Source organism: Bacteroides reticulotermitis JCM 10512, assembly GCF_000517545.1.
Taxonomy (GTDB): domain Bacteria; phylum Bacteroidota; class Bacteroidia; order Bacteroidales; family Bacteroidaceae; genus Bacteroides; species Bacteroides reticulotermitis.
Genome location: NZ_BAIV01000002.1, coordinates 115,344 through 230,686, shown reverse-complemented (window position 1 = coordinate 230,686; position 115,343 = coordinate 115,344). Strand labels below are relative to the sequence as shown.

The following is a 115,343-nucleotide window of genomic DNA, read 5'->3' as shown; positions in this document are numbered from 1 at the left end:
GATGGTTCCGAAGTCCAAGGATATTATCCGAACGGACTAGTTAATGCGGCCCTTATTTGGGAAAAGGTGAAAGAGTTCGACTTCGGTCTTGATTTAGCCGTTTTGAACAACCGCGTCAACCTGACTGCCGATGTTTATCGCAGACTGTCCGACGGACAGATTATGGACCGGATTGTTCCGCTCGAAACCGGTGAATCCAAAGCTACATTCAATGTCGGTTCGGTTCGTAATGTCGGTATCGAGTTGGGAATGCAGTTCGGTGTCATTAGAGCCAAAGACTTCTCTTGGGATTTGAACGTGAATTACTCACGTAACTGGAACAAAGTTCTGGAACTCAGCAATGGTAAAGTTGACGAGGTTGCTTCTAGTCGCTTTATTGGTGAACCGTTGAATGTTTTACGAGATTATACACACACCGATGTCATTACCGATAAAGGAGTGACGATGCGAACGAAAGATGGAAACATACATTACACATTGCAAGAGTTTTATGAGAAGTACGGCTCGAAATACAAATGGTATGAAGCAGGTAGCCGTAAACGACTGGAATAATGATGGTCAGATTAGCGATGACGACAAACAGATTTTTGGATGTAAAGACCCCAAATGGATCGGTAGCCTTGGCTCCACCATGAACTATAAAGGTTTCGACTTCTCGGTAATGGTTTATACGAAGCAGGGGCAATGGGCACGTAGCTACTTCCACGAAAAATACATGAAGTGGTCTGACCGTGGTAGCCAGCACATGGCAATGGACTTCTACATACCTAAAGGTGCGCCGGTAATCGATCATACCACCGGTGATATTGTATATGCTACCGAGACGCATTATGGTAAATATCCTTATCCCAATAACTCTGACACTTCTGCCGGTGGTTATTTCTCAGATAAAGGTAGCGCGAAAGGAGAAGGGTTCCAATACCAGAAAACATCTTTTGTTAAGGTGAAAAACATTTGCTTAGGATATACTTTCCCCAAACAATGGATAGCGAAAGCCGGAATGCAACATCTACGGTTGTATGTGAATGTGTTGAATCCTTTCTGCTTCACCAATTATGAAGCTTTGATCCCGAATGGAGTGATGCCAGATTAACGAACGGTGGTCCCGCATCAGTGACTTATCAAATAGGTGCAAATATCAAATTCTAATCCATAAAGAATATCGAATATGAAACGAATAATACATATATTGACAATTCTGGTTTGTTCCATCTCCATGATGAGTTGTGAAGACTTTCTGACTACTGATAACAAATCAAACGTAACCGATAAAGAGTATTTCTCTACCAAGACCGGATTTGAGTTTTTGGTCTCAAATGCTTATGCCAAACTACGCGATATCTATGCCGGCTCCAGTGTGCCCACCTATTTTAACGCCGGTACCGATCTTTATGCGGATGGGCGTAGCCGTATCAACGATCAGTTGCACGAATATGAAACGCTGAATCCCGAGAACTCCTCGATGAAGGAGTTGTATGAGAAATGCTATCAGGGTATTCGGGCGGCTTATGCGGTGAAACATTATGCGCCGGCAGCCAATATTGATGATGCCTTTCGCAACAAGCGTGTGGATGAAGCACGTGTATTGGCGGCCCATTATTATTATCTGTTGGTAAATACCTTCGGAGGTGTACCCTTGATGAAGGAATATGTTTCCGACATTCACACCGGATACCCACGGGCTTCTGCTTCAGATGTATACACCTATATTATTGAAGAACTGGAAGAAGTCATAAATGCAAATGCTCTTGATGCTTCTACAGCTGAGAAAGGTGGTGGTCGTGCCAGTGTTGAATCGGCTCGTGCTTTATTGGGGCAGGCCTATTTGGCGGCGGCTTGGGATTTAAATAAAACAGAATACTTTGCGAAAGCTGCACAGGTAGCCGATGCGGTAATTGCTAATCGTGGTCTGACTACGCCTTTTGCTGATCTTTGGAGAGCGGATGGTAGTGGAGATGATAATGAAGAGTTTATCTGGGATGTGGAATATGATTATGCTACAGCTAATAACACAGTTGGAGGTGGACACTATTGGGATTCCTTCTACTGCAACCTTATCGGCGGACAGGAAGACCACGGGAAAAGTAGTACATCTTCTTTTGTAATCAGCCTCCATGGATTGAAATGCTTTGAGCGAGGTGACATTCGTTATAATGTTACTTTCATGAAAGAACTGCCTGATCTTGCTGCCGCACAGATTTATTCATACTGGGACTGGTATAAAAATGGGGAGACGTTCATTGGTACTCCGTTGAAACGCTATTATTCGGCTTGGTATGAAACGGAACAAGATATAGCAGCTTGGAAAGCGCTCGACCCTGAAAATAGAAAGGATACATGGATTATCCCAATGAATGATAACACGAATGATCCGCAGGAGTACCTGACGAGTGGTCTTAGCTACGAAGAATTTGTGAAATACTCTTTTGGAGGATCTCCTTGTCGGAAGTTTGATGATTCGAACACAGCTAGTTATCCAACGAAGACCGATTATCGTGATATACATATTATTACCCTTTCGGAAATGTATCTGATAGCTGCCGAAGCCTATTTGAAAGCAGGTAATAGTGAGAAGGCATTGGATCGTCTAAACGAAACTCGCCAACGCGCACAGTTAAGTAAGGCCACTTCGATTGATATAGATGCCATACTTAAAGAACGCGTATGCGAACTGTTTGGACAAGGTTCTCGGTGGTTTGACTTGAGGCGTACACAAAAACTTGTTGAATATAATAACCTCTATAATCCTCGTTTGAAGGGATTTGCCCAACAAGCTATCGGACAGAAGTTGCTACGTCCTATTCCTCAGGCAGCTATAGATGCGAATAAGTTGCTGACTGCTGCTGATCAGAACCCGGGCTATTAATGAATAGAGTCTAATTCTTTGACTATAAATAAAACTTGATTCCCAACTGTATCGAATGAGAGTTGCCAACCGTAGCAGTTAGCGACTCTCAACTGCTACGGTTCACTCGTTCAAATTGCAGGAGTTAGAGAAAGCGGTCTTGGCATTTCCGCAAGTAGGTAGATGATTACTTATTGCGTTGTAAATAGCAAGGGTAATCTGACTAGAACAATTAAAAAACAATCTATAAATAAACAATGATATGCATTTACGTTCATTCTTATTAATCATCACTTTGATATGCTGCCAGCTCCTTTTGGGGAACAGTTTCGTTTGGTATAACGGAAAGCAGGCAATAACTTATGCTGTATCCGAGTCAACTTCTCCCGTTGTCGGTGTCGCACTGGGTATGTTTTGCTCTGATATGGAACAGGTTACGGGCATGCAACCTCAGCAGACTGCTGAGAAAGAAGCTACGATCCGTATCATTCAGCTAGATATGGCTGCTCTCTCCCAGAAAGAAAAGCAAGAATTGCAGCGTTTGGGAATTCCCATTGATAGCATCTCTGCGAAGAAAGACGCCTTTTTTATCTCCGTGTTGGGACGGGCGTCAAAGAAACAACTATTCATTGTTGGAAGTAACGGGCGCGGAGCTGCTTATGGTATTCTTGAACTATCCCGTAAGGCAGGTGTCTCCCCTTGGGTATGGTGGGGAGATGTATTACCTGAAAAGAAAAACCGATTAACACTTCCTGCTAAGTTCAGTACATTCCAAAGTCCGTCCGTGGAGTACCGGGGCATCTTTATAAACGATGAAGACTGGACATTACAACCCTGGAGTTGGAAGCATTTTGAACCGGAAGGAGTTGATGGCATGATTGGTCCGCGCACATACAAAGAGATCTTCAAGTTTCTGCTTCGTATGCGTGCCAATACCATTTGGCCCGGTATGCATGGTATTACAGTTCCTTTCTATTTTGTTCCCGGTGCGAAAGAAATAGCAGATAGTTGTGGTATCGTAATTGGTACCGCACACTGTGAGCCGATGATGCGCAACAATGTGGGTGAATGGGATGAAGTACTTCGCGGAAAGTATAACTATATCACGAATAAGAAACAAGTAACCACCTATTGGACGGAGCGTCTGAAAGAAGTTCATAGTTACGAAAATATCTATACCATAGGTATGCGTGGCGTTCATGACAGTGGTATGGAAGGGGTAAAGACCCTAAAGGAACAAACAACTGCCTTGCAGCGGGTGATTGACGACCAACGTAAATTGCTGGCTGAGCATGTCAGTCCCGATGTCGCAAAGATACCTCAGCAGTTTGTACCTTATAAGGAGGTGCTTCAAGTCATGGAGAATGGTTTGGATATTCCGGAAGATGTTATCTTAACTTGGTGTGATGATAACTATGGATATATGACGCGCCTGAGCAATATTGAACAACAAAAGCGTAGCGGCGGCGGAGGTATTTACTATCATCTGAACTATTGGGGGCGTCCGCATGACTATATGTGGCTATGCGCCATCCAGCCCGGACTTGTTTACAACGAGATGAAAGAAGCCTACAACCACAATGTTCGTCGCTTATGGATTGTCAATGTGCACGATCTCAAACCGGCTGCCTACGACCTCGAACTATTTTTGGATATGGCGTGGGATATTAATTCTGTATCACCTTCCACATTAAATGAACACCACGAAAGATGGCTGTGTCGTGAATACGGCGATGCGGCAGGGAAGAAGTTATTGCCGGCTATGCTCGAATACTATCGGCTGTGCGCTATTCGCAAAGCTGAATTTATGGGATGGAATCAAGTCGAACTTAATAAGAAAAAATACGCAAGAGGTTGGTCGTCAGTAGCCGACACCGAATTTAGCCTGACGGAGTTCGGAGGTGAACTAGATCGATATTTGCAAGATTATGAAGCGGTTAAACAAATGCTAATCGAAGCTGAGGCTCTGATTCCTGCATATAGAAAAGATGCCTTCTTCGGACAGTTGAAATATGCGGTGTTTGGTGCGGCAGCCATGGCGACTAAAATGCTAGAAGCACAACGTGCTCGGGCAATTGCTACTACAATACCAGATAGTCAGTGGAGCCAAAACGTAGAACTGTTGACAGCAAGTGCGAAAAGTCAGCACGCCTACCAAGAGATTTTGAAACTAACGGACTACTATAACAATGAAATGACCGGTGGGAAATGGAAGTACTCCATGTGTCACAACCCTCGTAACCTGTATGTGTTCAATCCCCCGAAGTTGCCCATAACCCCAACAGATGGAGACATTCAGAAGTATGCTTCTATGGAAAACAAGCAAGTTACCTCTTTGATTAAACTCCAATTGGAAGACTGTATCGCCTACAACGCTGCTGATTACGTAAAAGCAACCAAGGGAGTCTTTAAGGTAGAGAATCTGGGACATAGCATGAATGCAGTCTCACTACCTAAGGGTGAAAGCATAACGTTTGAGTTTGATAACCCGTTGCAGGGAGAAGCGATATTGCGCACCGCTGTTATTCCCACCCAACCTAATGACAAAGGAGATATCCGTTTCAGTATAAGTATGGATGGAGGCGAACCGCAGGTTTGTTCTTTTCGTGAAGGTTTCCGCACCGAGTCATGGAAGCAAAATGTGCTTCGTGGTCAGGCCATTCGAGAAACCACCCATCAACTGACAAAGGGAAAGCATACGTTAACTATTACAGCGTTAGATAACCATGTGTTGATTGATCAATGGATGCTTGACTTTAAACCCGATCGGAAGTTCTATGTCTTTCCTGTAAAACCGGCCTATTAACACCAGGCTGACAAACTGAAATCGTATTTATTCAATAATAAACGAGAAACAAAAATGAAAAGGTTTAGTATCGTAGTATTGTCTTTTATCTGTGCCGTACAAATTCTATTTGCATCGGATACGATCAACTCTGTCAGTAATGAAACAATCTCCTTGGATGAGATCCGTCTTTAAATCGTTTCCGGTTGTTGTGCCCGAGAAGCCCTATTCGCAAACTTATGGTTGGTGATTAGAACGAAAAAGTCAAATCGAATAATAGAAAAGTATATGATCAAGATCAATCTTAAACAGTTTTTAGTCGTGTTAGTTTTCAGAATACCAAGCTCAGGAGTCTGAGCCTTGGTCAACCATGGAAAAGGTTTTAAAGCGTATCGTGCCACCAGTCTTTAACGATCAAGATTTTCTGATTACCGATTACGGAGCTATCGGAGACGGGATCGTTAATAGTAGTATGGCCATTCGGAGAGCTATTGACGAATGCAATCGAGCGGGTGGCGGGCGCGTCGTTATACCTGCCGGGAAGTACTACACCGGTCCCATCTATCTCAAAAGTAATGTCAATCTTCACCTGCATAAAGACGCTACGTTGCTCTTCTCTACCCATCCGGATGATTATCTGCCATTGGTTCAGACCCGTTGGGAAGGCGTTGATGCCATGAACTACACACACTTATCTATGCCTATGGCGAGCGGAATATAGCTATTACCGGAGAAGGTACACTCGATGGACAAGCAGCCAAAGCAAACTGGTGGCCCTGGAAAGGTAGAAAAGCCTATGGTTGGAAAGAAGGGACACCCAACCAAACCGATAAGGATAAAAGAGCCGCTTTGTTTGATATGGCGGAGCGAGATGTGCCCGTGGGTGAAAGAAGATTCGGGAATGGTTACTACCTTCGTCCCCAATTTATACAACCCTATCAATGCCAGAACCTATTGATTGAAGGCGTCACGATACTGCGTTCTCCCATGTGGGTAATCCATCCGGTGTTGTGTAGCAACGTAAGTATTATAGGCGTAAAGGTTTTAAGCGATGGGCCGAATACCGATGGCTGTGATCCTGAATCCTGTAAGGACGTGTTGATTAAAGATAGTCACTTTGATACGGGCGATGACTGCATTGCGCTTAAGTCCGGACGCAACCGTGACGGTAGAAGACTTAATATACCTTGCGAGAATGTCGTCATTCAGAACTGTACTACGATAAACGGCCATGCCGGTATTGCCTTGGGAAGTGAGATCTCAGGAGGTGCCCGGAACGTCTTTATCGAAAACTGTAAGATCTCCAAACCGATGTGGGGAATCCGAATTAAAACCAGCTCAATGCGGGGTGGCACAATTGAAAGTGTATATATGCGTAATATCGAAATAGACAAAGTAGGGCATGAAGCGATTATCTTCACCATGCTGTACGAGGACAAAGGTACGAATATGCCTACCATAAAGGATGTTTATATAGAGAATCTCGTAGCTAAGAATGGAGGTAAGGGCGGTATCTTTATAGAAGCCTATTCCGAATCTCCGATAAAAGACATCTGTTTCTCAAATGTAAAGATCGATAATACCATTACACCTTTGAAACTGGAGAATGCGGAGAATATAAAGTTCCAATCTACCTATATTAATGGTAAAGAAATCCGTGTCAGTGGAAAGGGCCAACGCATAACCATTGGCCCTAATAATTAAAGAGTTCTCGTTGTGAAGAACGATGTTGCATTCTATGTACTTCGCAAGTATACAAAGCGCATAGAATGCAAACAGCCACTCAATAAACGTGTCTACTTGATAATAGCTACAAATCCGCCGCGGGGGAGACAATCGATACTTATATGCTCTTCTGAATCCTCTATTTGCACGTTACTTTTTATGCTAAAGCTTTTTTGTTCGGTTCCATCCTGGATTAAAGTCATTGTTTTAGGAGAGCCGGTTAAAAAAACGGGTGTGAAACTCAGTGTTCTGCTCTCGTTCGTTCCGTTGAGGCCTCCAATATACCAGGTATCGCCTTTGCGCCGGGCGATAACCACATCCATACCCGGGTAGCCGGATAAGAGCTTTGTGTCATCCCATGCGGTGGGTAGTTCCGAGAGGAATGCTTTTACTTCATCGGGGAGGGCATAATAGGTCTCCGGACGATCGGGCATATGTTGCAAAGCCGATTCGAAAACTACAGGAAGCGCCAATTCGTGTCCATGGGATGTGATGTGGGGGTGTTGAGAATCGGAGAAGGTTCCCGGCGTGTAGTCCATCGAACCAATTACGTTGCGGGTAAAAGGTAAGGTTGCATTGTGAGCCGCTGCCCGTTCGGTTAAGATAGGCCGATTGTTATACCATTCGGAACCGTATACAGCTTCTACCGTCATCAGATGCGGGTAAGTTCTTTGCCATCCGCGGGGAATCGTAGCGCCGTGAAAGTTAATCATCAACTTATATTTTGCGGCATCTTCCAGCAGATCCATATAATAATTCATCATCTCAGCACCGTCCACGGCAAAGAAGTCTATTTTTATTCCCGCAACACCCATCTTGTGGAGCTGCGCATATTCTTTTTCCCGGTTCTCTTTACTGTTCAGGCGATCTAATGGTCCGGGAGCACCTGGGCCAATCCAACTCGTTCCCGAATTGTACCATAACATCGGCTTTACTCCTTTTGCCTCGGCATATTGAATGGCGTCCTGAACGGTTCCTCCATTTTCCATGACATCCCATTCCCAATCGATCAGGTTATACGGCCAGTGCATGTTCGCAGCCAGATCGATATATGCTTTTACTAATTGGAAATCTTTTGAACCATGGTTGTGCGCCCAATAAATCCATGCCGAAGCACCCGGAATAATCCAGTCTGTATTCTCTACCTTGCTTGGTTCTGAGACGTCCGTAACCAGTGTAGATTCAACGATGTCGGCCAACGAACCGATAATGAGCACCCGCCAGGGAGAAGTGAACGTTTGATTAAAAGCTACTTTTTCGTCGGGCATACGCACTTGGTATTGGTCGGGTTGGTCGCCATTGTATAGTCTGGAACCACTATTACCATGCTGGATATTAGCTTCGGTGATGAGTACGAAAAGTGAGTCTTGTGGTTCAAGCAGAGCTGGGTAACCCCAAATATGTTTTTCTTTTGATTCTCCGTTGGTTGCCAATGGGAAGAATCCTTCATAATCGTTGGTATATGTTTGCATCCATCTGTTTACCCCATCCGGAATAGGGTATGAGGTGAGTTCGGTGGTTACAAATGTGGGTTTTGTTTCTACGTCTTCAAGCAGGTAACGGAAAACAACACCATCATTATATGCCCTGAAAGCAATCTTCAGAGTTTGTTTATTCTCATTTTCAAATTGATAGACTCTTTCAATACCCTTGTTGGTGCAATGGCTCCGTTTTCCTGTTATCATTTTGTAGTTTTCGCTAACAGCTTTCGGAGGTGAAACAGAAACCAAACGGAGGTTATCTGCAAAGCGTTGTTGTTCAGTACACAGTCCGAGTCCGGCTTTTGAGAATATCTGTTTCTTCGATTTACCTTCCAGGTAGTTTATACTAAAGTAAGCCTGCCCCTGTTTTTTATTAGGCGAGTGTTCTGTATACACTGATACACTGATTTTTCCGTTCGGGGATACGGTGTCTTTTGTTGGTGAACAAGAGCAAGTCGTTGCCATGCTTAATGCAATGGCAGCTATTGCGAGAGATTTCATTTTTTTATGTAACATGTTATTTAAAATAGAGTGTTATCGTATGCTTTGACTTTGTCAGTCTTGACTCAGTCATTCGTTCTGTGCACTACAAACCTGCATTAGTTTTCCTGAATAGGTTACAGTTTGGGTTGGGGTAGATGCTTTAACTCCTATTCCTTGCTGGGGACTAACCACCGTGATATTCAATATCAGATCCTTTTTCATGCCGGTAAACGAACCTTTACGGTCACTGATTTCCAGTATCTTCTCTGTATCTTTCCATTTCAGTTGGAAGGTAGCAGATTTCCCCTTCTCATAGTTATAATTGTCGCCTTCGTCTTCGTATACCGTAAACGTAGCATCGGCTCCGGGATAAATGCGTATTTCCCACGGCTTATCCGTGTTCTCGGAAGTATATTGTTTCTCCGGTCCTAAAGGAAGTATCGAACCGGCTTTTACAAACAAGGGTATTTTCCCTAATGTAACGTTGACCTTTACAGACTGTCCACCATTCATGTTCTCACCACTCCAGAAATCAATCCAACCTTCGGTATGTTTGGGTAGGTAAACATTCCACTGCTTTACTTGCCCTTCTGTAACAGGGGCTACAAGTAAAGACGGGCCGAACATAAACTCGTGCCGTTGTTCCAGAGCCTGATGGTCGGTAGGGAAGTCCATAACTAATGGACGCATCAGTGTAGATCCGGCAAAAGATACAGCAGCGGATTGCGAGTAAATATACGGTAACATCCGATATCGTAAATTAAGGTATTGAGTCGTAATACGTTCTACTTCTTTACCATATCTCCAAGGTTCCGTCTGGCTCATATATCCATGAACGCGCAGTAAGGGGAAGAAAGTGGCCGTCTGAAGCCAACGTAAAAACTGTTCGTGAAACTCCGTGTTGGTGTATTGGTTGGACGGGCGGAAGAAACCACCGGCATCATACGTCCACCAGGGAAGTCCGGTAGCCATCTGACTCAATCCTCCGGCAATCTGACGGCGTAACGTTTCCCAATCGTGCCCAACATCACCCGACCATGTGGCAGCAGCATAGCGCTGCATACCTGAGAATCCGCTGCGGGTAAGTATGAGTGCACGCCTGTCAGGATCATCTTTGCGCAGGCCCTCATACACCGTTTTGTTTACATACATGGGATAAACGTTGCGGAGAAGTTCACCGGGCATACGGCCGCTATTGATCCGGCGATTTTGCAGGTCGTCGTTCTCTGGCTCTGTGGCATCTTGCCACCAAGCGTCTATGTGATACGCCTTCAAGAGCTTCTTACTGAAATTCGACCAATAAAAGGCAGCAGCTTCCGGATTGAAAAAGTCCACCCATTCACTTTCGGGAATATAATACCCTTTTGCCGAGACTTGTTTTCCTACTTCTGAATTCGGATCGATTTTGGACCATACCGAAACCATTAGCCGAATATTCATATCATGAAGCTCACGAACCATTCCGACCGGGTCAGGATATCGTTCTTCGTCAAACCGCATGGCATTCCAACCGTGCTTTCCCCAGTATTGCCAGTCTTGTACAATGACATCGATAGGTAGCTTCCGCTGACGGAATTCGCGAGCGTTCTCAAGCAATTCCTGTTGTGTGTTGTAACGTTCGCGGCAATGAATATATCCTAAGCTCCATAAAGGCATCATGGGTGCGGGGCCTGTCAGTTCCCGGTAACTGCCGATAACCTCATCAGCTGTACCCGCGAATACGGTGTAATCTAATGCTTGCGCAACAGGCGAGCGGAAAGCCGTTTGGTCGGTCACTTTGTGCCAGTACAATATTGGCTGATCTTTTTGGTCTCCCTGGACTTCAATCTCATGCTTTCCTTTTTGCATCTCGATGATAATCGAAGTGGTTGGCGGTAGCCATATATTATTCACATCTATTACATTCTGTCCATCAACGGAAAGGTAATGCTTCCGTGCCATTCGTTGACCAACATCCAATAAAAGGGAATAATGTCCCTCTTCGGGGATCTCCATAGAGGCTGTGAAAGCGTTTATTTGTCTAACCTCGCGTTTATTCCCACTTGTACTTGTGGCATCTACTGTGAGTGTTTCACTTTTATTCGGTATGGGGGCTAACTGTATAGACTGATCTGAGGGGTTAAAGTCTGTGAGCCCATAATTGTTCCAAAGTAAGCCGTAGCCCTTGCTCGAAAGGACAAACGGGATAGCAATCTGAGTATTTACCTGCGTCAGTCGTCGGCTAAGCCCTCTGATATTCAAATAACCATCTTGGAATTGCCCTGTACCATACAGGTATTCATCTTTGGGAGACAGAAACTGTTGTTCAACCTTGTAAGTTGGTGTTCCTTGTATCGTAGAACTCTCCATAAACCGTCCTCCTGCCTTTTCCTGCAACAGTACGCGACCGTTTGGGTCTTTAAAGGTAAGCGTTTCTTTGTGTTTATCGAATACAACAGAAAGACGCTGCAACCTGAAGGTAATTTCCTCGCTGGTTTCCTTTATCGTGTATTTAGGGCTCTGCACATTTTCTGTGTAGATAAGTTCTTCCAAGCGGGTTGAGCCCTGTTGGAAGAACTGAACGCGCACCGAATTCTGATTCAACGGTATAAGCGAAAGTTTGCCTTCAGGTAAGTCAATAATTAGTTCTTTTCCGGTATCTTTATAGCTACCGGATGTCCAAGAGGCGTGAAGTAACAATATACTCCATAATAGTAATAGAACTATTCCTTTGGAGATTATTTTCATAGCTTTTTATTTAAAGATTAGCTGAGGGGTTCGAAGATTATTCGGCAAACATCCAATAGTCAAAAAACATAATTTCAGTATTTACATTGCCTTTAAATACGAAATAAAGGTCGTGTATGCCTGTTGTTTTCTGAATATCGATCGTTTTCACCTCCCATCTGTCGCTCCCTCCTGTACGGGGAACTCCTACTGTGCCAATTAATTTACCATCCACACTACCAAGTCGGATCTCCATTGTTATGGGGTTGTTATGAGTTGTACCTAATCTGGCTGCGAACTTCTCGGCTCCTTTGTTTCTAAAATCAACATCGCGGACTTTGATGTATGCCCCATCGTGCATAGCCGTAACAAATACGCCCACTGTTTTATTTTGGGAAGCTTTCACGCCTTCCGACCAAGCGATGGTTTCGGCCTCGTTTTGAACATACGGGTTCACAACTCCAACCCCTTTAACGATACCCTCCTTGGTCATCTTAAGCGGTTGAATGGAACCATCCGCATTGAATTTAACCTCGTCAACACATACCGAACGGGTGAAGCCGCTTCCACCAGGTAAATCACCATTGTGATAGAAAAGGTAGGTTTTACCTCTGAAGTCGATTATGCCCGGATGATTGGTGAAGCTTTTTCCCTCTGTGGGCATCAGTACTCCCCGGTACTTCCACGGCCCGGTAGGGCTTTTGCTGGTCGAATAGCCCAAATGCTCGGGAATAGGACCGCCAGCCCATAACAGATAATACAGATTCTGTCGTTTATACAACCAAGGGGCTTCTTCGTATAATGTGTTTCTTTTAGGGTCGTTATCGCGTTTTCCGAAACTCTCCGTTGTCATTGGAATACTTACGATCTCTCCTTTATAAGAGATCATGTTTTCGTTCAGCTTTACATAGTAGCAATTGGGATTTCCCCAATACAGATAAGCTTGCCCGTCGTTGTCGATAAAAACTGTCGGGTCAATATCACCCGCTTTTGTTTGTACAAGCGGCTTCCCTAACGGGTCATAGAATGGTCCATAAGGGCTGTCTGCTACCGCTACACCTACCGCAGGACTGTTGTTCTCTTTATTGATCATCGGAACGTACATATAAAACTTACCATCTCTTTCAATGCATTGAGCTGCCCAGGCATCGCCTTTAGCCCAACTAAAATCCGAGAACTTCAATGTAACACCGTGGTCTGTCCAGTTTACCATATCGGTTGTAGTGTACAGTTTCCAGTTGTTCATGGTAAACCACGTTGAGTTGTCCTCATCGTGAGACGTGTATAGATAGAGTTTGTCATTGTATACCATCGGAGCCGGGTCGGCCGTGTACATCGTTTGTATAATTGGGTTTTGAGCCCGACATACGTTTCCGGATATAACGATTGCAAATAGGGCGGGAATAATCAGTTTCTTCATGTAGCTTTTCTTTAATGATTCTTTTCTTTATTATTTATATGCTGTGGTTTCAATACTTGTAACACTAGAGTTTAACTGTAATGGATTTGCCGGTATAGATAACCTCTTTCATTGGATTTACGCTGCCGGGTTCGATTAAAACAAGTCTGAATTTACGTTGTTGTAACATACCTTTATACTGGCCTTTTCGATTCCCGATGGTGAGTGTGTTGGAAGAATCTTTCCACGTAATAGGTATTTCCGTATATTTCCCCTGTTCATAATTATAATTATCAAATTCATCTTCATAGAATGTAAATGAACCGTTTGCACCTTTGTATATGCGCAGCTCCATATCATCCCACTTTTTCTCTGTCGCGTATTGTACTTTAGGCCCGATAGGTAAAATACTACCGGCCCTGACGTATAAAGGAATGATATCGATTGGTGTTTCCTTGTTTATCGTTTGCCCGCCTGTTTGCTTTTCATGGGTCCAGAAATCGTACCAATCACATCCTTCCGGTAGATATACTTTGCTGGATTTTATTGATGAGAAATCTTCAACACGGATGGAATCTTTCCCATTAACCTGGATTTGGGTATACATAGGCTCAATAACGGGGCATACTAACAGTGATTTCCCAAACATATACTGATCGTTGATATCCCATACCTTTTTGTCGGATGCGAAATCCATGAATAAGGCACGGATCATACTTGATTGATGAGCCGATACCTCCCATGATGTAGAATAGATATAAGGCAACAAGCTGTAGCGCAAGTGAATGAACTTTTCAATAGCATCATAAACAGGTTGTCCTTTTGCTCCGAACTGATATATTTCGCGCGGAGCATCGGCACCATGTGAACGCATCATCGGAGTGAATGTGCCAAATTGCAACCATCTGGTATAGAGTTCCCGATAATCGGGGTCGTTTAGTTTCCGGGGATATTCCCATAGAAAGAATCCACCTATATCACTGTTCCAATGCGGAATACCACAAAGAGAGAAGTTAAGACCGGCAGGAATCTGTTTCCCAAGTACTTCCCATGTAGAAACCACGTCCCCTGTCCAAGTATTGGAACCATAACGTTGTTGTCCGGCAAAGGCCGAACGGGTGAGGATGAACACGCGTTTGTCAGAGGATGTTGCCCGTTGGTGATCATATACACCTCCAACAGTCATTAGCGGATAAGCGTTTCGTACCTTCCGGAATGAGCCCAGATACGTTTGAGTATCCATATCTTCCGCCTGCTGATCTAAATGATCCGGTTCCGTGGAATCCATCCACCAACCGTCCACTCCGAGTGAAAAAAGGCCTTGGTTCAAGTGCTTCCAATAAATATCACGTGCTTCAGGATGATAAGGGTCATAGACGCGGACTCCCGAAGGATAGTCGGGGTTAGGTGGCCAGGTGTCGGTGCCTGCTTGTGGCCATGTCTTGAAATTGAAAAGCATTCCTTTCTCGTTGAGTGCTTTATAAGGTTTGGTGTGAGGGCCAAAAGACGACCATATCGATATGACCATATGTGCATTCATCCCGTGAATGTCATTCAGCATCTTTTGGGGGTTATAGAACTCACCATTAAGGAATTCCATTGCATTCCACAGATAATTGTTGCCCCAATATTGCCAATCCTGAATAATTCCGTCAAGAGGAACACCAAGCTCGCGATACTTTTGTACGACCCCTACGATCTCATTTTGAGTTTTATAGCGCTCTTTGCTTTGCCAATACCATATGTCCACAAGGGGAACATGGGGACTTCTCCTGTTAGGCTCCGCATCTGAGCTATAACGCCATCGGCATTCTTGCCATACATGAAATAATAATCGATACAGTCGCCTACTTCCGAGTCAAAAGATGTTTCTTTTTCATTATCCAAGAAAAGGGTAGGCGAATAATTATCCCAAAAAACGCCATATCCTTTTACCGATTGAAAGAAGGTTATCACGTCTTCGGTATTCCCTTGAATAAGATACTTCCGCATATTGCGTTGTACCATCTTTCCATTCTGCAATTGTCCTAATCCGTAAATTGCTTCATCCGCATCTAATACAAAAGGCTGATATACCTTAAACGTATTTACTCCTGCATCATTAACGGCTGTAAATTGAGGGCCTGAGTCTTTTTCGGTAAATAGCGCTTGGCCTCCGGTTGTAAAGAAAGACACCGCACCGGATGTCGTGTTCACATCGACCTGGATAGCATGGCTTTTCAATCTGATGTGGTCACCGTTCTGTTTAATAGCGAAATCAACAGGTTGAGGTTCGGCTATTACAGACAAACTTTTTTTAGTGTAACTATACCCCTGAGGGGCTTTCAATATTCGAACTGTTGAGGCATTGTAGAACTGTATTTCAATAGCTACACCATTAATATTGGTTGTTATTCCGGATGTAGTTTTGTCAAAGCTCTGGGCATAAAGTTGTATGGCCAGAAGTAGAAAGGAGAAGGATAAAAAGATCTTTTTCATAAGCTATGTATTAGAATTCGGGTTTAATGCTTCATTATGAATCATAAGCTTTTACTTCAAAACAGTATTAGCTGGAAATAGTAAGCCGGAGGCGAGGAGGAAAGATCAATGTAGGTCACCTACAGCCCTATTGTTGTCGCCTTTGACGATCATGATCAAGGTGTTTTCTGGTAATGAATACGGGTAGCAGGATCGTTCGGACTTTTCTCATGATGCCTCTCGTTATATTAGTGAATTAAGATTGTGCCGTACAGAAAATAGAGCGTTCTGTCTTTCTGTACTCAAATGGCTACACAAAAATAGGCTATATATGTTTTGTTTTACAATATTCAGGTTACAGATCCTTTTTTGCATGTTACATGTTTAAAGGTTTTAACTTATTTTAAAAACGGTTCAGCCAATTAAAACCTTTTCAATGCATTCAATTTCACCAAGTTGGCAAATAAAAGGAGTTATGGTGTTGAACTTGCTATTTCTTATATTAGATCAGACACTCTATTGGCTTCAGAAAGCTTTTTGTTATCAATGATATGCAAAGACAAATTCATAAACTGGGTAGGATTATTGTATGCATACATCTTGAAATGTGAATGGAACTGTTAAATGTTAACAGGAAAGTCTCGAATTGTTAATCTCGAATCGATACTATTAAACCGTGTTATTTTATCGTTCGATTTGGACTGAAAATTTCCTAATATCCAGAAAGATCGTACATTTGCAATGTGTTTTTCATAGTATTAGATTTAAGGTTAACAAAGATTGGCTGTCTGGGATAGATAGCCTTTTTTTATGCCCGTACATTTCGTTCCTTTTTGCACGCCGCACCCTATCCGGGTAGTCGTTCTCCGTTCCTAATTTCATCAGCGGGCCTCGTATGTTGTAGCTCCTATGATACCGAACGAATCAAATCCTTATTCTGCATGCATTATAATGAACGAACATTACCGGGATATTAAGCCCATGAAGCAATGCTGTCAGTGAAGCGACATTTTTTTAACTGCTTCAGGATACGTTGCGGAACATTTGCCAAGCGTCCCCCAAGTTACAGCTCCATAGCGATAGCTGGAATTTGATATTTATCTAGCGCATTGTAAAGTTATTATGCAATAATGTTGTCTCCTTTTGCATGGTGCCAGTCTATATAATTCAATTGGATTTGAACGAAATCCCACTGTACCTCCTTGGGCATTGCCAATACCTTATCGAATACTTCAATATCCCCGTGAAAAGACCACCCTAGGTGACGAATTTGCCCCGCTTCTAAGTTCTTAATCAGGAAGTCAAGCGTACCATTGCTAATGTCGTGTTCGTTAAAATGTTTCAAGCCGCTGGCTCTTATGGAGTAAAGCAGATAGTAATCGACATAGTCCACCGGTTCATTGACTGCACCCCAATCGATAACCTCCGCCTCTTCATCTTTGGAATAACTGGTAGGCTAATGTATACAAGCATATCCCAACAAAGAGACTTTGTTTCCATTTCTTACGCGCGCACGTGCGCCTGATCGCGCGCGATACAATCTTAATTATTAAGAAGGGGGCGCGTTTTTTTAGTAGTAGGCCACTACTAAAAAATCCCCCCCCTCACTCTATATACAATATAAGAATAGATATTATAGAGTAAAAAGGAGGTGTTCGGATAAAAAAGGTTAAATAACCGGCTCGCGAAAGACGTTATTTTGCCCCAAAAGAGGGTTTTCAACGTATTTCGGAAGCTGCATCTGAAACGGCCTGTAATCACCTTCGAAAGTTTCGAAATCGCCGCAGGAAGCTATTCACGGTGCGGTTCGGAGCTTGCCTTCCTACTTGGCTCGTCACCTCTGTGGACGAGTAGGCGGAGCAGACGGCTTGCTCACCCGTTTATGGGAAGTGCCCGAGAAGGTACTGTAGGCGGATATTTAGACTGCTGGCACGAGTTTCTGTGAAATACGTTAAAATGCCCCTTTTTCAGCCAAAAAGACGTTTTTATGTTCTCGGAAGAATTGCATTCCTTTGCCATAGGAACTAAACGGAGCCCGCCAGATCGCTACTGACCCTGTTTAAAAAAACAATAAAAGCCAATGTCGTTATGAGTTCAAGAAATAATCCGGAAAGAGAAACAAAGATGCTTGCCACCGATAGTCGTTGCGGAATGCGTATGCCGATGATCGTGAAAACTACTTTCCGTCGTTTGGCAAAGCTTCTCGATGAGCAAAAGAAGTATTGTTTGGGGGTAAAACTAGCCTTGTTTCCGGGCAGAACAATACTTGTTTGCACGGAGGTGTTTGTACGTCCATCTACAAATTCGGTATCTTCTTCTCATTTTTTTGGAGAGAAGGAAACAAATCTTTAATTTGCACATTATTTCAGATATGATTATGAGAGCTAAACGACTCACAATTGCCATACATACCTTAGTCTGGTTATTGTTGCTGGTTATTCCCTATATTTCAACGGATCAGGTTTTTAATTCATTAGATCCTGCTTTTGATGTTAAGTATCTGCTGCTCTGCTTTACGATCAGCGGTGTGCTGTTGATAACCTTCTACTTCAACTATTTCGTTCTCATTCCCAAGTTGCTGGTTTCAAGAAGAAACGGACTCTATATCCTATGCCTGCTGTTGATGATAGCCGCTGTATTGGCTCTCTTAGGTGCTATCTTCTTCTTTTCGGATTTCAGTCCCCAAGGCTTGATGGAGATCGATCCGATTGTGGAAAAAATCATTCCGGTCATTATGGTCAATGCAGTCGCGTTGTGGCTTTTGGCGATTGGTTCGTCTATCTTATGGACGTTTTATAATCGGCTCAAGCAAGCGGAACACGAAAGGCTTTCCGCTCAAATAGCGTCTCTCAAATCGCAGATTAATCCTCATTTCCTATTTAATACACTAAATAATATTTACGCTACCGTGATCGACAGCTCCCCCAAGGCAGCTGATATGATCGATAAGCTTTCGGAGATGATGCGCTACACGATGCGAGATACGCAACAGGACTTTGTGTTGCTTGAAGACGAACTAAATTACATCAATAATTATATAGAGTTGCAGCGAATGCGTTTGGACAGGAGCGTGACGCTGGAATATAGCTGTGTCGAGCCGGTGCCCGACTTACAAATTGCGCCTATGTTGCTGATCCCCTTTGTTGAAAACGCGTTTAAGCATGGGGTAAACTCAGAGCAGAAAAGTCACATTCAAATAGAAATAATGATGAATAAGCACGAACTCCGGTTGAGTGTGACGAACAATAAAGTGAATATTCAGCAGAATATGTATGAGAAAAGCGGGTTAGGCATTGAGAACACGAAGCATCGGTTGAATTTAATTTATCCTTCCAAGCATTTGTTGGTTATCAATGACACCGAAAAGCAGTTTCTGGTCTCTTTATACATCAATCTACTATGATACATGCAATAGCCATCGATGATGAACCGTTAGCGCTTGTCGTGATTAAGTCTCTGTGCGAGAGAAGCAACGGTGTTAATCTGCAAAAGACATTTACGCAACCTAGCGAAGCACTCCGGTATTTACATAAATATCCGGTCGATCTAATCTTCTGTGATATCCAGATGCCGGCTATGAGTGGGATTAACCTAGTGAAAGCCTTGCCACAAAAAACAATGGTGATTTTCACTACGGCTTACAGCGAATATGCGGTGGTTAGCTATGAGTTGAATGCTATTGATTATCTACTTAAACCGATCAACCTGAAACGGTTCACGCAAGCGATATCCAAAGCGCAGGACTATTTTGATTACATCAATAAGCGAGGTGAAAATACGGATGAGAACATATTCGTGCGTGCCGATTTTAGCTTGGTGAAGATTCCTTTGGCCGATATTCTATACATTGAAGGGCTGGCCGACTATCTTAAAATTCACATTAAAGACCGGAAAACGATTGTCGCCCGGATGTCTATGAAGGATATGATGGAGAAATTAAACTCGAAGGATTTCATTCGGGTACATCGCAGCTTCATTGTTCCGTTCAGTAAAATAGAGTCTGTGAGAGGAACCACGCTGGTTCTTGGCGACAAAGAGTTCCCCATTGGCAGAACTTATGCCGATGATTTTCTGAATCGTTATTCTTCTTAAAACACCTTGACGCAATCATGAAAGACCCCAAACAACCCGTTATCCCAGTTCATCATATGGATTCCCTATCTCCCCTCGGCATCGAATTCGGTTATGCGGAGATGACGGATGACTATGAGAAAATGATGCTGCAATCGAATAAAAATACGATTCATCGGGATGATTATTATCTGTTTCTGTTTTTAAAAAAGGCATCGGCTGTGTTTATGCTTGATTTTGAAGAAATACAGTTGCAGGAGGATTCCATAATCTTTATTCGTCCCGGGCAGGTACACTTTGCCCCTTCCGTCCAAGGTGCAGGCGGATGGTTGCTGGCTATTGATGCAACGCTGGTTGATAAAAAATATAAAAACACGTTTGAAGGGCAACTTTTCACACAAAGACCGATCTCGTTAGACGCACCCGTTGCTGAGAGACTGGGACAGACCGCCCATCTGCTGCGTGCGATTCTGCAAGCCAAACAGACTGCATTCAGCAATGACCATGTTTTAAACTTGGCAAACGTGTTTATCGGTATTATGGCAGAGCAATATGCAGAGCAGCCAGACAGTTTGCAGCAGAACAAATCCCGAGCTGCATGGATCGCTTTTCAATTCAGGGAGTTGTTGTCGGCCAACTTCAAAACGCTTAAAAGCCCTTCCGACTATGCCCAAAGGCTCAATTATTCACTTTCGCACCTGAATGAATCGGTCAAGAATATCACCGGATTTCCGGTAAGCTACTGGATTCATCAGCAGGTGGTATTAGAAGCAAAACGCCTGCTCTACCATACCGATTTGAATGTGAAAGAGATCGCTTTTGCCTTGGGTTACGAAGATCATACCTATTTCTCCCGCTTATTTTCAAAAACAGTGGGGCTATCGCCTGCTACATTTCGACGGAAAATCCACGAATAGTCCAACTCCTTCCGTCTTTTCGCTATTTCCTACCCGGCTGTACTCCTGTAATTTTGCAGGCGTAACAAAGAACTTGTTGCGTTGTATGAAATTTGATTATAATTGCCTGTTAGAAAATGACTACCTATATTATCATTGCAAGTGTGCTTTTACTCTTTTTTACGCTCGGATACTTTAGACATAAACGTGCCAGAAGCAAAGTTGTCAACGTTGTGGACGAGAATTGTACCCGGTGTCAACGCTGTGTGAAAAAGTGCCGTCGGAAGGCCCTGGAGGTTGTGAACACCGAAGCCGGACGGCGCATTGTATTGAATCCGAACAAATGTACCGCCTGTGGAGATTGTCTTGCTGTATGTAAATTCAATGCATTGGAAATCGTTAGTCGCGGGCAGATGGAATCGTCTGCCACTCCTTTAGTGTGACTTGGTGGAATGCGACGCTTGAAAAGGCCGCATTAACACCCCGCTTGCTTGGATAGAACTGCGTTCTTCGCATAAATCCGCCCCTTCTTCTCAGAAATTTTCACCGTTCTGTTATTGCTCTCATATTTGCATCGTAATTATACTTGACGATATGAATATGAACTCTAATAGATAAACCGGATGAAGACAACGATTTTGTGTGTGCTATGGCTCTTGACAACTGCATTGACTGTTTACTCGCAAGAAAAATTCACGTTAAGTGGCACTGTTGCCGATCAGGCTAATAATGAAACGCTGATTGGTGCGAGTATTCTTATTTCCCAGGCAAGAGGCGGTTCTACGGTTACGAACTCCTACGGCTTTTATTCCATCACACTACCCAAAGGAGAGTATGACGTCCTCATCAGCTATGTGGGCTTTGAAACGATTCAGGAGCGTATCTCACTGACAGAAAGCATGACTAAGAACTTTTCGATGGTTGAAAAAAGCGCAACATTAGGCGAGGTCGTGATCACTGTTGATGAGAATAAAACCCGGATTTTCAAACCGGAGATGAGTGTGAACAAGCTGCCCATCAGTACGATAAAGAAGATGCCGGCAGTGATGGGAGAGGTCGATGTACTGAAATCGTTGTTGCAGCTTCCCGGAGTAACCAACGCGCAAGAGGGAGCGTCAGGGTTTAATGTACGCGGAGGTTCGGTGGACGGGAATCTCGTGCTGCTCGATGAAGCGGTGGTTTACAACACTTCGCATCTATTCGGATTCTTCTCCGTTTTCAATTCCGATGTGATTAAAGACCTGAAATTATACAAAGGAGGTATTCCGGCCAATTTCGGCGGTCGGGCTTCCTCGGTGTTGGACATCTATCAGAAAGAGGGGAATAATAAAGAATATCACGTGAATGGTGGTATCGGGCTGATCGCCAGTCGGCTGTTGGTTGAAGGGCCGATCGTGAAGGACAAGAGCTCTTTTGTCGTGGCGGGAAGAGGAACCTATGCGCATCTGCTCCTGAAGTTGGCTGACGAACCGAACTCAGCCTATTTCTATGACTTGAACGCCAAGCTGAATTATCGATTCAACGATAAGAACAACCTTTTCATCTCCGGATATTTGGGTAATGACGTATTCGACATGAATAAATCTCTGGTGAACAATTATGGCAACATCCTTTTCAATACCCGGTGGAACCATATATTTACGGATAAGATATTCTCGAATATGTCGGCCATTTATAGTGATTATAACTACGGGTTGAAAATCAAATTCGCAGGCATCGATTGGAAATCCAATGTGCGCAATTATAATTTCAAGTACGATTTCAAGCATTATCTGTCAAATAATTTAGTCCTGAACTACGGTCTGAATTCGATCTATTATCAGTTTAATCCGGGTACAATCCGGCCTTTCGATGAAACGTCCGGGGTGTTGCCCGACCAGATCGCGAAGAAAAACGGATTCGAGAATGCGCTGTATATTAGCGCGGAACAAAAGCTTACCGATAAGTTGGCTGTTAGCTATGGACTTCGGTATAGTAACTTTCAGCGTTTAGGCAAAGAGGAGGTAAGCACGTATGAAAATGGGCAAGCTGTGGTCTACAATCCAGAGTTCGGGATTTATGAAGAGGGGGTACCGACGGGAACAATCAGTTACGGCAAAGGGAAATCGATGGCCAGTTTTGGCAATTTCGAACCACGCTTGGCGATCGCTTATGCCTTGAGTGATGATAAATCACTGAAGTTGAGTTACAATCGCATGAGCCAGTACATCCACTTAATATCCAATACCGCATCTGCGACACCGCTTGATATCTGGGCACCGAGTGATAAGTATCTGAAACCTGAGATAACCGATCAGGTAGCATTGGGTATATGCAAAACTTCGCAGGTGATAGCTATTCCTTGGAGGTGGAAGCGTTCTATAAGACGATAAAAAACAAAGTGGATTATATCGATGGAGCCGAACTCGTTGCCCATAAAGCTATCGAGAGAGTGTTGCTGAATGGTAAAGCGCGTTCGTTTGGCTTGGAGCTGATGGCGAAGAAGAATACCGGAAGATTGACCGGCTGGCTCTCTTATACCCTTTCTAAAGCCGAGCAACAGACTCCCGGACGCAATGCCAATGAACCGGGTATCAACAACGGGAAATGGTATCGCGCTAATTATGATAAACTGCATAACTTATCGGTTACCGCTGCTTATCAGCTACATGCGAAATGGTCTTTGGGCGGGACTTTTACCTTTCAATCGGGCAAAGCCGCTACATTTCCTACCGGCAAATACGAGTATCAGGGAATTACGGTCGCAAACTATGGTACGCGAAATGCGAATTCACTCGCCGCATATCATCACTTGGACTTATCGGCAACGTATACACCAAATCCGAATAAGAGAAAAGGATGGCAGGGTGAGTGGGTATTTAGCCTCTACAACGTCTACAATCGAAAGAATGCGGCCGCGTATAATTTTGGTCAGAACGCGACAAGCGGACTTAGTGAAGCGAAAAAACTGTCGATCTTCGGCATCATTCCCGGCGTAACCTACAATTTCAAATTCTAAGCGAACAGACCTTTTTATTAACTTATAAAAGATAGATAAGATGAAAATAGTACATACAATTCTGTTGGCAGTGATGGTGCTGTGCCTGTCCGGATGCCACGAAGAGGTTATCGATGTTGATCTGAGTACGGCCGAACCGCGATTGATTATCGATGCGTCTGTGGATTGGACAAAGGGAACGTCCGGTAATCAACAGAAGATTAAGCTAACCACTACGACGGGCTATTACAGTAAGGAGTTCCCCACCGTTTCAGGGGCAGCGATTACGGTGACGAATACAAAGAATACCGTTTTTGACTTCATCGAGACTTCCGGTAAGGGAGAATATAGCTGTACCGATTTCGTCCCCGTTATTGGAGAGACCTACTCGTTGGCTGTCACCCTGAATGGAGAAACCTACACGGCTACGGAGACGCTGATTGGTACACCCCCGATTGAAGAGACCATCGAGCAGAATAATAAAGGTGGTATGGCGGGTGATGAAATCGAAATCACCTATTACTATCAGGATAACGGTGCGACGTATAATTATTATCTGTATAGTGTGGCGATGCGACATGTCATATTTCCGCAGTATAGCGTTGAAAACAATGAGAAGAACCAAGATAGCCTGACGCCTGTGTATTACTCACATGAAGATTTGGAGGTAGGTGATGTGGTCAATCTGAAGCTGTACGGAATCTCAAAGAGATATTATAACTACATGAATAAAATCCTGTTAGCTTCCGGCAATGACGATCGCCCTTTCCCGACAACGCCTGCGGCTGTTCGGGGCAACATCGTGAATCAGACGAACAATGAGAATTTCGCTTATGGGTACTTTCGGCTGTCCGAAGTGGATGTTAAGGAGTATACCATTCAGAAATAAGAGAGACTGATGCTTATGGAAATGTCGCATAACAAACCGTTCAGTCGCCGCAAGTTTGTGTCTGTGGGGCTATCCGCTACGCTCGTTGTCTTAGTAATCACGGCCATTGTGATTCAGATTTTTGAAGCGCTGGAGATCGATTTCTTTATTCATCTGTTCACGGTGATTCATATTTTCACGGGACTTACTTTTACCGTCCTATCGGTCTTGCATACCATGCTGAACTGGCAGTTGCTGCGAGGCTATTTTCAAACCAGACGTTTGGGGGTGCGTCGGGAAACGATTGGGGCTTTGCTGTTGACACTTGTAACAATTCTGACAGCTGTTCTCTTCGTTTGTTTGGTAATGGATTAACCCCGAATGATTTATTAAACATGGCCGACTCTCAAAATGTAAGTTTTTAATTAGAAACTTTAAATCCGTATAATTCCTCAAAGTGTTTTTGTATATTTGCGCTATATGTTCAACTATGAAAAACAAAGTGATGATCCATAAAGTACGGTTAATCTTTCTGCTATTAATCTTAATCATACCCAACTGTATCGCGCAACCCCATTTGGATGAACTGTCATTCAAACAGTTCTCTACGTTTAACGGTTTGCCAAACAATATGGTGCATGAAGTCTATCAGGATCGGGATGGCTTAATCTGGATAGCTACCTTCTACGGCCTTTTCCGGTATGATGGGTATGAAGTGCGTACCATCAAATCGAATTTATATACTCCGGGATTACTGGTCAACAACAATGTGCTTTGTATCAAAGAGGACTATTCGCATCGGCTTTGGATCGGAACTCATGAAGGGCTTTGCGTGCTTGATAAAAAGACGGGGCTGGTTCGGAAAATGAAACTGGAAGGTGTCCGGCGGCATCGGTTGAATCAGGTTCATGTGACGAAGGATAATAAAGTCTATCTGGGTATAGTCCGTGGAATAGCTTGTTACGATGAGGCACAAGATTCTGTTCGGTTGATGACGCCCCAGAATTGCCAAGGAGATGTGCCGGAACTGGTCAATATTCAGGCATTCGTAGAAGATACCAACGGTGATTTGCTGATTGGTACGTGGGAAGATGGGCTTTATCGGTATATAGCTAAAGAGAATCGGTTTATCCACTATCGATTGGGTAAGCTGAAATCGATCCTCTCCTTATTTCTGGATTCCAAGGGGAGGGTGTGGATTGGAGGTAGTGGTACGGGTTTGCATCAGGCCAGTTTCTCGACGGATCATGAAAGCGTTACCCTCAAAACCTACAAACACGACTCAGCAGATAAAGCGTCTCTATGTTCTGACTATATCTACTCGATGGATGAAGATCTGCAAACCCAGTCTCTCTGGCTTGGCACGCGCAACGGGCTGAGTCTTATGGATAGTAACCAAGAAGGTGTGTTTCGGAACTATCAGGACTCAGGAACGGAACAGAAGCTTCCGGTTCACGAGGTTAATTCGGTTCTTCGCGATAGAAACGGTTTGATGTGGATAGGTACCAAAGGGGCCGGCGTCTTTCATGCGGATACGCATACCCGCTCTTTCCAAACGTTTCACACCCATAACGCTAAGACACTCTTTACCGATTATATCTCTACGCTTTATGTAGAGCCGAACGGAGCGATCTGGGCAGGCTTCGGCTATGGGGTAGATTACTATCAGGGTGATAAAACTCAAAATGTACTGTCAACGCTGCGTCCTTATCATATATCGTATAGCGAATCCACGCAGGAAATCCTGCTGGCTGCTCACGATGAGGGGGTAATAACCTGTCGGGATGGGAAGGTGATTCATCAATACAAAATGAATAACTGCGGTTTCATCCCTCATAACCTGGTGTATATGGTGCATGAAGACCGGAAGGGAAACTGGTGGTTGGGTACGTATACAGGACTTAGCGTGCGTTATAAAGACGGTCGCTCTTTCTGTTTCAATCAGTTGGAAGAGGCCGACGAGCTTCTGAGCAAGGAGATTACTTGTATCTTGGAAGGACGTGACGGCAGTTTGTGGTTGGCTACCAATAATAATGGAATTGTGCACGTGACGGGCAATATGGAGCAACCTCATACGCTTCGTTGCAAGAATTACTGCATCGAAAACGGGCTGTTGCCGGTCAACACACCCCTTTGCTTTCTGTTAGACAAGCACGGACGTATTTGGGCCGGTACGGAGGGTAGCGGACTCTGTCTGTATAATCCGGAGAGCAACAGTTTCGCCTCTGTTCATCAAAAATATAACTTACCCGGCGATATGGTGGGAAGTATCGAAGAAGACGGTCACGGCAATCTCTGGGTGGGAACGAATCAGGGGTTGGCCCGGTTGAAATTATCGGAGTATGAGGAGGCAAAAGTTCGCATATTCACCGTAGCCGATGGCTTGGCGGATAACTTCTTTAATAAGAACGCGTCATGCTATCGCAACGGTCGGTTGTACTTCGGTTGTAGTCGGGGCATCGTGAACTTCAGTGAGGATATGGCTGAAACGAATAACTATGATCTCTATTTATGCATTACGGATATTCTATTGGATGGTAAATCATTGGAGCAGATCGCTGAAAAACAACGGATGAAAATAACGCCGTTCACTTCGGACTTTACCGAGGAACTGACGATCCCGGCGATGTACAGCAACTTCACAATCCGTTTTGCATCGTTGACGTACAATATGCCGCAGCAAAATAAGTATGCGTATCGACTGCGTAACTTTGATTCCGACTGGCAGTATGTGGATGCCGATCGCCGAAGTGCCTATTATTCTAACCTGAGTCCGGGGGCATACACCTTTGAGGTTCGCGCTACCAATGAGAATGGCGACTGGGGTGAACCACGGACAATCAGCATCTTGGTCGAACCTCCTTTCTGGGCTACTTGGTGGGCCTATCTCATCTATCTGCTGGTCTTCGGTGCTATCCTGACGATGGTCCTTTATGAGGTACGCCGCCGGTTGATGTTGCGCAATCGACTTCATTTGCAGGAGTTGGAAACCTATAAGGTTCAGGAACTCAACCATGTTAAATTGCAGTTCTTTACCAATATCACGCATGAACTGATGACTCCGTTGACCATTATCTCTGCGACGTTGGATGAATTGAAAGAACAACTCCCGAAATTGAATGAACTCTATTATACGATGGATATTAACGTGCAACGCTTGATTCGCTTGTTGCAACAGATCCTTGAGTTTCGGAAGGCAGAAAGTGGCAACCTGCAATTGCGTGTGGCCAAGGGAAACATAGCCTTGTTCGTACGTCACGAGGCGGAGAGCTTTGAACCACTGATTCGGAAACGTCAGCTTCACTTCTCGGTGGTATGTGAACAGGAGATTATGGAAGCCTATTTTGATCGGGATAAACTGGATAAGATTCTCTACAACCTGCTTTCTAATGCGGCGAAATATAACCGGAAGGATGGATTTATCCAGCTTAGTGTAAAGTACGCTTCGGTAAAGGGCTTTGCGCTTATTACGGTGAAAGATAATGGGAAAGGCATTTCCGCAGAGCGTCAGAAAACGCTTTTCCAACGCTTCTATGAAGGAGATTACCGCCAATCGCATACCATCGGGACGGGTATCGGCCTCTCTCTGGTGCGTGATCTGGTCAATTTGCACCGGGGAAGTATTTGTGTAGAAAGCGAGGAAGGCACAGGTACGCAGTTCTCTGTGGAGATTCCGATCGAACGGGAAGCGTATAAAGATGAAGAAATTATCGAGATCATTGAGGAGGTAGCTGTGAAAGACCCGATAGCGGATCGCACCTTATACGAAGAAACTCAAGAGGTGAAAAAGCAATATACCGATGAAACACCGTGCATACTTTTAGCCGAAGATAATGAAGAACTGCTTGCTGTCATGGTTCGACTGCTGAGTCGTGAATACCGCATCCTCCAAGCTCCTAACGGGCGGGAAGCACTAACGATAATCAAAGAAGAGGCGGTCGATCTGGTCGTTTCAGATGTGGTTATGCCCGAAATGAATGGATTGGAGCTAACTAAGCTCATAAAAGCGGATATAGAGATTTGCCACATCCCTGTTGTTTTACTTACAGCCAAGAGTGCTGAAGAGAATCGGAACGAAGGTTATACGGCCGGAGCGGATGCCTATTTGACGAAACCCTTTAATCTGTCCGCGCTCCATGCCCGTATCCAGAATCTGTTGAAGACGAAAGAACGTGTAGCTAGTGATTTCAAGAAGCAACTGGCTTTTGAGATTAAGGACTTGCACTATACGGATATGGATGAGAAATACCTGCAAGATGCGATTGACTGTGTGAATCGGAACCTGAGTGACCCGAGTTTCGATGTGCCTCAGTTTACGACTGAAATGGCTACCAGCCGTACGACTTTGCATCGGAAGTTGAAGTCGCTCACCGGACTAAACGCAACCGGCTTTGTACGTAATATCCGACTGAAAGCTGCTTGCAAGATTATGGATGATAATAAAACAATCCGCATCTCGGAACTCGCTTATGCGGTAGGCTTTAATGATCCGAAATATTTCTCTATATGTTTCAAGAAGGAGTTTGGTATGCTACCGACGGAATACATCGAGAAGTATGCGGATACCTAATTGAAAGGTAACCAGCCCTCAATCTGATCAAGTTGACGCATGTCTCTATGCCTGAAATGCGATAAAGAACATGTGTCAACCTATAAGGAACATACTTCAACTCTCATTTGGATTTAGCAAGCTACATTTGCCGCTGTTAATACGAAAGTCTGAATTGAAAGCAGGTAGCGGGAAAAATAGTTCGCTGCTTTTACTGCTTTGGACAATCATACGCTTATAGACCAAACGATTGATATATGAAGATGAACTATTTTTTTATAACTCTTTGTTGCGTATTTGCCCTTGGCATAAACGCGCAGAATACCGAAGTACGTTATCTCTCGGGCACAGGCTTGGGGCATACAAAAACCTGGGACTTTTATTGTTCCGCAGGATGAACAGTGCGAAGTGGAGTAAGATAGAGGTCCCGTCAGTCTGGGAACAACAAGGCTTTGGAGCATATACCTATGGCCGTTTTTACCTGGTGAAAGGTACTCAGCCAGTGATGAAAATGGCTTGTATCGTTATAAATTCAATGTCCCGGCTGACTGGAAAGATAAAGAGGTTAGCATTGTCTTCGAAGGAGTGATGACGGATGCGGAAGTCAAAATCAACCGGACTTTGGCAGGTGAGATTCATCAGGGAGCCTTCTATCGGTTTAGCTATGACATTACGGATAAACTAAAGTACGGAAAGAAGAATGAACTGGAAGTCAAGGTATGGAAGGAATCTGCCAGACGTTCGGTCAACGCAGCGGAACGTCGGGCTGACTGGTGGCTCTTCGGAGGTATCTATCGTCCCGTTTATCTGAAAGCTGTACCCAAAACACATATCGAACGTATTGCTGTTAACGCGACAGCGGATGGGAAACTATCGACCGATTTGTATGCGAAGAATTTGCCCGAAGGCTTTTCTTTGGCAACGTCCTTACGCTCTGTGGACGGCAAACAGAACCTGGGTAAGCAGGTGAATACACTGCACGGAAAAGATGTACAAACAATCTCTACCTCTTGGCAGAACGTCCGTAACTGGGATTGCGAGCATCCGAACCTTTATACGCTGAGGCTGGAGTTGCTCAATCCGCAGAAGCAAATAGTACACGTTCATGAGGAACGCATTGGCTTCCGTACGATTGAGTTTCGCCCGAAAGACGGCATCTATCTCAATGACACAAAGATCATCTTGAGGGGTACGAATCGGCACTGCTTCCATCCCGAAGGTGGACGTACCACGAATAAAGAACTGAGCGTGCAGGATGCTTTGTTAATCAAGAAAATGAATATGAACGCTGTTCGTTCGCACTATCCACCCGACAAACACTTCCTGGATGTTTGCGATTCGCTGGGACTCTTCTATCTGGATGAGTTGGCGGGCTGGCAGAATAGTTACGATGCCGAAGTTGGGCAGAAGCTATTGGCTGAGATGATCGCGCATGATGTCAATCATCCTTGTATCTTCATGTGGAGCAACGGGAATGAAGGAGGCTGGAATACGGCGTTGGACTCTCTCTTTGCCGCATACGATCCGCAGAAACGGCACGTGATTCATCCTTGGGCAGATTTCAACGGACTGGACACGCATCATTATCCGGCTTATCAAACGGGTACGTATCGTCTGGCCAATGGGTATAATGTGTTTATGCCTACGGAATTTCTACACGGATTGTATGACAGGGGGCACGGTGCCGGACTGGATGATTTCTGGAGCAACTATACTTCAAGTCCTTTGTTTGCCGGAGGTTTCCTATGGGCGTATGTGGATGAGGCTGTGAAGCGTACCGATACAGGCAAGCTCGACTCAGATGGTCCGAATGGCCCGGATGGAATAGTCGGCCCGTGGCGTGAAGAGGAGGGGAGCTTTTACACGGTTCGCGAAGTGTGGGCACCTATCCAGTTTAAGAATTTATACATTACGCCTTCGTTTAAAGGTGATTTTATGGTAAGTAATACGCATCTCTTCACCAACTTGAAAGCGTGTCGTATGAAATATCGTTTATACCAAACACCATCGCCGCTACTTGGGGCGAAGCAAACGCTAACGGCCGAAGGTACGGTGGCTCTACCGACTCTGAACCCCGGTGAAACAGGTGTGGCGCATATGGAACTTCCCCCGCACTTCTTTCAAGCAGATGTCTTGGAGCTAGAAGCATACGATCAACAAGGGAAGTCACTCTGCAATTGGACCTGGCCGGTAAAGTATGCCAAAGAATATTTTGAAACGCAACGTGGTAAGGTGGGAGTCTCTTCAAAAGCAGGTATGGCAAGCATAGGGGGCAAGGTCGTATTATCCGCTGGTGGTGTTTCGGCTGCTTTTGATAGTCAGGAGGGAACATTAACCGAGATCAAACGGAATGAACAGGTAATCCCGCTGAACAATGGCCCTATTCCGGTAGGCATGAAGGTGCGGTTTAAAGAAGGCTATACGTGTATGGAAGGGAATGATGCGCTTTATGTAGTGAAATACCTGGGGGCTATCGACTCGATTGTATGGCGTATGACCGGTGATGGTTTGTTGGGTATGGATGCGGTAATCTTTAACCGTCCAACCGGAGGTGGTTTCGGAGAAGCTTTCTTTGATAAGGAGGTGTACAACTTCGGACTGAGCTTCTCGTTCCCGGAAGAAGAAGTCAAAGCCATGCGTTGGATGGGACGTGGACCTTATCGGGTTTGGAAAAACCGCATCAAAGGAACCAACTATGGTATCTGGGAAAAGGCGTATAACAATACAATTACGGGCGAGAACTTTGAGAATCTGGTATATCCTGAATTCAAAGGGTATCATGCCAATATGTATTGGGCTACTCTTGAGTCTGACCGCGTGCCTTTCACTGTTTATTCGGAGAGTGATGGCTTGTTTTTCCGTGTCTTTACCCCCGAAGAACCTGTACAACGTCGAAACGGGGAGAATACGATGCGTGAGTTTCCGTCGGGAGATATTTCGTTCCTGTATGATATTCCCGCGATGCGTTCGGGCAAATCGATACCGGAGTTGGGGCCGAAAAGCCAACCTAGTACCATTCGCCTCAAAAAAGGAGACGATGGGTTCCGGATGAAGTTGTGGTTTGATTTCCGTCAACCGTAATATTCACTAAAATAAGACCTTCAGGGTTCAACGCATTATCACCTTAAGGGTCAGGTAATGTGGAATGGAGGACGAAAACTTTAAGGTATTCTTGCTAATACACTTGAGTTTTCGCCTTCTATTTTTATTTGTTACTGGTTTTATACAAACTTTCTGGGTTCTTTTGCCTTATTACTCAGGAAAAAGAGCTAATTTTGCAGCTTGATAATTATCTGAAAAACGTATGGAACTTGATTTATTGACGGCCATATCTCCAATAGATGGTCGATATAGAGGCAAAACGAAAGATTTAGCTGCTTATTTCTCAGAATTTGCACTGATAAAATACCGAGTACAAGTTGAAATAGAGTACTTCATCACCCTGTGTGAGCTACCTTTGCCACAGTTGGAGGGAGTTGATAAAGCAGTGTTTGAAACATTGCGTGCTATCTATCGCAACTTTTCGGAAGCGGATGCGCAACGCATTAAAGATATTGAAAGTGTGACGAATCACGACGTGAAAGCCGTAGAGTACTTCCTGAAAGAAGAATTCGACAAGTTAGGCGGACTGGATGAGTATAAGGAATTCATTCATTTCGGATTGACTTCACAGGATATAAACAACACGTCTGTACCTCTCTCGGTAAAAGAGGCTTTGGATAAAGTCTATTACCCGTTGGTAGAGGAACTGATTGCTCAGTTGAAAACATATGCGACTGAATGGGATAACATTCCGATGCTTGCCAAGACTCACGGACAGCCGGCTTCGCCTACTCGTTTGGGTAAGGAGATTATGGTGTTCGTTTACCGTTTGGAACGTCAGTTAGCCATTCTGAAAGCTTGTCCGATTACGGCTAAGTTTGGTGGAGCTACTGGGAACTATAACGCGCATTATGTAGCTTATCCGGCATATGACTGGAAAGTGTTTGGAGATCGTTTCGTGGCTGAGAAACTGGGATTGGAACGCGAAGAGTATACGACGCAGATATCAAACTACGATAATTTATCGGCTGTCTTTGATGCGATGAAACGTATCAATACAGTGATGATTGATATGAACCGTGACTTCTGGCAATATATTTCTATGGAGTATTTCAAGCAGAAGATTAAAGCCGGTGAAGTAGGATCAAGCGCTATGCCGCATAAGGTGAATCCCATCGACTTTGAAAATGCGGAAGGAAACTTGGGCATCGCTAGTGCTATATTAGAGCATCTGGCTGTTAAATTGCCGATCTCTCGTCTACAGCGTGACTTGACGGATTCCACCGTTCTACGTAATGTGGGCGTACCTTTCGGACATATCGTGATTGCTATCCAAAGTTCATTGAAGGGATTGCGTAAATTGCTGCTTAATGAAACGGCTATTTACCATGATCTGGATAATTGTTGGAGTGTAGTGGCGGAAGCTATCCAGACCGTTTTACGACGTGAGGCGTACCCGAATCCGTATGAAGCACTGAAAGCCTTAACTAGAACGAATCAGGCTATTACGGAAAACTCAATCAAAGAGTTTATTGAAGAGCTGAATGTTAGTGAGGAAATTAAAAAAGAACTGAGAGCTATTACCCCGCATACATACACGGGAGTTTGAAAATAAACTGTTAGTTGTGTGAACAATTAAGGTAGTTGCTTTATTATGTTATAATGAACTATAAGTTTTGATAAAGAACGGCCGTGAGGCCAATGTCTAATTTTATTCGAATAAAAAATGAACACAGAAAACGAAGAATGGCGTGAAAACTCTTCCAATGAAGAGAATTCCGGAGCCGGCCGTGATGGTAACAAGTATTACAACAGAGAAGGAAGTGGTGAACGCCCGTATCGTCCTTCTTACAATCGTGAAGGCGGTGATCGCCCTGCTTACAACCGTGAAGGTAGCAGCGATCGTCCGTATCGTCCAAGATTTAATCCGAACCGTGAAGGTGGTGATCGTCCTTCCTATAATCGTGAAGGTGGCGGTGATCGTCCGTATCGTCCTCGCTTTAATTCAGGCAATGAAGGTGGAGACCGTCCTCAACGTCCGTATGGTGACCGTCCTCAACGTCCTTCCTATAACCGTGAAGGCGGTGATCGTCCCTCTTACAACCGTGAAGGTGGTAGTGATCGTCCGTATCGTCCGTCGTATAACCGCGAAGGTGGTGACCGCCCTTCTTACAATCGTGAAGGTGGCGACCGTCCTCAGCGTCCGTATGGTGACCGTCCTCAACGCCCTTCCTATAATCGTGAAGGCGGTGATCGTCCCTCTTACAACCGTGAAGGAGGTAGTGATCGTCCGTATCGTCCGTCGTATAACCGCGAAGGTGGTGGTGACCGTCCGTATCGTCCGTATAACCGCGAAGGTGGTGATCGTCCCTCTTACAACCGTGAAGGCGGTGATCGTCCATATCGTCCCTCTTATAACCGTGATGGCGGCGGCGATCGTCCGTACCGTCCGAGATATGATGGAGGTGGCTCGCATGGCTTTTCTCGTCCGGTACGTCGTTCGGGAGACTATGACCCCAATGCTAAGTATAGCAAGAAGAAACAGATCGAGTACAAGGAGCAATATGTTGATCCGAATGAACCGATTCGTTTGAATAAATTCTTAGCTAATGCCGGTATCTGTTCACGTCGTGAAGCGGATGAGTTTATTATTGCCGGAGTTGTTACAGTTAACGATGTAGCGGTAACTGAATTGGGTACAAAGATCAAACGTTCGGATGTGGTTAAGTTCCACGATGAAGCGGTAAGCATTGAACGTAAAGTATATGTGCTGCTGAATAAACCGAAAGACACAGTGACCACTTCGGATGATCCGCAAGAACGCCGTACGGTAATGGATCTGGTGAAAGGTGCTTGTACGGAACGTATTTATCCGGTAGGACGTCTTGACCGTAATACAACCGGCGTACTGTTGTTGACTAACGACGGTGACTTGGCTTCCAAATTGACGCATCCTAAGTTCTTGAAGAAGAAAATTTATCACGTTCATTTGGATAAGAATCTGACGAAAGCGGATATGGAACAAATCGCTGCCGGTGTACAACTGGAAGATGGTGAGATCCGTGCGGATGGTATTAACTATGCGGATGATTTCAAGAAAGACCAAGTGGGAATTGAAATCCACTCGGGAAAGAATCGCATTGTACGCCGTATCTTTGAATCTTTGGGCTATAAAGTTATCAAACTTGATCGTGTATTCTTTGCCGGATTGACAAAGAAAGGCTTACGTCGTGGAGAATGGCGTTACCTGTCGGAAGCAGAAGTAAACTTCCTCCGTATGGGTTCGTTTGAGTAATATATAATGTATTTAAAATAGTTTTATGGAAAAAATTAGTAGAACAAAAATTGTTGATCTGTTGAAGCGTGATGATTTTGGCGCTAAGGTCAATGTGAAAGGATGGGTTCGTACCCGCAGAGGTAGTAAACAAGTAAACTTTATCGCACTGAATGACGGTTCTACAATAAATAATGTGCAGCTCGTAGTAGATTTGGCTAACTTCGATGAAGAGATGCTGAAACTGATCACGACTGGTGCTTGTCTAAGCGTGAATGGGTTAATGGTAGAATCGGTCGGTTCTGGTCAGAATGTAGAAATACAGGCTACTGAAATCGAAGTATTGGGAACTTGTGACAATACTTACCCGCTGCAGAAGAAAGGACACTCGATGGAGTTCTTACGTGAGATCGCTCATTTGCGTCCGCGTACGAATACCTTTGGTGCTGTGTTCCGTATTCGCCATCACATGCTATCGCCATTCATAAGTTTTTCCATGAAAAGGGATTCGTCTATTTCCATACACCCATCATTACTGCTTCTGACTGTGAAGGAGCCGGACAGATGTTCCAGGTTACTACCAAGAACCTGTACGACTTGAAGAAAGATGAAAATGGTGCTATCACGTATGACGACGATTTCTTTGGCAAACAAGCTAGTTTGACTGTATCCGGACAGCTGGAAGGTGAACTGGCTGCAACTGCATTGGGAGCGATCTATACATTTGGCCCGACTTTCCGTGCCGAGAACTCCAACACTCCCCGTCACTTGGCGGAGTTCTGGATGATTGAGCCGGAAGTAGCCTTTAATGATATTATCGACAACATGGATTTGGCCGAGGAGTTCATTAAGTACTGCGTACAATGGGCATTGGACAACTGTGGAGAAGATCTGAAATTCCTGAACGACATGGTTGACAAGGGATTGATCGAACGTCTGCAAGGTGTGATGCAATCTGAATTCGTACGTCTGCCTTATACAGAAGGTGTTCAGATACTGGAAGATGCGGTAGCTAAGGGGCATAAGTTTGAATTCCCGGTTTACTGGGGAGTCGATTTGGCTTCAGAGCATGAACGCTATTTGGTAGAAGTACACTTCAAACGTCCGGTGATTCTGACTGACTATCCGAAGGAAATCAAGGCTTTCTATATGAAGCAGAATGAGGATGGAAAGACTGTACGCGCTATGGATGTACTGTTCCCGAAGATCGGTGAGATCATTGGTGGTTCGGAACGTGAATCGGATTACAATAAGTTGATGACCCGTATTCAGGAAATGCATGTCCCGATGAAGGATATGTGGTGGTATTTGGATACCCGTAAATACGGAACATGTCCGCATGCCGGTTTTGGACTTGGCTTCGAACGTCTGCTGCTATTCGTAACAGGTATGGCAAACATTCGGGATGTGATTCCATTCCCACGTACACCGCATAACGCTGAATTCTAATCGTTCGGTATTAAATAAAGAAAAGCTCGCATAATTTAAACTATGCGAGCTTTTTTTGTCTTCGATTGCAAGCTAATCTTATCATGATCTGACTACGTGAGTAGGGAGCTTCTCTCTTCATAGAATCTCTCTCGAATGGTACTTCTACCCGACAAGTAAAACTGATGTCAGGAGGTAGGGGCTTTGATGTTCAACTACTAAAAGACAAAATCTAAATTGTTTTGGATGAATTCTATACCTCGAAGAAAGTATTCGGGGTATTAAAAACAGATATAAAAAGTCTGTTGCGGCCTTACTCTCTAACTTTGCTACCGTAATAAATACACCAAGTTAAATTAATAGTATGAATATCATCAATTCCCTCTTTTCAAAACGATTGTGTGTATGCCTGTTGCTGAGCTTCGGAGTATTCGGAGCTGTGAATATCATGGCACAGAAGCAATCCCTTTCCACGGTTCATGAGAATGAACGGAGAACACCTTATCCGCAGATCGGGCAAACGCTCTATATAAATCCGGCACCTTTACTCGTTCCGAAAAACAGGAAGCAGGCCGATTGCTTGCAGTTCGAACTCTCTCAGCAGAAAGACTTTTCAGGCGAAGGTAATATGCTGTCCAAACCTGTTCCTTGGTGTATGTTTAATCCACATCAAAAACTGTCGGCAGGGAAGTGGTACTGGCGTTTTCGTTCGGTAAGCTCATCGGGTGAGAACTTTCCTTGGAGTGAAACGATGGAGTTTGTAATGACTGACGATGTGCCTACATTCGTTACACCGACTTTTGATGTCCTATTAAAGAAACTTTCCGGAGAAACATCGCGTCTCAATTGTTTTCTGGATGATAAGCTCGGGGAAGCCCGGCAGAAGATGTACACTCATCCCGAATACAATCGAATGATCACTTCGGGACGTGAAGGGTTGGCGGCTAATTATAGTACCGATACGTTGGTTTCTAATCATGCAACGGCCATGGTTGATCTTTGCGAAAAGCTGCATACGGCCTATGTCTTGACACAGCGTGATGTGTATGCCAACAAGATGGTACAGTTGATTCGGTGGATTCTTCCCTCCCGGGTGACCGACCGCCAACTGAGTAATGATTTCTATGCGGGTGACTTGGCTTACCTGTTGGCGTGTTCTTATGAAACCTGCTATGATCGGTTTACACCTCAGGAACGTAACCAAATGGAGCAACTAATGCTCAGAATCATCGGTCACTATTATAAATCTCACTTTGCCGGTTCGATGGAGAATCATATTTTCAACAACCATCTTTGGCAATTTACGTTGAGAAGATTGACGCAGGCCTCTTTAGTACTTTATGATAAATACCCGGAAGCTCATGAGTTTCTCGAATATGCGTATGAACTTTGGACGGCACGTGCCCCGGCTACCGGATTTAATCGGGACGGTATCTGGATTAACGGAACTTGCTATTTCAGTGCGAATGCCATTACGTTGTATTATCTCCCGGCCTTGTTTTCCCACCTGACCGGAACTGACTTCTTTCAGCATCCTTGGTACAAAGGGGTTGGAAAGGCGATGGTATATAGCTGGCCACCACATTCCATCAGTGTAGGATGGGGCGACGGACATGAGCAAATGAATGATAAACCGCTCATTATCCGCAGTGCTTTTGCCGAATTCCTGCATCGGGAATTGAAAGATCCGTACGCTGCTTGGTACACCTCGATCGATCAACGCTATCTGATGGATGATGAAATGCGTTTATATCGCATGGTACGTCCGGAGGCTAAAGAGAAGATCACTACACTTCCCGCTAATGAACCGAAAGCTACTTGGTTTCGTGATTGCGGCGAAATGATCGCTAACTCAAATATGGCTGACTATCAGAATAACCTTTGCTTGAGTTTCCGATCGAGCCCATTTGGTTCAGGTAGCCATACACAATCTACTCAGAATGCGTTCAATCTACACTTCCGGGGAGTGCCTGTCTATGGTTCGACAGGTTATTACATGAATTTTACTGATCCTCATAATTTATTGGATTATCGTCATACGCGTGGTCATAATACACTTTTGGTAGATGGAATCGGGCAACCTTTCTCTATCAAGGCGTATGGGGATATTGTACGTATGCTTGGCGGAGAGAACATCTCGTATTGTTTGGGAGACGCCTCGAATGCTTACTGCGGCTTGAATGACTATCCGATGTGGATTCGGAATTTCGCTAACCAAGGTGTAGAAGAATCCCGAGAAAATGGTTTTGGAGAGACTCCGCTGACCTTGTATCGTCGGCATATATTCTTATTGCATCCGGACAAAGTGGTGATTTATGACGAAATGGAAGCAAAGACTCCTGTGCGTTGGGATTGGCTGTTGCATAGTCCGGTACCGTTTGCCATTGATAAAGATACGAAGCTGTTGACTACACGGAATGAAGCGAAGCAGTTCACTTCAGTTGCACAGTTATTCAGCAATCAAGCATGTGATATAACACAGACAGATCAGTTTGTTGTAGCACCGGATATAACGAAAGCAGTCCGGGGTGAAAAATTGGCGAATCAGTGGCATCTGACTGCAAGCTTCGCGTCCAGCAAGCGTAACCGTATTCTGACTATCATTCAGGTACAGCCCGATGGAATAAAAGCAGCCGACATCTCGCGTCAGGGAAATCGTTTGCAATGTGGCGATTGGGTGATTGAAGCCGAACTGAATGCGAAGAATCCAGCCAAGCTCTTTATCGAGAACCGGGTTAATAAAGCAACTTTCAGCTACGGAACTAAGAAGGTGTCGGTGGGCGATCATGAATATTCCCTTTCTGCGAAAGAGGCCTCATTGCTGTATGATTGTGTAAATGGTCAGTGGAAGGTGCAGGAAATGACTGATATACCTGTACAGCCAACCGGCGCAATATCGAAACAATAGGTATTATAATTATAAACATCCAAAGAAGAATGAAAAAGAAGAACTATGTTGCGGTAGCAGGGCTTGCTATATTAACCGCATGCAACTCTCCTCAGAATAATAATATGGAGTGGTTTGACAATGCTGTGAATACATCCGGGCATCAATTGCTCTATATGGCCGAACAGTTAAAGAATGAACCGGACACACTTTGCTTTCCGCGTTCGATTAAGGACGGGAAGTACCGTCTGGAGAATCCGACAGACTGGACGACCGGCTTCTACCCCGGAAGTATGTGGCTGGCTTATGAGCTGACAGGAAATGAGGCTTTAGCCAAACAAGCCCGTTTGTATACCAATCGGTTGGAAGAGATGCAGTATTACACAGGTAACCATGATTTGGGCTTTATGATGTTTTGTAGCTATGGGCAGGGGTTGCGTCTCAAACCGGAGCTTGGCGATAGCTTGATTTTGGTTAACTCATCCGAGAGTCTGAGTTCGCGTTATGATTCGAAAGTGGGACTAATCCGCTCATGGGACTTCGGTGAGTGGAGTTATCCGGTGATTATTGACAATATGATGAATCTCGAAATGCTTTTCTGGGCATCCGAACGGACCGGTAATCCCAAGTTCCGTGAGATCGCGGTTGCTCATGCCGCTAAAACGTTGAAGAATCACTTTAGAGACGATATGACTTCTTATCATGTAGTTAGCTATGATGCAGCCACAGGTGATGTAGAGTCAAAAGGTACATTCCAAGGTTATGCAGACTCTTCAGCATGGGCTCGTGGCCAAGCCTGGGGTGTTTATGGATATACCATGTGTTACCGTTTTACCAAGCAGCCGGAATATTTGGAAGCTGCTCATAAAATCGCGGAATATATTATGTCAAACCGTCCGGCGGAAAACGATTACATTCCTTACTGGGACTACAATGCTCCGAACATACCCAATGAACCGCGTGATGCTTCGGCAGCTTCTATAACTGCTTCTGCCTTATTGGAATTGAGTGGTTATGGTGATAAAGCACAGGGGCAAAAGTATTTTCAATATGCCGAACAGATCTTAAAACAACTCTCTTCGGATGAGTATCTAGCTAAAGAAGGTGAGAATCATGGTTTTATCCTGAAACATTCGGTGGGAAGTTTTCCGCACGACAGTGAGGTGGATACCCCATTGAATTATACTGACTATTACTATTTAGAAGCTCTGAAACGGTATAACGAGACGAAGGATACAATCTGAACATAAAGCGATGCTTTGTTGTAGATGTCGGTTTGAATACATACCTTTACGTCCACTAACTATCTATTGAACTGTAATAATCCATGAAGAACCGCCATCTACTCCTATTTTATATGGTAGGACTCGTTTCCTCCTTTTTCTACTGTCCGCTTGGTACATCATTGCACGCTGATGACAACTCATTCCACTTTAAACGGTTGTCTGTGGATGATGGCTTATCTCAAAACACGATACTCGCTTTGACGCAAGATCACGATGGGAAAATATGGGTAGGTACGGCCGAGGGACTAAACTGGCATGATGGTTTCCGGTTTGTATCTTTCTATAAATCCCTGAATGATACAATCAGTTTGGGCAATAACCATATCTACTCGCTTTACACCGACCGGAAAGGGGTTGTATGGGCGGGCACTATGGTTGGGTTATCCCGGTATAACATTGTGGGCAATAACTTTACAAACTTCTCCTTGCCGGGCAATCAGTCTGTACAGGTCTTTGCCATTGAAGAACCGGCGGATAAGGATCAGTTACTGTTAGGAACCAGTCGTGGGCTGGCGGTGTTTGAGAAGAGTACCGGTAAGATGCGGATGCTTCCGCAATTACAAGATCGAAATGTTTATTCCATCCGTGAGATTGGAGATGGAGTGCTGCTGGGAACTTCTGCCGGTATCTACTTTTATTATCCGCGTAACGGGAATGTGGCACAGCTACTGCCGGAACTGAAGAATGAAGTGATTTCCAGCATTGTTTATGACGATAAGACAAAAAACTGCTGGCTGGCTTCGTTGACAAACGGAGTATACCGGGTAGATGATAAATTCCGAATTAGCGAACACTATAACCGGCAGTCACATCCGAAACAATTTGTGTCCAATGCTGTTCGAACCTTACAGTTTGATGATCAGGGACGCTTGTGGATTGGTACCATAGAAGGCTTGCTGATACTTCGTCCTGAATCCCGGCAGATCACGCAATATCGTTTTTCCAGCGAAAATCCTTATTCTTTGGGACACAACTCCGTCCGTTCTCTCTTGCAGGATAACCAAGGTGGCATGTGGATTGGAACATATCATGGAGGGCTGAACTACTACCATCCGTTGGCTCCTGTTTTCAATGTCTTGCAACATTCTACGTATCATAATTCGTTGAGCGATAATACAATCAGTTGTATTGTGGAAGATCCCGTTAAGCGTAGACTTTGGATTGGAACGAATGATGGAGGGCTGAACTATTATGATCGGGAGACGGGACAGTTTACGGCTTACTCGGAGAAGGAGACTGCTTTACGGTCGAACAATATAAAATGTGTATTCCCGGAGGAAGACGGTACGGTGTATATCGGTACACATGGAGGCGGACTGAGTCGATTGAATGTGCAGACCGGGCATATCGATACCTATAACATTCCCGAGGCCTTGTCACTGAAAAATAGTTGTTACTCTTTGCTGGATGGCGAAGATGGTACACTTTGGGTTGGTTCGATGGACGGTTTATATCACTTTGATAAGCAAACCAAAGAATTGCTTCCTCATCCGCTGGCTCTGAAATACCCCCAGCTCAAAGGAGTACTAGTCTCCACACTCTTTCGGGATTCGAAGCAACGAACCTGGATTGCTACCGAGGAGAGTTTGTATATGTATGCAAACGGGAAAGTGCAGGTAATGGTTGATTCAACGAGTGTTTATTCGCTGGGATTAATTCAGGCTTTGTGTGTGCAAGAAGATAGTCATCATACCATTTGGGTGGGAACCTCGTCCGGTTTGTATCGTTATGCCGAACAATCGCCTTCTTCCTGGAAACACTATTCAATGAAAGACGGGTTGCCGAATGATTATGTGGGTAATATTTTAGAAGATCAGCGTGGCCGATTGTGGTTAACTACCAATAGAGGATTATCTTGCTTCGATCCGGCAACGAATACTTTTCGCAACTATACTAAAGAAGATGGTTTGCCGCATAGCCAGTTTACACAAGCAGCGGTTTGTAAATCGAGAGATGGGTTATTTTTCTTGGGCACACTGAATGGAGTCGCTTATTTCAGCCCGAATAATTTTGCCGGAAGTCCTTTTGCCCCCAATGCTGTGATATCGGGTGTTGCCGTGCTTAACAGTCCCGTAACTATGGCGGAGAATGGAGCTATCAAGTTTTACCAGGCAACGAATGGCAAACTATTGGGTGTTTCTTTCCCCTCCGAGATGAAGCTCTTTCGGGTTAGCTTCTCTGTGATCAACTATCTTTCCGGGCGTCGGAATAAGTTTGCTTATAAGCTGGAGGGCTACGATGATGAATGGATTCATTCAGCTTGGGCAGGTTCTCGGGGAGTTAGTTATTCCAACTTACCTCCGGGCAAATATATCTTTAAAGTGAAGGCGTGCAATGATAGCGGGCAATGGTCGGAAACTCCTACCGAATGTTTTATCGATATTCTTCCCATGTGGTACCAGACTTGGTGGGCTAAGACCCTCTTTGTCTTGCTTATTATCGGCATTCTGATTTTTATCGTCTACTTCTTTATTACCCGTGCCAAGATGAAGATGCGGATGCAAATCGAACAGATTGAACGAAGTAAAATAGAAGAGGTGAGTCAGGAGAAGGTACGCTTTTATATCAATATGTCTCACGAGTTGCGAACTCCTTTGAGTTTGATTCTGGCTCCCTTAGAAGAGTTGCAGAATGAATCTACATCATTTGACGCTGGGGTACAGCAGAAGTTCTCGTTGGTTTTCAAGAATGCGCATAAACTGCTGCACATTGTGAATCAGCTACTAGATTTCCGGAAAGCCGAGTCGGGAGCGTTGCCACTTAATGTTACGTTGGCTTCGGTTGAGGAATTGGCGAACCATGTGTTTACTTTATTTAGAGAGAACGCTCGGAAACGGAATATTACGCTGGAGTTCCATTCAGAACTTCAGAAAGAACTTTTGCCCGTGGATAAGGCTTATCTGGAAACGATCTTGATGAACTTGCTGTCTAATGCCTTTAAGTTTACACCGGACGGTGGAGAGATAGCATTGACTTTGTGGAAGAAAGAAACTACGTACGGCTTTTCGGTCAAGGATAACGGTATTGGTATTCCGGCGGAAAAGCTCTCTCGCATTTTTGAACGTTTCTATCAGGTTGATGAGGATCGGAAAGGTTCCGGAATCGGACTCGCATTGGTAAAGTCACTGATTGATAAACACCGCGGCACCATAACTGTTGATAGCACGCCGGAGCGTTTTACCGAGTTTACCATAACCTTACCCGCAGCTATAAGTGTTTTCCCCATGGAAGAGAGGGGAGAAGAAAAAGAATCCGGGCTTTTGCAGGAAGATGCTATCTCATTGGTGGATGAGGCCTTCATTGGAGCAGTTGTTCAAGAACCGGAGGAAGCAACCGAACCGACTGATGCGACCGAAGAGGGAAGGCCAACCATCTTATTGGTAGATGATAACCGGGAGATTGTTGATTATCTGAAGGGGCATTTTCAAGCGAAATACGTCACCTTAACTGCGGGGAACGGAGAGGAAGCATTGGCCATCATGAAGCAACAGAAGGTAGACTTAATCCTTTCCGACGTGATGATGCCGGGCATTGACGGCATTAAACTCTGTGAGATCGTTAAGAAGAATTTGCAGACCTGCCATATTCCGGTGATTTTGTTATCGGCTAAGGGAAGTATCGAAGCACAGACCGTAGGTATTCAAGTCGGTGCGGACGATTATATACCCAAACCCTTCTCCATGAATATTCTGCGGGGTAAGATTGAAAATATACTAAAAGCCAGACAACGGTTGAGGTATTATTACTCGAACACCATTGATATCGATGTCGCTAAAATGACTTCGAACACGTTGGATGAGGAGTTCATGACGAAAGCGATTCAAATAGTAGAAGACTGCATCGATAATGAGGACTTTACGGCAGATGAACTTGCGGAGAAACTATTTATGAGTCGTTCGTCTTTATATCTCAAAATGAACTCGGTCTCGGGAGAACCGCCTGCTAACTTTATACGGCGTATTCGTTTTAATAAGGCGTGCCAACTGTTATTGGAAGGACGCTACTCGGTAGCTGAAGTGAGTAGTAGAGTCGGATTTAGCTCACCATCTTATTTTTCCACCAGTTTCAAGAAGCACATCGGTTGCTTACCTTCGGACTATGTGAAGAACTTGAGGAAACGAGAGTAGGTAAGGGGCATAGACTACATCTAACTCATAACTAAAAAAAGAAAGATAAATAAGAACACTGTGTTTGCGGGGGGTGTCTTATTTATCTTTTCTTTATGTTGAAGGTCGTTTCTTGACTGTCGGCTTAACCTAACCAGCCTGTTTCAATTATCTAATGCAAATGTACGTTTATTAGGGTTGGTAGGCTTTTGAATTTGTCCATATTACTATCAGTTTTACATAAAACCGAAAGTAATATGGACAGAACTAAAACCGGGAGGTGGAATAAGGAACTACATTTGTCCCATATACTATCTTAAAAGACAATATCATGAAACGACAACATTTCTTTCAACGAACGATCGTAGCTCTATGTGTGGCGGCATTATTTCCTTTCGGATTGCAGGCACAGAAAACTTCTCTAACACAGGTGCATGAGAATGTGCGGGTTACTCCTTATCCACAACAAGAACATACCATTTACATCAATCCCGCTCCTTTATTGGTTCCCGTGGGCATGAGAAAAGCCGACTTCTTGCAGTTTGCTTTATCACAAGATTCCAATTTTCCGGCAAGTGCAACTATTCAGTCCAAACCTGTTCCTTGGTGTATGTTTAGCCCCCATCGAATATTGGCGTCAGGAACCTGGTATTGGCGTTTCCGGTCGATCAGTGAAAGTGGGACTGAATTAGCTTGGAGTGATACGTATAGCTTTTCGGTAACCGATGAGATTCCTCAGTTTGTGACTCCCCCCTATGAGGACTTTAGAAAGAATCTTCCCAATGGATATCCGCGTATGTATTGTTTTATGGAAGAAGGGCTGAGAAAAGCTCCTGCGACAATTAAAGAGCACCCTGAATACAAAGATTTGATAAATAGGGCAGAAACAGCAATGAAAACTGATTATGAAACGAATCCTCGTCCGTATGAAGTAGCGGGGAAGATGGGACAAATGGCAAACCTACTTTATACAGCTTACCGCGGAACCGGCGAAAAGATCTATGCGAATAAAATGTTGGCTTATGTGCGTGCCTTGCTAACATCTACTCCTGATGAGAAGTTGACGAATGATTTTTATTGTGGAGATGTCTTGTTTCTGTTTACGCATGTATATGATGTTTGCTATAGCCAACTAACTGCTGATGAACGGATGCAACTGGAAAAGAGTATATTCCGGATAGCCAAATATCATCATAATATACAGCGCAAAGGCATGGAGGAGAATCATATTTTCGATAACCACTACTGGCAAAGAGCTTTTCGGGAGATGCTGCAAGTCGGGCTAATGTTTGCCGATACCAATGCGCTGGCCGAAGAGATGTTGGAGTATTGTTACGAGCTTTGGGCTACCCGTGCTCCGGCCTCCGGATTCAATCGGGATGGTGAATGGCACAATGGGCATGGATACTTTAATGCGAATGTGAAAAGCCTGTGGTATGTGCCTGAGTTAATGTCTTACATGACCGGTACTGATTTCTTACAACATCCTTACTACCAGAATCTGGGAAAGGCATTGGTTTATGCTTGGCCGCCTAGCTCGATGAGTGCAGGGTTTGGTGATGGAAATGAAAGCTCTTCTACTCCTCCACGGCAACGAGTAGCTTTGGCGGATTATATCGCGCGCGAAACCGCCGATCCGTATGCTATCTGGTATTGCAACGAAAACAATAATGCTGCGGAAGACTTTGATATGCGTCTTTATCGCATAGGTAAGTCGGATAAGACTTATCCTGCGGATCAGCCTCTACCCGTGAATGCTCCGAAAGCTATTTGGTTTGAAGATTTAGGTGAGATGGCGGCGCATAGTAATTTGCCGAATCATCCGGAAAACCTTTTCCTCAGTTTCCGTTCCAGCTCATTTGGTTCGGGTAGCCATACGCTATCGGATCAGAACAGCTTTAATCTTCACTTCCGCGGTATACCTGTTTATCGTTCCACTGGTTACTATCTCAATTTCTATGATCCGCATAATCTTTTGTCTTATCGCCATACCCGGGCGCATAACACAATGCTGGTCGACGGGATCGGACAACCTTTTTCTACAAAAGGATATGGTAAATTGGTGCGCATGCTTAATGGACAGCATATATCCTATTGTTTGGGCGATGCTTCCAATGCATATAGCGGAATCAGTGAGTATCCGATGTGGATAAAGAACTTCAAGGCTTCTAAAGTAGAGCAATCCGTAGAAAATGGGTTCGGAGAAACTCCTTTGAAAAAATACCGTCGACATCTTTTCCTCTTACATCCTGATATCGTTGTAGTTTATGATGAGTTGGAAGCAGATAAACCGGTGCGCTGGGATTGGCTGTTGCATAGCCCGGTGCAGTTTACGATTCATCCCAAAGAGAATCTTCTGACGACTACTTACCCGGAGAAACAGTTTTCATCGATAGCCCAGTTGTTTAGTAACTCGAAGTGTACAATTACACAGACGGACCAGTTTGTATCTCCACCCGACCCACAGAAATACAGAAAGGGTAGAAGTTACCCCAATCAATGGCATATGACTGCAACTTTTGAAAAGAGTGTTGCCAACCGTATTCTGACTGTCATTCGGATTCAACCTGATGGAACCCTTGCTAAAGAGCTTATACGTAAGGGAAATCGTTTTCATGTAGGTCCTTGGGAAATAACAGCCGAACTAGATACGGCTAAACCGGCGGATATACTCATCCGCAACTCTCAGAATGATGTGCTCTTTAGCTTTGGCAATGAGAATCCACAGGTCAAAGGTGCAGACTTACAGCGTGAAAAAGGTTCTTCTTTACTTTACGATCAGGTAGATGGTGAGTGGGTTGTTCGCGAAATGTTGGATCGTGAACCGCAAGCTACAGGTGCTGTTCCGAGGATCAAATAGTACATGAATTATGTAAGTCGTACCCTCCCTTTTTTCTATTTATAATAAACTCGGTTCATGTTTATAATAGATTGCATGATCATCTATTATAAACGTTACTCGAGTTTATTATAAATCTTTTGCGCTTATTCAAGGGTCGATAGAAGCACTTTGCACAATGATGCATCGGTCTTATGACTTAGTCACTTTTTTGCATATCGTTCAGTATATCAGTCGCTTATTTTGCGTCTTCTTTTTTTTGAGCATTTTATTCCGATGAGCGATAGCTATTGTTTATTTCCTCAAAAAATAGAATCTTCAATACACGATACAGGCCTTTTAAAGTACTGTATCGTGCCTAACTATTCGTGGATTTAAGCTGCGTTTTGTCAGGTTTATTTCCTTCTATTTCCTGTCGCACAATTGTGCGACGGCTGTTCCACATTATGTGCAACACTTGTTCCACAATATGTGAGTCAGCTGTTCCACATGATGTGGAACAGGAAATATAAGGGCAAAAAATGCTTTTTACTGGTTGTTTACTGTTATTCTAATGGGATATTTAAGCCAAGTACACAGCCTTTGGAAATCGGTATATTCTATTGAATAGATCAGTCGAAGAAAAGTAGGCGCATTGTATTCATTTGTCAATCAGTTGTTTATGGCAAAAAGTGATTATGACATGAGAGTGTTGTATCATTCTGTAACTCGCTTAATTTTCATGTTTTACCGGTTAAATCGTTTATAGATGCAAGCTCTCTCTTGGTTTTAGACTGATTTCAGTTAAGGGAAGTAATAAACATCCTCTTCTTCTTGTATAGATTAACGAATATTTATGTGTACTCCCCATACTTTTACAGATAATTAGGGAAAGCCGGTAAGCAAGGCTTTTAGGGGGGACTTGCTTATCGGCTTTTCTATTGTAACTTCGTTTTTCGTAGGTTAAGAATCTGTAGCAAACATACAGGCTTTTCATCGGAGTCGTGTTTCCCGATCGTTCTTACTTTATTTGAAAACAGATAAGAAGCTTTTGATATTGTTCGAAGCCCTTTTGATATTATCTATTGTGGCAATAAAAGGCTTTCGAGGTGCATCAGTCATCCCGTATTATGGAGTTGATCGATCGTTTGAACGGGCCCGAATATATAAGGTATCTTATGACTCAAAAGAATGCTTGTTTGCATGTAAAAGAAGAATTGTTTGGATCTAAAACACTATTTGTTTGGATGTCTCTCTTTAGAACGAGCATCAATACGGAGTGTTTCACAGGCTTTTATTCATTGAAAAAGAGCTGTGAGACTTTTGAAATCATTCCTTCGTTTTCCCACCTAAATCATTGATATTACTGTAGTTTGGACAAAAACGAAAGAGGATTGAATGAAAACTGCATTGATTTAATGGATGTTGAGCATTGTGTTGGATGAATTCAGAACTCGAAATGAGAAAACCGATCTAATTTTGCCATAGTGATAATTTTATAGTTAATCAAAATTGAATTAAATATGAAAAACAAACTTTTAGGTTGGAACACACGCAAAACAGCATTGGTGATTATGTGCATTCAATCTTCCCTATGGGGAGGAGGTCTGTGCTATGCTACCGGTGCCGACGTTTTGGCTAGTTCAGCTAATGCGATGCCGGCTAATTATGGAAGCCAGCAGACCAAAGGCATTCAAATTGGTGGGGTGGTAATTGATGGTAGTGGTGAACCGATTATTGGGGCTACGGTACAGGTTAAAAATGCTTCGCTTGGAGTTATTACAGACTTTGACGGACGCTATACAATTACCGTACCCAATACGAATGCCATTTTAGTAGTCTCTTCGATTGGCTATCAGACGCAAGAGGTGAAGGTTAATAATCGGAAAACGATCAATGTGAATCTGCTGGAAGATGTACAAAGCCTGGAAGAAGTAACAGTGGTTGCTTATGGCGTACAGAAAAAGGCTACATTAACCGGTGCTATTTCAAGTGTGGGTACAGCTGCGTTGTTGAAATCACCAAGTGGTAGTGTCGCCAACTCATTGGCCGGACAGTTACCGGGTGTATCTTCTATGCAGGCAAGCGGACAACCGGGAGCTGATGATGCGAAAATATTTGTTCGTGGAGTTGGTTCGCTGACAGAAGGAGGGGCTAGTCCTCTTATATTAGTAGATGGAGTAGAACGCTCTTTCTTCCAAATGGACCCTAACGAGATCGAATCTATTAACGTGCTGAAAGATGCTTCCGCAACCGCTGTTTTTGGTGTGCGGGGAGCTAACGGCGTTATCTTGGTAACGACTCGTCGCGGAGAAGAAGGTAAAACGAGGGTTTCAGTTAGCTCTTCAGTAGGTGTGCAGATGCCCACCCGTATCTTAGAGATAGCCGATAGCTATACGGCCGCTTCACTGTTTAATGAAGCACAACGCAATGATGGCGTTGTCCATGAGAAGGATTTCGCTTTTTCTGCTTATGATCTGGAACGTTTCCGACTGGGGGATGATCCTATTATGCATCCGAATGTAAACTGGTATGACTACCTGACAAAAAATGCGGCTGTTCAGACACAGCATAACGTGAATATCTCCGGAGGTACAAAGGATGTACGCTATTTTGTGTCCTTAGGCTTTTTGCATCAGGATGGTTTGTTTAAGAAGTTGGATGGATTGGACTACAATAATAACTATGGATACTCTCGTTATAATTATCGGGCAAATCTAGATGTGAATCTGACCCGTACAACTACATTGAAGTTTAATATGGGAGGTATTGTTGGTAATAAACGTGAACCGGTAGCCGATGTCTGGAGACACTTTACTTGGTCACATCCATTTGCTTCTCCGGGTGTGGTAGATGGGAAAAAGGTAATCCATCAGTACGGACGTTATAACGGTCTCAATATGGAAAACAATGTTTTTGATCGATACTATGGTTCAGGCTATCGGAGACAGCTGTCTAATAATATGAATTTTGACTTGAATCTGACGCAGAAATTAGATTTTATTACCAAGGGGCTTTCGGTTGATATTAAAGGTGCATACAATACGGACTACTCTTACATCAAACAAGTAAATGGGAATGTAGAAACTTATACTCCTTTCTATAAGTCCGAAGTCGACAATTCTAAACTTAACATAGGTGATCCCGGATTCGATAAAACGGTGGTTTATCGGATAAGCGGACAGGATATGATGAAAACGTATGGCGATGGAAAACGTTCACGTGGACGTGACTGGTATCTGGAAGGAAGTGTTCGTTATAATCGGGGATTTGGGAATCATAATGTGGGTGCCTTGTTCCTGTATAATCAAAGTAAAAAATATTATCCATCAACTTTTCCGGAAGTACCTGAGGCTTATGTCGGTTTTGTCGGCCGTCTGACTTACGACTATAAGACGAAGTATTTGGCAGAGTTTAACATCGGACACAATGGTTCCGAGAACTTTACACCGGATAAACGTTTTGGAACTTTCCCCGCCGGGTCGGTAGGGTATATCTTAACGGAGGAGTCTTATTTCCCTAAAAACAAATACTTGACTTATATGAAGCTGCGTGCTTCTGTTGGGCTGGTGGAAAATGACAATATGGAGCAACATCGTTTCCTCTATTTGCCGGACGCTTACTCTGTAAATGATTTCGACCCGCTAGAAGGTTCCTATAATGATCTGAATGGCTATATATTCGGTCTGACAAACACGGCATACCAGGCAGCTGCCCGGGAAACTCGCTTAGGAAATCCGAGCGTTACGTGGGAAACGGCTTTAAAACAGAATTATGGAATTGATGCCTACTTCTTTGAAGACCGATTGAAACTAACTGTCGACTATTTCCGTGAAAATCGCCGGGATATTTTGATTCAGCGTACTACACTGCCTTCTTTGATCTCATTGGGTAACGATTTGTTGCCTGTTGTCAATCTGGGTAAGGTGAACAATCATGGATATGAAATAGATTTAAAGTGGAACGATCGTATTAAAGACTTTTCGTACTATATAAATGCAAACGTGTCTTATTCGAAGAATAAAATAATCTATCAGGATGAGGTAGAACCGAACGAATCGTATATGTGGCAGACAGGTCATGAAGTAGGAGCTCGTTTCGGATATGTTGCATTAGGATTTTATACCCAAGACGACTTTGATGCCGGTGGTGTGTTGAAAGAAACTTTACCTCAGCCTAAAGCTACGGTTTATCCCGGTGATGTGAAGTATGCGGATTTAAACAATGACAATGTGTTGAATGAAGATGACCAAACCAGAATCGGAAACCCTAAACGTCCGGCGTATACATTTGGGCTGAATTATGGTGGAGAGTATAAAGGCTTTTTCGCATCGATGAGTTGGACTGGTGTTGCCGGTTGTGATATATATATGAGGGATGCCTATATGCGTCCGTTCTATCAGAGTCAGGTGCTCTATCAATATATGGCAGACGGACGTTGGTCGGAGGCTACAGCGGCTACAGCGGAATTTCCGCGGTTGTCTATATCCAATGCGAATAACGTTGGTATGTCGCGCGTGTGGTTGAGGGATGCCTCGTATCTCAAGTTGAAGAACCTAACAATTGGGTATAACATTACCAACCGAATGTTCTGAAGGCTATCGGAGCTTCGAAGCTAGCTGTGCAGTTTACAGGATATAACCTGTTGACATTCGACAAACTTAAAATATTCGATCCGGAAGGTGAACTTACCCGTGACAACAATACCTATCCGATTATGAAGATTTTCAGTTTAGGAGTAAATGTAACCTTTTAACGTATCAATCGAAAATATGAAAACAATAGAAAAAATAATAGCTGTAGGGTTATTGGCAGGTATCACACTGGGATGTGAGGATCTAAAGTTTGGAGAAAGTTTTCTGGAAGAGCCGAATAGCGACAAAATGTCTATTGATAGCGTCTTTTCACAGAAGAAATATGCGGATCAGGCACTCAATCAGTTCTATAAAAGTTTGCCGGACTTTATGCCGTCCTTGAATGGATATACCCCCGGGGCGTTAATATTGGATACATATTCCGATATCGGATATTCGTACCGACTTTCCTGGGTTCACGGCTCTGCCACGGCATCCAGTGGAACAACTAATTTCCCTTATCAGTTATCGCATAAAGAAGTGGTGGGCGACCCAACTTATGGCATTCGGAAGGCTTATGTGTATATCGAGAATGTAGATAAAGTGCCCGATATGACGAGTGACGAAAAACGCATTCGGAAAGCGGAAGCTAAAGTAGTTATCGGTCTCCACTATACGCAAATGATCCGTTTCTTTGGTGCAGTACCTTGGATCGATCATGCTTATAAAGCAGATGAAGTTTTTGAATTCCCACGGATAACACTCGAAGAGACAGTCAATCGCACGGTAGCATTGCTTGATGAGGCTGCTGCCGATTTACCTTGGTATACAACGGATGATGAATATGGACATGTGACTGCTGCTACTGCCAAAGCATTGAAATTCCGGTTGTTGCTATTCGCTGCCAGTCCTTTATTTAATAATGCCGATCCTTATTTAGCGGGGCAGGCGGCTGACGAACATTTGACTTGGTACGGTAACTATCAACAAGACAGATGGACGCATGCATTGAATGCCGGAAGGGAATTTCTACGCTTGAATAAACAAAACGGTGATTATTATCGGATTGAAAATACAGGAAACCCACAGGACGATTATGTTTCCGGTTATTTTGTAAAAGGTAATCGGGAAGTTATTCAGGCTTCTTTCCGCTGGGGTACTTATAATAGAGGTATTAAACCTTTCCGCATGTATGAAGATGGCTATGGTGCTCCGCGCGGTAGTTATGCAGACATGTTCCAGTGGAAAGACGGTTCGACATTTGATTGGAACAATCCGGAACACCGTGAAAATCCGTTCTTCGATACCAACGGGAAGCCGACTCGTGATGCACGGTTGTATGAAACATTGCTCGTGAATGGCGATAAATGGCAAGGACGAAAAGCGGAAGTGTACAACGGTGGTCGCGAAGGGGCTGGAGCTGGAAGTAGCGTAAGACAGAAGACTCAATATGGATATGGATTCCGCAAATTCATACGCGACAAGCACAACGAGATGAATAACAAGCCATACTCTTGTCCGCTGATTCGTATTCCGGAAATCTATTTAAGTGTAGCGGAGGTAATGAATCAATTGGGAATGGCAACTCAGGCTGATGAGTTTGGAAATACAGCTTATGATTATCTGAATATGGTGCATACGCGTGCCGGATTGCCAGCCGTGAATGTGGCTGACGTACCGGTAGCTGATGCGCTGTGGAACTATTTAATGGATGAACGCGCTCGTGAATTCGGGCAGGAAGAGATTCGTTATTTTGATATGATCCGGTATAAGAAAGGCGAAGCATGGGGAGCACGTCCGATGGAAATGCTCGAAACAACACAAGTTGGTAGTGCTTTTGTACATACAGTTAGCGTGCGTGATGACATTAAGTATCTATGGAGAGATCATTGGTATCTGATGCCGTTCACTACAAGGGAGATTAATAAAAAATACGGATTAATTCAGAATCCCGGTTGGTAATAAGCAATAATGAATAAAGAAAACGATTATGAATAAAATTCTATATACAATAGGACTAATCTTCACTTTTTCATTGGGCGTGATGGCGCAACAGAAGGTGGACGGAGTCGTGAAGGATAGTTCCGGTAAACCACTCTCCGGAGTGAGAGTGTCCAAAGTCGGAGAGTTCCGGTATAATAGTACCACAGATGACAACGGACTATTCTCTTTGGAAGTGGAAGAAGGTGATTATATTGAACTCAATTATGCGGATATAATCTTGAAACGGGTAAAGGTGAGTGGAAATTCATTAGCTTTCACACTTGATTCCAAACAGGATGCTATCGTCGATTTAGGGTTCGTGAAGCGTACCGAGGAGACACAAACACAGTCCGTCGCTGCTATATATGCCGATCTATTGGCAAAGAATGCGACTTCGACTAACCGGGTGAATAATGCTTTCTTCGGTTTGACACCCGGCTTGCATTTGAGTCAGAACACCGGATGGCGTAATAACGCGAGTCTGAATATACGTGGACGCGGTGGCTTGAACACCGGTGCACCTTTGGTCTTGGTCGATGGTTTTCCACGAGGAATTACCAATATGACCTTGGAGGAGATAGAGTCTGTACAAGTATTGAAAGACGGTGCTTCTACCGCGTTATGGGGAGCCAGAGCTGCCGATGGTGTTATCTTGATTAATACCAAACGAGGCATATACAACTCGTTCGATATCGATGTGAACTACAGGCATGGTTTTAATTTCCCGATTAATAAACCGGAAATGGCAGATGCTTATACGTACGCTATGGCGCAAAACGAAGCATTGCATTATGATGGTCTGCCTTTGCAGTATACAGCTAAGCAATTAGATCAATTCAAAACCGGAATGAATCCGGCTTATTATCCAAACGTTGACTGGTTTAAAGAAGGTACGCGTAACTTCAGCCAAAACAATCAGGCTAATCTGATGATGCGTGGTGGTGGAAAACGAGTACGCTATATGGCCCTGTTGGATTATAAGAATGAATTCGGCTTGCTGAATGAAGACTATACGCATTATTCTGAACGTTACAATTCTCAAATCCGGAATTATGAATTGAATCTGCGTATGAACCTGGATGTGGATATTACTTCCAGTACCAAGATGAAGTTTGGCTTATACGGAATTATTGGAGAAGATAAAAGACCGAATACGGCAATCAATACGCTATTTCAGAACTTCTACAATGTACCGGCAGCAGCTTTTCCTATCAAAACGCTGAATAACAACTGGGGAAGTAATACCATCTTTCAGATGAATCCACTTGCTGCTATTGCTGACGTAGGGTATGTGCAAGAGAATCGTCGTCTGTTAAATGCAGACATGAGGATCACGCAAGACTTCTCTATGTTCTTGAAGGGGCTGAGTGCCGATATCGCTGTGGCTTATGATAACTCGGCTACCTATCAAGATATAGGTTCAAAGACGTATTTGTATGAAGTAGGGTATCTGGGACAAAATGGACTTCCGGTCAGTGAAACATATGGTACCAATACGACCATGCAGGTTACATCTTCTAAACTGAGCGCTCAGTTTATTCGTGCCAGCGTGGAAGCTAAAGTGAATTATGACCGCGCGTTCCAAAATCATCAAGTGGGAGCTTCTGTTGTGTATCGCCAGGAAATGGAAGAACCATTGGAACGGAATGCGTCTTATTACCGTCAGAATGTGATGGGAATTGTAGGCTATAATTATGCGAATCGCTATATGGTGGATGTGGTTGGAAATTACTACGGAACCAGCGTATTGTTGAAAGGCGATAAGTTCCGCTTTTATCCGGCTGTATCGGCTGGTTGGAATCTGTCGAATGAGGCTTTCTTACAAAATGCGACTAATTTAGATCTGCTTAAGTTACGTGCATCATGGGGACGCTCGGCAACCGATGGGTTGGCTTATGGGTTAAGTAACTATTTCTGGGTTGGTTCCGGTAACTATCCTTTCGGTGATGGTATGACCACTGTTAACGGACTAAAAGAACAGAAATTGCCAATGCGTCAGTTGGAATTGGAAACGGCCGATAAATTTGATGTGGGAGTAGATGTTCGCTTGTGGAAGAACTTAACAGCTTCGGTTGATTATTATTATGATCGCCGCAGCAACATATTGGTTGCCAATAACAAAATATCGGGAATGCTGGGAATCAGCTCCGCTCAGGAGAATATTGGTAAAGTAGAGAGTCGTGGACTCGAACTAAGTTTAGGATGGAGCCAGCAACATAAAGATTTTAGTTATTATGTGAATGGCAACTGGGCTTGGAATGATAGCAAGGTGCTCGAGAATGGACAGGCTTATCAACCTTATTCCTATTTGTATACCAAGGGACATAAAGTCGGACAATTATTCGGTCTGGAAGCTATCGGCTATTTTAATGATGAAGCTGATATTGCCAGAAGCCCTGAACAGACTTTCTCTGTGGTACGTCCCGGAGATGTGAAGTATAAGGATCAGAATAACGACGGCAGAATTGATGGTGAGGATCGCGTAGCTATTGGTAAATCGACTACTGTACCTGAAATGATCTTTGGCTTGAATTTCGGTTTTGAGTATAAAGGGTTTGGTGTAGATATGGTGTTTAATGCCGTTACCGGATTGACTAAGTTATTGAATGTGGCGAATGTGCATCAACCGCTGCGTCATGGTAAATCCAATATCTCGACTTGGTACTTGAAAGATAAGATCCGTTGGACAGAGGCTACGAAAGATATTGCGAATGTTCCTCGTTTGTCTACTCTCTCGAATGATAATAATTATCAGACTAGTACGCAATGGATGGAAGATGGTTCTTTCTTGAAACTGCGCAACCTGAATGTGCATTATACACTACCGCAGAAGTGGTCGAAAAAAATGAAGATGGATAAATTGCAGGTTTATGCGAAAGCGCAGAATGTATTCTCGATAGATAAAATCAAATACTTCAATTGCGAAAGTGTCTCTATGGGATATCCTGATTTATTCTCTTTATATCTGGGAGTGAATATTAATTTTTAAATAAGAAAAGTCATGCGAAGCATAAAAATATATATAACAGTAGTCTGTATGCTGGTTTCGTTGAACGGATGCGATTATCTGGGTTATGACGAAACTGCCGGAAAAACAAAGGAAGAGGCTTATGCCTATTTTGATAATATGAATCAATTGGTGTCCTATGTTTATACGTTTCTGCCTGTAGACTTCGGAAGGGTGAATGATGCCATGATGGAGTCGGCTACCGATAACTCGGTTTATACATGGGAGAATAATAATATTTATTATATCAATAACGGTACTTGGAGTTCGCTGCGGCTGGTGGACAGCGGATGGAACTTCTGGGACGGTATCCGTAGCGCAAACTCGTTTCTCGAAAACTTCGATCCGGAGGTATTGAAACGTTTTGAGTATAATGAGAACTACGATGAAATGATAGGCAAATCGTCGAAGTTCCCTTATGAAGTACGTTTCCTACGTGCCTTCTACCTGTTTGAATTGGCGAAGCGGTATGGAGATATTCCTTTATTGACGCGCACTTATGAACAGGATGAAATAAATTCGGTAAAGAAAACGTCGTTTGCCGAAGTCATTGACTTTATTGCCAATGAATGTACCGAGGTAGCAGCGGAATTGCCCGTCAATCAAAACGACTTCTGGAAGGAGACTGGGCGGGTTACCCGTGGAGCTGCACTGGCGTTAAAATCAAGAGCTTTGCTATATGCTGCCAGTGAATTGCATAACCCGGGTAAGGATCTTACTAAATGGGAAAAGGCGGCAAAAGCTGCCTATGAGGTTATTGAAATGAATGTGTATGAACTGCCCAAGGTGACTGTCGATCCGTTATATTCCAACTTGGGAGGTAATAAGGTCCTGGAATCTAAGCAATTGATCTTTGAACGTCGGAATGCAACCAAAGAAAGTTCATTCGAAGCGCGCAACCAACCCATGGGGTATGAAGGTGCGACAGGAGGAAACACACCGACCCAGAATCTGGTAGACGCATACGAATTGAAAGACGGAACTCCTTTCAGTTGGGATAACACATCGCACATCACTAATATGTATTATGATGCGAGTGGAGAACAAACCCGTGATCCGCGTTTGTATTATAATGTATTGACCAACGGAACAACGTGGTTGAAGCAGAAGGTGGAAACCTATGAAGGTGGTAAACATAAGATCCTAGATGGTTCTACGCCAACCGGCTATTATTTACGTAAGTATATGAATCCTTCCGTATCGCTTGATCCGGTGAGACCGAACAAACTGGAGCATCATTATATCCTGTTCCGGTATGCGGAAATACTGTTGAATTATGCGGAAGCGATGAACGAATGGAAAGGGCCGGATGCTACGGAAGACCAGTGTACGGTTACGGCACGTGCAGCATTGAATATGGTTCGCGATTGTGCTACGATGAAGCATGTGGATGAAACAGGTGAAGCTTTTACGGAAAAAGTACGGAATGAACGTCGGATCGAATTGGCTTTTGAAGGGCATCGTTTTTATGATATTCGTCGTTGGAAGATTGCCGGTAAAGAAGAGGTTCGGAACATCTACGGAGTGAAGATAACCAAAGCTGGTGACTCGTTTTCGTATGAAAGAGTTCTGGTGAATAAGCTGTTTTGGGATGATAAAATGTATCTGTTCCCTTATCCGCAAAATGAGGTATATATGAACCCGGATCTCGGACAGAATCCCGGTTGGTAATAACAATGTATAAATAGAAAAGATATGAGTACAAAGTTTTTGTATAGAATACTATTTGCCTCGTTCTGCTTATTGATGACGGGCTGTAATGACGATAATGAGATCTTTTTTGAGAACCTGACAGGTGACGAAACGGTAGAACGGGTGCATCCGAATGAACGGGATAAACCTTATCCGCGTGAAGAGCATGAGCTTTACCTGAATCCTGTTCCTTTGATTGTACCGAAGACAGCACGTGCGGTAGATGAGTCGCTGGAATTTGAACTGTCGCAAGACGCTAGCTTTCCGGAGCAAGGAACTTTCCATTCCGGTAAATTAGCTTGGAATATGTATAACACGCATAAAGAACTGGCGGTAGGAGAGTGGTATTGGCGCTTTCGGAATATCGATCGGAATGATAGAGTTGGTGCTTGGAGTGAAGTTAATAAATTTACGGTAACCGGCAAGGAACCGGTATTTGTAACTCCGGAGTTCGCTGTATTCCAACAAAATATTCCGACTGTATATCCACGCATACACTGTTTCTTGGATGAAGATATTAAGAAAGTGAGTCCCATTGATAACAGCCATCGGGAGTATAGAGAGTTGATTGCTCGTACTAACTCTGCTATGAATCACGTCTTTACGACTGCTAATCCTTATGACGATGCCAGTACACTGGATATTTATGTTTTCGATTATTTGTATACAGCTTATTTGCTGACCAAGGAACAAAAGTATCATGATAAGATGTTGGAGTTCGGGCGCAAACTAATAGCTTACAATGTGCAAGATAAGCAGCTGTTTGCTGAAAACTTTTATTCGGCATCTGTAATCAAAATATTGAGTACGATTTATGATGCTTGTCAGGAGAGCTTGGATGGAAGTGAGAAGTTAGCGATTGAGAATGTGATGACTCGTATTTTGGTACATTATTATAATTCATACAGAGGAACGCAGGAGAATCATATTTTTGATAATCACACTTGGCAAATTGTATTGAGAGCCTTAACACAGGGCGCATTTGTCTATTGCGAGAAGTCGGAGGAGGCAATGAATGCTTTGGAGTATTTCTATGAGCTTTGGACTGCACGTGCACCGGCTTCCGGATTTAATCGGGATGGTGCTTGGATTAACGGAACCGGCTATTTCAATACAAACGCGTACACCTTATATTATATGCCGATGCTACTTTCTCATCTGACGGGAACTGACTTCTTGAAGCATCCCTGGTATCAAAACGTGGGTAAGTTTTTGGTTTATTCCTGGCTACCGGGAACGGCAACTACCGGCTTTGGAGATATAGGTGGCCCTGAACTAACTCCTCATAGGGTTCGGGTTGCTTTTGCCGATTTCGCTGCTCGCGAGATAGGAGACTCTTATGCCGCTTGGTATGTAAACGAATGTGGCAATACGATCTATAATGATTATGGGTTGCGTCTATACCGGATAGCAAGAGGGCACATCACCTATAGCGGCCCCGAACTCAATGAAGCAGATATGGACAACTTTGTTTGGTATCAGGATATTGGCGAAGGAGTAGCTTCTCTGATATGACTGAGAGAAGCAGCAATATGTCTCTTTCTTTCCGTTCCAGCCCGTTTGGTTCGGGTAGCCATACGCTGGCGGATCAGAACAGCTTTAAACTTCTGTACAAAGGAGTCTATGTTTACATGAATGCCGGTTATTACCAAAACTTCTCTGATAAGCATAACCTCTTGCAGTACCGTCATACCCGTGGACATAATACGATGTTGGTCAATGGTATCGGTCAGCCATATACAACCAAAGCCTACGGTAATGTAGAGCGTGGATTGAATAGTGAGAATCTAGCTTATTTCCTGGGAAATGCTTCGAATGCTTATTGTGGTATATCGGAATATCCACTTTGGCTAAGCGCTTTTGAGGCTGCGGGAATCACGCAAACTCCGGTGTATGGCTTCGGCAATACCCCGTTGAATAACTATAAACGGCATATATTTATGCTTCGTCCCAACATTGTGGTGATTTATGATGATCTGGGTGCTGATGAGGCCGTTACGTGGCAGTGGTTGCTGCATAGTCCTGTAGAGTTCCACATCGCAGGAAATAAGGTGACTACTACTTATCCGGATAAAGGTGGGTTCACTTCGGTTGCACAGATATTCAGTGAACAGGCACCAACCATCGAAACGACTAATCAATGGTTCCCCGGTGGAGAACCGACTGTGAATCCTACGGTGGATAAGCAATGGCATCTGACAGCTAACTTCGGACCAAGTATGCGAAATAAAATACTTACGATTATCCAATATCCAAGTGGGAGATGACAACCGGATGGAAGATATATGGCAGGTTAATAACAGCTTTACTATGGGTGACTGGAGTCTGAAGGCGGAATTAGCTGCCGACCGGCCTGCTGCTATTTCTATCACGAATGAGGTGACAGGGACTGCCTTTAGTTATGGACATCAGGCTCCAACCATAAACGGTGTTCCTTATCAGCGTCAGCAGGAAAACTCTTCTGTATTGTATGACTATGTACGTGGAGCGATGCAGGTGCAAGAGAGTGCTGATAAGCCGGTGCAGACTACCAGAGCTGTGAGATAAGCCGTGAGAATTGTAGAATAATAAATTAATTGAAACTAAATGAATTGTTAGATATGAAGAACCTATTCTTAATAATAGCCGTAATCTTCACCACTCTGCTAACATCGTGTAGCAAGGAGGAGGTTATGAACTCCATGGAAGAAAATAAACGAGTATGCATATTTGCGGATTTCCCGGAAGATGCTGCTACAACACGCGCACAGATTAACATAGACGCTACTCATAAATTGCGTTGTATCCTTGAAGTCTGGACCAAAGAGATGTCTCCTGCGCTGGTACATCGCGAAGAAGTTGCAGTAGAAGCAGGTAGTATCCCTCCTTTTGAATTTGATTTGAAAGCAGGAGATTACAATTGTCTGCTGTGGGCTGACTTTATTGAAAGAGATGCTTCTGCCACTTCTGTAACTTCAGAAGGGGTTACTTATGAGCATTTTGAAGAACTTTATTACGATACAAACAATCTGCAGAATGTGTCTATAAAGCATGCCGAGGCTGATAACCTTTTTGATACGGACCTTTGTGACGCATTCTTTGCGCAATTAGAATTGAAGAAGGAAGAGAATGGAATCTCTAAACAACTTAAGTTGGCTCGCCCATTCTCTAAACTGATCGTGAAGGAGAAAGATACGGAGAAGTTCAGCGAACTCAAGAAGTTGAAAGTTGTCTATGAAGTTCCTAAAGGCTTCAATGTGCTTGCCGGCGAACCGACAGGCGAGGTGATAAATGCGATTCATGAAAAAGCTTTTGAGACAGGAGATACTTCTCAACTATTGTTTACGAACTATATATTTGCTTCTTCTTCGCCCGGAGGAACCTCCTTGGGAAATATGATGCTCTCATTTACAACGAAAGGTAAGATTGATTGTGAAGTGGCTGCAGGAAGTATTGTTATCAAGCGTAATGAGAAAGTAAATGCTAGCGGCAATTTGATAATGGAAGGTACGGTAGACCCCGGGGACCCGGATCCGGAACCAGGTAGAAATCCGTTAGTTGGAGATTACTTCTTTATAGATGGTACATGGGATTCCGAATTGACGGCAGAAAATGTTGGTAAATGCTGGGGAATTGTATATGCGATAGGGCTACAACCCGGAGATGATATTGCCAATTACGGTGAAACTGCCACTGGAAAGGAAGTTCTGGGGTATGTAATGGCTTTGAAGAATATCAATACAAGTGGTATGGGATTGGAGAACAGTGTACATGCTGTAAGTGGACGCCCTTATCTGTACAAACATACTGGAGGGACTGTAGATGGAGGAGTTGCACTCTTTGACCCGATAGCTCCCGATAAGGTTAATTTCACTGGCTATACCAAGACGAATGAACTGTTGAATTCGACTCAGTTTGCCGGGCATGCTACCGATTGGAGTTATCCTGCTCTTCAGCACTGACGACATGGAGAACAAGCACCGCACCGACAATTAACAATGCCAGCGAATGGTATATTCCTTCCATTGCTCAGCTATATGCGGCGGCAGGAGGATGTTATGGAGTCGCTGCTGTAAGTGGGTATCCGGGTGTGGATAAGATTGATGCGTTGAATGCCGCCTTTGATAAAGCTATCTCGATGAAAGCGGCAGAAGCGTTTACAACCCATACCGGTGCCGGATATTATGTATATACTAGTTGTCTGAATAAACAAACAGCAACTGGTCCCGGACCGTGTCTTGTGCAGATTAATAAGGATGGAACGACCATTAAACCGAAAGAACATGATGCCAAAGCTGCACAAGGGGTTATCCGTCCGATGTTGACAATTATAAAATAAACCTTTAAGTAAAAGATGATAATATGAAAAAAATATTGATTGGTTTAATATACTGCTGCTGTATGGGACTGTTTCTAACATCGTGCAGCGACGACGACAATACATCCGGTGGGGATGTTAACCAAATGCGTATATCTGCAACTCTTCCGGGACGCATATCTGTAAATCCGACTCGAACGATAGATGGGCATAAACTACGCGGTATCCTTGAGCTTTGGACAAAAGGAGAGAATGCGAAACCAGTGTATCGTGCGGAAGTAGCGGTAGACCCTGTGACTGGGAAAACAACTATCCCATTCGAATTGACATTAGAGCCCGGCACATACGACTATTTGATGTGGGTGGATTATATCGATCAGAATGCTGTGGCAATTAATGCTACAGACGATAACACTTCCTCTCGCTATGCGGATAAGTACTACGATACGTCGAATCTTATGAATGTCACTGTGAAAGACGTGCATAGCTTAATGAATAATGACGCTTGTGATGCATTCTTTTATAAAGGAGAGATTCAGAAAAAAGGGAATGAAGTGTTTCAACAGGAGATCGAACTGATCCGTCCGTTTACCAAAGTAAGTGTTCTGGAAAAGAATCTGAAAGAGTTTAATCTCTTGAAAGGCTTATCCGTATCTTATAGTGCTTCGATGAAGTTTAATGTAAACACCGGAAGCACGTTTGGTGAAGCGACGGATGTAGATTATGTGAACTCCGATTTTAATCCGGCCTTAAAAACTGACGGTACGTTGTTTACAGCTTATCTATTTGCCAACGAAGAGGGTAAGAAGCTGGGAGAAGTCAACCTGAGTTTTACAACAGACTTAGGTGTCCAGCATGTAGTTGTTCCTCAAATAATTCCTCTTTTGCGTAATCAGCACATCAAGGTAAGTGGTAATATGATGGCGGAATCACCTGATCCCAACAATGACTTTGAAATCAGTTTTGATGTAGAGGTTGCCGATTGGGGAGCAAGCGATCAAGATATCGTGGCAACGGAAGTCAAAGCCAAGGTTGGCGACTTCTTCTATGCGGACGGAAGTTACTTCTCTACGTATATAAAAGATGAGGCGAATCCTTGTATTGGTATTGTCTTTGCGGTTGCCAGTGATGGTGGTAAGGCCTCTACTGATGATCCTGCGAACTATGTCGATAAGAATGGAAAACAGAAACTCGAAAAGATTCGCGGATGGGTAGTTGCAGCGAAAGAAATAGAAGGAAGGTTTAAAGTGAAGGTTGATAATCCCGGGAACCCGTCACAAGAGGTTACATTAGACCTGGGAATACTCCCGGGGTCCGCATTGGGACAAGGGAAAGCGGATATCTCAGGATTCAAAAATACAGAGGTATTCAAACAGGACGCTATCACGTTGGCGGATTATCCGGTAGTGGAGCAGATCATTAATTATGAAAATGATCCGGCTACAAAAGCTCCGGCTAGTACCAGCGGTTGGTATTGGGGAGCCGTAAAGCAATACCTGATCCTTTCGGAAGAGTATGCAAAGGTTACCGTCGAAAATAAGGTTGTTACTTATTGGGAATATCTGACAGTTGGAAAATCGATAGAGACGCTGGTCAATGATCAGGCTGCAGTTCACTTCGGCCTGGATGGTGAACAGTTCTATTGGTCCAGTACGGTAGATGCGGCAACAGGGAAAATCTTCCGTGTAGGCTTGAGAACCTTAGGGATCAACTTCGGTCAGACGGCCGGTTGGAAGCTAAATGATGCACGTCACTTCCGTCCTATCCTGACATTCTAACTATTCGTTTGAAGCAGATAACAATTGTATAATTCTAGCTTGAGAGATCGCTGGAATTATACAATTGTTTTTTTATATGGAGATCCGTGCGCTTTATTTGCTATCTGACAGTATTCAATAGGAGAATCGTAATGCATAAACTGTAAAGCAACAATTTGACCTCAACAGCATAAAATTCAGAAGAATAAGATTGATAATTAGGCGATAAGATTGAAAAAATAATTCTATTTTTGCTGTGATCTTGAGAATTAACTGAAAAATAGAATACTATGAGAAAATATCTCGCTTTGTTGTTGATGAGTCTCTTTGTGACCAACATTAGTGTGCTGGCTAAAACGAAGAAAGCTGTATTTGTGATTATTGACGGAGTACCTGCCGATCAAATAGAAAGACTGCATACGCCGACTATTTTTGATATCGCATCGAAAGGAGCATACGCAAGAGCCTATACAGGTGGCGAGATAGGCTTGTATTCTCAAACGCCAACCATATCAGCTATTGGCTATACGAACCTGCTGACGGCTACTTGGATGAATAAGCATAATGTCAATGGGAACTCCAATTTGAAGCCTAACTACAACTATTGGACTATCTTTAGAATTGCCAAAGAACAGAAAGAGGATTATAAAACTGCTATCTATTCGAGTTGGACGGATAATCGTACGGTGTTGTTGGGAGAAGGGAAACCCGAAACGAACCGATTGAAAATAGACTATGTGAAAGATGGGTATGATTTGGATACGAAGAACTTTCCCAAGAAAGAGAAAGACTTGCATGTTTTTGATATTGACGAACAAGTATCAAAAGATGCTGCTCAGGGGATTCGAGAAGATGCGCCTGATCTGAGTTGGGTATATTTATGGTATACGGATGACGCTGGTCATTCTATGGGAAACGGCGAATACTTCGATGCGTATGTTCGTAAAGCGGATGCGCAAGTATCCCGTATCTGGGAGGCTGTTAAATACAGAGAAAAACACTTCGATGAAGAGTGGATGGTTGTGATTACTACGGATCATGGACGGGATCTTACCGGACGTGGCCATGGTGGACAGTCGTTGCGAGAACGGACGACTTGGATTTCGACAAATGTGCGTGTAAACAATCACTTTAAGAAAGGGGAACTGTCTATTACAGATATAACTCCCTCCATCTGTCGTTTTCTAAATTTCAAAGTTCCACAATCCGTGTTATGGGAACAAGATGGATTACCTTTTGTCGGCAAAGTAAATATAAGCAATTTACATGCTATGCCCTATGATGATGCCATATGCTTGTCGTGGAAATGTTGCTCGGGCGATGTACCCGTGAAAATCTATGTGGCCTGCGCTAATCAATTTAAAGAGGGTGGAGAAGATAAATGGATCGAGCTTGATACTGTACGCTCTAAGAGTAAACAGTATAAAGTTAATCTGCAAGGTTTACCTAAATCTGATTTCTATAAGTTTGTGTTGGTGGCTCCTGAAAACCATTTAAACTGTTGGACTAAGTAAATCGTCTTGATCTTTTTAATATTCGCTTTTTACGAAAAAGGCTTAAGCATGCGGAGAAGTATTTGGAGAGCGGAAAGAGGCTGATGCCCGACTCCATATGGAAAGGCGTATAGGAAGTAATGCTCAAGCTGTTGATTCGCTTTGTCTTTCAACTGGATAAATCCAAAAAAAGGAAGAAATAGTTTGCCATATCAAAGAAAAGCCGTACTTTTGCAAGCCGATTATTATCAGAAAATGATAAAAGATTAATTCATAGCAGATTAGTGATCCTTTGTCCGGGGAGATCTAATGGGCGGTGAAGATTATTTTAGTAGTAACAATTAAAAAACAAAATTAAGAGTGGATACTTTAAGTTACAAGACCATTTCTGCAAACAAAGCAACTGTAACCAAAGAATGGGTTATTGTTGATGCTACAGACCAAACATTGGGACGTCTGGGCGCTAAAGTTGCAAAATTGTTGAGAGGAAAGTACAAACCGAACTTTACTCCTCACGTAGACTGCGGTGATAACGTTATCATCATCAATGCAGACAAAGTAAAATTGAGTGGCAATAAATGGAATGACAGAGTTTATTTGTCATACACTGGTTATCCGGGTGGACAGAGAGAAATGACTCCTGCTCGTTTGATCGCTAAACCTAACGGTGAAGAAAGATTGCTGAAGAAAGTAGTTAAGGGTATGCTACCGAAGAATATTCTGGGAGCTAAAATACTGAACAATTTATATGTTTACGCTGGTAGCGAACACAAACATGCAGCTCAGAGCCCGAAATTAATTGATATTAATTCATATAAATAAGATATAATGGAAGTAGTAAATGCATTAGGCAGACGTAAACGTGCAATCGCACGCATATTCGTAAGCGAAGGTACAGGAAAGATTACTATTAACAAGAGAGACCTTGCCGTATACTTTCCATCAACTATTCTTCAGTATGTTGTAAAACAACCATTGAACAAGCTTGATGTTGCTGAGAAGTATGACATCAAAGTTAATCTATGTGGTGGTGGTTTTACAGGTCAGTCTCAAGCTTTGCGTTTGGCAATTGCTCGTGCACTGGTTAAAATCAACGCTGAAGATAAATCTGCTCTTCGTTCTGAAGGCTTCATGACTCGTGACCCTCGTTCTGTTGAACGTAAGAAACCGGGACAGCCGAAAGCTCGTAGAAGATTCCAGTTCAGTAAACGTTAAGATCTGCTGGAGGAATCTCTGGAGAGAAGTACGTTTAGTATCTAAACTACCGGGACTCATAAAGGCTACCCGGCGGTTGGTTTAGAAAAAAACAAAAAAGAAAGTAAACGATTTAAAGAAAAACAAGATGTCAAGAACAAATTTTGATACTTTATTAGAAGCCGGTTGCCACTTCGGACACCTTAAGAGAAAGTGGAACCCTGCAATGGCTCCTTATATTTTCATGGAACGTAATGGTATTCATATCATTGACCTTCACAAAACTGTTGCAAAAATAGATGAAGCTGCTGAAGCTTTGAAACAAATTGCCAAATCTGGCAAAAAAGTTCTTTTTGTTGCTACTAAAAAACAAGCAAAACAAATTGTTGCTGATAAAGCACAATCTGTTAATATGCCTTATGTAATCGAGCGTTGGCCGGGTGGTATGTTGACTAACTTCCCGACTATCCGTAAGGCTGTGAAAAAAATGGCTACTATCGATAAACTAACTAGCGATGGTACTTATTCTAATCTTTCTAAGAGAGAAGTTCTTCAGATCTCTCGTCAACGGGCAAAATTGGACAAGACTTTGGGATCAATCGCTGATCTGACTCGTCTTCCATCTGCTTTGTTTGTTATTGACGTAATGAAAGAACATATCGCTGTTCGCGAAGCTAACCGTTTGGGTATACCTGTATTTGCTATCGTAGATACAAACTCTAATCCGTTAGATATCGACTTCGTAATACCGGCTAATGACGATGCTACAAAATCTGTAGAAGTAATTCTGGAAGCTTGCTGTGCTGCTATGCAAGAAGGCTTGGAAGAAAGAAAAGCTGAAAAGATTGATATGGAAGCTGCCGGTGAAGCTCCTGCTACTAGAGGTAAGAAAAAATCAACTAAAGCAAGACTCGATAAATCTGACGAGGAAGCTATCAATGCTGCTAAAGCAGCAGCTTTCTTGAAGGAAGACGAAGAGGCTTAATATTATAATGTGCCAATTTGCTAATGTATGGACGTATTTCGATAGGTCTATATAATGTTTGGCAGATTGGCACATTTTTGTTCTGGAAATTATTATTCATTTAAATAAAGGAGATATTATGGCTGTAACTATGGCTGATATTACCAAGCTGCGTAAAATGACCGGAGCTGGTATGATGGATTGCAAAAATGCGTTGACCGAAGCCGGAGGCGATTTCGATCAAGCAATGAAGATTATCCGCGAAAAAGGACAAGCTGTTGCTGCAAAACGTTCTGATCGTGAAGCTGCTGAAGGTTGTGTTCTTGCTAAAGTAGAGAATGGCTTTGGTGCTATGATCGCTTTGAAGTGTGAAACTGACTTCGTTGCTAAGAATGAAGAATTCATTAAGTTAACTCAAGATATTCTGGACGCTGCTGTTGCAAACAAATGTGCAACATTGGATGAGGTTAAAGCTCTTCCGATGAAGGACGCTGATGTTGAACAAGTAGTGACTGACCGGAGTGGTATTACAGGTGAAAAGATGGAATTGGACGGTTATGCAACTGTTGAAGGTCCTTCTATCTCTGTTTACAACCACCAAGGTAAGAACTTTTTGTGTACAATGGTTGTATTGAACAAAGTTGTTGACGAAAAGATCGGTCGTGAAGTAGCTATGCAAATTGCTGCTATGAACCCGATTGCAATTGACGAGAACGATGTTCCGGCTGATGTATTGGAAAAAGAAAAAGAAATTGCTGCTGACAAAGCACGTCAAGAAGGTAAACCTGAGAACATGATCGAGAAAATCGCTATGGGTCGTATCGGTAAGTTCTACAAAGAGGTTTGCTTGTTGAAACAAGAATATATCCAAGATTCTAAATTGACAGTTGGTGATTATCTGAAAACAATAGATAAAGACTTGACTGTAACAGCATTCAAACGTTTTACGTTGAGAGCTGAATAAGATATTCTGAATCAGAAGAAAAAGAATAAGGGCTGTCCTCGAAAAAGGGCAGCCCTTACTTTTTTTGTTTTAATCCATTGTTCTGCGATGAAAAAGCGCTTATCCGCCGCTTCCTTTGGTTTGATTGTACCCTTCTTTGAGGAGCAAGTCTATGATTTTCTGTTTGAACTCTCCTTGTACAATAATTTCTCCATCCTTTGCCGAACCACCTACGCCACATTTGCTTTTAAGTAGTTTGCCAAGATCCTTTAAGTCCTCTTCGGTACCCACAAACCCACTGATTAATGTCGCAACTTTGCCGCCCCGATTCTTTTTGTCAATCGAAACACGAAGGCGTTGTTTGTTTTTCTCAGGAGTGGCTTGATCCTCATCATTATCTGTATCATAGCTAAAGTCCGGATTTGTAGAGTAAACTACATTTAGACGATCTTTCCAATCATTCTTTTTCATACCTGTTTCTTTAAATTCAGATCAAAAGTATCAAACTTCTTGAAAGATGCAAAATATGCAAGAGTTTTCCTTGTTTTGTTTAATCTCTATTAAGGTTTTTGGTTATTGGATTGTCAGTCCCGAAAAATAGTGTACTTTTGCAGAATACCAATTTTGTAAGCACTATGAGCACTTGTGGACAAAAAGAAGCGGATAAAGTGCCGGAGCCTACCTTACGGAGACTTCCCTGGTATCTGTCGAATATTAAGTTAATGAAAGAGCGAGGAGAACACTTTGTATCCTCTACTCAGATTTCTAAAGAAATAAATATTGACGCATCTCAGATCGCCAAGGATTTGTCCTATGTGAATATTTCCGGACGTACAAGAGTGGGGTATAATATCGATGCCCTGATCGATGTACTGGAAGAGTTTTTGGGCTTTACCAATATGCACAAAGCTTTTTTATTTGGAGTAGGTAGTTTGGGTGGTGCTTTGCTGCGTGACTCGGGATTGCATCATTTCGGACTTGAAATAGTTGCCGCCTTTGATATAAATCCGGATTTAGTTGGAAAGGACTTGAATGGGATACCTATATTTCACTCGAGCGAGTTTGAAGCGAAGATGAAAGAGTATGATGTAAACATCGGCGTACTGACCGTACCTATTAATATTGCCCAAGAGATAACCGATAAAATGGTGGATGGAGGAATAAAAGCTGTGTGGAATTTTACTCCGTTCAGAATTCGGGTACCCGAGAATATCGTTGTGCAGAACACTTCCTTGTATGCCCATTTGGCAGTCATGTTTAACCGTTTGAATTTTAACGAAATAAAATAGATGAAGATTATTGCAGTTGGTATGAACTACGCTCTCCATAAGGAAGAGTTGGGACATACCGAGATAAATACCGAACCTGTCATATTTATGAAGCCTGACTCGGCTATCTTGAAAGATGGTAAACCTTTTTTTATGCCCGATTTCTCGAAGGAGATACATTATGAAACGGAACTAGTTGTTCGGATCAATCGCCTGGGCAAGAATATAGCTACTCGATTCGCTTCCCGGTATTATGATGCCGTAACGGTAGGAATTGACTTTACTGCGCGAGATCTTCAGCGGAAGTTTCGGGAGAACGGTCAACCGTGGGAGTTATGCAAGAGTTTTGATTCGTCGGCCGTAATTGGCAACTTTGTGGAGGTTGACCGATACAAAGACGTACAAGACCTTCACTTTCACCTGACTATCGACGGAAAAGAAGTGCAGCGTGGCTGTACGAAAGATATGCTTTTTAGAATAGATGATATTATCGCGTATGTAAGTCAGTTTGTAACATTGAAAATAGGCGATCTGCTGTTTACCGGTACGCCTGTCGGTGTTGGTCCCGTATCTATCGGACAGCATTTGGAAGGCTATCTGGAAGATGAGAAGTTACTTGATTTTTATGTACGTTGATTTAAAATAGGATAAAGTATGAAGATTAGAGTCGGTTTTGGATTTGATGTACACCAATTGGTGGAAGGCTGTGCTTTATGGTTAGGCGGTATTCGCTTGGAACACGCTAAGGGATTGTTGGGACATTCGGACGCCGATGTATTGGTGCACTCCATTTGCGATGCTTTGTTGGGAGCGGCCAATATGCGTGATATTGGTTATCACTTTCCGGATACTGCCGGCGAGTACAAAAACATAGATAGCAAAATCCTGCTGAAAAGAACAGTCGAACTAATTGCAGAAAAAGGCTATCGAATTGGCAACATCGATGCGACCATTTGCGCTGAACGTCCTAAATTGAAACCCCATATTCCCTTGATGCAAGAAACGCTGGCAGCTGTGATGGCCATAGATATAGACGATATCTCCATTAAAGCTACGACTACCGAGAAGTTGGGATTCACCGGGCGAGAGGAGGGAATATCCGCTTATGTAACTGTTTTGATTGAAAAAGAATAATTTACTGATTTAATACCCCCTTTATTATGATTCGAACCTTAAATGTACTGTTAACACTCACTTTCTTATTGGCAACGACTATTTGTCAAGCTCAAAAAAACGAGTTGAAATTTAACCGGAATGGAAACTTCAAGATCGTACAGTTTACCGACCTTCATTTTAAGTACAATAACCCTGCATCGGATATTGCTTTAGAACGTATGAACGAAGTGCTCGATGCCGAGCAACCCGACTTGGTTATTCTGACCGGTGATTTAATCTATGCTAAACCGGCTGACTTAGGTTTACTGAAAGTGCTCGAACCCGTTGTGAAGCGTAAGCTACCTTTTGCTGTTACCTTTGGTAATCATGATGACGAGCAAGGAGCCACACGTGCACAATTGTACGATTTGATACGCACAGTACCCGGCAATCTCTTACCCGACCGGGGAACATCCCTTTCGCCGGATTATGTACTGACGGTTAAATCCTCTTCCGATGCGAAGAAAGACGGATTCGTGCTCTATTGCATGGACTCGCATGCCTACTCTCCGATGAAGGATGTTAAAGGTTACGCCTGGTTTACATTCGACCAGATAAACTGGTTTCTCAACCAAAGTGCCGCTTATACATCGCAGAATGGCGGTGTAAAGTTACCCGCTCTTGCTTTCTTCCACATTCCGTTGCCGGAGTTTAACGAAGCAGCTACCGATCGGAATGCCATCATACGTGGTACCCGCATGGAAGAAGCCTGTGCTCCTAAGTTGAATACCGGAATGTTTGCTGCGATGAAAGAAGCCGGTGATGTTATGGGCGTTTTTGTTGGCCATGATCATGACAACGACTATACGGTGATGTGGCAGAACATCCTGTTATGCTACGGTCGCTTTACCGGTGGAAATACCGAGTACAATCACCTACCAACGGAGCCCGTGTAATTCTGCTCCAGGAAGGAACTCGTACGTTTACTACTTGGATTCGCCAGAAAGGCGGCGTGGTAAATGAAGTATCATACCCTGTCGACTTTGTCAAGGACGATTGGACAAAGCGTTGATGACCGTTAGTTTCACATAATTGAGGCAGGTGTACTTTGAACCATAGCTCTCATACCGATGTGAAATTCGTGCCGATTCTATGTAAATGATTTCTCCCGGACGGTATTCATGCTCTCTTCCCGGTAAGGTGCATGAAACCGCGCTGGGATTTTTTGATGAAATACGCATCGTCACCAGATTCCCACTTACATCGTTTAGCGTCAATACCTGCCTGACGAAGAACTGAGGAGTTGTGCCGAACACCCTTGTTTTATACGGGTTGTCTTCTAGTCGCACGCGAACCACTTTCAACTTAAGGTTGACCAACTTCTCTCCGGGTTCTCCCAGATAACGGCTATTCTTCCGATTTTCCTTTACTTTTCTTGCCATAAGGTCCAGGTGGACAGCGTGATAAACCTGAGCGATCTTGGTAAAACGCTCTTGCTTCGGTATCTTGGGCGTAAATTTATAAGCAATCCAAGTCAGATAAGGAGCATCGATTAGGAGGATCTCGTGAAGAAAGTGGCCACGGTATTTACCGAAAAAGATGAGGTCGTCTCCATTACTCCGCATCCTTTTTTCGTTATAATCGATCAGGACGAGGCATCGTTTGGAGAAATAAAGCATGGTGCTTGCTATCCGCAGTGATTCATAAATATCGGGTGTCAGTTCACGTATGTAGAGAATGGTTTGTCTTTCGGGTAGAGGTGAATATACAGAGGGAGTAATTGAGATTTTCTTTTTGGGGCAGTACGATCAAGTAGACTCCAGCCTCTCTAAAAGAAGCTCTTCCCCGATTGTATTCATTCAGTTTGGTATACAATACGGCTTGTTCGCTCGCGGTTATTCCCGGCAGTTTAGGATTAGCCATACTTGTTTTTCCTTGATAGTATATTTCAAATATACATTTATTTTCTGAAAAAAGCAAGCATATTATCGTTTCCTATAGGTGTATGAATGAGTTGATGTTTGTTTCTAAGCGAAAAATTCAATCATCTTCCTCCTATGCCAAAGTCGTCGACTCTTCTGTAAATTAGCTATAAAGCAAGTATGGATAATACTCTTTGGTTTTGTGCGGTATCTCCCTTTGAAGTTATGAAAAGAAGTACTGTATTGGGTTGTGCCATGCCGTTGTCACAGTTGTGCCATCGCCTTGGCACAGTTATGCCACCGCTTTGGCACAGTTGTGACAGTACGTTGGCACTACCGTGGCACTGTTGTGCCAACGGCTATGAACAGCTGGTGACAGTTAGTGTATCCTGCTGTGCCAACGGCTTGGAATAAGTAATTGTGGCAAGGAGTCTTTAACTTACCTAGGTTCTTCTTTTCAACTAGATGGTGAAAGAGCGACCGGTTCCGGATTCAATCAATTCATCGGATGCTGGTATGTTAAATCCATATAAGATGCGATAAAGAGCGTTTTATAAAAGAGAAGAACAGGAAGTGAACGAATAAATTTATTTTCTCTTTGAATTCTTGTACATTTGTATTCAAGTATTTTTTGAGAATCGGATGGAAAAAGGAAATAGAAGAGTGCTGGTTGGAATGAGTGGTGGTATAGATAGTACCGCAACCTGTTTGATGCTCCGTGAACAAGGGTATGAAATTGTAGGAGTAACTATGCGGGTGTGGGGCAACGAACCCCAAGACGCCCGCGAGTTAGCAGCGAATGGGGATTGAACATTATGTGGTAGATGAACGTATTCCTTTTAAAGAGACAGTTGTTCAGAACTTCATCGACGAATACAAACGAGGGCGTACACCCAATCCGTGTGTTATGTGTAACCCTTTGTTTAAATTTCGTGTGTTGGCCGAATGGGCCGACAAAATGAATTGCGACTGGGTTGCGACCGGTCATTACTCCCGGATAGAGGAACGAAACGAACATTTATATATAGTTGCCGGCGACGATGATAAAAAAGACCAGTCTTATTTTCTTTGGCGTCTGGGACAAAATGTACTGAAACGTTGTATCTTTCCGCTGGGAAATTATACCAAAGTGAAGGTCCGTGAATACTTGGCTTCCAAAGGGTACGAAGCAAAATCCAAAGAAGGTGAGAGTATGGAGGTCTGTTTCATTCAAGGTGATTATCGGGAGTTCCTTCGCGAACAATGTCCGGAATTGGATCGTGAAGTCGGGCCGGGCTGGTTCGTCAACTCCGAAGGAGTCAAACTGGGGCAGCATAAAGGCGCTCCCTATTATACCATCGGACAGCGAAAAGGATTGGAGATAGCTTTGGGCAAACCGGTCTATGTATTGAAGATAAATCCGGAAAAGAATACGGTCATGCTGGGCGATGCGGAGAAGTTGAAGACCGATTATATGCTGCTGGAGCAAGAACAGCTTGTAGACGAGCACGAACTGCTTACCTGTGCGGACTTATCCGTGAGAATCCGTTATCGTAGTCGTCCCATTCCTTGTCGGGTCAAGCGGTTAGCCGATGGACGGTTGCTGGTACGCTTCCGGGAATCTGCTTCTGCAATCACTCCGGGACAGTCCGCTGTGTTTTATGAAGGGCGGCGTGTATTGGGAGGAGCTTTCATCGCCTCGCAACGAGGGATTGGATTGGTTATCCTGGAGAACCAAGATTTGTTTGGCTAAGGCGATCGGTCTGGAAAGGAGAAGTTGCAAACAACAACGTGAAATAAATAAGAACAAGTATATGAAAAGATTTTTTTTAGCAGCTTTCGCTTTGACTGCTACAATTGGAGTTTCGGCTCAATTTACAACTACCGATACCTTGAAGTATCGCATCAGCCTGACAGACAAGGCGGCTACAACTTATTCGTTGAGCCAGCCCGGCCGATTCCTTTCGGAGAAAGCTATTGCCCGCCGTCAACGACAGAATCTCTCCGTGGATTCAACCGACTTGCCGGTATGTGCCAAATATATCGATGCCATTCGTAAGAAAGGAGTGCATATTGTTGTCACCGGCAAGTGGGATAACTTTGTGACTGTCTCCTGCAATGATAGTACCCTGATTCATAAAATAGCTAAGCTACCTTTCGTTCGCTTTACGGAGAAAGTGTGGCACGGCAACATGAAAATGACCTCTAAAAGAGATACGCTGATTAATAAACCGCAGAAGTCGGATAGCCTCTATGGCCCGGCATTTGCCCAGATCGAAATGAGTCGTGCGAATCGGTTGCATGAGGCCGGCTTCAAGGGACAAGGGATGACTATTGCCGTTATTGATGCCGGATTCCATAATGCGGATCGAATTGCGGCTATGCAAAATATACGCGTTCTAGGGGCACGAGACTTCGTATATCCGGGATCGGACATCTATGCGGAAAGCAGTCATGGGATGTCTGTATTGTCCTGCATCGCGATGAATGAACCGAATATTATGGTCGGTACAGCACCGGAAGCCTCTTTTTGGCTACTTCGTAGTGAGGACGATTATTCAGAGCATCTGGTTGAACAAGATTACTGGTCGGCTGCTATTGAGTTTGCCGATAGTGTGGGCGTGGATGTAGTGAATACCTCACTTGGATACTATACGTTTGATGACCCGAGCAAGAATTATCGCTATCGGGATTTGGACGGACATTTTGCTTTAATGTCGCGTCAGGCTTCCAAAGTCGCTGATAAAGGAATGATATTGGTATGCAGTGCCGGGAACTCCGGGCGTGGTTCTTGGAAAAAGACAACCCCTCCGGGTGATGCGGAGAATGTGCTGACTGTTGGCGCCATTGACAAAAAAGGAGTCTTAGCTCCTTTCTCTTCCATAGGTAATACGGCCGACGGACGTGTGAAACCAGATGTCGTGGCAGTTGGGCAAGACTCAGACGTTATGGGTACCGACGGTAATCTACGTCGCGCCAATGGAACATCGTTTTCGGCTCCTATCATGTGTGGTATGGTGACTTGTTTGTGGCAGGCTCGTCCGAACCTGACGGCCAAGCAGATCATCGAACTGGTACGTAGTTCCGGTGATCGGGTTGATTTCCCGGATAACATCTATGGATATGGGGTTCCTGATTTATGGAAGGCTTACCAGAACTCTTCTCAAATGTTTTCGAAAAGACAGGAGTAAATTCCGATATGATAAAACAAACACGTAACATAGGGCAGATGGATCCATCCCTGTCGGAAGAATCACCCGGCGCTTCTTCTGCGCTGACTCTTCTCGACCTGAATGCACTCGTGCGGAGAAGTTTAGAGCAATGCTTGCCCGATGAATACTGGGTGCAGGCTGAGCTTAGTGATGTCCGTACGAACGCGACCGGACATTGCTACCTGGAGTTTGTGCAAAAAGATTTTCGGGGAAACAGTTTGGTGGCCAAAGCACGCGGGATGATTTGGAATCACATTTACCGTTTGCTGAAATCCTACTTTGAAGAGAGCACGGGACAGGCATTTACTTCCGGTATCAAAGTCTTGGTGAAGGTCAGCGTCCAGTTTCATGAACTCTATGGCTATAGTTTGACTGTGCTTGATGTCGATCCGGCGTACACGCTGGGCGATATGGCTCGGCGACGGAGAGAAATCCTGCAACAACTGGAAGCGGAAGGCGTGTTGACACTTAATAAAGAACTTCCAATGCCACTTCTGCCGCAACGTATCGCGGTCATTTCATCCGCTACCGCAGCCGGATATGATGATTTCTGCCACCAATTAGTGCATAACCCCCGCGGTTTTTTCTTTCACACCGAGCTTTTCCCGGCTTTGATGCAAGGCAATCAAGTGGAAGGCTCTATACTTGCCGCACTTGATTCCATCCATGTCCGCCAAGACGAATTCGATGTCGTCGTTATTATTCGCGGTGGGGGTGCAACTTCTGATCTTTCCGGTTTTGATACCTATTTACTGGCAGCTGCCTGTGCACAGTTTCCATTACCTATTTTGACCGGAATCGGACACGAACGCGACGATACTGTACTCGATTCTGTAGCCCACACCCGCGTGAAGACTCCTACGGCCGCGGCCGAACTTTTAATTCAGTGCATAACTGAAGTGGCCGATAAGCTTGAAGAGTTGGCAGTACGTCTACGGCAGGGAGCAGTTGCCTTGCTTGAACGTGAACAGAGAAGGTTAGCCGATCTGCAAGGGCGCATTCCTGTCAAGGTCGGACGTCAATTGACGGAAGCCCGAATGAATTTACTGACTGCTCGCAAAGATTTGTTGCAAGCTACAACGAAATTTCTGTCTTATCACCGGCACAGACTGGCTCTGTTGCAACAGCGTGTGGAAGATATTGCTCCTGAACGACTGTTGAAACGTGGCTATAGCATCACTCTCAAAGATGGAAAGGTGGTGACCGATGCAACCGAACTGAAACCCGGCGATGCGTTGGTTACTTGTTTGGCCAACGGTGAGGTGAAATCGATTGTAAATGATTAATGACTTTGGAATAAATAAATTATGGGAACAAAAAAAGAAACTTATGCTCAGGCGATGGATCGGCTTGAAAATATTGTCCGTCAAATTGACAATAACGAACTGGAGCTTGACAAATTGGGTGAAAAGATAAAAGAGGCCAATGAGATAATAGCGTTTTGTACTGAAAAACTAAAGAAAACCGATCTAGAGGTCGAAAAAATATGGCAAGAAAAACAAAAATATGAATAATAAAGGTTACTTTTGTACATTCATGAGTCAAATTAAATAATTTATCAAAAGATGAAAGAAATAGACTGGGCAAATCTGTCTTTTGGATATATGAAGACAGATTACAATGTGAGAATCAATTTCCGCAATGGTAAATGGGGAGAACTGGAAGTAAGCAGTGAAGAACACCTCACTTTACATATGGCGGCTACTTGTTTGCACTACGGTCAGGAAGCCTTTGAAGGATTGAAAGCTTTCCGTGGGAAAGACGGTAAGGTCCGAATTTTTCGTCTGGAAGAAAATGCGGCACGCTTACAATCTACTTGTCAAGGTATTTTAATGGCTGAACTATCTACTGATCGCTTTAAAGAAGCTATTCTAAAAGTCGTGAAATTGAATGAACGTTTTATTCCTCCCTATGAGAGTGGAGCGTCTCTTTACATCCGTCCGTTGTTGATTGGTACGAGTGCACAGGTCGGAGTTCATCCGGCTACTGAGTACATGTTTGTTGTATTCGTTTCTCCGGTAGGACCTTATTTTAAAGGTGGCTTCTCAACTAATCCTTATGTGATAATTCGTGAATTTGACCGTGCGGCTCCTCATGGAACGGGTACTTATAAAATCGGAGGTAACTATGCCGCCAGCTTGCGTGCTAATAAGAAGGCACATGATCTGGGCTATTCCTGCGAATTCTATTTGGATGCCAAAGAGAAAAAGTATATTGACGAATGTGGAGCTGCTAACTTCTTTGGTATTAAAGATAATACCTATATCACTCCATTGTCATCTTCTATTCTGCCTTCAATCACGAATAAGAGCCTGATGCAATTGGCCGAAGATATGGGTATGAAGGTTGAACGTCGTCCGGTTCCGGAAGAGGAACTCGCTACCTTTGAGGAAGCGGGAGCTTGTGGAACTGCTGCTGTGATCAGCCCGATCCAGCGTATCGACGATTTGGAGAAAGATAAATCGTATGTAATCTCCAAGGATGGTAAACCCGGACCGATTTGTACCAAGTTGTACAATAAATTGCGTGACATTCAGTATGGTGATGCTCCCGATACGCATGGCTGGGTGACAATCGTTGAGTAATTATTTATTTATTATATTTTATATTTATGTTGAAACAAAATTCAGAGTTGCGTGCTCAGGCACGCGAGGCCCTGAAGGGCAAGTGGGTTATGGCTGCTGTAGCGGCAGTTATCTTTATGGCAATTTCCGCAGGTTGAGTTCTATCCCCGTAGTCGGAGTATTGATTATGTTACTTACCCTGCCGATTGCTTACGGCTTTGCGATTGTGATGTTGAATGTCTTTAAAGGGGGTGAAATTGATTTAGGTGTGCTGTTTGAAGGTTTTAACGACTATGGTCGTATCCTAGGAACTAAAGTACTCCAAACAGTTTATACTGCATTGTGGTCTTTGTTGCTGTTTGTTCCGGGTGTTATCAAACAATACTCGTATGCAATGACCGACTATATTTTGAAAGAAGAACCCGAGTTGCGTAACAATGCCGCTATTGAGAAAAGTATGGCAATGATGGACGGACACAAGATGAAGTTGTTCTTGCTTGACCTTAGCTTTATTGGTTGGGCTCTTTTGTGTATCCTACCTTCGGTCTTGGCTTTTTATTCCTGCAACCTTATATGCAGGTTTCTCATGCAGCTTTTTATGCTGATCTGAAAGCTCAACAAACTCCTACGGAGGAATGATTGAATAATTAAGAAGAGAATATATAATAGATGGAGTATGGAGTAATCTGTACTCCATTTATTTTTGTAGGTTATCTCAAAAGTCTGTAACTTTGCGCTCTAATAAGTCATTATATGGGAAAAAACAAATTAGAAAAGTTTGCTGATATGGCGAGCTATCCGCATGTATTCGAGTATCCTTACTCTGCAGTAGATAACGTGCCGTTTGAAATGAAGGGTAAATGGCATCGGGAGTTTTTTAAAAACGATCACCCCATTGTACTTGAACTTGGGTGCGGACGGGGAGAATATACCGTCGGACTCGGTAAAATGTTTCCCGAAAAGAACTTTATTGCAATCGATATAAAAGGTGCCCGGATGTGGACAGGGGCTACCGAATCGCTGGAAGCAGGCATGAAGAATGTAGCTTTCCTGCGGACCAATATTGAAATCATCGAACGCTTCTTTGCTGAAGGAGAGGTGAGTGAGATATGGCTTACCTTCTCTGACCCACAGATGAAGAAAGCTACGAAACGACTGACTTCAACTTACTTCATGGAACGGTATCGCAAGTTTCTGCAACCCGATGGAATCGTTCATCTGAAAACTGATAGCAACTTCATGTTCACCTATACCAAGTATATGATTGAGGCGAACAATATACCGGTTGAGTTCATGACGGAAGATTTATATCACTCCGATTTAGTGGATGATATACTCGGAATCAAAACTTATTATGAACAACAATGGTTGGATCGTGGTTTAAATATAAAATACATTAAATTCCGGTTGCCTCAGGAAGGAGAACTGAAGGAACCGGATATCGAAATAGAACTCGATCCATATCGCAGCTATAATCGTAGCAAGCGTAGTGGATTGGAAACAAGCAAATAGTTAAACGTCAAAAACAATAAATGATATGACACTTTATCCGAAATTGATACTCGATGCGCTGGCAACAGTGCGTTATCCCGGTACGGGAAAGAATTTGATCGAGGCAGAGATGATTGCCGATAATCTTCGTATTGACGGAATGGCTGTTAGTTTTTCACTCGTTTTTGAAAAACCGACTGATCCGTTTATGAAGTCGATGTTGAAAGCTGCCGAGACTGCTATTCACACCTATGTGTCACCTGACGTACAGGTTACCATTACTACGGAAAGCAAGCAAGTTGCCCGCCCGGAAGTTGGTAAGCTGTTGCCACAGGTTAAAAATGTGATTGGTGTTTCCTCCGGTAAAGGTGGGGTAGGGAAATCGACTGTGGCTGCTAACTTGGCTGTTGCTCTGGCAAAGTTAGGATATAAGGTTGGTTTATTGGATGCGGATATTTTTGGCCCTTCTGTTCCGAAAATGTTTCAGGTCGAAGATGCGCATCCGTATGCGGAGCGTGTCGACGGACGTGATTTAATTGTTCCGGTAGAGAAATACGGAGTCAAATTGTTGTCGATCGGTTTCTTTGTTGATCCGGATCAGGCTACACTTTGGCGTGGAGGTATGGCAAGTAATGCACTCAAACAACTGATCGGAGATGCTCAGTGGGGAGACCTTGACTACTTCTTGATTGACCTACCGCCGGGAACCAGCGATATTCATTTAACTGTGGTGCAGACATTGGCCATGACAGGAGTTGTGGTTGTAAGTACGCCGCAGGCAGTTGCGCTGGCAGATGCTCGCAAAGGGATTAATATGTTTACCAATGATAAAGTAAATGTGCCTATTCTAGGGCTGGTAGAAAATATGGCTTGGTTTACTCCGGCCGAACTGCCTGAGAATAAATATTATATATTTGGCAAAGAGGGAGCAAAGAAGCTGGCTGAAGATATGCAAGTGCCTTTGCTTGGACAGATTCCGATTGTACAAAGTATTTGTGAAAGTGGTGACAACGGAACTCCTGCTGCATTGGACGAAGATACGGTTACAGGACGCGCATTCCTCACATTGGCTACTAATGTTGTGAGTCAGGTAGATCGCCGGAATGATGAGATGGAGCCTACCAAAATTGTAGAGATACATACGTAATCCTTTTCCGGGAGAGATAAGATACCAATAAAAAACGCTTCGGAAGTCTGTTATAAACTTCCGAAGCGTTTTTTTATTTATTATAAAGATTGGCTTGTCTCAGTCAAGAAAGAGATCTCCGATTAAGCATAAATCTTCATTGATAAGGAATCATTGCTCCAATGCTTTCTCCAATTGCGCCTTCATAACATCCACGCCCGGAAAACCGGTTTGTTTATACGTGGTATTTCCTTTTCGGTCGATCACATAATAGGTCGGTACTCCTCTGACTTCGTACTTATCCATCAAATACCTCCATTGTGCATCGCTCACCCGGAAGTGTTCGCCGTGGATATCTGGAATCATATTTTCCCATACCCCTTGTGGCGAAGTTTCTCCGGTGATATATACATAGAGCACATCTTTATCTTTCAACTCCTCTTTCATGGGAACCATCACTTTATTGGCTATCCGGCAAGGTCCGCACCAAGTTGCCCAGAAATCGACAAGAAGCACGCGTCCTTCAAATTTAGAGATGATGGAGGTGAATAGCTCTTCGTTGCTTACATCTTCGACTTGGTTGATCGTGAATCCACCCTTCTGTTTGTTTAGCTCTATCTTTTGAAGTAGTGTTTTGTTTATTCCGACCAAAAGTTCTTTGTAAGCAGGTGAAGACAAAGCGGCTAGTTCGTTTAATTGCTGAGTGCTTAAGGGGGAGAAATCATCTATGGAACGATTGCATTGGAATGCTTTTCCCATATCAAACAAAACTCCTTTGTCTGTATTCAGTAAAGGCTGTATGATTGCGTTTTGACTACTGAATAACAGGATTCCGTATGCGTATTCTGGAGCATAAAGATTCGGGGTCGAGTTGAGCGAGAAGTCTTTGAGGCTATCATAATAGTCGGTCGGTAGCTCTATTTGAGTATTTTTATAATACTCCTCGGTTTGTTCTCTATTCATTTTATGCTCTTCTACATGGGCCCGCATGACGAGACTTCTTCCCATAAATAAGCCAATGGCTGTTGTGATATTGGTATTGGCTTTCAGAACTTCTTTGGCGGCCGGGCTCATGGATGTGCTTTCTATCCGGTCGAATAGCTCGTTTCGTTTATCGATAAAATACGTTTTGCATCCCGAGATGTCTTTTCCGATCAGATCCTTTATGAGTTCCAGTGGATTTTCGATTATATTGGTGTTGATTGTATTCTCGGAAAGTTCTTGTTGCAACGCGGCCAGATAACCTTCGAAATATGCCTGCTTGCCAAGCGGCTTGCTATCTTTTAATAATTTAGAACTACGGCGGGATATTTCAGGTAGATTGATCGTTACGGTGGTTTCTTTGCCGGGAGCTAACAAGCACGGTATTTCAGTGGTGGGGAGAGAAATCACTGCCGGCGTGACGGTGATGACATCTACTTGAAACTCGAAGGTTCCGTCTTCACGGATGGTGATATCTTCGGAGAAACTGCTCCAGCGGATTGGATCATTCAAGCCTAGTTTAGCGGTTGAAGGCATTTCGGGTTGAAAGCCAAGCACTTTTCCTTTCAACGTGGCTTTGCCATAAGCAAACTCCGGTTGGGGTAATTCGGTTTTTTTGTTGATCTTATGAATAGTGACGTTCTGGGGAATCGCTTGTTTGCGGAATGCCTTCTCGTCCAATTGAATACCCCAGATTTTAAAAGCACCGTCGAAGTCTCCTTCCGAGAAGTCCAGACTCTTTATATTGTATGGGATGGGAGGGAAGATCAGTTCGAACTCGGCTTCACCCGATTCCGGCATCCAGAATTCTTTGTCCAATGTGATGCCTACACCTCTGCGGATTGGGTAAATTGCCCCGTTATTGTCCTTCAGAAAACTTCCCGTGGCAATTTTGATCCAGTTCTTCGGACGATAGTAAGCCTTGATATGAACCACGGTGGCTGTGTCTTTCGCTACAATTTTATCTATCTCAATACTTGTCGAACTCCATGCGATGAATGGGGGACGTTCGAATACTCTGTCTTTGGCTTGTGCCGCACAGAGATAGGTTAGCAATAAACATGCAATCAGTGTAAATCTTTTCATGCGGATGATAATTAAGTGTTCAACAAATATAACAATAATCTTGCAAAACAATTCGGAATGAGCAAAAAAAAGGAAGTAGTTATGTGCTACTTCCTTTTCGTTAGTTATTTGTTGTGACAGGTTAGTTTGCTGGTTTTTGTAAGCGAAAGTGTACCGGAATCGTATACTTCACCGGCACAGGCTTTCCCTGCATTTGTCCCGGTACCCATTTGGGCATTCCACTTACCACGCGAACAGCTTCTGCATCCAGCAGAGGACTCACTCCTCGAACGATTTCTATGTTTGATAAATTTCCATCAGCGCCTACTACCATTTTTACGATCACTCTTCCTTCTTCTTTGTTTTTTTGAGCTATAGTGGGATACTTAATGTTCTGCGACAAGTACTTCATCAATCCTTCTGTTCCTCCGGGGAATTGTGGCATTTGGTCAACTCTTTCATATACCTTATTATCGGTTGTTGCTTTATCTGCTCCGTAGCCTACTACTACAATCTCTGATACATCCGGTTCTTCTATTGCTTTTGGTGCGGCCGATTCCTGTTTGTCTAAGCTAAAGCCAATAGGGATTGTAAATTGCACATTGACTGCTTTCCCATTTTGTTTTCCCGGTGTCCAATTAGGCATGGAGTTAATTACGCGCAAGGCTTCTTTGTCGAGTAGCGGGTCTACTCCCCGGATAATTTTAGCACCACTGATACTACCATCTTTCTTTACTACAAATTGTGCGATTACACGTCCTTGGGTAGCTTTCTTATGAGCTTCTGCCGGATAGCGAATGTTTTCTTTCAGATATTCCATCATGGCTTCTATACCTCCGGGGAAAGTCGGCATTTCTTCAACAGCTGCGTAAACCGGATCATCGTATACGATTTTGGGCGGAACGAAAACGATCTTTGGAGTACTCTTCTTGTCTTGGAGAATGATTTCTGGGGGTGTTAACTCATTGGAGGAGTTTATGATCTCAGGTGGAGTGAGAACTTGTACGTCAGTTTGCTCGATAAGTTCTTTGGCCCATTCTCCGGTGGAGCGAGCCACGACCTCGATATTGCTTACTATCATTAGCAAAATGGCTAATGGGATAAACATCAGGTATTTAGTCTTTCCGACTTTTTGTGTTCTTCGTTTATTCATCATTTTGATACGGTTTTTGAGAGGTAAAACATTGAAACTATTTGATAAATTTGCTGCAGCCTTGTGATGAGCCAGTCCCAATAAATTGTACTGGTATGATTTGCTATCGTGTCCGGCCTTTAATACATGATAGTCGGCCATGTATTCGAGGTTACTTCGGACTTCACGCTTCATGAGCCATATAAATGGATTGAACCAACAACATATACACATGATCTCGCTGATGATTACGTCTGCTGAATGGTATTGTTGGGCGTGAGTTGTTTCATGCGTAATGATTTCGCGTATTTCGGACTCGGTATGCGAACTCGGGTGAATGAATATCCAGTGGAAGAACGAGAACGGGCCGATCTCTTTGTTGAGATAATGCACGCGCGTTCCTTGCAGGCAGCCTTTCGGGGACGAAAAGTGTAGCCGAATGATGCTTCCCAATTGGATTAAAAAACGGAGAGCGAGTAAGGCCACTCCACACCAGTATGCAACTTGGATTGCCTGTATTAATATCGTCTGCCAATGAATATCGCTGGTTTGCGTTGGTTGGATCACCAATTCCGGCAATACAGTAGTATATAAATCGACCATAGCCACCATCGGTTCCTGACTTCTGATCCATCCTTGCATATTCATCAAGGGATAGAGCAATGAAACGATGAAGAAGCATAATAAAGTTACCCGCCTCCAAAGGAAGAAGGTATCTTTATGGAAAAACAGTCGGTAGAAAGCATAAAATAATGCGATAGCTACGTTGATTTTCAGGAAGTATGCGATTTCGGTGCTCATGGTAAAAGGTATTAATTAGTCTCTTTTCCTTTTTCGATCAATTCAATAATCTCTTTGAGATCTTCTGTCGATATCTTCTGATCTTTGGCGAAGAAAGATACCATCTCTTTATAAGAGTTCTCAAAATAGTTGCGTACTACTCCACTCATAAAGTGGCGCTTGTACTCATTCTCGCGAATGGCGGGCGTGTATTGGTAGGTATTTCCCATCCGCTTCGCAATAACATATCCTTTCCGCTCCAGATTCTTGACTATCGATGCGATGGTCGTATAAGGAGGGATCGGCTCAGGGTATTTACCCAAGATGTCTTTAACGAAACAATCTTGTAATTCCCAGATGTAAATCATCACTTCTTCTTCTTGTAAGGTTAGCTTTTCCATACTTTATTGTTTAATTACGAATGTTTCGCAAATCTACGAATCTTTCGTAATAATCAAAACTTTAGGTAGTTAAATAAACCAAATAAATATTGTGCTAGTCTCGATAGAACATTATCTATGCTTTTCTTGTTAAACTATAATATGAAAAAGTAATGAATGGAATGTTACTTTTTTCGATAGATAATCTAAGTTTAACTACGTCTGCCTCGGGGAAGAGCAGGGCAGTCTAATAAAAATGTAATATGAAAAAAGGTTTGATTTTTGTGCTATTCGCACTTGTTTCTATCGTTTCCTATTCGCAGGTTTCTTGGAATGCGAAAGTAGGTATGAACCTAAGTAATCTAACGGGTGATGCTGATACTGATCTGAAGGTTGGTTTTCAGGCCGGTGTAGGTATGGAGTATCAGTTTACTGATATGTGGTCGCTTCAACCTTCATTGATGTATACTACAAAAGGTGCCAAAGTTGACGGAGTGAAGATAAATCCGTTGTATTTGGAACTTCCGATATTTGCCGCTGCGCGTTTGCCTATTGCTGATTCACAAAACATTGTAATCAAAGGTGGTCCGTATTTGGCATATGGTGTTGGAGGTAAATCAGCCGGCGTTAAGATTTTCGATAATGAAGGTTTGGATGCCAATCGATTTGACTTAGGACTTGGAGTAGGAGTTGCTTATGAAATCGGCCGCATCTTTGTAGATCTGACCGGCGAGTTTGGTTTGACCAAGGTGTTCGACGGTGACGGATCGCCGAAGAATCTGAATTTTGCTATTGGTGTTGGCTACAAGTTCTGATAAGATCGTATATACTTTAACCGTTATAATAAGAAGGAGTTGGCTATTGCAGTCAGCTCCTTCTTTTATATAGCAAAAGTCGATTTAAAGCAACAGTTGGGATTGGCGTAACAGCCTAAGGGAATCAAGCGATAGTAAAATGAGAGTTTCCATCAACCGGAAAAATAGGGTACTTCTTCTCTCTTTAGTATACTTATGCGCTCAGCTATTAATACTTGATTCGTCAGGTATTAATAATCGAGCTAACAGTTATTAATAGTCTAGTGATCAGTTAAGTGTAGTCAATGGTTTAAGTTTTCTCAATTGAGTTTTCGGTTTACTTAGGTCAAGTTCTTAAGTGGCCTCAATCCGGTACTTGGGTTGCTTTATCCTATAGATAACTCTTGCCAACTTTGTGACAGGTAGTAGTAAAACAGCCGTGTACAGAAAATGAAAGGGTTGAAATGAAGGCTGCCCGTATTTGTATACGAGCAGCCTGATTAGATTTTTCTATGTAGTGAAAAGGGTTTAGATAATAATCTCTTTTTTCAGCATTGCCTATTTCTTCGCGAAACTTTCCTTTGCTTTCAGCTCTTTATACCGTTCGATGGCATGTCGACGGCTCATCAGTATTTGCCAGCGATATACCCAGCAGGTTGTGATGAAATAAATTCCGGCTTGTACCCACAAAGCTTTATACTCGAGTGAGACTTCGTTCAGTGATGCGCCCATATTGTTAATCTTCACAAACCCATTGATGCCGAAGGTGGAAGGGAAGATGTAAGATACATACTTCCAGAATGGAGGAATGGCGGCTCCCGGCCACGATATTCCTGAAATAAATAATAGCGGAACCGAAGTAAATACAAAAATCAACATACAAGTCTCCCGGTTGCGAATGGCGATGGAGGCAGTCATTGCAAAGAAAATGCAGGCAGCCAGGTAAGGCAGCAGAAACAATGCCAGCGTACCGAATTCACCAATCTGGTTGAGGCTGAACATCTTTGGAACGATGCAGAGCACATAAAAAGAAATCAGCACATACACGAGAAAGTAGCTGAGTCCTTTTCCGAATACGATTCGCAACGTACCGTTGTAGTGGCGGTTGATCGGGACCAGATCTTTGAAGCGATTATTTTCGCGTGCCGTTCCCGCAGAAAGTCCGATGCCGAGTAGTAAAGTCTGTTGGATAATCAAGACCAATACGGCGGGAATCAGGAAAGCTGCGAATCCGGCTGTCGGATTGTAGATGGAGACCTCCTCATACTCTATCGGGTAGGTTGTTATTTCATCCTGCCGATCGGTCGTATTCCCACTTCGGGCTATCTTTATATCCTTATTCATATCCAGTGACACTGCTGTGTTGGCAAGCAATATCGATTTGTAATATAGCAATCCGCTCATGTCACAATAAATACTGACCTGCGTTTGTTTCCCTTTGGCTATGTTTTCACTAAAGTCCGATGGGATGTAGATAACTCCATAGGCTGCGCGATTCTTTAGCAATTGTTTGGCTTCCTCCATGTCGGCGCAATAAAACACAATGTGCACATCCGGAGTGGCATCTACCTTACGCAGGTATTCGCGACTGAGTGAGGAGTGTGAATCGTCAACGACAACTGCAGGCACTTCCCGCACGACTTCGTTGTTGTAGATGAAGCTATACAGTAATGGATAGGCCAGTGGGACGAGGATAAAGAATATCAGTACCCCCTGGTCGCGGAAAGTCGTCTGAAACTCTCGCTTCCAGATATAAAACAGGTCATTGAAGCCTTCGGCTATCTTGTCTTTTAATTTTATATCTTTCATTTAGGGTATGTATTTATAGTAAATCAACGCTTCTTTCAGTCGATGAACGACGAAGAAAGGCAACATCATAAATATTAATAAAGCCATATAGTTGGGCCATGAGTAGGCCATGCTGTAGCCATTAAGTGCCTGATCTACATAAATCAGGAAGTAATGCCGGAGTGGGAATAGGTTGCTCAAAGCCTGCAACAGGGGATGCATGGCCATCACCGGAAAAGAAAAGCCGGAGATGGAGAAAGAAATAACTCCCCAGAGAGAGGCAAAACTCAGACCGAGACGTAGCGTAGGCAGTACACCTATCATAATAACACCGCAACACTGCGATGCCAGCACCAGACAAAGCGTGGCAAATAGCATCGGGAAGATTCCGCTGTTGCATGGGAAATGCAAGAAGCTGTATAGGTATACATTGTAGAATGCCCCCATGATGAAAAACACCACGGTGTGGGGAATGAGCTTTCCGGCTAATGCGATATAAATCGAGTTATTGCTCAGTCGTAGCCATTGGCGGGCTGTGCGGTCTTTGATCTCAACCCCAATCGAATAAACAGTCACCATGAATATGAGTAGCATCAGTACACCCGGTATCAGTGTATTGCACAGATAAACCGAATAATTGAGCCACGGATTGTTTAGGGGATGTGTGTCAATGACGATTGGTTGTAGAAAGCCCATTGCCTGGTCTTCGGTAGCTCCTTTGGCATACAGTACACTACGTCCGGCTGCTCCTGAGGCTAATTCACCCATCATCTTCATGTCTCTGAACAGTAGCGAACCGGCAATCAGGTAGGAATAGTTCGTGTAGAAAGAGAGCTTGGGTTGCCGCTGACTCTGCGCTTCGGCCGACATCCCTTGGGGGATATAGAAGAAACCGTATATTTTGCCTTCCTGCACGGCGATTCGGGCATCTGTTACATTGCTGTAATGCGCCACGACTCCGGTTTGTGAGAAAGCGTCGAGGTTACGGGCGAGGTTGCGCGAAGTGGTCGAATTGTCCATATCCACCACGCCGGCCGGAAGATTCTGAGGAAGCCCCGAGTCCATCAGGGTGGTGAAGAAGATATAACAGAACAATGGGGCGATGATCATGCAGAACAGATAGAGAGGGCGTGACACCAATCGGCGACACTCTCGTTTCATGACCAACCACAGAGCTATATATTTCTTTTCTCTTTGTTTCATGTTTATTTGTCAATGATAACCGACATACCCGGACGAAGATTTTCTATCTTTTCTAACGGAGAAGCTTTGACTTCAAATGTTTTGAGGTCGAACTGTCCGGTGGTTTTGGTTGCCTTCCAAGCGGCATAAGTTCCCAAATCTTTCAGGTAATATACTTTCAATTTAATGGCTTTGTTGTCGAGTGCGGGAATTACCGCTTCAAACTCAGCACCCATTGTCAGGTTCTTCAGCAAATCTTCGCGTACGTTGAATGTAACCCACATGTCACTCAGTTCGGCGATATTCATGATCGGTGCGCCTGTACCTACCAATTCGCCTACTTTAGGGAATATTTCAGAAACCTCACCGGCGGCTGTAGCAATAAGGTATGTCTCTTTAATGTAAGACTCTACTTCGGCAACAGCACCCTTGGCACGATTCACTAACGCTTCCGCTGCCATCTTATCTTCCCGTTCCGCTCCGTTCTTTGCCATGGTATATTGTGCTTTGGCAGCTTTCTCGGTAGCTATGGCGGCATCACGTTGCGCTGTTATCTCATCCAGCTTCTGTGCAGGCATTACGCCTTGTTCGTGCAGGTTTTTAATTCTCTTGTATGACTTTTCAGCGATGGTTACCCCTGCCTGAGCTTTCTGCCACATTTCGTAGGCAGTCTGGATCTGTTCGTGGCGGGCACCTTTGATTGCTTTTTCGTTTTGGGCTTGTGCGGCAGCTTCGGCAGCACGGGCCTGATCCATTTTAGCAACTACATCGGGAGCCTCGAGGATAGCTAATGTATCTCCGGCATTCACGGACTGCCCTTCTTTTACGCGAAACTCCAATATACGTCCCGGGACTTTGCTCGATACGCGGTATTCGGTTACCTCCGCCTGTCCCTGAATGATTTCCGGGCCTTTGCGAAGTATGAAAAAACCAACGACTGCAACGATTGCGATCACTCCCAGTAAGGTTAGAAATGCAAGCAGCATATTGCTGTTTTGTGATTTTATAGGTGTCATATGAATTATGAATTATAAATTACGAATGATGATTTGTCCTTTATTTGAGTGTACCCAGTGATTTCTTCAAATAAATCTCTGTTAGTTGTACATCTATCTGCGCGTCGATTTTCTCGGATTGGGCAGCTAGCCAGGCTGTTTGTGCTTCGAGTACATTGCTGGTGGCAATTACCCCTTCTTTAAAGCCAAGGTTTGCATAGCGCAGATTCTCTTCGGCTTTCTCCATATTTTTGGTGGCCATTGTCAGCTTTTTGCTTGCCTCGTTTACCTTGAATGCCGATTGGTTGACCTGCAACTCGATTTTCTCACGTGCATCTTGCAATTGGTATTCGGTAATACGCGCTTCCGCTTTGGCGGCTTTTACTTTATAAGTTCCCTCTCCCCAATGCCAGATAGGGATTTGCAGCATCACACCCACATTCCACATACCTTTGAATTTATTCTCAAAGCTATTGAATACCGATGGATTAGTTACTACGTAGTTGCCGACCAGCGCCAGAGAAGGCAGATGCTCGGCCCGGGTTACGTTTACCTTCTGCTTATAGATCTGCGTAGCTAGTTCAAGACTGCGTATTTCCGGACGATTGGCATAAGCGGTTGCCAGGTCGAAATTGGTATCCGGGGTGAGAAGAGGAAGATCGTCCATCTGCTCGTCGGCCAATGTAATAGGTGTATTGAGGCTTATTCCGCATAGTTGGCACAATAACATGCGCGAAAGACTTAAACCATCTTCCACTTTAGTCAACGTCATTTCCGCTTCATTCACTTTGACGCGTACCGACAAGCCATCCGCTTTCGTTGCTATTCCTTCGTTAATCATCTTTTCCACATCACCGTTCAACTGTTGTAGGAGTTTCAGATATCCTTCCGCGAGCTTCTTCTTATTGACAAGCGAAATCACTTGCCAATAGGCTTGGTCTGTGCTCATGATTACTTCCTGCATGCCGGAATGGTGCTGTTGCCGGGCCAGTTCTTCGGCGTATTGCGTAATTTTGTTGTAGGCGCGAATCTTACCGCCCATATACAAAGGTTGTGTCAATGTAAGAGCACCCGCATATACGTTTCGGGTATCTGTTCGGAGAGCATCGGCGATAGAGCTGCCGGCTTCATTGAAAGCCGAAGTCAGACTGGCGCCTAAGGCCGGAATTTGTGACGCTAATTCGGGATGTAGTTGGGTAATGACCCCCGCCGCTTGCTGTAGTGGCCCCGATAAACTGTTTCCTAGCCCCGAAAGGGCTGACTTTTGATCGTTACTCAGTAGTGAGAACTCTTTCTGATTACGCATGTAAGTTCCGCTGGCAGAAAAGTTAGGCAGGTAGTTTGTAAACGCAGCTTTTCGTTGATAATGGGCGGCATTGATCTTCTCATTGCTTATCAACAAGTCTTTGTTGTTGGCAAGAGCTAATGCACGACAACTATCCAGGTTTAGGATGCTTTGCGCTTTTACTACGAATGTCAGGCTTAACAGAGTGGTCAGAAGGAATACTTTTTTCATTGCATCTTGCATATTAATAAGTTGATACTTCTATTATTAAATAACCCTATTCTTATGTGTTTTGTTTATGAAAGTTGTTTCTTTTTTTTATACTTATTGGTATAAGAAATAATTGCATAGACAACGATGCAAAAGTATGGCTTTTCATAGAAAGAGCAAAATGAATTAGCTTTTTTTATCACAGGAAGGATAAGACGGGGTTTATTTCGGGAATGCGGTAATACAAAACCGGGGCAATCTGTTCCGATCTAGTGTGCGTTCGCTGTTTGGAAGGCGGACTCCGGGCGGTGCTACTGTGGAAATAAGGTATATAAAAAGAAGAGACCAAAGGTCGTTATAGACGCTTAGCCTCTTCTTACATATTTAGTTGGTTTAATGTTGTATCGAGTACAGCCTATTAAAGAGCACCTACTTCTTTCAATGCAGCGTTAGTTGCATGAACAGCTTTAGCGCTAGCAGCAAATGCAGCTTTTTCTTCTTCGTTCAGTTCCAGCTTAACGATCTCTTCGATACCGTTTTTGCCAAGGATTACCGGAACACCGATACAGATGTCTGATTCTCCGTATTCGCCTTCCAGGAATACTGAACAAGGAATCATCTTCTTTTGGTTGTGGATGATTGATTCAACAACAAATGCTCCTGCAGCACCCGGTGCATACCAAGCAGAAGTACCCAACAGTTTTGTCAACGTTGCGCCACCTACCATTGTAGCAGCAGCTACTTCTTTCAGTTTTTCTTCAGAAAGGAAATTCGCTACAGGCATACCTTTATAAGTAGCGAAGCGAGTCATCGGAATCATAGTTGTATCACCGTGACCACCGATTACAAAACCTTCTACTTCGTTAGCGTTGCAGCCCAAAGCTTGTGACAGGAAGTATTTGAAACGTGAGCTGTCCAAAGCGCCGCCCATACCGATGATGCGGTTTTTCGGCAAACCTAATGATTTCAATGACAAGTAAGTCATTGTATCCATCGGGTTAGAAACAACAACCAGAATTGCGTTGGGAGAATATTTCAAGATATTTTCTGCTACTGATTTAACAATACCAGCGTTTACACCGATCAGTTCTTCACGAGTCATACCCGGCTTGCGAGGAATACCTGAAGTAATAACTACAACGTCTGAGTCAGCAGTTTGAGCATAGTCATTGGTGCAGCCTACTAATGTAGTGTCGAAACCCAATAATTGAGCTGTCTGCATCATATCCATTGCTTTACCTTCTGAAACGCCTTCTTTAACGTCCAGCATTACTACTTCGTCTGCTACTTCATTGAAAGCAAGTACATTTGCACATGTAGCACCTACGTTACCTGCGCCTACTACGGTTACTTTTGACATAATACGATCTATTTAAAAAGTTGATAATTCTATTTTCCTCTTTTCTATTACGGGACAAAATTACAACGATAATCCCATTAGAGAAATTTTTCCGTAATAATTTTCGTTAAAGAAATCGCCGAAGGCTATGTTACTCTGTTAGTAATTGATTACTTTTGCGGCGATCATCCATTAACGTACTGAAACAATGAACAAAAAAACCCTTCTAATTGTAGCCGTAGCTATTTTGGTAATAGCAATTGCCGGTGTCACCTATTTATTGTATACTGAAAAACAAGCAAATCGGGAACTGGTACAGGAATTCCAATTGGACAAGGAAGATCTGGAGAATGAGTATACACGTTTTGCACAACAATATGATGAGTTGAAAATGACAATCTCCAATGACTCTTTGGCCCAACTATTGGATCAGGAGCAGTTGAAGACACAACGTCTGTTGGAAGAACTTCGTACCGTAAAGAGTTCCAATGCTACCGAAGTCCGCCGTTTGAAACAAGAACTGGCTACGTTGCGTAAAGTCATGATTGGATATATCAGCCAGATTGATTCATTGAATAGGCTGGCTAATCAGCAGAAAAAGGTTATTTCCGAAGTCACTCAAAAATACAATCAGGCATCACAACAGGTCAGCAATCTTTCGGAAGAAAAGAAGAACCTGAATAAAAAAGTGACGCTCGCCGCACAATTGGATGCTACCAATATTCGGATTGAACCGCGTAATAAACGAGGTAAAGTAGCCAAAAAGGTAAAGGATGTCGTGAAACTTGCCATAAGCTTTACGGTGGTGAAGAATATAACAGCCGAAACCGGAGAACGTACGCTCTATATACGTATTACCAAGCCGGATAATGGTGCGCTGACCAAAAATGCGTCCAATACTTTCGCTTACGAAAACCGTACGCTACCTTATTCGATTAAAAAGTACATCGAATACAACGGTGAAGAACAAAGTGTGAATGTATTCTGGGATGTCGAAGAGTTCCTGTACGCCGGAAGCTATCGCGTAGACATCTTTGAAGGCGGGAACCTGATTGGCTCCCAAGCATTCTCGCTGGATTAACACTCACTGCGGTGGGGTGGTTCAAACTCCTAATAAATGACTTCCCATGAAGGATAAGGAAGCTGTTTTCTTGCAGAAGATCAATGAACGAAGGATAGAAGCGTATAAGGTTTTATATGACGATTACTATCCTGCGTTGGTTGTCTATGCCTCCGCATTTGTGCTCTCTGATGAAGTGGCGGAGGATATCGTGCAAGAGCTTTTTGTTGCCATGTGGGAGAAACAGTTGACTTTTACCTCTTTCTGGGCTTTCAAAACCTATCTTTATAAATTTGTAAAAAACGCCTCGATCAATCATCTGAAACATCAGGATGTAGAGGGGCGTTATGCCGAATACATCAAGGGATTGTCTTTGGAAGAAGAGCTGAGCGAATCCGAACTGAATAACGAAGAGGAATATCGCTTGCTATTTCAAGCCATCGACGAGTTGCCGCCTCGCTGTCGAGAGATTTTTTTATTGTCACTTGAAGGAAAGAAGAATAAAGAGATTGCTGCCTTGCTGCAAGTATCCGTTGATACCGTTAAAACCCAGAAGATGAGAGCTATGCAGCGGCTGAGAGAAAGTGCCGGTGTTCTTTTCTCCTTCTGGCTGTCGGCTTACATATTGACATGCTAATCTAAATAATAGCAGGAAAATAGATTTTTTTTCGAAAGGATGTCACCCATTTTGCTATCTATGTTGTTCTTTATATAAACAGAACAAAAGATAATACAGCGATGGGTGAACTTAAAACAAACCGTTTGATCGACAAACTGGGGGAAGCTGATACCTTTCTTTCTAAATACAGGCATTATCGCCGTGTAGATAAGAAAAAAGCTTGGAAGGCCTTTTGTCTCCGGGTGGAAGCAAATCCTCCGAAACGAATCAACTGGCAAATTGTATTCAGATACGCTGCTATTTTATTACTTCCAATTTCAATCGTTGCTATTTGTCTGATGTTGCTTGCCGACCCTGTGGAGCAGAAGATCAGTGAGTCTTTAGCCGCGGTAGGGCCGGGGACTTCACAAGCGATATTGGTACTCTCCGACGGCAACGAAATCTCGTTAGATTCGACAGTCACCAATCGGTTGGCAGTAGGAGGAACTGCTGTTGCCGCAGTTACAGGCAGTCATATTTCTTATCAAGCTAATTCACAAGCAACTTCCATGCAGTACAACACTTTGCTCACGAAGCAGGGTGGAGAATATCGAATTGTGCTGGAAGACGGAACCAAGGTTCATCTGAATGCGGCTTCACAGTTAAGATATCCGGTTGTATTTACCAACAAAGAACGCGTTGTGCATTTGCAAGGAGAAGCCTACTTTGAGGTTGCTCCCGATAAGGCAAGGCCTTTCTATGTGGTTACCGATCACATGAAAATACGACAGTACGGAACAGCTTTTAATGTCAATGCCTATCCCGGAAGCAGTACGGAGGTCGTATTGGTGCGAGGAAGCATCGGGGTAACGGTGGGAGATAAAGAGCGGACACTCGCCCCCGGACAATTGGCTAAAATACATGCCGGAAGTAAGTTGCTATCAATTAAAGAGGTCGATACGGAATCGTATGTTGCTTGGAACGAAGGCCGTTTTTTCTTTGATAATCAATCGTTAAGAGATATAGCGAATGTGTTATCCCGATGGTATAATATTGAAATTCAATTTGCGAGAGGAGATATACAATATTTGCATTTTACCGGAAGCTTAGACCGGTACGATACAATTGAACCAATCATTCAGCCATTAGCAGGGCGGCGAATGTCAAGGTAGAGATGAAAGATCATATTTTATATATTTCAAAATAACTGATACAATTGCGGGCAACTTGCAACAGACTGAGATTCGGGGTCTCAGTCGGGGTATGCTAGGTTCTTCTAATTAATAATTTAATTTGTATGAAAAAAAGTAAGCGTGAATGGTATCGCTACTTCGTTTGTTTGTTGTTGGGGCTGTTTGTTATTTCAGCTACACTGCATGCGCAAGAAGCGATTGAGAAAAGGTCTGTAACTTTAGATTTTAAGTCGGCTCCTCTGAAGGATGTCCTAGAGTCTATACGAAAGCAGACCGGAATGAATTTTGTTTATAATGTAGAGCAAGTACCTCTATCGACCTGTTACGATACAGGCGAAGCAAGAAACTGTAGGGAAGGTATTAAGTCGAATTTTTACCGGAACAGGTTTTCGGTACGAAATCAAGGGAAAGATTGTAACCCTGCATAAAGAGGAAGTGCGGAAGATGGTGCAGATGCTCAGCTTAGCCAAACGGAAAGTGCAGGGAACTGTTTATGACACCCACAACGAGCCACTTCCCGGAGTAAATATCCAAGTAAACGGTACACGTGTAGGTACGACGACTGAGATGGATGGACGTTATACGCTTATTCTACCGGATATTGAAAGAGTAGAACTGACATTCTCATTCATTGGGATGGAACCATCGGTTGTTCGATATGCCGGACAAACTCAATTAAATGTCACGTTGAAGGAAGACTCCAAGATGATTAATGAAGTTGTCGTTACCGGTCTGTTCAACTACCGGGCGGAGAGTTTTACCGGTTCGGCTGTGACCTATTCTAAAGATGATCTACAATCGGTAGGAAACCAAAATATAATTAAGAGTCTGCAAAACCTCGAACCCTCCTTCTTGGTGGCGGATAATTATTTGAATGGTTCCAATCCGAATGCGTTCAATGATATTACAATTCGAGGAAATGCTTCTTTCACCGGCTTACAAAGTGAATACGATGGGAACCCGAACGAACCCCTTTTCGTAGTCGATGGTTTTGAAACAACCCGTCAACAGGTATTCGACTTGGATATGAATCGTGTCGCTTCGGTTACCGTATTGAAAGATGCGGCAGCCAAAGCCATTTACGGTGCCAAAGCCGCTAACGGAGTGTGGTAGTGGAAACTGTTGAGCCGGAGAAAGGACGTTTACGGTTGACGTATACAGGCGATTTGAATATAGAAGCTCCCGATTTGTCTTCTTACGACTTATGTAATGCCGCTGAAAAACTGCAAGTGGAATTGAATTCCGGACGCTATACGGCTACTTCCCCGAGCTATGCACAAGCTCTGCGTGAGCAATACAACAACTTATTGAAAAATGTAAGTGAGGGAATCGATACCTATTGGCTGTCCAAACCTTTACGTACAGGTTTTGGACAGAAGCATTCTGTTTATATGGAAGGTGGAGACGACCGCATGCGCTATAGCGGCTCATTGGGATATAACAACATTGCCGGTGTGATGAAAGGCTCCAATCGTAATACGCTGTCGGGAAATATCAAACTCTCGTATCGTTATAAAAACTTGTTGTTCCGTAATTCCCTATCTATTACATCCAACAAGGCGGAGGACTCTCCATACGGTTCTTTCTCCGATTATGTGGGCATGAATCCTTACTATTCCCCGTATGATGCGAATGGCAACCTGCAGAAACTATTAGGTTACTATTTATACCCAGCTACAGGCTCTACGCCGGTGTATTACTACAATCCCTTGTACAATGCCTCTATCGGTACAAATAATTTCTCCAAGTATACCGAGTATACCGAGAACTTCTACATCGAATGGAGAGCTCTGGAGAGTTTGCGCTTTACAGCTAGGGTGGGATATACGTATCAAACCAATACCCGCGAAGATTTTTATCCCGGTGATCATACGAAGTTTGCGACGTGGACCGGAGACAAATATTTTAAACGGGGTTCTTATGCCATTTCCGATGGAAGCTCTGAGAATCTGTCGGCTGACATTACCGCCAACTATTCAAACCATTTCGGTAAGCATATGTTGTTGGCCAATGCTGCTTGGAGTATGAACTCATCGACTTCCGAAAAACACGGTATGACTGCTTGGGGATTTCTGAATAATCATGTAGACCATATCTCTTTCGCCAAACAGTATGCAGACAACGGCAAACCTTCCGGTAACGAAGCGACCACGCGCAGCCTGGGACTGACAGGTGCTCTGAACTATTCGTATGACGACAGATATTTGGCCGACTTCACTTTGCGCCTGAACGGTTCTTCGGTGTTCGGGTCGGACAATCGTTGGGGAACTTTCTGGTCGGTAGGTTTAGGTTGGAATTTACATAAAGAGAAGTTCATGAAAGAAGTGGAGTTTGTGAATCTGTTTAAGTTGCGTGCTTCTTATGGGTTGACCGGTAGCCAGAACTTCAATCCCTATCAGGCAAAAGCTACGTATAAGTTTTACGAAGACGTAGTCTATGATAACATTGTCGGTTCTTACCTGATGGGCATGGCGAACGATAAACTTAAATGGCAGCAGACAGCCGAGATGAATATGGGTTTTGATTTGCAATTGTTTAAAGACCTCAATATTCGTTTTGATGCCTACCGCAATAAAACCAAGGATGCCTTGCTTAGCATGACTTTGCCGACTTCGACCGGTTTTAGCTCTTATCAGGAAAATCTGGGCAATGTAGAGAATAAAGGATACGATGCAACTCTTAGCTGGCGATTTTTCCGCAATAAGCATGGCTATATTTCGGCTAATGCCTCAGTGGGACATAATGTCAATAAGATAACAAAGATCAATGATGCGTTGAAAGCCTTTAACGAAGGACAAGATGGTACAGCGACTACTTCACCGGTAATCCGTTATGAAGAAGGACAGTCTATGACTGCTATCTGGGCGGTGCGTTCTCAGGGAATCGATCCGGTGAATGGGCAGGAAATCTTCTTAAAGAAAGATGGAACAACGACTTATGACTGGAGTGCGGGCGACTATGTGGTTGCGGGCGATAGTAATCCGAAATATCATGGAAACTTTGGTTTCAGTGGCGAATACAAGGGCATTGGATTGAGTTGTTCATTCAGGTATCTGCTGGGAGGTGATTATTACAATCAAACCTTGGTCAATCGCGTCGAAAATGTGAATATAGCCAATAATGTGGATCGTCGTGTATTGCATGACACATGGCAGAATATCGGAGATGTCGCAACATTTAAAAGAATCACTTCGCGACCTAATGAAACCCACCCGACGACGCGTTTTATTGAGAAAAACAACGAACTCCAGTTCGCCTCACTCTCTTGTTACTATGATTTCAAAAATCAGCCTTGGCTTAAACAAGCATTTATGGAGCGTCTGAGAGTCTCTTTCTATATGAACGACTTGTTCCGCATCTCTACGGTTAAAACCGAGAGGGGTTTGGACTATCCCTATGCGCGTAATTTTTCATTCTCATTATCTGCAACCTTTTAAATATAGTTATGATGAAACGTATAAACCACATAATCGCTTGTTGCTTATTGGTTCCGGCAGCTTTACTTACTTCCTGTAACGATTGGCTGGATGTGCAGCCTCGCTCGCAAGTTGAGGACAATAAGCTTTTTGAAAGTGAATCGGGATTTAAAGAGGCTTTAGCCGGAGTATATTCTTCCATGGTATCCGAGAAAACGTACACCAAGGAAATGCTGTATGGTACGATTGGCATCCTTGGGCAGGAGTGGGACCAGTTCTCTTCTACTGCATATGCGGATATGAACGATTATAATTATTCGAGTACACAGTCAGTATTGCAGATTTCGAATATTTGGGCAACTTCGTATAACTCGATAGCCAACGCAAATAATATCATTAATAAGATTGACGAGAAAAAGAACCTGTTTGGTACAGACAACTTTAACATCATAAAAGGAGAATCTTATGCATTGCGCGCTTTTCTGCATTTCGATCTCTTACGCTGTTTTGGAGTAAGCTACGAGCAGAACGCGGACATGCCTGCCATACCTTACTGTACGGAGTTGACTTACCGTGTTTTCCCTCAGTTGACAGTGAAAGCTGTTGCCGATAAAATAGAGAAAGACCTTTTGGAAGCGGAAGCTCTGCTCAAGTCCGACCCTATTTATACAGGTAGGAAAATCACGGAAATTGATGATAACGGTTATTTGATGAATCGTCGGGTACACCTGAATTATTATGCCGTCAAGGGCTTACAGGCTCGTTTGTATATGTGGATGCACGCGTATGAAAAGGCTGCTTTATGTGCACAGGCAGTTATTAAGTCGAATGTGTTTGCGTGGACTACCGGTGATGACCTGGCCAAGGGGTATGATTATGCGTGTGCGCCTGAACAATTGTTCGCGTTGAACGTACTGACACTTTCCACATTGGCCGACACTTATTTCAGTGAAGATAATAATACAGATAGCTACTCTCTGAACGTAAATAGTTTGACCGAGTATTATGATAATAATACGGATGATTACCGCTATCTTTATCAGTTTGCCAGCGGAACTAAAGGTGAATATGTTGACTATCGTTATCTGACTAAATTCAATACTCCGAATGTTAAGAAAGATTTGAGCGAAGATCCTGCTTCATTTTATATGAATAAAATTCCTTTGATCCGGTTGGGTGAAATGTACTTGATTCTTTCCGAATGCCAGTACCGTGCAAACGGAAGTGGTTTGGAAGCGTTGAATAAACTACGGGTTGCCCGCAATTTACTTGCGTTGCCGAATGATCCGGCGGACTTTTACTTGGAACTGATCAGAGAATATCGGCGGGAATTGATCGGCGAAGGTCAGTTGTTCTTTCTTTATAAGCGGTTGAACCGCGCTTCCGTCATTGGTACGGATGCCGATATGATTGGCGAAAAAGCGTATACCTTCCCCATACCAATTTCTGAGACAGATGCTTCGCAGCGTGAAAACAATCGATAAAATGAATGATTTATGAAAAAAATGAAATATAAAATCTGGGTACTAGCTCTTCTCCTTGCCGGACTGACCGGTTGTAGTAAGAATGAAATGCCGGTATTTGATACTGGCTATTCCGCCTTGAATATATGGTTTGGAAATATTGCAGTGGCTTTGGACAGTGTAAGTTATAACTATTCATATACTTTGGGAGAAGATTCGTTGATGTTTAATGCCCGGGTAACCGGACTGCCTTCGAATAAGGATCGCTTCTTTGCCATAGAAGCTTATTCCGGTAACTTTGCCGAAGCTGAAGGAAGTTTTTGGACCAAAGAGTACTGTATAAAAGCTGGTGAGACTTCTGCTACTTTCCCCATCTACTTTGATACATCCAAATTGAAAGACGACACATCTTACTCTAAAACGGATGGGCGTATTAATTTCCGTATGGTTGAAAACTCTGAATTTGTAGAAGGAGTGAATAAAATGCGTAACCTAAAAGTTATATTAAAAAACTATCTCGCTAAACCCGTGGAATGGGATGTGGCTATTGCTCCTCCGTATCAAGCTTACAGTTACTACTTCGGGCAATATAGCCGGAAGAAATACTCTTTTATGATTCAAGAGACCGGATTGGTGGATTTCCGTATCTCGTATACGGCATCCGTTTCGTATGATGAAGCTACCAATACAATTTCGTCAAGCTATGCCACTTATCTACTCTCAAAACTAAAACAAGCTTTGGATGTTTATAATCAAACGCACGATAAGCCTTTGACGGATGAAGAGAGCGGAAGTGCAGTTGTGTTTTAAATAATATGGAGAAATACGTATGTATAGAAAAGAATATATTATAGGAGTACTTAGTCTGATCGGAAGTTTTCTGCTAGGTGCGTGTTACGAAGATAAAGGCAACTACGACTACCAGGAACTGGATAAAGTCGTAATTGATACAACGGGATTGGGGATACAACCTGCTTATGTCCTCGAGAGGTACGATGTGTTGGAACTCAATCCGAAAGTCTATTTCAATGGCAAGCTATTGGAAACAGAAACTGATGAACCAGCATTGAGCTATATCTGGACGTTGTATACAGCTACTACTAGTAGCAATTCGGATTATACGGTAGATACGCTGAGCCATACCATACATTTGAACGAAGCTATCAAAAGAGCGGCCGGTGGCTATTATGTGCAGTTGACGATTACCAACAGTCGCAACAATACACAGGAGTATTTTCGGGTTATTTGCAACGTCGAAGAGTCGATTACGGCCGGGTGGATGGTGTTGTATGAACCCACAAATGATCCCGGTACGTCCGATGTCGGTTTGATTGTCAACCCTTGGGTAAAAAAGAATATCATAAAAGACCGCGAATTTTTTGATTTGTACAAAGCATCCAACGGAGCTTCTCTTGAGGGATTGCCGAATCGGGTGTTGCATACTTGTATCGCTTTGCAGGAAGATGAGGTAGTCTTGGTTACCGATAAAAACATGGTCGGGGTTAATCAGGGGCTTTTGCCAAGACATTGGACTTCGGCAACTTCTTTTATGAGAAACCTGCAACAACTAAACCCTTTTATTATGGGGCTGGAGGAGTTGGCTATCGTGCGGAGATGATTATCAATGACGGCAAGGTATACAGTACCTCTTTTACATCCGGGTTGTCTCGCAATAACTTCTTTGGTGTGGCTTATGGAGGAGATCATGGCGAATTGGCTGCTTGGGGAAGTGATGTGCATGGCAATAAATATGAGGTACTGGGGTATGATCAGACCAACGAACGCTTTACATGTGTCAACAAAAATACGGTAAAGTTTACGTCGTTTTCCGCACAAGATCCCGCAGCTGCTTTTGATGTGAATAATGTCGGAGCGAAACTACTGATGGCTGACTGGGGACGATCTTACTATGACTATATGTTGATGCAGAAAGATCAGAACTATTACTTGGCTATTGCGAATTTTGTGACATCCAATTCGGGTACTACAAATATCGGACAGGGATGGTATGATATTTCGACTTCGCCGGAGATTGCTCAGGCCACCAGTATAGCTGCCGCTTATCTGGGTGAGTATGTGTTGTATGGTGCAGGGTCGAAGGTATATAATCTGAAATACCGTTCATCCCCTCAGGCTGAGGTTCTTTGGAGTGCTTCGGCTGCTGAAACGGTGACCTGTGTACGTTTGCAGAAGTATTACTATCAGAGTTTGTTTTTGGCTATGATGCCCAATCCGAACGCGATACTTCATGTGGCTACCTGGAATGAAGCAAGCAAAGAAGGCAAGCTGTATCAGTTCCAGATTAACCCTGCGAATGGCGCTATCTTGGGTGAGCCTAGAGTGTACACCGTACCGGGAAAGATAAAAGACATGGCTTGGAAGAAAGCGATGGAAAGATAACACTAAATATTGAGAAGGATATGAAAAAGAATTTATGGATGATTTGCTTGAGTATGGCATTGTGTTTCAGTACTCAGGTTTTTGCACAGGGAGAGGGAAAAGGAATCTCCTTTGAAAAAGAGGGTACCTTGTTTAAAGAAGCTGTTCAGAAGGCAACAGCTACTAAGAAACTGATTTTTCTGGACTGTTACACTTCCTGGTGTGGTCCTTGCAAGAAAATGGCCAAGGATATATTTCCATTGGAAGAAGTAGGTAAGTTTATGAATCCGGCTTACGTTTCGATTCAGATTGATATGGAAAAAGGAGAGGGACCGGAACTGATGAAGAAGTTACAGGTTTCCGCATTTCCTACTTTCATCATCTTTGATAGCCGTGGTAACGAACTTGGTCGTTTTCTGGGTGGAAGCGATGCGGCTACTTTTGTTGAGAAAGTAAAGAAGGCTAGTGTTGACAATAGTTCTGCTGAGATGGATCAACGGTTTGCCAGTGGTGATCGTGACGAAGCCTTTTTGTATGCGTACCTGAAAACGTTGGGAAGCGCTTACAAACGTGATCAGTGCAATGTGGTTGCTGAGGCTTTGTTGGCAGGTAAAGAAGAAACTTTTGCTGAAAATCCGCAACTGGCTGATGTGTTTATGAAGCATCTCTCCAACCCGTTCGCTCCGGCGTTTATCTATACGGTTAAACACCCGGAAAAACTGTCGGCTGCAATCGGTGAGACACCGGTAAAAATGAAAACTCAGTATGCATGGCGCAACTATGCCAAATCTTTGATTGACTCTAAAGACGGAGGGGCAACCATGGATATGGCTCAGTTCGACAAACTGCTGGCTTTGATGGATGAGTGCAAGGTGGCCGAAAAAGAAGAAATTCGGTTGGAGACTTTGATCGCTTTGTCTGAGAAACAAGCCGACTGGGATAAGTATATGCAGTATTGCACAGAATACGACGCGAATCCGAATCTCTTCCTGACCGATTTGATGTTGTGCAAATGGTGTTCTCCTGTTGCGGTAAACTGCACCGAAGCGGGTCCCAAACAAAAGGCTTTGGCATTGTTGCAGAAGCGTATTGACGATTTGAAAAGCGGACGTTTGCAACCACAAACTACTCAGGGTAATATGAAACTCTCGGGTAATTTAATGGCAGGAATGGAAAAGTTAGTTGAGGTTTTGAGTAAGTAAATTCTCTCTCTCTTAAATAGTTTATATCAAAACAGTGGTAAGGCAACCATGCTGGCATGTGGCAGCATGGTTGCTTTCGTCTTATCAGATACCGATAAATAGGTAAAAATGTTGATACGGTTTGTACTATTGGAAGAAAAGATTACTTTTGAGTTTTACCAACATCAATCACTACTTATGAAAAAACATCTTCTCCATTTATTATTCGGTGTCCTTTTCTTTCTTTGTGCGGCAATGTCGTGTGAAGAGGGTACGTCTGTCGATAGAGAAAGTCTCTCCGGCGCATTGGTTGACTTTGAATTGACTCACTTAGATAACGCAGGCGAACGCCCTCAGAGTGTAACGGACGGACGAGTAAAGAAGGAAGCCTATGTGATGAAAATCAGTCTACTGTCTGAGCCGGAAGAGAATACCTCTTCGATTGATAAGACTCGCCTTGAATATCTGTTGACCGATCCTATTGTGAACATCCGTATTTTTACTGAAACGAACTTTAGTGAGAAGTACCCGGCAGGAGCGGACATCTCTTCCTTATTTTATAACTATCCGCGCCATATGGGCACCGCAGATAGCTGATAATGACGGTTCTATAAAGAGGGCTGGTGAAACCAGTTGTCTGTTTAAAGCTTTGGTGACAGCACCAGCACAATCAGGAACGTATTGTTTCCGCGTGAAACTAATCTTTAAAAGCGGAGATAGCATGGAGAAAACCACGGAACCCCTTGTTTTATATTGATCAAAACGACTATGAAAAAGAGTTATTGGCTTATTCTGTTTCTGCTAGGAAGCATACAGTTGTCAGCACAAGATACGTTGACATTTCACAAATCCAAGAAAATAAATAAACTCATCCAATTGGATGTAGGCGTGGGAGCACACTTTGATCTCACACACTCACCCTCCGGTAATATGCTGACATTCCTGGCTGATAGGAAACGTGTGACTCCGGCATTTGATTTTCGTTTTCTTCACTTCTTTTCCAAAAGATGGGGATGGTATACGGATGTTTCTTTAGATATAAACGCAGGTAAACGAAGAGATTGTTATGCCGAATGGGTTCAGCCGTTGGAAACGGATTATTATGTAAAACAGGTGAATCAATTTGGTGGAGACGAGCAGTCGAGAGTCAATTCATATTTCAGTGTAGGCGTGGCTTATCGGATTGAAAATGCTGGCTGGAGTCTCTATCCACGTGTAGGTATTGGCGTTAATTTAATTAGTTATCAACCGATCTATGCCGAGTTGAAAAAGAAAGGAGGGAATGAACTCTATCGTGTACAATACAGCAACTTAGAGGGGACGAGTAACCTTGAAAGGGCTGCGTGGTTTGTGGGGATGAGTGCGAACTATAAAGTAAGTAAGCGCTGTTTCCTCTTTTTAGATGCAACCTATGCGCAACCTATGGGACATTTGACGTTGAATTATACGAAAACGGACTTGTACACTCAGGATATATTGGAAGAGAAAACTTATCGAAGCAGTACCCTTGGCCGTTTCTTGAAAGTGACTGCCGGAGTGGGAATACCTTTCTATTTGGGAGAGAAGAGGAATAATGGAAGAAGATCCTCGCATAGTGACCGGACCAACGAATTGATGAAAAAGAAACGCAAGGATTTTGGTCTGTTCCCGAGAAATAAGTGAGTTGCTTTTTGAATGAAATACCCTTATACGGCTCCTTTATGGCTCCCCAAATAGATTGTTGCTTTTTTAGCTTTCAGCCTTCAGTTTCTATGTAAACAGCTCATTCATATCTTGTTGTGCTGAAAGCTGGTGTCTGACAGCTTTCAGCTTTTTCATTGTTTGTCGTTCAATAAATAGCCACATATCAGGTAGCCAATTCCCGTTGGCCGACTTGTCGACTAAGGTTGGCGGTTCGGCCGACAGAGGTTGGCTGCTAATTGGCCACCTTTTAAATAAAATGTACCGGATAATAGAGAACAATCGGCCCTGAAGTTGAATGAAACACCGCAGAATGAAAGAGGACTGAAAGCAAAGAAAGAGTAGCTTTCAGCCGAAAGTATCGGTGAATAGGGCCTTTTTTGCCTAAACTGAAAGCTGAAAGCAAAAAAGCAAAACAAAATATATACGGGAAAATCGGGACTAATTAACGTCTGCCGTCCGCACCCCACATCATTTTACTGCGTAATGTGTCGAAAAACGTATGGTTGAGTCGTTTGACAACTTTAATGCCGTAATCGGCCCGGCGAATTGTTAGCTGCGTTGTTTCTTTGCACGTCTCGCTTCGTCCATCGATAGCCACCAGAAAGTTATGGCTACGGCTCTCCACCTCTAAGGTTACCTCCCAATCATCGCGAATAACGATGGGGCGAACGTTGAGGCTGTGTGGGGCTACAGGGGTAATAGCGATTGTGTTGGAGTGTGGAACAATGATCGGGCCACCTACACTCAGCGAGTAAGCGGTTGAACCGGTGGGAGTTGAAATTACCAGACCGTCAGCTTGGTACGTTGTGAGGTAAGCTCCGTTGATTGTAGTCCGTATGCTGATCATCGAAGAACTGTCACGCTTTAATACAGCTATTTCATTGAGTGCGTATGGCGATACCTGCAAATGTTCTTCATCGCAAATCAATTGCAATACACTACGATCTTCTACTTCATATTGACCGGCATGGATCTCTTCGAATGTTTTCTCCATTTCTTCCGGCGAGATGTCGGCTAGAAAGCCCAAACGGCCCGTATTGATACCCAGAATGGGGATTCCTTTATTTCCTACACGGCTGGCTGCTTTCAGGAAAGTGCCGTCACCACCTATGCTGATTACGATATCAGCCGTAAAGTCATCTTCATCGAATAGGGAATCGGCGTGTACAGCCAGTTCCATGTTGTCAGTCAGAAACTGATAAAATTCTCTGGACACAGATATCTCAGCGCCTTGTTCCTTTAATAGACGGAACAAGTTGGCTGCATGTGAAGACTTTTTGGGTTGGTAGGTATTTCCAAATATAGCGAACTTCATAAGCGTGCTTGTTTTATTACGAATGCAAATGTGGCATTTTTTATTGAATTAATGAAAGGAGCCGGTATACTTTTATTATTATGTAACTAACTTCTAAGATCCGAGTTTCTTTTATACGGAACAAGACTGTACATGTGGACGCGAAGTCAGATGTACAGTCTTGTCTTACAAAATACGAAGTCGTGTTATCCTGTGTTTGTGCTTGTTACTTGATGAGTGGTAGCCATTCCGTAAATTGATACTCTTTGTTGAGAGTCAATTTAACCACCGGAATTTGTTGTTGCTTAAAAGCCGGAAGAACCAAAGTTACTCCACGCTTATCTTTCTGTATTTTAATCTTTTTGCCTGTTGATAAATCAATTGCGTTGCTTATTTTGTAGCCATCCAATGTGTTGATCTTGAGTGTGTGGGATGGTTTACGCAAATGCAGGTAGATATAATTTTCTTTATACGTGCTTCCTAGTTCGTCAGTTTGTTTGAAGGGGCCTCCTTGTGTGTCGTACACAGCTTCTTTATTGATATTTACCCATTTGGTCAATTCATACAGGCGCTCTACTTGTTCCTCAGGCATTTCTCCTGTAGGTTTAGGTCCGATATTGACTAATAGATTCCCATTTCCACAGAGGGTTTTGCTGAACATTCCGATCAGTTCATCCGGCGTTAGCATCTTGGCATTAGGCTCGTAAGCGTAAACCGGATACGTAATGCTCGTACAAGCTTCCCAAGGGAACGGAGGAGCATCAGTCGTCTTTGCTTCTATCGAAAAGTAATCGCCCGATGAGCCGTCGGACCAGAAGGTTTCGCGTCCATCTTTTCCTCTGGTTATGGCTAGTCGCGTAGACAATGTATTACTTTTTATACTCTTGATGTACTCGTATAAGTTTTTCCCTTCCTTGGCTGTCCATAGCGGATCAAGCCAGAAGCCGTCAAACCAAAGGAGGTCCGGTTGATAGCGGTCGATCAATTCTCTGGTCTGGTTGTGCACAAACTGGATGAAATCGGCCCGTCCGTATTTGGGCTCTTTGATTTTTCCCCCTGCTTGTGCCATGGAACTCCAACCACAATAGTCAATGTCGGCTATCGAATAATAGATACCATAGAGTAAGCCTTGTTTACGACATTCGTCTCCCAGTTCTTTTAATATATCCCGTTTGAAAGCGATGCGATCTGTGTCGAAGATCGAATATTCGCTTGGCCAGATGCAAAAACCGTCATGGTGTTTGGATATCACGACCATATATTTGCATCCCGCCTGCACAGCTATATCTACAATCTCTTTCGGATCGAACTTCTGGGGATTCCATTTCATGGTAATAGAATCCGCTACACTTTTAGGCGTACCGTTACCAATGGCCCAAGAGTCTCCTGTTCCGGGTGAGTGACAAGCCATCCAGTGTATGAACAGCCCGAGCTTGGCTTCTTGAAATTGCTTGAGTAGAGCCTTGTCAGTTTGCGGATTAAGCATCGATGTCTGGCTCTGTATACTCATTAAACAGCCGCACATAAACAATAATAATAGAGAGCTTCTTTTAATTTGCATAGCGTGTATGAGTTGATTAATTAACATAAAAGTCTTTTTTGATTCGTATGTCTTCTACGGAACGTCCTATCATAAGATTGAACTTCCCGGGTTCTACGACATATTCCAAGTTCTCATTCCAGAGTCCTAACTCGGCATAAGGAATAGTTATCCGAATCTCCTTGGCTTCTCCGGGTTCCAAACTTACTTTGTCAAATCCTTTCAAGGATGCGACCGGGGTAACAACGCTCGATACGCAGTCGCGTACGAAGAGTAAGGCGGTTTCCTTTCCAGCCATTTTGCCTGTGTTTTTGAGCGTAAACGTAACTTCAATATCTTTATTCGCCGGTATGAGGCTGTCTACCTTCAAGTCGGAATACTCATACGTGGAATAGCTCAGTCCGTGGCCGAAGCAAAAAGCGGGTTTGTCGTCAGCACGGGAAGAACCTAACCCATATCCTGTCCAATACCTGGATGGTCTTTGGTAATAATACATCGGTATTTGGCCTGCGTGCTTTGGAATGGTGATAGGCAACTTACCCGAAGGATTGACTTCTCCAAATAGAATTTCGGCTAAAGCCTGTCCTCCATACATACCCGGTTCCCATACATCGACAATCGTTGCGATGTTCTCCGTAATCCATTCATTGTTGAGAGGTTTTCCATTGATAATAACGATCACGATGGGAGTACCTGTTTTGTAAATTGCTTGAACCAGTTCCAACTGTCTGCCATAGAAGTCGATGGACGGTCGGTCGGCGGATTCTCCATACGTTCTCAATCCCCATTCCGTGCGTATTCCATATCCTCCAATGGCAACAACTGCTAAATCTGCTTGTTTGGCTTTTTTGACCGCATCATTGATGCTGTAATCCGAGATGCCTCCGCCTTCGGTAATCAGCCTTTGCTGGATAGCAGGATCTGTGGTGTTGACCGACAAATCGGACTTCTTAGCTTGATGCGTCCACTATTACTATATGTAATTGACTGTTCCGGTGATGCCAGAGTTTGGATACCTTCCAGAATGGTAGTCACATGATCATCCGGTTGGAAGATAGACCAATCACCCAAAATACTCTGATTATCGGCATTCGGCCCTGTGACCAGAATCTTTTTGTATTTGTTTTTGTCAAGAGGAAGAATCTGTTGCTTGTTTTTTAGCAGCACGATTGCTTCCCGGGCAGCCTCCAAAGCCAAATCCTTGTTTTCTTTGCTGCCGTAATTGTCTTTTTCAGGAGATACGTAGCGATTCTCAAAGAGTCCGAGTTCGAATTTTATTTTTAAGATTCTTCTCACAGCATCATCGATACGCTCTTGAGATACCTTTTTCTCTTGGACTAACTCTATTAATGGGGCTACGAAACGCATCGAATCGGCGGAGTACATATGCATGTCTAGTCCTGCATTGATGGACATGCGAATAGCTTCTTTCTGATTCTCAGCTACCTGATGTAAAGAGGCAGCCAGATTCCCCACGTCTCCCATATCGCTGATAAAGAAACCTTTGAAATCATACTCTTTTTTGATTAAATCGGTTAGCAACCATTTAGATGCATGTACCGGAACTCCTGCAATATCATTATGCCCCGGCATAATAGTCATACATCCGGCTTCGATTGCAGCTTTAAATGGGGGTAAGAAATACGAGCGTAGGGCCCGTTCCGATAATTCGGCACTGGCATGATTGCATCCTCCTACAGATGCTCCTCCTCCTACCAGATGTTTGACTGAAACAGCCACCCTCTTGAGCGGATCTTCGTTGCCCTGATATCCTCGTACGGCTTCTTTCACCAGTTCGCTTGTTAAGAAAGGGTCCTCCCCATATGTTTCGCCGGTTCTTCCCCACCGGGCATCCTGAACGATGTCGATGCAAGGAGCAAATGCCCAATGTGTACCTGCGGAACGGATTTCCTCACCGGCTTTAGTTGTTGTACGCAAAACTAATTCCCGGTTGAAGGTTGCCGCCATGCTGATTGAAGTCGGGAAAACAGTTCTTCCTGTAAGCATTGCATAGCCGTGCGCTGCATCCATTCCTATGAGGTAGGGGATTTTTAGCCTGGTCTGTTCGGATAGTTTTTGTAGTTGATTGGACTCCTCAGGTTCCAGATCTGCCAACCATGCTCCAAAATCATAATATCCATTCTTAAAGATGGCCTCTCTATCCCATACGGTGACCATATCCATCTGTCCTATCTTCTCCTTTAAGGTCATTTGTCCAAGTAACGCTTCCACTCGTTTGTCGACAGGGAGTTTTGCATCCATGTATATGGACGTGTCTACGTTCTGCGTAGGCTGGCAGGATATAAGGAAGGGAATTAAAGTACATAGAATCAGTTTCTTCATGTTTTATTGTTTTATAGTTTCCACTTATTTAGAGCGTTCAACAGTTATCAGTTTGCCGTCTGCTTGTACGGCTTTGATCGTACATTGCCCGATTGGGAGTTTCTCCGGTAAAGTGAACTTCACAAAGTTGGAGAAGTATTTACGCTCTCCGTCTTTCCAAATTTCGAAGGCTACTGCTTCATTACCGTTGATTATGGTTACTTGCTGTCCACTAGCACTGTAAGTCGGGGTTTTGGTAATCTTCTGATTATCTTTAAATTGGGTGTAGTGACCCACATCTCCAATTTTTCCTGTTAGTCCCATACTTTCCAAACCGGGATCTCCATCTTTCCGATCTTCTATATAATAGAAAGGTTGTGGGGTAGCATATTTAGCCGTATAAGCTTTCGTTTCCGTAATCATCGCATCTGTAACGGTGTAACGGCTCTTTCCATACTGATCAATAGTCTCATCTACAGGTGTCATAAATCCCCATGCTTCAAAGAAGTCAGCTAGATCTTTTTGAGCAATGTCGCTGGCGTATTTTACAAATTGCATCTGACGCTCACCTACAGCCATGTTATTCAGGTTTCTATTGTTGCGCAACTTCTTAAATAATTCCGGATAAAAATCCGTTTTGACGCCGCATCGGTGGAAATAAAGCCATAACTGCCAGTACATACGCATATGGATTTCAGTGTCTTCTTTTTTAGGATCTCCAAGGAAATTACAGAAGGGGCGGTTATTAAGTCTTCTATCTGCCAATACACTGAGCGGATCGCCGTTCGAACATTCCTTGCCTATTTTGTAGAGTACATAGTTGGAGAAGAGATTGTTGGACGATTCAAAACATCCTGTCCAGGCAATAGCTCCTTGATGAAGATGTCCGATCTCATGAGCCGGCCCCCAACAGCGTCTTTCTCTGTATAGCTTTTCGGTAGGCATAAATTCATCGAGTGCATTGATCCCGAATCCTATCTGTCCGTTGCTTGCCCACATGTAACTGTCATCGTTAACCGAAGAAGCGTTCACGTGATTATTAAATAACTGCGGGCGAATGTTCTCTAAACCTAGTAGGTCATATTGCCAGTTCACAAAATGGTCAAACATGGTAATGTATTCCACAATCTCGGTTGGCTGCCATTGTAATAATTTAGAGCGGTGTAAGTTTAGGAGGATCTCGTTTCCTTTCACCAGGAAATATTCATAGGTCGCTTTCTGGAGAAGTTCCGCATAGATTGCATCCGTTTTATCCCTTTCCAGATCAAAGTAACCGCTTACTTTTCCGGAGGTCAATGGGATATGAACCTTGATTGCCTTGGCAGTTGCTGAAGTCAGGTCCGTATTATACATCACGAACAGCATACCGTCATTCCGTATCTGAAGTTTATTGGTACCTTCTTGCAGTCTATACTGGTCGCCACTTAAATCAGCCGATTGGATGGTTTGCAGGCTGATGTTGTTTTTATACGTATCACCTACCATAACGATCAATTCGTCACCGGCATTTACATAAATTCCGGTAGGATTGTCGAGATCTGTATAGGTCTTCATATACAGTTGCTCTCCCCAAAGAGCGGGCGTACTGTATGGATTGTATTCCTGAATACGGAACTTTTTCTCCCAAGGGTCATAGGTGCCATTTTTCAGCTGCATGGCTACATTAATAAAATAACCCGGCAATGCTTGAATCTGCTGAAGCGTTGCATCCGGACGTACTTCGCTACAACTAAGATCTGTAAATACATTCAATAGCAACTTTTCTTGTTCGGTCAGGCCTGTCTTTGCTTCATAGAATTCAATCTCTTCACAATTCACAAAATTGTTCTTCGCGGTATTAACAACAACTTTCAGTTTGGTAACTTTCGCTACCGGATTGTCCATTGCAAGTTTGCTTGGTGAAGTTGAGTTCTTGAAATCAAATGAGCCAACCTTGGTATACTCGGGTGTGTCTTGTGTTGCACAATAGAGGTCAAACATTCCCCATTGGCCATCCCCCTACTTCGCGGCGTATAGATAAAGTACTCAAGTGTATGTGTACCATCGAAGTCAAATTCGAGGATAACAGGGAATTTCGTTCCATCTCCGCTCCAGGGACTATGATAGATATCGTCCCCTCCAAGTCCGTCCCAACACTTCTCTATTCCCATACCGGCTTGATACTGATTGGCAGTTCCACCGGTCGGCTTGAACATGCTATCTCCTCCCACCTCGATGTCCCCGGTAGTCGGGTCTACGGGTTTTTGCGAGATAACACATTCGGCTGTTGCCTCTTGATATTTCTCACTTTCGAAGTAGATCGTAGAGGTACGTGTCTCGCCAAACATTGTGTAGTTATCTAAATGGAAGGTGCGTTCTTTGCTAGTCATTGCACGTGTAGTGGGAGGCGTTGTTTCGGTTAGCCACTCGCAATTTTCCTGAATATTCACCTGATAGTCAATGTTGGTCGTAATTCTCAGCTTCACTTCCCCTCCTTCGGCAGCGAGAGTTGTTGGAGAAAGAGGCGTAACTAAAATAGCCGGGCCATATCCCAATTGACGGACCGTAATCGTATATTCGTTGACTGATGATGCAACTTTTACCGTTGCTTCTCTTACGTCTGGCTCTTCACTGGACAGTACGTATAGACGTATCATGTG

General features: G+C 43.5%; 79 protein-coding genes and 8 pseudogenes (2 of these 87 cut by a window edge). 66 read left to right on the top strand and 21 right to left on the bottom strand.

The features are described 5' to 3' along the window. The 5 genes and pseudogenes from JCM10512_RS01815 to JCM10512_RS23005 all read left to right on the top strand — a co-directional run. Positions 1–1,149: pseudogene (locus JCM10512_RS01815) on the top strand (SusC/RagA family TonB-linked outer membrane protein) (it extends 2,165 nt beyond the left edge of the window). A gap of 19 nt (positions 1,150–1,168) precedes the next feature. Continuing rightward, a complete protein-coding gene (locus JCM10512_RS01810; RefSeq protein ID WP_044159824.1) occupies positions 1,169–2,866 on the top strand; it encodes a RagB/SusD family nutrient uptake outer membrane protein in 1,698 nt (565 codons plus the stop codon). 241 nt (positions 2,867–3,107) lie between these two features. Continuing rightward, the gene (locus tag JCM10512_RS01805; protein ID WP_044159822.1) at positions 3,108–5,651 is read left to right on the top strand and encodes a glycosyl hydrolase 115 family protein; all 2,544 of its coding nucleotides are present in this window, start codon (positions 3,108–3,110) and stop codon (positions 5,649–5,651) included. Between the two features lie 349 nt (positions 5,652–6,000). Further along, entirely contained in the window at positions 6,001–6,351 is a 351-nt protein-coding gene (locus JCM10512_RS23010; protein ID WP_052517075.1) for a glycosyl hydrolase family 28-related protein, read from the top strand. Between the two features lie 137 nt (positions 6,352–6,488). Then, positions 6,489–7,334 carry a glycoside hydrolase family 28 protein gene (locus tag JCM10512_RS23005; RefSeq protein WP_200869087.1) on the top strand — a complete coding sequence of 282 codons (846 nt, stop codon included), beginning with the start codon at positions 6,489–6,491 and terminating at the stop codon, positions 7,332–7,334. 92 nt (positions 7,335–7,426) lie between these two features. Here the strand turns inward: JCM10512_RS23005 and JCM10512_RS01795 are convergent, their stop codons facing one another. From JCM10512_RS01795 to JCM10512_RS01775, 5 genes and pseudogenes are all read right to left on the bottom strand, one after another. After that, positions 7,427–9,337 carry a glycoside hydrolase family 97 protein gene (locus JCM10512_RS01795; RefSeq protein ID WP_244436825.1) on the bottom strand — a complete coding sequence of 637 codons (1,911 nt, stop codon included), beginning with the start codon at positions 9,335–9,337 and terminating at the stop codon, positions 7,427–7,429. Between the two features lie 69 nt (positions 9,338–9,406). After that, positions 9,407–12,046, bottom strand: coding sequence for a glycoside hydrolase family 31 protein (locus JCM10512_RS01790; RefSeq protein WP_044159818.1), 2,640 nt, complete (start codon positions 12,044–12,046; stop codon positions 9,407–9,409). 37 nt (positions 12,047–12,083) lie between these two features. Then, complete coding sequence (locus JCM10512_RS01785) at positions 12,084–13,445, bottom strand: glycoside hydrolase family 43 protein (RefSeq protein ID WP_044159816.1); 1,362 nt, start codon at positions 13,443–13,445, stop codon at positions 12,084–12,086. Between the two features lie 64 nt (positions 13,446–13,509). Continuing rightward, positions 13,510–15,902 (bottom strand): annotated as a pseudogene (locus tag JCM10512_RS01780) (glycoside hydrolase family 31 protein). A 1,099-nt stretch (positions 15,903–17,001) separates the two neighbouring features. Beyond that, positions 17,002–17,274: an aldo-keto reductase family protein gene (locus JCM10512_RS01775; RefSeq protein WP_148298226.1), complete on the bottom strand. Its 273-nt coding sequence runs from the start codon at positions 17,272–17,274 to the stop codon at positions 17,002–17,004. A gap of 695 nt (positions 17,275–17,969) precedes the next feature. On the opposite strand from JCM10512_RS01775, the gene JCM10512_RS01770 reads away from it, so the two are divergent. The 34 genes and pseudogenes from JCM10512_RS01770 to tsf all read left to right on the top strand — a co-directional run bounded on the left by JCM10512_RS01770 (position 17,970) and on the right by tsf (position 70,008). Then, positions 17,970–18,233 (top strand): hypothetical protein, encoded by a 264-nt coding sequence (locus JCM10512_RS01770; protein WP_044159812.1) that lies wholly within the window; start codon positions 17,970–17,972, stop codon positions 18,231–18,233. 25 nt (positions 18,234–18,258) lie between these two features. Further along, positions 18,259–19,284, top strand: a complete 1,026-nt coding sequence (locus JCM10512_RS21125) for a sensor histidine kinase (protein ID WP_158332171.1) — start codon at positions 18,259–18,261, stop codon at positions 19,282–19,284. Further along, positions 19,281–19,973, top strand: a complete 693-nt coding sequence (locus JCM10512_RS01760; protein ID WP_044159810.1) for a LytR/AlgR family response regulator transcription factor — start codon at positions 19,281–19,283, stop codon at positions 19,971–19,973. Before JCM10512_RS21125 ends, JCM10512_RS01760 begins: the two co-directional genes overlap by 4 nt. Before the next feature lie 17 nt (positions 19,974–19,990). Next, positions 19,991–20,869, top strand: coding sequence for an AraC family transcriptional regulator (locus JCM10512_RS01755; RefSeq protein WP_081741193.1), 879 nt, complete (start codon positions 19,991–19,993; stop codon positions 20,867–20,869). Between the two features lie 116 nt (positions 20,870–20,985). Continuing rightward, positions 20,986–21,291 (top strand): ATP-binding protein, encoded by a 306-nt coding sequence (locus JCM10512_RS24525; protein WP_081741192.1) that lies wholly within the window; start codon positions 20,986–20,988, stop codon positions 21,289–21,291. Positions 21,292–21,471: 180 nt separating this feature from the next. Then, entirely contained in the window at positions 21,472–23,220 is a 1,749-nt protein-coding gene (locus tag JCM10512_RS01750; protein WP_200869086.1) for a TonB-dependent receptor, read from the top strand. Next, entirely contained in the window at positions 23,160–23,846 is a 687-nt protein-coding gene (locus tag JCM10512_RS23000; RefSeq protein ID WP_200869085.1) for a TonB-dependent receptor, read from the top strand. The genes JCM10512_RS01750 and JCM10512_RS23000 overlap by 61 nt, the downstream gene beginning before the upstream one ends. A gap of 40 nt (positions 23,847–23,886) precedes the next feature. Continuing rightward, positions 23,887–24,714: a DUF4249 family protein gene (locus JCM10512_RS01745; protein ID WP_044159808.1), complete on the top strand. Its 828-nt coding sequence runs from the start codon at positions 23,887–23,889 to the stop codon at positions 24,712–24,714. A 9-nt stretch (positions 24,715–24,723) separates the two neighbouring features. Then, positions 24,724–25,068 (top strand): hypothetical protein, encoded by a 345-nt coding sequence (locus JCM10512_RS01740; RefSeq protein WP_044159806.1) that lies wholly within the window; start codon positions 24,724–24,726, stop codon positions 25,066–25,068. 115 nt (positions 25,069–25,183) lie between these two features. Then, complete coding sequence (locus JCM10512_RS23300; protein WP_044159804.1) at positions 25,184–29,263, top strand: two-component regulator propeller domain-containing protein; 4,080 nt, start codon at positions 25,184–25,186, stop codon at positions 29,261–29,263. A gap of 242 nt (positions 29,264–29,505) precedes the next feature. Continuing rightward, a pseudogene (locus tag JCM10512_RS01730) lies at positions 29,506–32,323 on the top strand (glycoside hydrolase family 2 TIM barrel-domain containing protein). A 223-nt stretch (positions 32,324–32,546) separates the two neighbouring features. Beyond that, entirely contained in the window at positions 32,547–33,893 is a 1,347-nt protein-coding gene (purB, locus tag JCM10512_RS01725; protein WP_044159803.1) for an adenylosuccinate lyase, read from the top strand. A gap of 117 nt (positions 33,894–34,010) precedes the next feature. After that, positions 34,011–35,579, top strand: coding sequence for a pseudouridine synthase (locus JCM10512_RS01720; protein ID WP_044159801.1), 1,569 nt, complete (start codon positions 34,011–34,013; stop codon positions 35,577–35,579). Positions 35,580–35,604: 25 nt separating this feature from the next. Continuing rightward, a pseudogene (gene asnS / locus JCM10512_RS01715) lies at positions 35,605–37,007 on the top strand (asparagine--tRNA ligase). A gap of 343 nt (positions 37,008–37,350) precedes the next feature. After that, on the top strand, positions 37,351–39,894 hold the full coding sequence (locus JCM10512_RS01710; protein WP_081741191.1) for a DUF4962 domain-containing protein: 2,544 nt from the start codon (positions 37,351–37,353) through the stop codon (positions 39,892–39,894). A 29-nt stretch (positions 39,895–39,923) separates the two neighbouring features. After that, positions 39,924–41,117: an AGE family epimerase/isomerase gene (locus tag JCM10512_RS01705; protein ID WP_044159799.1), complete on the top strand. Its 1,194-nt coding sequence runs from the start codon at positions 39,924–39,926 to the stop codon at positions 41,115–41,117. Between the two features lie 83 nt (positions 41,118–41,200). Beyond that, positions 41,201–45,286, top strand: coding sequence for a hybrid sensor histidine kinase/response regulator transcription factor (locus JCM10512_RS01700; RefSeq protein WP_044159796.1), 4,086 nt, complete (start codon positions 41,201–41,203; stop codon positions 45,284–45,286). Between the two features lie 310 nt (positions 45,287–45,596). After that, on the top strand, positions 45,597–48,125 hold the full coding sequence (locus JCM10512_RS01695; protein ID WP_044159793.1) for a DUF4962 domain-containing protein: 2,529 nt from the start codon (positions 45,597–45,599) through the stop codon (positions 48,123–48,125). Between the two features lie 1,481 nt (positions 48,126–49,606). Continuing rightward, entirely contained in the window at positions 49,607–52,678 is a 3,072-nt protein-coding gene (locus JCM10512_RS01690; RefSeq protein WP_439644351.1) for a SusC/RagA family TonB-linked outer membrane protein, read from the top strand. 26 nt (positions 52,679–52,704) lie between these two features. Then, the gene (locus JCM10512_RS25010) at positions 52,705–52,839 is read left to right on the top strand and encodes a hypothetical protein (RefSeq protein ID WP_439644350.1); all 135 of its coding nucleotides are present in this window, start codon (positions 52,705–52,707) and stop codon (positions 52,837–52,839) included. Between the two features lie 16 nt (positions 52,840–52,855). After that, a complete protein-coding gene (locus JCM10512_RS01685) occupies positions 52,856–54,619 on the top strand; it encodes a RagB/SusD family nutrient uptake outer membrane protein (protein ID WP_044159790.1) in 1,764 nt (587 codons plus the stop codon). Between the two features lie 28 nt (positions 54,620–54,647). Further along, positions 54,648–57,629, top strand: coding sequence for a SusC/RagA family TonB-linked outer membrane protein (locus tag JCM10512_RS01680; RefSeq protein ID WP_052517069.1), 2,982 nt, complete (start codon positions 54,648–54,650; stop codon positions 57,627–57,629). A gap of 12 nt (positions 57,630–57,641) precedes the next feature. Then, complete coding sequence (locus JCM10512_RS01675) at positions 57,642–59,318, top strand: RagB/SusD family nutrient uptake outer membrane protein (RefSeq protein WP_044159788.1); 1,677 nt, start codon at positions 57,642–57,644, stop codon at positions 59,316–59,318. A gap of 24 nt (positions 59,319–59,342) precedes the next feature. Continuing rightward, positions 59,343–60,854: a DUF4962 domain-containing protein gene (locus JCM10512_RS23295; RefSeq protein ID WP_244436822.1), complete on the top strand. Its 1,512-nt coding sequence runs from the start codon at positions 59,343–59,345 to the stop codon at positions 60,852–60,854. Then, positions 60,851–61,606: a heparinase II/III domain-containing protein gene (locus tag JCM10512_RS23290; protein WP_244436819.1), complete on the top strand. Its 756-nt coding sequence runs from the start codon at positions 60,851–60,853 to the stop codon at positions 61,604–61,606. The genes JCM10512_RS23295 and JCM10512_RS23290 overlap by 4 nt, the downstream gene beginning before the upstream one ends. A gap of 7 nt (positions 61,607–61,613) precedes the next feature. Next, positions 61,614–61,886, top strand: coding sequence for a hypothetical protein (locus JCM10512_RS23285; protein WP_244436817.1), 273 nt, complete (start codon positions 61,614–61,616; stop codon positions 61,884–61,886). Positions 61,887–61,939: 53 nt separating this feature from the next. Then, complete coding sequence (locus JCM10512_RS01665; RefSeq protein WP_044159786.1) at positions 61,940–63,280, top strand: DUF6562 domain-containing protein; 1,341 nt, start codon at positions 61,940–61,942, stop codon at positions 63,278–63,280. Continuing rightward, positions 63,253–63,657, top strand: a complete 405-nt coding sequence (locus JCM10512_RS01660; protein ID WP_044159784.1) for a hypothetical protein — start codon at positions 63,253–63,255, stop codon at positions 63,655–63,657. Before JCM10512_RS01665 ends, JCM10512_RS01660 begins: the two co-directional genes overlap by 28 nt. A gap of 23 nt (positions 63,658–63,680) precedes the next feature. Continuing rightward, complete coding sequence (locus JCM10512_RS01655) at positions 63,681–65,414, top strand: DUF6562 domain-containing protein (protein WP_148298224.1); 1,734 nt, start codon at positions 63,681–63,683, stop codon at positions 65,412–65,414. 269 nt (positions 65,415–65,683) lie between these two features. Beyond that, positions 65,684–66,907 (top strand): alkaline phosphatase family protein, encoded by a 1,224-nt coding sequence (locus JCM10512_RS01650; protein ID WP_044159780.1) that lies wholly within the window; start codon positions 65,684–65,686, stop codon positions 66,905–66,907. A 339-nt stretch (positions 66,908–67,246) separates the two neighbouring features. After that, positions 67,247–67,708, top strand: coding sequence for a 50S ribosomal protein L13 (rplM, locus tag JCM10512_RS01645; protein ID WP_044159777.1), 462 nt, complete (start codon positions 67,247–67,249; stop codon positions 67,706–67,708). 6 nt (positions 67,709–67,714) lie between these two features. After that, the gene (gene rpsI, locus JCM10512_RS01640) at positions 67,715–68,101 is read left to right on the top strand and encodes a 30S ribosomal protein S9 (RefSeq protein ID WP_044159775.1); all 387 of its coding nucleotides are present in this window, start codon (positions 67,715–67,717) and stop codon (positions 68,099–68,101) included. Between the two features lie 127 nt (positions 68,102–68,228). Beyond that, positions 68,229–69,065, top strand: a complete 837-nt coding sequence (gene rpsB / locus JCM10512_RS01635; protein WP_044159773.1) for a 30S ribosomal protein S2 — start codon at positions 68,229–68,231, stop codon at positions 69,063–69,065. Positions 69,066–69,183: 118 nt separating this feature from the next. Beyond that, the gene (tsf, locus tag JCM10512_RS01630; protein ID WP_044159894.1) at positions 69,184–70,008 is read left to right on the top strand and encodes a translation elongation factor Ts; all 825 of its coding nucleotides are present in this window, start codon (positions 69,184–69,186) and stop codon (positions 70,006–70,008) included. A 99-nt stretch (positions 70,009–70,107) separates the two neighbouring features. Here the strand turns inward: tsf and JCM10512_RS01625 are convergent, their stop codons facing one another. Then, positions 70,108–70,458: a translation initiation factor gene (locus JCM10512_RS01625; protein ID WP_044159770.1), complete on the bottom strand. Its 351-nt coding sequence runs from the start codon at positions 70,456–70,458 to the stop codon at positions 70,108–70,110. Positions 70,459–70,622: 164 nt separating this feature from the next. On the opposite strand from JCM10512_RS01625, the gene JCM10512_RS01620 reads away from it, so the two are divergent. The 4 genes and pseudogenes from JCM10512_RS01620 (at position 70,623) to JCM10512_RS01605 (ending at position 73,422) form a co-directional block, all read left to right on the top strand. Continuing rightward, entirely contained in the window at positions 70,623–71,276 is a 654-nt protein-coding gene (locus JCM10512_RS01620) for a redox-sensing transcriptional repressor Rex (protein WP_044159892.1), read from the top strand. Beyond that, positions 71,277–71,891 carry a fumarylacetoacetate hydrolase family protein gene (locus tag JCM10512_RS01615; RefSeq protein WP_044159768.1) on the top strand — a complete coding sequence of 205 codons (615 nt, stop codon included), beginning with the start codon at positions 71,277–71,279 and terminating at the stop codon, positions 71,889–71,891. 18 nt (positions 71,892–71,909) lie between these two features. Then, positions 71,910–72,389 (top strand): 2-C-methyl-D-erythritol 2,4-cyclodiphosphate synthase, encoded by a 480-nt coding sequence (gene ispF, locus JCM10512_RS01610; protein ID WP_044159766.1) that lies wholly within the window; start codon positions 71,910–71,912, stop codon positions 72,387–72,389. Between the two features lie 26 nt (positions 72,390–72,415). Continuing rightward, positions 72,416–73,422: pseudogene (locus JCM10512_RS01605) on the top strand (metallophosphoesterase family protein). Here JCM10512_RS01605 and JCM10512_RS01600 read toward each other — a convergent pair. Then, positions 73,397–74,273: pseudogene (locus JCM10512_RS01600) on the bottom strand (exodeoxyribonuclease X C-terminal domain-containing protein). The pseudogenes JCM10512_RS01605 and JCM10512_RS01600 overlap by 26 nt on opposite strands. A gap of 224 nt (positions 74,274–74,497) precedes the next feature. On the opposite strand from JCM10512_RS01600, the gene JCM10512_RS22330 reads away from it, so the two are divergent. The 9 genes and pseudogenes from JCM10512_RS22330 (at position 74,498) to JCM10512_RS01560 (ending at position 82,665) form a co-directional block, all read left to right on the top strand. Beyond that, on the top strand, positions 74,498–74,686 hold the full coding sequence (locus JCM10512_RS22330) for a hypothetical protein (protein ID WP_206777878.1): 189 nt from the start codon (positions 74,498–74,500) through the stop codon (positions 74,684–74,686). A gap of 228 nt (positions 74,687–74,914) precedes the next feature. After that, positions 74,915–76,004, top strand: a pseudogene (gene mnmA / locus JCM10512_RS01595) (tRNA 2-thiouridine(34) synthase MnmA). A 61-nt stretch (positions 76,005–76,065) separates the two neighbouring features. Then, positions 76,066–77,442: a S8 family peptidase gene (locus JCM10512_RS01590; RefSeq protein ID WP_044159890.1), complete on the top strand. Its 1,377-nt coding sequence runs from the start codon at positions 76,066–76,068 to the stop codon at positions 77,440–77,442. Between the two features lie 38 nt (positions 77,443–77,480). Next, positions 77,481–78,749, top strand: coding sequence for an exodeoxyribonuclease VII large subunit (gene xseA, locus JCM10512_RS01585; protein ID WP_044159888.1), 1,269 nt, complete (start codon positions 77,481–77,483; stop codon positions 78,747–78,749). A 21-nt stretch (positions 78,750–78,770) separates the two neighbouring features. Next, a complete protein-coding gene (xseB, locus tag JCM10512_RS01580; protein WP_044159765.1) occupies positions 78,771–78,977 on the top strand; it encodes an exodeoxyribonuclease VII small subunit in 207 nt (68 codons plus the stop codon). A 51-nt stretch (positions 78,978–79,028) separates the two neighbouring features. Next, positions 79,029–80,048, top strand: coding sequence for a branched-chain amino acid aminotransferase (locus tag JCM10512_RS01575; protein WP_044159763.1), 1,020 nt, complete (start codon positions 79,029–79,031; stop codon positions 80,046–80,048). 26 nt (positions 80,049–80,074) lie between these two features. Next, positions 80,075–80,666: pseudogene (locus JCM10512_RS01570) on the top strand (DUF975 family protein). A 114-nt stretch (positions 80,667–80,780) separates the two neighbouring features. Continuing rightward, complete coding sequence (trmB, locus tag JCM10512_RS01565; protein ID WP_044159761.1) at positions 80,781–81,539, top strand: tRNA (guanosine(46)-N7)-methyltransferase TrmB; 759 nt, start codon at positions 80,781–80,783, stop codon at positions 81,537–81,539. A 25-nt stretch (positions 81,540–81,564) separates the two neighbouring features. Further along, positions 81,565–82,665: an Mrp/NBP35 family ATP-binding protein gene (locus JCM10512_RS01560; protein ID WP_044159760.1), complete on the top strand. Its 1,101-nt coding sequence runs from the start codon at positions 81,565–81,567 to the stop codon at positions 82,663–82,665. A gap of 150 nt (positions 82,666–82,815) precedes the next feature. On the opposite strand, the gene JCM10512_RS01555 is transcribed toward JCM10512_RS01560, so the two are convergent. The 3 genes from JCM10512_RS01555 to JCM10512_RS01545 all read right to left on the bottom strand — a co-directional run bounded on the left by JCM10512_RS01555 (position 82,816) and on the right by JCM10512_RS01545 (position 87,003). After that, complete coding sequence (locus tag JCM10512_RS01555; protein WP_044159759.1) at positions 82,816–84,711, bottom strand: TlpA family protein disulfide reductase; 1,896 nt, start codon at positions 84,709–84,711, stop codon at positions 82,816–82,818. A gap of 121 nt (positions 84,712–84,832) precedes the next feature. Beyond that, the gene (locus tag JCM10512_RS01550) at positions 84,833–86,623 is read right to left on the bottom strand and encodes a M56 family metallopeptidase (protein WP_044159757.1); all 1,791 of its coding nucleotides are present in this window, start codon (positions 86,621–86,623) and stop codon (positions 84,833–84,835) included. 11 nt (positions 86,624–86,634) lie between these two features. Next, the gene (locus JCM10512_RS01545; protein ID WP_044159755.1) at positions 86,635–87,003 is read right to left on the bottom strand and encodes a BlaI/MecI/CopY family transcriptional regulator; all 369 of its coding nucleotides are present in this window, start codon (positions 87,001–87,003) and stop codon (positions 86,635–86,637) included. A 242-nt stretch (positions 87,004–87,245) separates the two neighbouring features. Here JCM10512_RS01545 and JCM10512_RS01540 point away from each other — a divergent pair, with 242 nt between their 5' ends. Next, entirely contained in the window at positions 87,246–87,797 is a 552-nt protein-coding gene (locus JCM10512_RS01540) for a porin family protein (protein WP_044159753.1), read from the top strand. A 537-nt stretch (positions 87,798–88,334) separates the two neighbouring features. On the opposite strand, the gene JCM10512_RS01535 is transcribed toward JCM10512_RS01540, so the two are convergent. The 5 genes from JCM10512_RS01535 to mdh form a co-directional block, all read right to left on the bottom strand. Then, a complete protein-coding gene (locus tag JCM10512_RS01535) occupies positions 88,335–89,585 on the bottom strand; it encodes an ABC transporter permease (RefSeq protein ID WP_044159751.1) in 1,251 nt (416 codons plus the stop codon). Then, on the bottom strand, positions 89,586–90,767 hold the full coding sequence (locus tag JCM10512_RS01530; protein ID WP_044159748.1) for an ABC transporter permease: 1,182 nt from the start codon (positions 90,765–90,767) through the stop codon (positions 89,586–89,588). 2 nt (positions 90,768–90,769) lie between these two features. Beyond that, positions 90,770–91,762: an HlyD family secretion protein gene (locus JCM10512_RS01525; protein ID WP_044159747.1), complete on the bottom strand. Its 993-nt coding sequence runs from the start codon at positions 91,760–91,762 to the stop codon at positions 90,770–90,772. Between the two features lie 40 nt (positions 91,763–91,802). Beyond that, positions 91,803–93,257, bottom strand: a complete 1,455-nt coding sequence (locus JCM10512_RS01520; RefSeq protein ID WP_044159886.1) for a TolC family protein — start codon at positions 93,255–93,257, stop codon at positions 91,803–91,805. Between the two features lie 397 nt (positions 93,258–93,654). Beyond that, positions 93,655–94,596, bottom strand: a complete 942-nt coding sequence (mdh, locus tag JCM10512_RS01515; RefSeq protein ID WP_044159744.1) for a malate dehydrogenase — start codon at positions 94,594–94,596, stop codon at positions 93,655–93,657. Positions 94,597–94,783: 187 nt separating this feature from the next. Here mdh and JCM10512_RS01510 point away from each other — a divergent pair, with 187 nt between their 5' ends. The 13 genes from JCM10512_RS01510 (at position 94,784) to JCM10512_RS01455 (ending at position 107,527) form a co-directional block, all read left to right on the top strand. Further along, positions 94,784–95,656 carry a DUF8429 coiled-coil domain-containing protein gene (locus tag JCM10512_RS01510; RefSeq protein WP_044159741.1) on the top strand — a complete coding sequence of 291 codons (873 nt, stop codon included), beginning with the start codon at positions 94,784–94,786 and terminating at the stop codon, positions 95,654–95,656. 46 nt (positions 95,657–95,702) lie between these two features. Continuing rightward, positions 95,703–96,272, top strand: a complete 570-nt coding sequence (locus tag JCM10512_RS01505) for an RNA polymerase sigma-70 factor (protein ID WP_044159739.1) — start codon at positions 95,703–95,705, stop codon at positions 96,270–96,272. 101 nt (positions 96,273–96,373) lie between these two features. Beyond that, positions 96,374–97,405 carry a FecR family protein gene (locus JCM10512_RS01500; RefSeq protein WP_052517068.1) on the top strand — a complete coding sequence of 344 codons (1,032 nt, stop codon included), beginning with the start codon at positions 96,374–96,376 and terminating at the stop codon, positions 97,403–97,405. A gap of 125 nt (positions 97,406–97,530) precedes the next feature. Continuing rightward, the gene (locus JCM10512_RS01495) at positions 97,531–97,854 is read left to right on the top strand and encodes an STN domain-containing protein (protein WP_148298222.1); all 324 of its coding nucleotides are present in this window, start codon (positions 97,531–97,533) and stop codon (positions 97,852–97,854) included. 16 nt (positions 97,855–97,870) lie between these two features. Next, positions 97,871–98,539 (top strand): carboxypeptidase-like regulatory domain-containing protein, encoded by a 669-nt coding sequence (locus tag JCM10512_RS21120; protein ID WP_052517067.1) that lies wholly within the window; start codon positions 97,871–97,873, stop codon positions 98,537–98,539. After that, on the top strand, positions 98,539–100,863 hold the full coding sequence (locus JCM10512_RS01490) for a SusC/RagA family TonB-linked outer membrane protein (protein WP_158332169.1): 2,325 nt from the start codon (positions 98,539–98,541) through the stop codon (positions 100,861–100,863). The genes JCM10512_RS21120 and JCM10512_RS01490 overlap by 1 nt, the downstream gene beginning before the upstream one ends. A gap of 8 nt (positions 100,864–100,871) precedes the next feature. Continuing rightward, positions 100,872–102,326: a RagB/SusD family nutrient uptake outer membrane protein gene (locus JCM10512_RS01485; RefSeq protein WP_148298220.1), complete on the top strand. Its 1,455-nt coding sequence runs from the start codon at positions 100,872–100,874 to the stop codon at positions 102,324–102,326. Between the two features lie 12 nt (positions 102,327–102,338). Beyond that, positions 102,339–103,115 carry a DUF4843 domain-containing protein gene (locus JCM10512_RS01480; protein ID WP_081741189.1) on the top strand — a complete coding sequence of 259 codons (777 nt, stop codon included), beginning with the start codon at positions 102,339–102,341 and terminating at the stop codon, positions 103,113–103,115. Positions 103,116–103,134: 19 nt separating this feature from the next. Then, positions 103,135–103,923, top strand: a complete 789-nt coding sequence (locus JCM10512_RS01475; RefSeq protein ID WP_044159734.1) for a PKD-like family lipoprotein — start codon at positions 103,135–103,137, stop codon at positions 103,921–103,923. Then, entirely contained in the window at positions 103,833–104,705 is an 873-nt protein-coding gene (locus tag JCM10512_RS01470) for a hypothetical protein (protein WP_158332168.1), read from the top strand. The genes JCM10512_RS01475 and JCM10512_RS01470 overlap by 91 nt, the downstream gene beginning before the upstream one ends. A 20-nt stretch (positions 104,706–104,725) precedes the next feature. Then, complete coding sequence (locus JCM10512_RS21115; RefSeq protein ID WP_200869084.1) at positions 104,726–105,886, top strand: thioredoxin family protein; 1,161 nt, start codon at positions 104,726–104,728, stop codon at positions 105,884–105,886. Between the two features lie 177 nt (positions 105,887–106,063). Continuing rightward, positions 106,064–106,462, top strand: coding sequence for a DUF5034 domain-containing protein (locus JCM10512_RS01460; protein ID WP_158332167.1), 399 nt, complete (start codon positions 106,064–106,066; stop codon positions 106,460–106,462). Between the two features lie 171 nt (positions 106,463–106,633). Beyond that, a complete protein-coding gene (locus tag JCM10512_RS01455; protein WP_044159876.1) occupies positions 106,634–107,527 on the top strand; it encodes a hypothetical protein in 894 nt (297 codons plus the stop codon). A 463-nt stretch (positions 107,528–107,990) separates the two neighbouring features. On the opposite strand, the gene JCM10512_RS01450 is transcribed toward JCM10512_RS01455, so the two are convergent. The 6 genes from JCM10512_RS01450 to JCM10512_RS23270 all read right to left on the bottom strand — a co-directional run. Next, positions 107,991–108,863, bottom strand: a complete 873-nt coding sequence (locus JCM10512_RS01450) for an NAD kinase (protein ID WP_044159731.1) — start codon at positions 108,861–108,863, stop codon at positions 107,991–107,993. A gap of 205 nt (positions 108,864–109,068) precedes the next feature. Continuing rightward, positions 109,069–110,352 carry an alpha-L-fucosidase gene (locus JCM10512_RS01445; protein WP_244436814.1) on the bottom strand — a complete coding sequence of 428 codons (1,284 nt, stop codon included), beginning with the start codon at positions 110,350–110,352 and terminating at the stop codon, positions 109,069–109,071. A 67-nt stretch (positions 110,353–110,419) separates the two neighbouring features. Continuing rightward, positions 110,420–111,322 (bottom strand): glycoside hydrolase family 3 C-terminal domain-containing protein, encoded by a 903-nt coding sequence (locus tag JCM10512_RS24520; RefSeq protein WP_262482580.1) that lies wholly within the window; start codon positions 111,320–111,322, stop codon positions 110,420–110,422. Next, complete coding sequence (locus JCM10512_RS01440; RefSeq protein ID WP_262482579.1) at positions 111,280–112,725, bottom strand: glycoside hydrolase family 3 protein; 1,446 nt, start codon at positions 112,723–112,725, stop codon at positions 111,280–111,282. Before JCM10512_RS01440 ends, JCM10512_RS24520 begins: the two co-directional genes overlap by 43 nt. A 24-nt stretch (positions 112,726–112,749) precedes the next feature. Continuing rightward, on the bottom strand, positions 112,750–114,588 hold the full coding sequence (locus tag JCM10512_RS23275; protein WP_244436813.1) for a M60 family metallopeptidase: 1,839 nt from the start codon (positions 114,586–114,588) through the stop codon (positions 112,750–112,752). After that, positions 114,573–115,343, bottom strand: partial view of a BACON domain-containing protein gene (locus tag JCM10512_RS23270; protein ID WP_244436812.1) — the 3' portion only. 264 nt of this gene lie beyond the right edge of the window; only the last 771 of its 1,035 coding nucleotides appear in the window; the start codon falls outside the window, past its right edge; its stop codon occupies positions 114,573–114,575. Before JCM10512_RS23270 ends, JCM10512_RS23275 begins: the two co-directional genes overlap by 16 nt.

Excerpts from the sequence above, each read along its gene's own strand:
- JCM10512_RS01525 (WP_044159747.1), bottom strand. The coding sequence starts at position 91,762 with ATGACACCTATAAAATCACAAAACAGCAATATGCTGCTTGCATTTCTA.
- JCM10512_RS23290 (WP_244436819.1), top strand. The coding sequence starts at position 60,851 with ATGACTGAGAGAAGCAGCAATATGTCTCTTTCTTTCCGTTCCAGCCCG.
- JCM10512_RS01750 (WP_200869086.1), top strand. The coding sequence starts at position 21,472 with ATGAAGACAACGATTTTGTGTGTGCTATGGCTCTTGACAACTGCATTG.
- JCM10512_RS01505 (WP_044159739.1), top strand. The coding sequence starts at position 95,703 with ATGAAGGATAAGGAAGCTGTTTTCTTGCAGAAGATCAATGAACGAAGG.
- JCM10512_RS21115 (WP_200869084.1), top strand. The coding sequence starts at position 104,726 with ATGAAAAAGAATTTATGGATGATTTGCTTGAGTATGGCATTGTGTTTC.
- JCM10512_RS22330 (WP_206777878.1), top strand. The coding sequence starts at position 74,498 with ATGAAAAGAAGTACTGTATTGGGTTGTGCCATGCCGTTGTCACAGTTG.
- JCM10512_RS01685 (WP_044159790.1), top strand. The coding sequence starts at position 52,856 with ATGAAAACAATAGAAAAAATAATAGCTGTAGGGTTATTGGCAGGTATC.
- JCM10512_RS01710 (WP_081741191.1), top strand. The coding sequence starts at position 37,351 with ATGAATATCATCAATTCCCTCTTTTCAAAACGATTGTGTGTATGCCTG.
- JCM10512_RS01625 (WP_044159770.1), bottom strand. The coding sequence starts at position 70,458 with ATGAAAAAGAATGATTGGAAAGATCGTCTAAATGTAGTTTACTCTACA.
- JCM10512_RS01755 (WP_081741193.1), top strand. The coding sequence starts at position 19,991 with ATGAAAGACCCCAAACAACCCGTTATCCCAGTTCATCATATGGATTCC.
- JCM10512_RS01480 (WP_081741189.1), top strand. The coding sequence starts at position 102,339 with ATGAAAAAAATGAAATATAAAATCTGGGTACTAGCTCTTCTCCTTGCC.
- JCM10512_RS01700 (WP_044159796.1), top strand. The coding sequence starts at position 41,201 with ATGAAGAACCGCCATCTACTCCTATTTTATATGGTAGGACTCGTTTCC.
- JCM10512_RS01745 (WP_044159808.1), top strand. The coding sequence starts at position 23,887 with ATGAAAATAGTACATACAATTCTGTTGGCAGTGATGGTGCTGTGCCTG.
- JCM10512_RS23000 (WP_200869085.1), top strand. The coding sequence starts at position 23,160 with ATGCAAAACTTCGCAGGTGATAGCTATTCCTTGGAGGTGGAAGCGTTC.
- JCM10512_RS01545 (WP_044159755.1), bottom strand. The coding sequence starts at position 87,003 with ATGGAAAAGCTAACCTTACAAGAAGAAGAAGTGATGATTTACATCTGG.
- JCM10512_RS21125 (WP_158332171.1), top strand. The coding sequence starts at position 18,259 with ATGAGAGCTAAACGACTCACAATTGCCATACATACCTTAGTCTGGTTA.
- JCM10512_RS01455 (WP_044159876.1), top strand. The coding sequence starts at position 106,634 with ATGAAAAAGAGTTATTGGCTTATTCTGTTTCTGCTAGGAAGCATACAG.
- JCM10512_RS23275 (WP_244436813.1), bottom strand. The coding sequence starts at position 114,588 with ATGGACAATCCGGTAGCGAAAGTTACCAAACTGAAAGTTGTTGTTAAT.
- JCM10512_RS01510 (WP_044159741.1), top strand. The coding sequence starts at position 94,784 with ATGAACAAAAAAACCCTTCTAATTGTAGCCGTAGCTATTTTGGTAATA.
- JCM10512_RS01520 (WP_044159886.1), bottom strand. The coding sequence starts at position 93,257 with ATGAAAAAAGTATTCCTTCTGACCACTCTGTTAAGCCTGACATTCGTA.
- JCM10512_RS23005 (WP_200869087.1), top strand. The coding sequence starts at position 6,489 with ATGGCGGAGCGAGATGTGCCCGTGGGTGAAAGAAGATTCGGGAATGGT.
- JCM10512_RS24525 (WP_081741192.1), top strand. The coding sequence starts at position 20,986 with ATGACTACCTATATTATCATTGCAAGTGTGCTTTTACTCTTTTTTACG.
- JCM10512_RS01440 (WP_262482579.1), bottom strand. The coding sequence starts at position 112,725 with ATGAAGAAACTGATTCTATGTACTTTAATTCCCTTCCTTATATCCTGC.
- JCM10512_RS01740 (WP_044159806.1), top strand. The coding sequence starts at position 24,724 with ATGCTTATGGAAATGTCGCATAACAAACCGTTCAGTCGCCGCAAGTTT.
- JCM10512_RS01555 (WP_044159759.1), bottom strand. The coding sequence starts at position 84,711 with ATGAAAAGATTTACACTGATTGCATGTTTATTGCTAACCTATCTCTGT.
- JCM10512_RS01655 (WP_148298224.1), top strand. The coding sequence starts at position 63,681 with ATGAAAAAAATATTGATTGGTTTAATATACTGCTGCTGTATGGGACTG.
- xseB (WP_044159765.1), top strand. The coding sequence starts at position 78,771 with ATGGGAACAAAAAAAGAAACTTATGCTCAGGCGATGGATCGGCTTGAA.
- JCM10512_RS23300 (WP_044159804.1), top strand. The coding sequence starts at position 25,184 with ATGAAAAACAAAGTGATGATCCATAAAGTACGGTTAATCTTTCTGCTA.
- mdh (WP_044159744.1), bottom strand. The coding sequence starts at position 94,596 with ATGTCAAAAGTAACCGTAGTAGGCGCAGGTAACGTAGGTGCTACATGT.
- JCM10512_RS01620 (WP_044159892.1), top strand. The coding sequence starts at position 70,623 with ATGAGCACTTGTGGACAAAAAGAAGCGGATAAAGTGCCGGAGCCTACC.
- JCM10512_RS01795 (WP_244436825.1), bottom strand. The coding sequence starts at position 9,337 with ATGAAATCTCTCGCAATAGCTGCCATTGCATTAAGCATGGCAACGACT.
- JCM10512_RS01560 (WP_044159760.1), top strand. The coding sequence starts at position 81,565 with ATGACACTTTATCCGAAATTGATACTCGATGCGCTGGCAACAGTGCGT.
- JCM10512_RS23285 (WP_244436817.1), top strand. The coding sequence starts at position 61,614 with ATGGAAGATATATGGCAGGTTAATAACAGCTTTACTATGGGTGACTGG.
- JCM10512_RS01540 (WP_044159753.1), top strand. The coding sequence starts at position 87,246 with ATGAAAAAAGGTTTGATTTTTGTGCTATTCGCACTTGTTTCTATCGTT.
- JCM10512_RS01690 (WP_439644351.1), top strand. The coding sequence starts at position 49,607 with ATGAAAAACAAACTTTTAGGTTGGAACACACGCAAAACAGCATTGGTG.
- trmB (WP_044159761.1), top strand. The coding sequence starts at position 80,781 with ATGGGAAAAAACAAATTAGAAAAGTTTGCTGATATGGCGAGCTATCCG.
- JCM10512_RS01575 (WP_044159763.1), top strand. The coding sequence starts at position 79,029 with ATGAAAGAAATAGACTGGGCAAATCTGTCTTTTGGATATATGAAGACA.
- JCM10512_RS01720 (WP_044159801.1), top strand. The coding sequence starts at position 34,011 with ATGAACACAGAAAACGAAGAATGGCGTGAAAACTCTTCCAATGAAGAG.
- JCM10512_RS23010 (WP_052517075.1), top strand. The coding sequence starts at position 6,001 with ATGGAAAAGGTTTTAAAGCGTATCGTGCCACCAGTCTTTAACGATCAA.
- JCM10512_RS01705 (WP_044159799.1), top strand. The coding sequence starts at position 39,924 with ATGAAAAAGAAGAACTATGTTGCGGTAGCAGGGCTTGCTATATTAACC.
- JCM10512_RS01535 (WP_044159751.1), bottom strand. The coding sequence starts at position 89,585 with ATGAAAGATATAAAATTAAAAGACAAGATAGCCGAAGGCTTCAATGAC.
- JCM10512_RS01790 (WP_044159818.1), bottom strand. The coding sequence starts at position 12,046 with ATGAAAATAATCTCCAAAGGAATAGTTCTATTACTATTATGGAGTATA.
- JCM10512_RS01485 (WP_148298220.1), top strand. The coding sequence starts at position 100,872 with ATGATGAAACGTATAAACCACATAATCGCTTGTTGCTTATTGGTTCCG.
- JCM10512_RS23295 (WP_244436822.1), top strand. The coding sequence starts at position 59,343 with ATGAGTACAAAGTTTTTGTATAGAATACTATTTGCCTCGTTCTGCTTA.
- JCM10512_RS01770 (WP_044159812.1), top strand. The coding sequence starts at position 17,970 with ATGAGTTCAAGAAATAATCCGGAAAGAGAAACAAAGATGCTTGCCACC.
- JCM10512_RS01615 (WP_044159768.1), top strand. The coding sequence starts at position 71,277 with ATGAAGATTATTGCAGTTGGTATGAACTACGCTCTCCATAAGGAAGAG.
- JCM10512_RS01500 (WP_052517068.1), top strand. The coding sequence starts at position 96,374 with ATGGGTGAACTTAAAACAAACCGTTTGATCGACAAACTGGGGGAAGCT.
- JCM10512_RS01805 (WP_044159822.1), top strand. The coding sequence starts at position 3,108 with ATGCATTTACGTTCATTCTTATTAATCATCACTTTGATATGCTGCCAG.
- JCM10512_RS01445 (WP_244436814.1), bottom strand. The coding sequence starts at position 110,352 with ATGAGTATACAGAGCCAGACATCGATGCTTAATCCGCAAACTGACAAG.
- JCM10512_RS01450 (WP_044159731.1), bottom strand. The coding sequence starts at position 108,863 with ATGAAGTTCGCTATATTTGGAAATACCTACCAACCCAAAAAGTCTTCA.
- tsf (WP_044159894.1), top strand. The coding sequence starts at position 69,184 with ATGGCTGTAACTATGGCTGATATTACCAAGCTGCGTAAAATGACCGGA.
- JCM10512_RS01785 (WP_044159816.1), bottom strand. The coding sequence starts at position 13,445 with ATGAAGAAACTGATTATTCCCGCCCTATTTGCAATCGTTATATCCGGA.
- JCM10512_RS01495 (WP_148298222.1), top strand. The coding sequence starts at position 97,531 with ATGAAAAAAAGTAAGCGTGAATGGTATCGCTACTTCGTTTGTTTGTTG.
- JCM10512_RS01590 (WP_044159890.1), top strand. The coding sequence starts at position 76,066 with ATGAAAAGATTTTTTTTAGCAGCTTTCGCTTTGACTGCTACAATTGGA.
- xseA (WP_044159888.1), top strand. The coding sequence starts at position 77,481 with ATGGATCCATCCCTGTCGGAAGAATCACCCGGCGCTTCTTCTGCGCTG.
- JCM10512_RS01760 (WP_044159810.1), top strand. The coding sequence starts at position 19,281 with ATGATACATGCAATAGCCATCGATGATGAACCGTTAGCGCTTGTCGTG.
- JCM10512_RS01530 (WP_044159748.1), bottom strand. The coding sequence starts at position 90,767 with ATGAAACAAAGAGAAAAGAAATATATAGCTCTGTGGTTGGTCATGAAA.
- JCM10512_RS01650 (WP_044159780.1), top strand. The coding sequence starts at position 65,684 with ATGAGAAAATATCTCGCTTTGTTGTTGATGAGTCTCTTTGTGACCAAC.
- JCM10512_RS01460 (WP_158332167.1), top strand. The coding sequence starts at position 106,064 with ATGAAAAAACATCTTCTCCATTTATTATTCGGTGTCCTTTTCTTTCTT.
- JCM10512_RS01680 (WP_052517069.1), top strand. The coding sequence starts at position 54,648 with ATGAATAAAATTCTATATACAATAGGACTAATCTTCACTTTTTCATTG.
- JCM10512_RS01675 (WP_044159788.1), top strand. The coding sequence starts at position 57,642 with ATGCGAAGCATAAAAATATATATAACAGTAGTCTGTATGCTGGTTTCG.
- JCM10512_RS01665 (WP_044159786.1), top strand. The coding sequence starts at position 61,940 with ATGAAGAACCTATTCTTAATAATAGCCGTAATCTTCACCACTCTGCTA.
- JCM10512_RS01475 (WP_044159734.1), top strand. The coding sequence starts at position 103,135 with ATGTATAGAAAAGAATATATTATAGGAGTACTTAGTCTGATCGGAAGT.
- ispF (WP_044159766.1), top strand. The coding sequence starts at position 71,910 with ATGAAGATTAGAGTCGGTTTTGGATTTGATGTACACCAATTGGTGGAA.
- rpsI (WP_044159775.1), top strand. The coding sequence starts at position 67,715 with ATGGAAGTAGTAAATGCATTAGGCAGACGTAAACGTGCAATCGCACGC.
- JCM10512_RS21120 (WP_052517067.1), top strand. The coding sequence starts at position 97,871 with ATGGTGCAGATGCTCAGCTTAGCCAAACGGAAAGTGCAGGGAACTGTT.
- JCM10512_RS01695 (WP_044159793.1), top strand. The coding sequence starts at position 45,597 with ATGAAACGACAACATTTCTTTCAACGAACGATCGTAGCTCTATGTGTG.
- rpsB (WP_044159773.1), top strand. The coding sequence starts at position 68,229 with ATGTCAAGAACAAATTTTGATACTTTATTAGAAGCCGGTTGCCACTTC.
- JCM10512_RS01810 (WP_044159824.1), top strand. The coding sequence starts at position 1,169 with ATGAAACGAATAATACATATATTGACAATTCTGGTTTGTTCCATCTCC.
- JCM10512_RS01550 (WP_044159757.1), bottom strand. The coding sequence starts at position 86,623 with ATGAGCACCGAAATCGCATACTTCCTGAAAATCAACGTAGCTATCGCA.
- purB (WP_044159803.1), top strand. The coding sequence starts at position 32,547 with ATGGAACTTGATTTATTGACGGCCATATCTCCAATAGATGGTCGATAT.